This is a genomic window from Pseudomonas sp. JZ114, from assembly GCF_051027705.1.
Lineage (GTDB): Bacteria > Pseudomonadota > Gammaproteobacteria > Pseudomonadales > Pseudomonadaceae > Chryseomonas > Chryseomonas luteola.
On sequence record NZ_CP069257.1, the window covers coordinates 752,501 to 867,843 of the forward strand.

General features: G+C 53.6%; 85 protein-coding genes, 1 tRNA gene and 8 pseudogenes (1 of these 94 cut by a window edge). 53 read left to right on the plus strand and 41 right to left on the minus strand.

The genetic code is table 11. The features are described from left to right. Positions 1–1,366: 1,366 nt before the first annotated feature. Genes JQR90_RS22935 through JQR90_RS22945 form a run of 3 tightly spaced genes read left to right on the plus strand, consistent with a single transcriptional unit; the run spans position 1,367 to position 5,557 of the window. The gene (locus JQR90_RS22935; protein WP_010798697.1) at positions 1,367–2,035 is read left to right on the plus strand and encodes an ABC transporter ATP-binding protein; all 669 of its coding nucleotides are present in this window, start codon (positions 1,367–1,369) and stop codon (positions 2,033–2,035) included. Positions 2,036–2,037: 2 nt separating this feature from the next. After that, positions 2,038–4,506, plus strand: a complete 2,469-nt coding sequence (locus tag JQR90_RS22940; RefSeq protein WP_434140830.1) for an ABC transporter permease — start codon at positions 2,038–2,040, stop codon at positions 4,504–4,506. After that, the gene (locus JQR90_RS22945; RefSeq protein WP_434140831.1) at positions 4,496–5,557 is read left to right on the plus strand and encodes a lipocalin-like domain-containing protein; all 1,062 of its coding nucleotides are present in this window, start codon (positions 4,496–4,498) and stop codon (positions 5,555–5,557) included. The genes JQR90_RS22940 and JQR90_RS22945 overlap by 11 nt, the downstream gene beginning before the upstream one ends. Before the next feature lie 38 nt (positions 5,558–5,595). Here the strand turns inward: JQR90_RS22945 and JQR90_RS22950 are convergent, their stop codons facing one another. Continuing rightward, positions 5,596–8,421 (minus strand): LysM peptidoglycan-binding domain-containing protein, encoded by a 2,826-nt coding sequence (locus tag JQR90_RS22950; protein ID WP_434140832.1) that lies wholly within the window; start codon positions 8,419–8,421, stop codon positions 5,596–5,598. A gap of 531 nt (positions 8,422–8,952) precedes the next feature. On the opposite strand from JQR90_RS22950, the pseudogene JQR90_RS22955 reads away from it, so the two are divergent. Further along, positions 8,953–10,122: pseudogene (locus tag JQR90_RS22955) on the plus strand (glycoside hydrolase family 5 protein); the annotation flags it as partial. Between the two features lie 516 nt (positions 10,123–10,638). Here JQR90_RS22955 and JQR90_RS22960 read toward each other — a convergent pair. Then, complete coding sequence (locus JQR90_RS22960; RefSeq protein ID WP_288658064.1) at positions 10,639–11,730, minus strand: hypothetical protein; 1,092 nt, start codon at positions 11,728–11,730, stop codon at positions 10,639–10,641. Between the two features lie 791 nt (positions 11,731–12,521). On the opposite strand from JQR90_RS22960, the gene JQR90_RS22965 reads away from it, so the two are divergent. The 4 genes from JQR90_RS22965 to JQR90_RS22980 all read left to right on the plus strand — a co-directional run bounded on the left by JQR90_RS22965 (position 12,522) and on the right by JQR90_RS22980 (position 16,016). After that, the gene (locus JQR90_RS22965; protein ID WP_150346331.1) at positions 12,522–12,788 is read left to right on the plus strand and encodes a hypothetical protein; all 267 of its coding nucleotides are present in this window, start codon (positions 12,522–12,524) and stop codon (positions 12,786–12,788) included. Between the two features lie 459 nt (positions 12,789–13,247). After that, on the plus strand, positions 13,248–13,667 hold the full coding sequence (locus tag JQR90_RS22970) for a response regulator (protein ID WP_125889088.1): 420 nt from the start codon (positions 13,248–13,250) through the stop codon (positions 13,665–13,667). Positions 13,668–13,991: 324 nt separating this feature from the next. Further along, entirely contained in the window at positions 13,992–15,617 is a 1,626-nt protein-coding gene (locus tag JQR90_RS22975; protein WP_434140833.1) for a methyl-accepting chemotaxis protein, read from the plus strand. Between the two features lie 153 nt (positions 15,618–15,770). Continuing rightward, positions 15,771–16,016: a hypothetical protein gene (locus tag JQR90_RS22980; protein ID WP_125889089.1), complete on the plus strand. Its 246-nt coding sequence runs from the start codon at positions 15,771–15,773 to the stop codon at positions 16,014–16,016. Between the two features lie 42 nt (positions 16,017–16,058). On the opposite strand, the gene JQR90_RS22985 is transcribed toward JQR90_RS22980, so the two are convergent. Next, positions 16,059–18,170 carry an ATP-binding protein gene (locus tag JQR90_RS22985; protein WP_434140834.1) on the minus strand — a complete coding sequence of 704 codons (2,112 nt, stop codon included), beginning with the start codon at positions 18,168–18,170 and terminating at the stop codon, positions 16,059–16,061. Positions 18,171–18,439: 269 nt separating this feature from the next. Between JQR90_RS22985 and JQR90_RS22990 the strand changes: the two genes are divergently transcribed. Both JQR90_RS22990 and bcsR read left to right on the plus strand, forming a co-directional pair. Beyond that, positions 18,440–19,858, plus strand: a complete 1,419-nt coding sequence (locus JQR90_RS22990) for a short-chain fatty acid transporter (protein WP_407363558.1) — start codon at positions 18,440–18,442, stop codon at positions 19,856–19,858. Positions 19,859–20,869: 1,011 nt separating this feature from the next. Then, positions 20,870–21,097, plus strand: a complete 228-nt coding sequence (gene bcsR, locus JQR90_RS22995) for a BcsR/BcsP family cellulose biosynthesis protein (RefSeq protein ID WP_074828942.1) — start codon at positions 20,870–20,872, stop codon at positions 21,095–21,097. A gap of 147 nt (positions 21,098–21,244) precedes the next feature. Here the strand turns inward: bcsR and JQR90_RS23000 are convergent, their stop codons facing one another. Further along, a complete protein-coding gene (locus JQR90_RS23000; protein WP_010798713.1) occupies positions 21,245–22,027 on the minus strand; it encodes a sulfite exporter TauE/SafE family protein in 783 nt (260 codons plus the stop codon). A gap of 210 nt (positions 22,028–22,237) precedes the next feature. Between JQR90_RS23000 and JQR90_RS23005 the strand changes: the two genes are divergently transcribed. Further along, positions 22,238–22,504 carry a ParD-like family protein gene (locus JQR90_RS23005; RefSeq protein WP_010798714.1) on the plus strand — a complete coding sequence of 89 codons (267 nt, stop codon included), beginning with the start codon at positions 22,238–22,240 and terminating at the stop codon, positions 22,502–22,504. Further along, positions 22,501–23,292: a type I methionyl aminopeptidase gene (gene map, locus JQR90_RS23010; RefSeq protein ID WP_010798715.1), complete on the plus strand. Its 792-nt coding sequence runs from the start codon at positions 22,501–22,503 to the stop codon at positions 23,290–23,292. The genes JQR90_RS23005 and map overlap by 4 nt, the downstream gene beginning before the upstream one ends. A 50-nt stretch (positions 23,293–23,342) precedes the next feature. Here map and JQR90_RS23015 read toward each other — a convergent pair whose 3' ends face one another. From JQR90_RS23015 to JQR90_RS23040, 6 genes and pseudogenes are all read right to left on the minus strand, one after another. Continuing rightward, a complete protein-coding gene (locus JQR90_RS23015; RefSeq protein ID WP_150346324.1) occupies positions 23,343–23,642 on the minus strand; it encodes a hypothetical protein in 300 nt (99 codons plus the stop codon). Between the two features lie 95 nt (positions 23,643–23,737). Beyond that, a complete protein-coding gene (locus JQR90_RS23020) occupies positions 23,738–24,610 on the minus strand; it encodes a methyl-accepting chemotaxis protein (RefSeq protein WP_434141112.1) in 873 nt (290 codons plus the stop codon). After that, positions 24,602–25,420, minus strand: a pseudogene (locus JQR90_RS23025) (MCP four helix bundle domain-containing protein); the annotation flags it as partial. The gene JQR90_RS23020 and the pseudogene JQR90_RS23025, both read right to left, overlap by 9 nt. Positions 25,421–25,617: 197 nt before the next feature. Further along, on the minus strand, positions 25,618–26,775 hold the full coding sequence (locus JQR90_RS23030) for a hypothetical protein (RefSeq protein WP_434140835.1): 1,158 nt from the start codon (positions 26,773–26,775) through the stop codon (positions 25,618–25,620). A 1,002-nt stretch (positions 26,776–27,777) separates the two neighbouring features. Then, a tRNA-Arg gene (locus tag JQR90_RS23035) sits at positions 27,778–27,854 on the minus strand. A 208-nt stretch (positions 27,855–28,062) separates the two neighbouring features. Further along, positions 28,063–28,848: an IclR family transcriptional regulator gene (locus tag JQR90_RS23040; RefSeq protein WP_010798719.1), complete on the minus strand. Its 786-nt coding sequence runs from the start codon at positions 28,846–28,848 to the stop codon at positions 28,063–28,065. A 229-nt stretch (positions 28,849–29,077) separates the two neighbouring features. Here JQR90_RS23040 and maiA point away from each other — a divergent pair, with 229 nt between their 5' ends. From maiA to fahA, 4 genes are all read left to right on the plus strand, one after another. Then, the gene (gene maiA, locus JQR90_RS23045) at positions 29,078–29,710 is read left to right on the plus strand and encodes a maleylacetoacetate isomerase (RefSeq protein ID WP_010798720.1); all 633 of its coding nucleotides are present in this window, start codon (positions 29,078–29,080) and stop codon (positions 29,708–29,710) included. Positions 29,711–29,839: 129 nt separating this feature from the next. Next, on the plus strand, positions 29,840–30,916 hold the full coding sequence (gene hppD, locus JQR90_RS23050) for a 4-hydroxyphenylpyruvate dioxygenase (protein WP_010798721.1): 1,077 nt from the start codon (positions 29,840–29,842) through the stop codon (positions 30,914–30,916). 61 nt (positions 30,917–30,977) lie between these two features. Beyond that, positions 30,978–32,288: a homogentisate 1,2-dioxygenase gene (gene hmgA, locus JQR90_RS23055; RefSeq protein ID WP_112297999.1), complete on the plus strand. Its 1,311-nt coding sequence runs from the start codon at positions 30,978–30,980 to the stop codon at positions 32,286–32,288. Beyond that, positions 32,285–33,589: a fumarylacetoacetase gene (gene fahA / locus JQR90_RS23060; protein ID WP_010798723.1), complete on the plus strand. Its 1,305-nt coding sequence runs from the start codon at positions 32,285–32,287 to the stop codon at positions 33,587–33,589. Before hmgA ends, fahA begins: the two co-directional genes overlap by 4 nt. A gap of 33 nt (positions 33,590–33,622) precedes the next feature. Here the strand turns inward: fahA and JQR90_RS23065 are convergent, their stop codons facing one another. After that, complete coding sequence (locus JQR90_RS23065) at positions 33,623–36,328, minus strand: bifunctional diguanylate cyclase/phosphodiesterase (protein WP_010798724.1); 2,706 nt, start codon at positions 36,326–36,328, stop codon at positions 33,623–33,625. A gap of 565 nt (positions 36,329–36,893) precedes the next feature. Here JQR90_RS23065 and JQR90_RS23070 point away from each other — a divergent pair. Continuing rightward, complete coding sequence (locus JQR90_RS23070; protein ID WP_010798725.1) at positions 36,894–39,461, plus strand: HWE histidine kinase domain-containing protein; 2,568 nt, start codon at positions 36,894–36,896, stop codon at positions 39,459–39,461. A gap of 52 nt (positions 39,462–39,513) precedes the next feature. Here JQR90_RS23070 and JQR90_RS23075 read toward each other — a convergent pair whose 3' ends face one another. Further along, positions 39,514–41,166 (minus strand): Na+/H+ antiporter, encoded by a 1,653-nt coding sequence (locus JQR90_RS23075; RefSeq protein WP_083603249.1) that lies wholly within the window; start codon positions 41,164–41,166, stop codon positions 39,514–39,516. 852 nt (positions 41,167–42,018) lie between these two features. Here JQR90_RS23075 and JQR90_RS23080 point away from each other — a divergent pair. The 4 genes from JQR90_RS23080 to JQR90_RS23095 are packed head-to-tail and all read left to right on the plus strand — an operon-like array spanning position 42,019 to position 45,482. After that, a complete protein-coding gene (locus tag JQR90_RS23080) occupies positions 42,019–42,732 on the plus strand; it encodes an ABC transporter permease (protein WP_010798727.1) in 714 nt (237 codons plus the stop codon). 9 nt (positions 42,733–42,741) lie between these two features. Continuing rightward, a complete protein-coding gene (locus JQR90_RS23085; protein WP_010798728.1) occupies positions 42,742–43,659 on the plus strand; it encodes a glycine betaine ABC transporter substrate-binding protein in 918 nt (305 codons plus the stop codon). 1 nt (position 43,660) lies between these two features. After that, positions 43,661–44,320, plus strand: a complete 660-nt coding sequence (locus tag JQR90_RS23090) for an ABC transporter permease (RefSeq protein WP_010798729.1) — start codon at positions 43,661–43,663, stop codon at positions 44,318–44,320. Between the two features lie 10 nt (positions 44,321–44,330). Next, positions 44,331–45,482 (plus strand): ABC transporter ATP-binding protein, encoded by a 1,152-nt coding sequence (locus tag JQR90_RS23095; protein WP_010798730.1) that lies wholly within the window; start codon positions 44,331–44,333, stop codon positions 45,480–45,482. Positions 45,483–45,783: 301 nt separating this feature from the next. On the opposite strand, the gene JQR90_RS23100 is transcribed toward JQR90_RS23095, so the two are convergent. Both JQR90_RS23100 and JQR90_RS23105 read right to left on the minus strand, forming a co-directional pair. Further along, positions 45,784–46,548: a methyl-accepting chemotaxis protein gene (locus tag JQR90_RS23100; RefSeq protein WP_371106401.1), complete on the minus strand. Its 765-nt coding sequence runs from the start codon at positions 46,546–46,548 to the stop codon at positions 45,784–45,786. Between the two features lie 90 nt (positions 46,549–46,638). Continuing rightward, positions 46,639–47,673 (minus strand): annotated as a pseudogene (locus JQR90_RS23105) (cache domain-containing protein); the annotation flags it as partial. 339 nt (positions 47,674–48,012) lie between these two features. On the opposite strand from JQR90_RS23105, the gene yghX reads away from it, so the two are divergent. The 6 genes from yghX (at position 48,013) to JQR90_RS23135 (ending at position 54,733) form a co-directional block, all read left to right on the plus strand. After that, positions 48,013–48,900, plus strand: coding sequence for a YghX family hydrolase (gene yghX, locus JQR90_RS23110; protein ID WP_434140836.1), 888 nt, complete (start codon positions 48,013–48,015; stop codon positions 48,898–48,900). A 319-nt stretch (positions 48,901–49,219) separates the two neighbouring features. Beyond that, positions 49,220–49,765, plus strand: coding sequence for a peptide-methionine (S)-S-oxide reductase MsrA (gene msrA / locus JQR90_RS23115; RefSeq protein ID WP_010798734.1), 546 nt, complete (start codon positions 49,220–49,222; stop codon positions 49,763–49,765). Positions 49,766–50,008: 243 nt separating this feature from the next. Further along, the gene (locus tag JQR90_RS23120) at positions 50,009–51,145 is read left to right on the plus strand and encodes an RNA ligase RtcB family protein (protein ID WP_434140837.1); all 1,137 of its coding nucleotides are present in this window, start codon (positions 50,009–50,011) and stop codon (positions 51,143–51,145) included. Continuing rightward, positions 51,142–51,756, plus strand: coding sequence for a peptide chain release factor H (prfH, locus tag JQR90_RS23125; RefSeq protein ID WP_010798736.1), 615 nt, complete (start codon positions 51,142–51,144; stop codon positions 51,754–51,756). The genes JQR90_RS23120 and prfH overlap by 4 nt, the downstream gene beginning before the upstream one ends. A gap of 259 nt (positions 51,757–52,015) precedes the next feature. Next, positions 52,016–53,056 (plus strand): LacI family DNA-binding transcriptional regulator, encoded by a 1,041-nt coding sequence (locus tag JQR90_RS23130; protein ID WP_010798737.1) that lies wholly within the window; start codon positions 52,016–52,018, stop codon positions 53,054–53,056. 318 nt (positions 53,057–53,374) lie between these two features. Continuing rightward, positions 53,375–54,733 (plus strand): MFS transporter, encoded by a 1,359-nt coding sequence (locus JQR90_RS23135; protein WP_010798738.1) that lies wholly within the window; start codon positions 53,375–53,377, stop codon positions 54,731–54,733. Between the two features lie 92 nt (positions 54,734–54,825). On the opposite strand, the gene JQR90_RS23140 is transcribed toward JQR90_RS23135, so the two are convergent. After that, on the minus strand, positions 54,826–55,278 hold the full coding sequence (locus tag JQR90_RS23140; protein WP_010798739.1) for an Hsp20 family protein: 453 nt from the start codon (positions 55,276–55,278) through the stop codon (positions 54,826–54,828). A gap of 151 nt (positions 55,279–55,429) precedes the next feature. Next, entirely contained in the window at positions 55,430–56,341 is a 912-nt protein-coding gene (locus JQR90_RS23145; protein ID WP_073450659.1) for a DMT family transporter, read from the minus strand. Positions 56,342–56,475: 134 nt separating this feature from the next. On the opposite strand from JQR90_RS23145, the gene JQR90_RS23150 reads away from it, so the two are divergent. After that, positions 56,476–57,360 (plus strand): AraC family transcriptional regulator, encoded by an 885-nt coding sequence (locus tag JQR90_RS23150; RefSeq protein WP_010798741.1) that lies wholly within the window; start codon positions 56,476–56,478, stop codon positions 57,358–57,360. 110 nt (positions 57,361–57,470) lie between these two features. Next, on the plus strand, positions 57,471–57,860 hold the full coding sequence (locus JQR90_RS23155) for a response regulator (RefSeq protein ID WP_010798742.1): 390 nt from the start codon (positions 57,471–57,473) through the stop codon (positions 57,858–57,860). A gap of 645 nt (positions 57,861–58,505) precedes the next feature. Here JQR90_RS23155 and acuI read toward each other — a convergent pair. Beyond that, positions 58,506–59,489 (minus strand): acrylyl-CoA reductase (NADPH), encoded by a 984-nt coding sequence (gene acuI, locus JQR90_RS23160; RefSeq protein WP_010798743.1) that lies wholly within the window; start codon positions 59,487–59,489, stop codon positions 58,506–58,508. Between the two features lie 45 nt (positions 59,490–59,534). Further along, entirely contained in the window at positions 59,535–60,167 is a 633-nt protein-coding gene (acuR, locus tag JQR90_RS23165; protein ID WP_010798744.1) for an acrylate utilization transcriptional regulator AcuR, read from the minus strand. A gap of 448 nt (positions 60,168–60,615) precedes the next feature. On the opposite strand from acuR, the gene JQR90_RS23170 reads away from it, so the two are divergent. The 4 genes and pseudogenes from JQR90_RS23170 (at position 60,616) to JQR90_RS23185 (ending at position 63,705) form a co-directional block, all read left to right on the plus strand. Continuing rightward, the gene (locus JQR90_RS23170) at positions 60,616–61,041 is read left to right on the plus strand and encodes a GNAT family N-acetyltransferase (protein WP_404628006.1); all 426 of its coding nucleotides are present in this window, start codon (positions 60,616–60,618) and stop codon (positions 61,039–61,041) included. A 278-nt stretch (positions 61,042–61,319) separates the two neighbouring features. Next, the gene (locus JQR90_RS23175; protein ID WP_407363574.1) at positions 61,320–61,841 is read left to right on the plus strand and encodes a cysteine hydrolase family protein; all 522 of its coding nucleotides are present in this window, start codon (positions 61,320–61,322) and stop codon (positions 61,839–61,841) included. Between the two features lie 346 nt (positions 61,842–62,187). Beyond that, a pseudogene (locus JQR90_RS23180) lies at positions 62,188–62,337 on the plus strand (general stress protein); the annotation flags it as partial. 345 nt (positions 62,338–62,682) lie between these two features. Continuing rightward, positions 62,683–63,705, plus strand: coding sequence for a chemotaxis protein CheB (locus JQR90_RS23185; RefSeq protein ID WP_434140838.1), 1,023 nt, complete (start codon positions 62,683–62,685; stop codon positions 63,703–63,705). A gap of 109 nt (positions 63,706–63,814) precedes the next feature. On the opposite strand, the gene JQR90_RS23190 is transcribed toward JQR90_RS23185, so the two are convergent. Together JQR90_RS23190 and JQR90_RS23195 are read right to left on the minus strand one after the other, a co-directional pair. Next, positions 63,815–65,845, minus strand: coding sequence for an ATP-binding protein (locus tag JQR90_RS23190; RefSeq protein WP_434140839.1), 2,031 nt, complete (start codon positions 65,843–65,845; stop codon positions 63,815–63,817). Positions 65,846–66,574: 729 nt separating this feature from the next. Further along, entirely contained in the window at positions 66,575–67,735 is a 1,161-nt protein-coding gene (locus tag JQR90_RS23195; RefSeq protein WP_010798751.1) for a hypothetical protein, read from the minus strand. 293 nt (positions 67,736–68,028) lie between these two features. On the opposite strand from JQR90_RS23195, the gene JQR90_RS23200 reads away from it, so the two are divergent. Further along, a complete protein-coding gene (locus tag JQR90_RS23200; protein WP_010798752.1) occupies positions 68,029–68,358 on the plus strand; it encodes a DHCW motif cupin fold protein in 330 nt (109 codons plus the stop codon). Between the two features lie 569 nt (positions 68,359–68,927). On the opposite strand, the gene JQR90_RS23205 is transcribed toward JQR90_RS23200, so the two are convergent. Beyond that, on the minus strand, positions 68,928–70,136 hold the full coding sequence (locus JQR90_RS23205; RefSeq protein WP_037031092.1) for an SGNH/GDSL hydrolase family protein: 1,209 nt from the start codon (positions 70,134–70,136) through the stop codon (positions 68,928–68,930). 588 nt (positions 70,137–70,724) lie between these two features. Between JQR90_RS23205 and JQR90_RS23210 the strand changes: the two genes are divergently transcribed. After that, a complete protein-coding gene (locus tag JQR90_RS23210) occupies positions 70,725–71,519 on the plus strand; it encodes a DeoR/GlpR family DNA-binding transcription regulator (protein WP_010798755.1) in 795 nt (264 codons plus the stop codon). Next, positions 71,516–71,905 carry a VOC family protein gene (locus JQR90_RS23215; protein WP_073450654.1) on the plus strand — a complete coding sequence of 130 codons (390 nt, stop codon included), beginning with the start codon at positions 71,516–71,518 and terminating at the stop codon, positions 71,903–71,905. The genes JQR90_RS23210 and JQR90_RS23215 overlap by 4 nt, the downstream gene beginning before the upstream one ends. Positions 71,906–72,023: 118 nt before the next feature. On the opposite strand, the gene JQR90_RS23220 is transcribed toward JQR90_RS23215, so the two are convergent. After that, entirely contained in the window at positions 72,024–72,974 is a 951-nt protein-coding gene (locus JQR90_RS23220) for an IS481 family transposase (protein ID WP_010798757.1), read from the minus strand. 238 nt (positions 72,975–73,212) lie between these two features. Here JQR90_RS23220 and JQR90_RS23225 point away from each other — a divergent pair, with 238 nt between their 5' ends. After that, positions 73,213–78,162: an alpha-2-macroglobulin family protein gene (locus JQR90_RS23225; protein WP_434140840.1), complete on the plus strand. Its 4,950-nt coding sequence runs from the start codon at positions 73,213–73,215 to the stop codon at positions 78,160–78,162. A 27-nt stretch (positions 78,163–78,189) separates the two neighbouring features. Beyond that, positions 78,190–80,520 (plus strand): peptidoglycan glycosyltransferase PbpC, encoded by a 2,331-nt coding sequence (gene pbpC, locus JQR90_RS23230; protein ID WP_073450653.1) that lies wholly within the window; start codon positions 78,190–78,192, stop codon positions 80,518–80,520. Positions 80,521–80,548: 28 nt separating this feature from the next. On the opposite strand, the gene JQR90_RS23235 is transcribed toward pbpC, so the two are convergent. Further along, positions 80,549–81,505, minus strand: a complete 957-nt coding sequence (locus JQR90_RS23235; RefSeq protein WP_010798760.1) for a GlxA family transcriptional regulator — start codon at positions 81,503–81,505, stop codon at positions 80,549–80,551. A 118-nt stretch (positions 81,506–81,623) separates the two neighbouring features. Between JQR90_RS23235 and JQR90_RS23240 the strand changes: the two genes are divergently transcribed. Both JQR90_RS23240 and JQR90_RS23245 read left to right on the plus strand, forming a co-directional pair. Further along, positions 81,624–82,265 carry an HD domain-containing protein gene (locus JQR90_RS23240; RefSeq protein ID WP_010798761.1) on the plus strand — a complete coding sequence of 214 codons (642 nt, stop codon included), beginning with the start codon at positions 81,624–81,626 and terminating at the stop codon, positions 82,263–82,265. Positions 82,266–82,630: 365 nt separating this feature from the next. Next, a complete protein-coding gene (locus JQR90_RS23245) occupies positions 82,631–85,087 on the plus strand; it encodes a hybrid sensor histidine kinase/response regulator (protein WP_286790280.1) in 2,457 nt (818 codons plus the stop codon). A gap of 7 nt (positions 85,088–85,094) precedes the next feature. Here the strand turns inward: JQR90_RS23245 and JQR90_RS23250 are convergent, their stop codons facing one another. Next, complete coding sequence (locus JQR90_RS23250) at positions 85,095–85,931, minus strand: DMT family transporter (RefSeq protein ID WP_434156957.1); 837 nt, start codon at positions 85,929–85,931, stop codon at positions 85,095–85,097. A 170-nt stretch (positions 85,932–86,101) separates the two neighbouring features. Here JQR90_RS23250 and JQR90_RS23255 point away from each other — a divergent pair, with 170 nt between their 5' ends. Both JQR90_RS23255 and JQR90_RS23260 read left to right on the plus strand, forming a co-directional pair. Continuing rightward, complete coding sequence (locus JQR90_RS23255; protein WP_010798764.1) at positions 86,102–86,953, plus strand: LysR substrate-binding domain-containing protein; 852 nt, start codon at positions 86,102–86,104, stop codon at positions 86,951–86,953. Positions 86,954–87,318: 365 nt separating this feature from the next. Further along, on the plus strand, positions 87,319–89,028 hold the full coding sequence (locus tag JQR90_RS23260) for an amidase (protein WP_010798766.1): 1,710 nt from the start codon (positions 87,319–87,321) through the stop codon (positions 89,026–89,028). Positions 89,029–89,140: 112 nt separating this feature from the next. On the opposite strand, the gene JQR90_RS23265 is transcribed toward JQR90_RS23260, so the two are convergent. The 3 genes from JQR90_RS23265 to JQR90_RS23275 form a co-directional block, all read right to left on the minus strand. Further along, positions 89,141–89,635: a hypothetical protein gene (locus JQR90_RS23265; protein WP_010798767.1), complete on the minus strand. Its 495-nt coding sequence runs from the start codon at positions 89,633–89,635 to the stop codon at positions 89,141–89,143. Positions 89,636–89,815: 180 nt separating this feature from the next. Further along, on the minus strand, positions 89,816–91,093 hold the full coding sequence (locus tag JQR90_RS23270) for a glucarate dehydratase family protein (protein ID WP_010798768.1): 1,278 nt from the start codon (positions 91,091–91,093) through the stop codon (positions 89,816–89,818). Positions 91,094–91,154: 61 nt separating this feature from the next. Next, complete coding sequence (locus JQR90_RS23275; RefSeq protein ID WP_434140841.1) at positions 91,155–92,498, minus strand: MFS transporter; 1,344 nt, start codon at positions 92,496–92,498, stop codon at positions 91,155–91,157. 105 nt (positions 92,499–92,603) lie between these two features. Between JQR90_RS23275 and JQR90_RS23280 the strand changes: the two genes are divergently transcribed. Then, the gene (locus tag JQR90_RS23280; protein ID WP_010798770.1) at positions 92,604–93,500 is read left to right on the plus strand and encodes a LysR substrate-binding domain-containing protein; all 897 of its coding nucleotides are present in this window, start codon (positions 92,604–92,606) and stop codon (positions 93,498–93,500) included. 394 nt (positions 93,501–93,894) lie between these two features. Here the strand turns inward: JQR90_RS23280 and uraH are convergent, their stop codons facing one another. After that, the gene (gene uraH / locus JQR90_RS23285) at positions 93,895–94,296 is read right to left on the minus strand and encodes a hydroxyisourate hydrolase (protein WP_010798771.1); all 402 of its coding nucleotides are present in this window, start codon (positions 94,294–94,296) and stop codon (positions 93,895–93,897) included. A gap of 12 nt (positions 94,297–94,308) precedes the next feature. After that, positions 94,309–94,774: pseudogene (locus tag JQR90_RS23290) on the minus strand (heme-binding protein). Positions 94,775–94,948: 174 nt separating this feature from the next. Here JQR90_RS23290 and JQR90_RS23295 point away from each other — a divergent pair. The 3 genes and pseudogenes from JQR90_RS23295 to JQR90_RS23305 all read left to right on the plus strand — a co-directional run. Then, a complete protein-coding gene (locus JQR90_RS23295) occupies positions 94,949–95,677 on the plus strand; it encodes an SDR family NAD(P)-dependent oxidoreductase (RefSeq protein ID WP_010798773.1) in 729 nt (242 codons plus the stop codon). A 702-nt stretch (positions 95,678–96,379) separates the two neighbouring features. Beyond that, a pseudogene (locus JQR90_RS23300) lies at positions 96,380–97,057 on the plus strand (PAS domain-containing protein); the annotation flags it as partial. Between the two features lie 117 nt (positions 97,058–97,174). Next, a pseudogene (locus tag JQR90_RS23305) lies at positions 97,175–97,603 on the plus strand (methyl-accepting chemotaxis protein); the annotation flags it as partial. Between the two features lie 91 nt (positions 97,604–97,694). On the opposite strand, the gene JQR90_RS23310 reads toward JQR90_RS23305, so the two are convergent. Next, complete coding sequence (locus JQR90_RS23310; protein ID WP_010798775.1) at positions 97,695–98,372, minus strand: potassium channel family protein; 678 nt, start codon at positions 98,370–98,372, stop codon at positions 97,695–97,697. Continuing rightward, on the minus strand, positions 98,362–99,693 hold the full coding sequence (locus JQR90_RS23315; RefSeq protein ID WP_037031169.1) for a TrkH family potassium uptake protein: 1,332 nt from the start codon (positions 99,691–99,693) through the stop codon (positions 98,362–98,364). Before JQR90_RS23315 ends, JQR90_RS23310 begins: the two co-directional genes overlap by 11 nt. A gap of 397 nt (positions 99,694–100,090) precedes the next feature. On the opposite strand from JQR90_RS23315, the gene JQR90_RS23320 reads away from it, so the two are divergent. Then, positions 100,091–101,236 (plus strand): hypothetical protein, encoded by a 1,146-nt coding sequence (locus tag JQR90_RS23320; RefSeq protein WP_010798777.1) that lies wholly within the window; start codon positions 100,091–100,093, stop codon positions 101,234–101,236. Between the two features lie 179 nt (positions 101,237–101,415). On the opposite strand, the gene JQR90_RS23325 is transcribed toward JQR90_RS23320, so the two are convergent. Continuing rightward, positions 101,416–101,562 carry a hypothetical protein gene (locus tag JQR90_RS23325; RefSeq protein ID WP_010798779.1) on the minus strand — a complete coding sequence of 49 codons (147 nt, stop codon included), beginning with the start codon at positions 101,560–101,562 and terminating at the stop codon, positions 101,416–101,418. Between the two features lie 229 nt (positions 101,563–101,791). Here JQR90_RS23325 and JQR90_RS23330 point away from each other — a divergent pair, with 229 nt between their 5' ends. Continuing rightward, positions 101,792–102,616 (plus strand): HDOD domain-containing protein, encoded by an 825-nt coding sequence (locus JQR90_RS23330; protein ID WP_286790283.1) that lies wholly within the window; start codon positions 101,792–101,794, stop codon positions 102,614–102,616. A gap of 48 nt (positions 102,617–102,664) precedes the next feature. Here the strand turns inward: JQR90_RS23330 and JQR90_RS23335 are convergent, their stop codons facing one another. The 3 genes and pseudogenes from JQR90_RS23335 to JQR90_RS23345 form a co-directional block, all read right to left on the minus strand. Next, positions 102,665–103,027: a hypothetical protein gene (locus JQR90_RS23335; RefSeq protein WP_010798781.1), complete on the minus strand. Its 363-nt coding sequence runs from the start codon at positions 103,025–103,027 to the stop codon at positions 102,665–102,667. 635 nt (positions 103,028–103,662) lie between these two features. Further along, complete coding sequence (locus tag JQR90_RS23340; RefSeq protein WP_371106402.1) at positions 103,663–104,367, minus strand: methyl-accepting chemotaxis protein; 705 nt, start codon at positions 104,365–104,367, stop codon at positions 103,663–103,665. A gap of 150 nt (positions 104,368–104,517) precedes the next feature. Further along, positions 104,518–105,606, minus strand: a pseudogene (locus JQR90_RS23345) (cache domain-containing protein); the annotation flags it as partial. A gap of 399 nt (positions 105,607–106,005) precedes the next feature. Between JQR90_RS23345 and JQR90_RS23350 the strand changes: the two are divergent. Next, a complete protein-coding gene (locus JQR90_RS23350) occupies positions 106,006–106,236 on the plus strand; it encodes a hypothetical protein (RefSeq protein ID WP_010798783.1) in 231 nt (76 codons plus the stop codon). A 44-nt stretch (positions 106,237–106,280) separates the two neighbouring features. Here the strand turns inward: JQR90_RS23350 and JQR90_RS23355 are convergent, their stop codons facing one another. The 4 genes from JQR90_RS23355 to JQR90_RS23370 all read right to left on the minus strand — a co-directional run bounded on the left by JQR90_RS23355 (position 106,281) and on the right by JQR90_RS23370 (position 107,993). After that, positions 106,281–106,424, minus strand: a complete 144-nt coding sequence (locus JQR90_RS23355) for a hypothetical protein (RefSeq protein ID WP_010798784.1) — start codon at positions 106,422–106,424, stop codon at positions 106,281–106,283. A 491-nt stretch (positions 106,425–106,915) separates the two neighbouring features. Next, the gene (locus JQR90_RS23360) at positions 106,916–107,062 is read right to left on the minus strand and encodes a hypothetical protein (protein ID WP_010798786.1); all 147 of its coding nucleotides are present in this window, start codon (positions 107,060–107,062) and stop codon (positions 106,916–106,918) included. A gap of 119 nt (positions 107,063–107,181) precedes the next feature. Beyond that, the gene (locus tag JQR90_RS23365; RefSeq protein WP_010798787.1) at positions 107,182–107,592 is read right to left on the minus strand and encodes a carboxymuconolactone decarboxylase family protein; all 411 of its coding nucleotides are present in this window, start codon (positions 107,590–107,592) and stop codon (positions 107,182–107,184) included. Between the two features lie 32 nt (positions 107,593–107,624). Continuing rightward, a complete protein-coding gene (locus JQR90_RS23370) occupies positions 107,625–107,993 on the minus strand; it encodes a MerR family transcriptional regulator (protein WP_010798788.1) in 369 nt (122 codons plus the stop codon). Between the two features lie 112 nt (positions 107,994–108,105). Between JQR90_RS23370 and JQR90_RS23375 the strand changes: the two genes are divergently transcribed. Continuing rightward, positions 108,106–108,336: a hypothetical protein gene (locus JQR90_RS23375; protein WP_434141116.1), complete on the plus strand. Its 231-nt coding sequence runs from the start codon at positions 108,106–108,108 to the stop codon at positions 108,334–108,336. Positions 108,337–108,547: 211 nt separating this feature from the next. Here the strand turns inward: JQR90_RS23375 and JQR90_RS23380 are convergent, their stop codons facing one another. After that, positions 108,548–110,506 (minus strand): methyl-accepting chemotaxis protein, encoded by a 1,959-nt coding sequence (locus JQR90_RS23380; RefSeq protein ID WP_073450663.1) that lies wholly within the window; start codon positions 110,504–110,506, stop codon positions 108,548–108,550. Positions 110,507–110,784: 278 nt separating this feature from the next. Here JQR90_RS23380 and JQR90_RS23385 point away from each other — a divergent pair, with 278 nt between their 5' ends. After that, positions 110,785–111,219 carry a hypothetical protein gene (locus JQR90_RS23385; protein WP_010798790.1) on the plus strand — a complete coding sequence of 145 codons (435 nt, stop codon included), beginning with the start codon at positions 110,785–110,787 and terminating at the stop codon, positions 111,217–111,219. 155 nt (positions 111,220–111,374) lie between these two features. Here the strand turns inward: JQR90_RS23385 and JQR90_RS23390 are convergent, their stop codons facing one another. Continuing rightward, positions 111,375–113,252 carry a sigma-54-dependent Fis family transcriptional regulator gene (locus JQR90_RS23390; RefSeq protein WP_010798791.1) on the minus strand — a complete coding sequence of 626 codons (1,878 nt, stop codon included), beginning with the start codon at positions 113,250–113,252 and terminating at the stop codon, positions 111,375–111,377. 255 nt (positions 113,253–113,507) lie between these two features. Here JQR90_RS23390 and JQR90_RS23395 point away from each other — a divergent pair, with 255 nt between their 5' ends. Together JQR90_RS23395 and JQR90_RS23400 are read left to right on the plus strand one after the other, a co-directional pair. Then, positions 113,508–113,684: a hypothetical protein gene (locus JQR90_RS23395; RefSeq protein ID WP_010798792.1), complete on the plus strand. Its 177-nt coding sequence runs from the start codon at positions 113,508–113,510 to the stop codon at positions 113,682–113,684. A 91-nt stretch (positions 113,685–113,775) separates the two neighbouring features. After that, positions 113,776–115,343: the 5' portion of an NAD(P)/FAD-dependent oxidoreductase gene (locus tag JQR90_RS23400; protein WP_010798793.1), read on the plus strand. It continues 268 nt past the right edge of the window; the window shows 1,568 of its 1,836 coding nt (coding positions 1–1,568); the start codon lies at positions 113,776–113,778; the stop codon falls past the right edge of the window.

Here is a 115,343-nt window from a genome sequence, read left to right on the forward strand (position 1 = left end):
ATAATTTAAATCCCTAATAAACCAGAACGATTTCTAGATACTGTTTTGGCTTTAATTCTGAACATATCATTTGATCGAATGTTCTCATGCACCTAGAAGAAAATGAAACCCGATAAAGTGGGCTTTAAAAATTTTCCGTTAATCAAGCAAAAAGAAATTCTCTGGATGAAGCCAAAGCGATGTTTGCACCTAAACCTCCTTTAAATCATACGGATAAAAAGGCTCTACTGGAAAGTGCAAGAATGCTATGAGTTTCACTTTCAATCACTAATAAGTCCCCACCAGATGGCAAAGTATATCAGTCCCAACATGTCCAAAAATTTACATAGCCTTTACCTGGAACGGGTATCGTCTTTACAACAGAAAGGCTTTAATGCGAGGGCAAGCGAACGATCCGTTGTTTGGTTTGTAACACGTCATCAGCCACCCCAGAAGCAGTGATTTCCCCCGTTGCTGCTTTTTTACTGGGGTGGTCTTTTTCAGGACGCACCAATCAAACGCGCGCTATCAAGGTAGCGTGAAGTGGCTAACGTTTGGTTAAGATCAGGCGTGCAAAGCTAGCTGCCAAACAGCGGCCTTACCGCAGTAAGGCGGAAACCGTTTGCCTTTAACGATGGGCGAGGCCGTGCGAGGAGCACCTATAACTGTCCAGATGCCACTTTCTGGACACGTCTGACCTGTTGTGCACTGGGTACCGATAGGGGTGATAGTAGGCATATCTACTACTTCTGCAGTATTACTTCTCATGACAATACAAGCGTAGCTGACTATGGTCTGTTGAGGTTAACGCAGCGCTGTTGTTTTGCAACTAGCTTATATCGGCTGGCCTACCAAAGATGACTAACGGCATGACTATGTATAAATGAGGACGATCTCCATGACTCCGCTACGCTTAGTAGAGTGAAAGTCAACCAGAAAACCGTTACAGGCTATTTAAAGCAAGTCAATATCACACTGATATCACAGCATTGATCATCTAGTTATATAAATAAGGCACCTCATGCCTCAAATCAGTGCTGGCTATAGGATGGGCTTAGGATTGGAGCTGCTATAGCAGAAAATAGTACTTGAGAAAGATACGATTACTTTTAGCAAAAGGCTCTGTTGAGCACGACTGCTTACCTGTGACTGAGTAATATTGCGTTATGATCTTCGATAGACCTTTATCTGAAATTCCTAAAGCCAACGTCACCTCTTCGCTAGTCTAGTAAGCGGTTTTATTTTTACTGTATAAATTTCTTACATCAATCCTATCTCAAGAACTAAGTCATGAGATTTGGGTTCGATATGACCTCTTCGCAGATCATCCCAGCGATCGCTGTCTCTGGTTTGCTTGTGCGTTTACCAGACGTATCAAGGCTCACTTATGCTTCATGTGCGACAACTTCATAAAAGCTACCCCACCCCTCAGGGCATTCTGCCGGTACTTCGAGGTATAGATTTAGATCTGCAGCGTGGTGGCAGTCTGGCTCTTATGGGCGAGTCGGGAAGTGGTAAAAGCACACTCCTTCATCTTATCGCTGGACTCGACAAGGCAGATAGTGGCCGCATCGATATCGATGGAAAGGCATTACACTCACTTAACGAACAAGCGCTGGCTGACTGGCGTCGCTGTGAGATTGGCCTGATTTTTCAGCAGTTCAACCTCATCGGCAGTCTGACGGTAGAGGATAATCTAGCTTTTCAGGCGCGGCTTGCGGGACGGCACAATCCATTGTGGCAGGCCCAGCTTGCCGAGCAACTGGGTCTGAGCGAGTTATTGCAACGGTACCCAGAGCAGCTTTCGGGAGGACAACAACAGCGTGTGGCATTGGGTCGAGCCCTGGCATCACGTCCGGCGTTAGTACTGGCTGATGAACCGACCGGTAACCTGGACGAAGTAACTAGCGCCCAAGTACTCAAGCTGTTGCTGGATCTGGTAGACCGTAGTGGCTGTACGCTGCTGATGGTTACTCATAGCCCACAGGTAGCGGCACAGTTGCAGCAACGCGTCGTGTTGCGGGCAGGCCAAATTGCTACCCCTATGGGAAGCTAACGATGGGTGTTGTGTATTGGTCTGTGCGCAGCCTAATCAGTCACTGGCGAAAACACCCCGTGCAGTTTTTCAGTCTATTTACCGGGCTCTGGCTAGCCACGGCATTATTGACTGGCGTTCAGGCGCTTAACAGCCAGGCAAGGCAAAGCTATGCGCAGGCCAGTCAGCTCATTGGCGGTTTACCTCAAGCGACACTTTCTGCACGTAATGGCGGACTTATTTCTCAGGAAAGCTTTCTTGCGTTACGCCGACAGGGATGGCCCGTGTCACCAATGTTACAAGGCAGCGCCATTATTCAAGGTCAAACACGCCGTCTGCAAATCATGGGTATCGAACCAGTGAGCCTGCCGTTGGGCTCGTCCATAGCGGGCGAACCGACCGAAACACAGGACTTGATGGCGTTTATTAGTCCACCTGGGCAAACCTGGGTTGCGAACCAAACACTACATGAGTTGAACCTGCAGGAGGGTGAGCAGCCTTACCTGGTTAATGGGCAACGCCTCCCGCCAATAACAGGTAAGTCAGGCATGGCTCCCGGCATGTTGCTAGTCGACATCGGAGTAGCCCAGCGGCTACTTGAGGCACCGGACCAACTCTCACGTCTTGTTTTCCCAGCAGATTTTCAGAAACCCCTTCCTTCTCCGTGGAATGAACGATTGCAATGGCAGCCCCATTCAAATGAAAACGACCCGGGACAGCTCACCGAAAGTTTCCACCTCAACCTAATGGCGCTTGGGCTGTTAGCCTTTGCAGTTGGATTGTTTATTGTACATGCGGCTATCGGGCTGGCCTTGGAGCAACGAAGACCCTTATTGCGTACATTGCGCGCCAGCGGTGTAAGTGTTCAAAAACTCCTGATAGCGCTGACTGGAGAACTGATAGCGCTCGCGTTGCTAGGGGGGCTGGCAGGTATTGTTAGCGGCTACGTACTGGCCAGCCTACTCTTACCAGACGTGGCAGCCAGCTTACGAGGTTTATATGGTGCTGAGGTAGCCGGAGAGCTCTCTCTCAGTCCAATCTGGTGGCTAGGTAGCCTGGGACTTAGCCTTCTGGGTGCGCTGTTGGCGGGCGCAAACAGTTTATGGCGCGCCGCTCGGTTGCCATTGCTAGGACTCGCCAATAGCGAGGCTTGGCATCAGGCCCACCGTGCCTGGCTGAAACGCCAAGGATGGATCGCCGCTGTTGCAGCAGTGGTTGCCTTCATTGCCTGGCTGACAGGCAATAGCCTGGCGGCAGGTTTCGTCATGATGGGCAGCCTACTGCTCGCGGCAGCTCTAGGTCTGCCGGTAGCGCTCAGCGGCCTGCTGAGACTAGCACCTGCCTCCATGCGATTACCATTACTGGGCTGGTTTATTGCCGACTGCCGACAACAGTTACCTGGCCTGAGTCTGGCCCTCATGGCTTTGTTGTTAGCCCTTGCCGCTAATATTGGTGCCGGCAGTATGACTGAAGGGTTTCGGCATACCTTTAGTGTCTGGCTGGATCAGCGCCTTTCTGCCGAACTTTATATCCGCCCAGCTAGCCCGGATCAGGTGCAAGAGATGGCTAACTGGCTAACAGCGCGTCCTGAAGTTGATCGTGTTTTGGCAGGTCTTGAGCTTGAAACGCAATTGGGTGGTTGGCCTTTGACCATTGCAGGCGTAGAGGATGATGAGCTTTACCGCAACCATTGGCCTTTACTAGAGGCACGAGCAGGTAACCCTTGGGACGCACTCTTCAAGGGCGATAGCGTCATGCTTAGTGAACAACTGGCTCGGCATTTAAACGTTGAAATAGGCGACACGGTAAAACTACCGGCAGCCGAAGGGGCGTGGCTTGCCAAGATCGTGGGTATCTACGCGGATTATGGAAACCCTCGTGGCCATGTTCTGGTAGATGCTAAGGCAATGAAAGCCCATTGGCCCAACCTGCCGGTAAGCCGTTATGCGCTGCGTATGGAGCCCTCCGCCGTTGGCAACCTGAAACAGGCCATCAAGGATACGTTTGCTCTCGATGACTCCCGTCTTGTGGATCAGGTACAGCTCAAACAATGGGCAACACAGGTGTTTGAGCGCACGTTCAGTGCAACCTCGGCCCTTAATACGCTGACGCTGGGCGTAGCAGGTGTTGCGCTCTTTATTGCTTTATTAACGCAAAGCCAGAGCCGCCTTGGGCAACTCGCGCCGTTATGGGCCATGGGTGTTACGCGGCGCCAGCTGATGCTGCTTAACTTAGGTCAGACGTGGCTGCTAACACTGCTAACACTGCTCCTGGCGATTCCGCTGGGCATTCTGCTGGCATGGTGCCTGGTAGCCGTGATTAATGTTCAGGCCTTTGGGTGGCGTTTGCCACTTCAGGTTTTTCCGGATCAGCTGATGCGTCTGGCAGGACTCGCTCTACTGGCTACCTGGCTGGCCTCAGCTTGGCCTCTCTGGACCCTGTGGCGGAGCCGCCCGGTTGACTTGCTGAGGGTACTGTCCGATGAACGCTAGGATTGGCTGTCTGGTTGTAGGCCTTTTTGTCCTAGGCGGATGCGATGACTCTTCATCCAAAGGACAAGGCTTTGCCGGTCTGGGCCAGGAAAGCAAGGGCTTTGCTCAGGTCGTACCGGGCAAGGTGTTCTCTTTTCCAGCCGATCATGGCGCCCATCCTGATTTTCGTATCGAGTGGTGGTATGTCACTGCCAACCTAAAGGACGCTGCCGGCAATGACTATGGCGTGCAATGGACGCTTTTTCGTAGTGCCATGCGTCCCGCAGCCGACCAGCCCGGCTGGGGCAACGGGAATCTGTGGTTAGGTCACGCGGGACTGACTACCCGCACGCAGCAATTCCATGCCCAGACACAGGCGCGAGGGGGCGTTGGACAGGCCGGCGTGACAGCTGAACCTTTTGCTGCCTGGATTGATGATTGGTCAATGCAAGGCGAAGCATCGTCAGATCTTAAAGTGCAGGCCCGTGGCGATACGTTCTCTTATCAGCTCCAGTTGACGTCAGATCAGCCACTTGTGCTCCAAGGGGACCAAGGCTTGAGTCGCAAGTCAGCCAGAGGCCAAGCGTCTTATTACTACAGCCAACCTTTTTTCCGCGCACAGGGTGTATTGAAAATCGAGGGCAAACCCGTGGCCGTAAGCGGCACGGCCTGGCTTGATCGCGAATGGAGTAGTCAGCCGCTCTCGGAAGATCAGCACGGATGGGACTGGTTTTCGCTACACCTGCAGGATGGTCGACAACTCATGGTGTTCCGCTTGCGACAGGCAGATGGCGATAATTACCTGAGCGGTACCTGGATAAACGCCGACGGCCAGACCGAACCCCTGCAAAGAGACGAAATCGAGTTGAAAGCCTTGGATGAACATTTGATCGCGGGGCGGAAAATTCCAACGCGCTGGTCTTTGTCCCTAGTCAAACGCGGGCTTAACATTGAGGTGTCAGCCATTAATCCCAACGCCTGGATGGATGTGGGAACACCCTATTGGGAAGGGCCCGTACGCGTACAAGGCAGCGAAACCGGAATCGGCTATCTGGAAATGACAGGTTACTGAGCCTGCGCCGCGTTGATAGCAACGCAGGCTCAGCCCGATCAGCTTACTGCCAATCGGTCCAGGTCTAGCATGTCCAAGGTCTGATCAAGTTGGTAAACCGAATTGGGATAAGCAACGCCCATCTCCACGAAGTGAGGGTTCTCTTTGAGGCGCTGAATGAAATAGGTATCGGAAGTATCGTAGATCCAGGAGTTTGATCGGGATTGAAATTCCGGAAAGTCATCATAACTTCCCTTTCGCCTGTCCAGTACGCGGTGGAGGTTGTCCCGTAACAACAATAGGCTTTCATTTGGCATGTTATTGATCCAAGTGACAAAGGCCTGCTGGTCCTGGTTATTCTGCAGATCAAATCCTTTGAGTTCGGCGTAACGTGAGAGCAACGGCAGAACGTTATAACCGTCTCCGCTCTGGTCTGAAAGTGCTTTTGCCGCCGCCTCATCAAGCCCAGCATGAGTTAAAAATTGGCTGGTTTCCGGCGTTTGAAAGCGATTGGCCATTTCATGGTGTTTGATAACGTCACGAGTGCCCAATGTGATGGTCGAAAGCAGCACTACACCAAGGCCAATTGGGCCAAAAACAGTGCCTGTGCCCAAGGCTGATGTCACTCCTCCTGCTGCGGATAATGTATAGAGTGATGCTCCCACCGTATCGCCAGACTCCGCCGCCTTGCCTGCGTTGACCAGATCAAACAGCGAGCTGGCAATGCCCAAAACTTTTACCGCAGGATGAGAGCTACCGCCGGCCAATGTGTTTACCCAACCATCCTTGGGTATCTTACCCATGCCGATCAAGAGTTCGGTCGTCTTTTGGGCCGTGCCGGCAGCGTCAAGACAGACCTTAAGGATGGCTTCGGGGCTCTGGTGTTTATGTAACGCAACCCCGGAGCTTGCCAGTACGGCAGCGGCACCGGCCGCCCCGATCATCCTCAAGGTTTGGCCAGCGCGCGTCTGATTATCAAAGGTCCTGACACCATTGGTTGATTTGATATCGTCCAACTTGAGATTGAAGCGAGCGAGACGGTCGGTAATCTGCTCGGCTGTTTCGCCGGGCCTCGGCAATGCCTCTTTCAAGGCATCAATAGCCTTATTGAGATCCTTGTCTGGTATACCAAACAGAGCAGCTACTGGGCCTTTTTTGAGCCCTTCCAGTTTGTTGAGGGCATTTTGCAGGCTGGCAGCATCTCCCGCCTTTACATTCTGAAACTCTGGCATCACCTTGTGCCGTAGAACCTGCGTAGCCACTTCCTCAAGAAACTTTCGACCACGATCCGTTGTTTTGCCAAACTGCCCAATCAGCTTCCATTGATCCAGATCGTTTGTCAGTTCCGGATATTGGGCCACCGCAGAACTCATGGCTGTAATTGCGTCGGGATTATCCAGTGTCCTGCGGATTTGGTCCTCGATCGCCTTGCGGTCACCTTTAAAGTCTGCCGGAAGATTTTGCAGCGCCTGTAGCTGGTATAAGAGATCACGCCCGTCCTCAGCAACCTGATCTTTTAGCGCCTGGGTCTGCTCTTCCCACTCGGGCGGTCGCGAGTCAAGATAATCCTGGATGGCGTTATCCCGCTGCTCAGTAGTCATGACAGCGCCCCCATTCAAGGTGAGCCAATTGAGCTCTTCCATCTGTTTTCCATACGCCTGCAGATCATCCGTAACCTTTTTCTGGAACTGATCCAGGCCTGGCAGGATATCGCCCTCTAAAACATAGCGTGTGTCGACTTGGCCCACAAAGCTCAGCACCTGCAGCGGGTAAGCTGGACTTGCTCCTTCGGCAATGCTCTGCACAGTTCCGGTCCGCTCGTAAAGTCCGAGCTCGACCAAACGCTTAATGGTCTCCTCAGCACCAGGCTGACCGGCAATGCGTCCGGTTACGTTGACCAGATGATAGGCCCCTGACGAGCCTACCATGAGGGGGACTGGATTATCGCTGGGCTCGAGCAATACCTTTTCCAGTCCGGGAATCGCCGCTTCGACGACCTTTGCCGCAAGATGCGGGTCAAGGTTTTGTGTCATGTTATCCAGTCGTTCGAATACAGTTTTCATCGGTACGAGCTGGCCAGACTGGTTATCCTGCTGATTCAAGGCGTCAAGCGCGTATTGCCCTGCCCTTTGGAAGATCTCCTGGCCTGTTGATGACTGCAACAAAACCTCTTTTACATCAGGTGTAACGGTGGAGTAAGCCTTTCCTAGTGTCTCCAATGCGGCAACAGGATCCGGCGATGCGTTAACCTGCTGAACAATCTCCCTAACCTGCGCTTCCAAGTCCGGCCCCTTGTGGCTGGAAGGCGTAAGCACCAACCCCATCTGTTCGGCACCCTGCTCTATCGCTATCTGAGCCGGCCCACTGTCCATCCAGTCATGATCAAATAACCATTGCGCAGAGTCGTTACGCTCAGCGGCTGGCAAAGCGGACAAAAACGTTTGCACGTCTTGATTCAGTTGTTCGGTCTCTACTGCGTAATCAATCGCGCCGTCTGCAGTGTTAGCGTGTTCGATGGCATTACCTCGAGACTGCAGGTTTTCAAGGAACAGTGTTTTGCCATCAGGCTGTACGGCCAGCTGCTCTGGTGCTGGAGGAGGTAAAAAGACCACATCACCGGCGTGAATGTGATCAATATCAGAAATCTGCGGATTATGTTGGGCTGCCTCGTGCAGTGAGACGTAATGCTTTTTGGCGATACCCGTCATGGTGTCACCCGGCTCTACAACTACCTTTTGCTGCTGCAGGTGCGACTTAGGGAGTCTTGGTGCGTCCCCTTCAGGGCGCGGCGTTTCTTGGGATCGCTTGATAAACGCGCTAAATGAATGAAGTGCGGTGCGGAAGTTACTGCGAGAGGTTCCGGCATTATCGATCGGCATCGCCATGGCGTAATGTCCTCGGTAGGCTTCGGTCGTCAGCCTGACCAAGGATGCTTGGCTTAGATGAAAAGCACATGACACGTTAACGCCAAGCTGAAGTAACCGTGCTTACGGCTCCATTCCATAAGGAACAATAGCCTCTACACGTTAATACTCCGTCAGGATAAAAGGCTTATAGCCAGAAAATCATCATTGACCGATTGCTTAATACAGTAAAACAACAAGAATCCGTCAGCTCATGAAATTACTTTGCCATTACTTTATTTTCATGATACTCGGGCCGACGAATGGTAATACACGTTTTAACCAAAAAAAAATCATAAAAATCAGTCACTTAAATTATCAAATAAAGCTTTATCTGGCTTTGTTTCAATTCATGTCAATGTTTTGGCATATCGCTTGTATAGCTCAGTACGCAGAGCACAGAGCGCGCTCCGCTTGGCAGTAGCCTAGCCAATTCTTTTTAATTCTGAGCCTCCGCCTGATCTTGCAGTACAGGAAATGGTCGCGGTTGGTCACAGCAGTAGGGTGATACCAATGTTTTTTTCGAAACTGTTAAAGAAAAGCCTTCCCTTTGCAGCCGCCCTGGCATTTGCAAGTACCTGTGTGCAAGCCGAACAAGTTGATCTGGTGGGTTTGAACCTGTCAGGCGCCGGCTTTGCGCCTCAAGTACTTCCAGGTATCAATGGCACCAATTACATTTTCCCTACGGAGTCGTATTTCCAACAGTGGAGCGCCAAGGGCGTCAAGCTGATTCGTTTCCCCATCATCTGGGAACGGCTACAGCCCAAACTGGGTGGCGCACTGGATACTCCTTACGTCGCCCTAGTAGATCAGATGTTTGGTTATGCGCAGAAGTACAACATCAAGGTCATTCTAGATCTGCATAACTATGCCCGTTACCGTGGTCAGCTCATCGGTACTAGTGGCGTACCCTATGCGCGATATCAGGAGATCATGACCAAGATCGCGCAGCAGTGGAGTAAGCAGTCAGCCCTATATGCTTATGACATCATGAATGAGCCCAATGGGGCCCTGGCCTATTGGCCCACTGCAGCCCAGTATGGCATCAACGGCGTACGCGCTGTCGACAAGACCCGCCCCATCATCGTGGAAGGCAACGGCTGGTCGAGCGCTACGCGCTGGGCGGAGTGGAATGATCCCTTGCTGAACCTGAAGGATCCGTCCAACAACATCATTTTCTCGGCGCACTCGTATTTTGATGAGAACGCCGGTGGCAGCTATGGTGACGTAGACGTCAACAAGCTGGACGTGATGTACGGCGTGAATCGGGTCAAGCCGTTCGTAGAGTGGCTGAAGAAGCATGGTCAGCGTGGCTACATTGGTGAGTTCGGCGTACCGGATAACAACCCGCGCTGGAACATCCTGATGGACAATATGCTGGCCTACCTGAAAGAGAATTGCGTACCGGCGTCCTACTGGGCGGCAGGTCCGGGCTGGGGCAATTATTTCATGTCGGTTGAGCCGGTAAATGGGCAGGATCGCCCGCAGTGGCCGACGCTCAAGAAATACATGGATAACACCAGCTGTACGGAAATAGGCCCGAAGAAGGCAGCAACAACTTCGCCTGCACCTACACCGACCGTTGTTGCGCCGGCACCATCCACTACGACGGGTTCCGTGACCAGCACCATCAACAATTTTACCAACACCGATTGGCTCAATGGTGTGTATCGTAAGAAGGCTGGCTTCTCAGTACCGGGCACGACCGCCAACAAAGCCGCCTTTCAGGTGGGCAAGTCGGTTAAGCTAGCGGATGGTCAGGTCCGCAAGATTACCTATGTGCAGGCTGGCACTAATCTAGGTGTCTATGTGGATGGCGCAGCAGTCAATGGATCGGTCGTAGGTTATCCCAAGACGCTGACTGTTTTGTCTAAATAACAACAGTCTCTTACCTACGGGCTGTGATGGATTGTATCTGGGGCTAGGGACAGCTCCTTATCTTTACTTTTTCTCCCTCCGTAATAGGCCAGGTGCGTTCGTATCAGACGCGTATTTTGCCAGCCCATACCAGATTCCCTATGTAAGACAACAAAACGGCATTCTCTAGCAGCTACATAAGCTGATCGTAATTGCCTCGCTATGCATCATCTCTCCTGTAATCCCTTCTGAGTCAACCTATCTGCTTGATCTGGCTTTACTGGCATCCCTTAAAGGAAAAGGCCGGGTATAAGCCCAGCCTTTTCCTTTATTAAAGATGAATCAGGTCATGCCTCTCATTCCTCTGGCGCCGGACAACGACTCAAGCCGCGTTGGGTATGGATACGGTACCGCTGCGATTTCGTCAGTAGCTCTGGCTGTATGTTGATAGTGTGTTTTGAGTGCCTGTAGGGCGAGAAGAAAAGCCGTAGGTGCTTGATACTCGAACACACCTACCAACGGCCACATGGCAAGGTTGGCCAGAAAGAACGCCAGCGTAAAGTCCAAGTTGGGATTTAACTTTGTTGCAACCCTGTAGTGGATGAACAAGCCAATCGGAATAATGGCAAATGTCAGGAATCCGAAGCGGAATAAGGTACCAATTACCCCTACGTCAGACAGAAAGAAGTAGTTGCTGAAGAACCGTTTGAACCCATCATTCCACATCAGGCTCAAGCTGCCGCTAGGAACCCAATTGTATTCATGCAAATGGTTCATGATGGCGGCAATGGTGTTTTCCCGCACATTGTCCGTAGGCCCGCTCTCCACCGATTGCATATAGAAGTCAAGGTTGAGCCCCAAGCTATCGAGGATATGCGGGTTCACCAATATCGGAAAGAGCGCAATGCTACCCAGGATCATGGGCATCACCATGCGGCTTTTCAGACACATCGCGGTAAAGAGAAAGCAGATCACGATGACCTGTCTTGTCTGCATGACAAAGACAATCGTGGCCAGAAAGACAAACGCCAGGATGCCATAGAGCACTTTTGACTTTGGAGCGCCGTTCAGGGGAGATCGTCCATGCCCCATGAAATAGACGCTAAGGCAGTAGGAGAAGATGATGGCCGCTGCGCCGGGCGAGGCACGCCCGGGACGACTAAGGTCAAGCACCTGCTCACGAAGATCGGGCAGCACGCCTGCATAGGAAAGCCAGGAAAGCCCAACGGAGATGAGACCGACCAGCAGTATCAGCTGCTCGAATTGGGTAGCGGTTACACGCTTTGCAAAATAGACAATAACGAAAAAGCTGAAGCAGAACAGAACACGACGCTCTTCAATCAATCCATAGAACAGCGGCTGCCCATAAAAAAGATTTGAAAATAACGCGGGCAGAAAACAGAACACAAACGCAGAAAAAAGGCAAAAACTCAAGCCGAGGTTGTAGTCCTGCTTGTTGGCAGGAGGCGTACCTGTAAGAAGAAGCGCTGTAAAACCTAAGCATATCGCAAGATACAATTCACTAACGTACTTTACGCCAATAGGGTTTGTGTGCCCTTGCTCGAACACACCAAATTGAAAAATAAGAAGAATAAACAAACATACGTAATAGACGTTACGCTTGCTAACCGTGATCATTAATTTTATGTCCTTTACATGCGGTTTGTTTTCGAAACCACCAAGCGTGCCAATCCACACCAATCTGTTGAGGGATCATAAAGCTAGTGGCGACGCAGACGCTGTCAAGGCAGGCAATGGACTACTTAGATCAATGCTTGAAACAGACAAGCTTAGTATTGTGGGCAATTATTACCGTCATATTGGCTCAAATAACCAGACTACTGTGACGGTACGAGTGATTTCGAAAGAATACTGGCTATTTGCCTTCTATTGATAAATAACTTATAAATCATCAAAACAAATTCATAGTACGTTCAATACAAAAGCAATTGACAAAAAACCTTGGTTTTGTGAGTTTGCCAGCATAAATACTTTGAATTAGTTCTCTTCTTTAGTAATAGATCACCCCTCCCGCAGCTTATTAGGACCTTTTTAACCAAGGCTCACTAAAGGACCCGCATAGCGATCAGATGCAGGGTGGAGGCGGAGCATAAGAAAGGCTTTGACTGGGCAGGAAAACCTTTAGACGAGTGGGAAGAGTCTTTAAGAATCTCTTGAAGTAGCCTGACTCTAACTAGATAACACCCAACGATGTAGCCGATTCTATGAATGCCTTGATCATGCTTGTTGACTCGGCCCGTGACCGTTATCAAGTCGATACCTTACTAAAACCTGACGGGACACTGGTTATTACCGCACTACCTGTTGAAGGAGGTCATCCACTTGAGTGGATCTTAACGCCTGATCAGGCGCGTAACCGTCTGCTTTTGGAAACGGTCCTGATGGATATCCAGCGTCGGCTTAACCAGCCGGCATCCAATAGCCATGAATTTACCCATGATGATCCATTACATCATGGCTCGCTCGGGTAGTCATTATTTACCCCTCTTTATCACAGTGCTTTTACAGTGCTTCTCATGTTCCTTGCCACACTTGCAGCACAAAGCACTTCTAGTCTGACGTCCGTACCGGATGGGCTAAACGCGTGTTGCACCCTCTCCATCTTGGTGGGTTGCCACGTGGAAGGTTCTCTGGTTTTGCCTTTTGTCACCATTACAGGACGTCCAACTCGCATGATGCGCAAATCTCCTTTTCCGCCTATGTCTTGCGCCTTTCTTTCTGCCGGCGGGAGGTGGGATGCATGCCCGCTCATATGATTGAACCGGCACAACCCGAGGGTTCCGAAAACCTGTCCATCTGCGTTGCACATATTGACCACCGTCACTACTAAACCTCTGGGCATGGGGTTGGGCTCTCCATAATTTACGGCTTCGTGCGCTAACCGGTGGGCAGATGCATATCGCTCCGGAAACGGGGCAAGGAATACGGATATGTCTATAACTCGCGCAGAAGAAAAGGCCGTAAATACCGCAAGTGAGCCCACTCAAGAACAGTTGCTCCGTACCGTTACCGTTACTGGCGGGGCAGTACGGGTTGTGGATTACGAGCCGACTATCCGTATGCTGGTCGTGGAGATTCTTGAAGAACTCGGCTACCACGCCCTGATAGCTGAAGATGGCGCTTCTGGCTTGGCAATCCTGCAATCCGATACCGCTATCGGCCTGTTAGTTTCCGATGTTGGGCTAACGGAAGACAAATGGCTGACGCCGCGTATTAGCCGCCCTGACCTCAAGGTGCTATTTATCACAGGTTATGCTGAGAGCGCTGTGGTAGGCGATGGAAACCTGGAAATCGACACGCCTATTATGACCAGCCCCTTCACGGTCGATATATTGACCGAGCGAATCTAACAGTTGATTGAAGGTAGTTAACTGGCGGTTTTTCAGCTCCTTCTTGGACGGGTCATCTCTATAGTTGGACAGGCTGTGCTCTACCAGCTTGAGCACACTGCAGACTCTGCATTCATAGCTGCGCCTGGTAGTTAGCTTTTTAGGAATGTCGCAGTAGAAAACAGGTAGCTGGTAGAGGTTCGCTTTCAAGAACGCTTGAGCCATGGATGCAGTGAGCTTTATCCGTCACTGAATAAATTCAAGCCTCAAGACTGACCGCCGATACATGTCATCAGACAACAAAAATTCGGCGTGCTTTCGCCTCTACTTTTGCGGATGACAAATATGCTACTACGCAGTTGGAACATAGCCCCCCGGGCTGCGCTTGGGTTTGGCCTGATCGCGCTGATGGTTGCTTTTCTGGGTATTTTCTCGCTAGGCAAGATGTCCAGCATCCGTGACCGTAGTGTGGCTATAGAAGCAGAATGGGTACCCAGCATCCGCATCGTAGATAGCATCCGGGAAAACATGCTGCGTATTCGCACCATTTCCTTGCGCATGGCGCTTGATCCCGACCCTAAAAGCATCGACACCTATGCCAGCCAGTATGAGGCCCGTAATAAGGTTTTGATGGATAACATCAAAGCGTTTGAGGCCTTTGTCGATACGCCCGAAGAGCAACGCCTGTACGGACAATTCAAACAGGATTTTGCAGTCTACCAGCAGGGTATGACCAACTCGTTTGTCCTGGCCCGCCAAGGCGATACTGTCGCCCTGAATAAACTCACTCTGGTTGACATGAAGCCTGTCATCGATGGCACTGGCAAGACATTGGGCGAGCTGGGAGACTACTATGCACAAGGGATCGAGCGCGAAGGAAAGAGTTCGGCGGATCAATACGCCAGCTCTCGCGCCATTGTTATCCTCGTGATTGCCCTGGCGGCCCTGGCTACCGTGCTTATGGCCTGGCTTCTGACGCAAAGTATCGTCAGGCCCCTGCAGAGTGCTGTGCGCGCCGCACAACAGGTTGCCAAAGGAGACCTGACCACTCACATTGAAGTCAGCGGTAGCGATGAGGTCAATCAGCTTCAGGTAGCACTGCGCCAGATGCAGGACAATCTGCGTAACACCCTGGCTCAGATTTCAGGGTCATCAACCCAACTGGCGGCAGCTGCTGATGAACTCAACGCAGTGACCGAAGAAGCCAGCCGCGGCTTGCAACAGCAAAACGATGAGATTGAGCAGGCCGCTACCGCTGTAAACGAGATGAGCGCAGCGGTTGATGAGGTAGCACGTAACGCAGTATCGACATCTGAGGCCTCCAAGACCTCGACCCAGTCAGCACAGGCCGGTCATGTTCGTGTCAATGAAACCATTACAGCCATCACAGACCTGTCGGAAGAGGTTCAGTCTACCTCCGTACTGGTAAGACAACTTGCCGATCGATCGCAGGAAATTGGCAAGGTGCTGGATGTTATTCGTGCCATTGCAGAACAAACCAATCTACTGGCGCTGAATGCTGCGATCGAAGCTGCCCGTGCAGGCGAATCCGGCCGAGGTTTTGCTGTAGTGGCTGACGAGGTAAGAGCGCTCGCTCATCGTACGCAACAGTCGACGCTTGAAATCGAGCAAATGGTCTCTGGCATGCGCAACGGCGCAAGTCAGGCTTTGAACTCCATGCAGATCAGCAGCACTCGCGCTCATTCCACACGGGAGCTGGCAGAAAGTGCAGGCCAGGCGCTAAGCGAGATTACGTCGTCGATCAGCGAAATGTATGAGCGTAACCTGGTAATTGCCAGCGCAGCCGAAGAGCAGGCTCAGGTGGCCAGGGAAGTTGACCGTAACCTTGTCAATATCCGTGATCTATCCGTGCAGTCTGCCACAGGCGCGCATCAAACCAGCGCGTCCAGCCATGAGCTGTCACGTCTAGCGGCTGAGCTTAACTCTCTGGTCAATCGCTTCAAGGTCTGATCGTTTATTCAATGATCACTTTACGACAGAAAAGATGTGAAAGCCCTCTTTAGCAGAGGGCTTTTTTGTTGAAAGCTGGCCAGATCTTCAGATGGATTGCTCTTTACGAGTGAAACAGTGGCCTATGCTTAGGTTAAGCATGAGGCGCACCCGATGAATCTGATAGCTGATAAACTTGCCCGTCTCGATCCGCCGCTTAAGTTTCTTTTTGAACCTCGCGGCTCAGACATGCTCTTGACCTTGATCGACCCAGCCGTTCCTGCACGCGTGCAGCGCCGCCTCGATCCCAAGCTCATGATGAATAAGGATGCGCTAAACCTGACATTGGTCTATGCCGTCAATGAATTACGGGCTAAAGGCTCCCATGTGCCTTTGGAAAAGGATTACATTTTTATCTGATACCTCTTCGACCCACCAAATGGAACCTGGTGCTTCTATCGCCTATCCTCTCAGAGCAGTACGCACCATGGCAGAGAGATCCTCGGGACGATAGGGTTTGGTAAGCAAATGGATATTAGGAGCCAACGTGTTGTTCTGCGAAAGGATGTCCCGAGTATGGCCTGAGGTAAACAATACCGGTATTGCAGGTTCCTGCATCTGAGCCCATGCCGCCAGATCCGTACTTTTGAGCCGACCGGGCATCACGACATCCGTGAAAATCAAATCAACCCTCGTTCCGGCTTCCAGCAGCTGCATGGCCACGTCCGCATCAGGCGCTTGCGCCACGTCATAACCGGCCTGCTGCAGTAACTCTACAACAGAGAATCGAACACCTTCATTATCCTCTACTACCAGGATGGTTTCCCGCCCCTCAAGCGTATAGTCATGTTTGCCCTGGTCATCTTCTTCGGCCTGTTTGTAACTGCGTGCGAAATACATCCGTACCGTCGTACCGCATCCAGGGGCGCTCTGAATATCAATATGGCCCCCACTCTGCTTGACGAAGCCAAACACCATGCTAAGACCAAGTCCCGTACCCTGCCCTTCAGCCTTGGTCGTGAAGAATGGCTCGAAGACGTGCTCCAGCACTTCTGGCTTCATACCTTCGCCCGAATCGGCAACGGACAGGCAGAGGTAGTCCCCAGGACTGATGTCCTTGCCTGCACAGTAATCTTCATCCAGGACGACATTGTCGCCATGAACGCTGATCAGCCCTTCCCCATCCATCGCATCACGGGCATTGATGGCCAGATTGAGAATAGCGTTTTCCAACTGGTTACGATCAACGTGTATGCACCAGGCATTGTCAGGCAGGGACATATCGATTTCGATGGTCTCGCCCAGTGCACGCTGAAGGAGCTCCTCCAGCCCTTCGAAAATATGGGCTGGGTTGTAAACGCCGGGTGATAAGGCTTGGCGACGGGCAAAGGCCAATAGTTGGGAAGACAGCTTGGCTCCTCGCTCCACCGCATTGATGGCAGCTTCTACGCGGCTCTGTACACGAGGGTTGTCCTTTTCCTGACGAGCCAGCAGATGCAGGTTGCTCGAAATGACCTGCAGAACATTATTGAAGTCATGTGCAACGCCTCCGGTCAGTCCGCCAATCGCCTCCAGCTTTTGTGATTGCCGGAGCTGCTCTTCTGCCAACGAGCGGGCCTGCACTTCAGCAGCGACCCGCTGCTCCAGATTGCGCGTCAGTTGATAAAGCGCTTCTTCCGCCATCTTGCGTTCATGAATATCAATCAGAACACCGGGAAAGCGAAACGGCTCTCCATGCTCGTCAAACTCGCATAGACCACTCGCTAAAACCCAGCGGAAAAGGCCGTTCGAACGGCGGATACGGCATTCGGCATTAAACGCGCCGCCCTGATCAAAGGTCTGCCTGATATGCATCCGGATCTTTTCCAGGTCATCCGGATGAATGAAGCCGCTGGCAATCTGAATGGGGATACCTGCCGCCGCTTCGTCCACGGGGTACGAAAAGGTTCGTGCGAAGCGCTCATCCCCGGTCAGGAACCGGGCTTTGATATCCCAGACGAACAGCCCCAGGAGCGCGCCAGAGTTCAATGCCAGTTGTAGTCGTTCATTCGTTGCCCGGAAGGAACGCTCAGCCTCCTGACGTCGCCGCTCCGACAGTACGTGTTGAGTGGTTTCGATAACGATGGCCATGACGCCGGCCGGCACGCCGTCATCCTCGGGCACCGGGCTGTAGTAAAGGTCCATCGAGACGTCTTCCGGACGCCCATTACGAAACAACACGAGTTCTTTGTTTCGATAAGAGAGCGTACCGCCAGCCAGACAGGTATCAACTACATTCCGATTGAATTCGGCAACTTCCGGCCAACCAATCTCGACTGGCGAGCCGAGAAGAAAAGGATGACGCCCTCCCGCAAACACGGCATAGGCATCGTTATAAATCATATAACCAGGCCGTCCCCACAACATGACGAGGGGTACGGGAGAGGCCAGTAGAAACTGGACGGCAGCGCTCAGACTTTTGGACCACTGTTCAATAGGGCCGAGATCCGTACAGGACCAGTCGAAAGACCGGATACGCTCGGCCATTTCACCGCTCCAGCCCAGGCAACCATGATCGTCCCTTAAAAATTGCATGGATTGTCTCTTAGGAAAAAGGCCTGTTCAGTATGTTGGTGCCCAGATACGACCACAGCAACAAACAACAATTCTAAACAAACGAAGCGGCGGCAAGGTCAGTCTATTCGGCAACGATAGCAGCCTTTTGAAGTGGCCGTCCGTCCACGGTGAAAAACCGCCAAGTAAAACACACCGGTAAGCGCTACCCTCTATACGTCCTGAGCGCGGCCAGACACATGGCCATGCGCTACACGGGTAATCAATAACAAAAGCTATAAGGAGATTACATGTCCGTTCATATTGAAGAGCGATTTTCTGCTCGTCTGGCGTTACGTTGTGCGCATTGGGCTGAGCGCTGGTTCCCTGACTCCTGGGTCTTTGCCGCTGTCGCCGTGGTTGTGGTGGCGCTTGCCGCCACCCTGCTCGGTACACCGGCTTCAAGTACAGCCAAGGCATTTGGCGACGGTTTCTGGAGCCTGATTCCCTTCACCATGCAAATGGCGTTTGTAGTGATCGGCGGCTACGTCGTGGCCAGCTCAGCGCCTGCGGCCCGTCTGATCGACTGGCTGGCTCGTATCCCACGCAATGGTCGGTCGGCTGTCTGCTGGGTAGCGCTTATTTCGATGCTGGCTTCTCTGCTCAACTGGGGGCTCAGCCTGGTTTTTGGAGGGCTCCTGGTAAGGGCCCTTGCCCGACGTGTCGATTTGAAAATGGATTACCGGGCAGCAGGTGCAGCGGCCTATCTCGGACTGGGCGCCGTATGGGCGCTGGGCTTATCGTCCTCTGCGGCCCAGTTGCAGGCAAATCCGGGAAGCCTGCCTCCGTCTGTTCTAGCCATTACCGGTGTCATTCCCTTCACGGAAACTATCTTCCTCTGGCAATCAGGCGTCATGCTGCTTGCTCTAATCCTGCTGTCGCTGATCATTGCATATGCTACTGCGCCTGGAGAATTGACTGCTCGTACTGCGCGTGAGTGTGGAGTCGACCCCGTACTGGAAACACCGGCTCGGCTAGTGCGAACACGCCCAGGCGAATGGCTGGAGCATAGCCCGCTTCTGACCATTATCATTGTGCTGCTAGCGCTGGGGTGGCTTTGGCAGGAGTTTGCTTCCAAGCCTGCCATTGAGGCCATTTCAGGGCTTAACACCTACAATCTGTTATTTCTGACACTTGGTGCGCTTCTGCATTGGCGTCCTCGTCATTTTCTCGATGCAGTGGCGCGTGCTGTGCCGACCACTACTGGTGTCCTGATCCAGTTTCCCCTCTATGGCTCCATTGCTGCGATCATGACAAAGGCGACAGGAAGTGATGGTCAGACGCTTGCCCACCATATTTCCGCCTTCTTCGTTCAACTGGCCTCACACGATACATTTGCCGTCCTGATGGGCGTCTATTCAGCTATCCTGGGTTTCTTTATTCCTTCAGGCGGGGGTAAATGGATCATCGAGGCGCCTTACGTCATGCAGGTTGCCAATGACTTGCACTACCACCTGGGCTGGGCAGTCCAGATCTACAACGCAGCTGAAGCGCTACCCAATTTGATAAACCCCTTTTATATGCTGCCTTTACTAGGCGTTCTGGGGCTCAAGGCGCGCGACCTTATCGGTTTTACCTTCATGCAGATGCTGGCGCATATTCCGTTGGTGCTGATTCTTTTATGGGCATTGGGAGCCACCCTGACGTATCTGCCACCAGTCATGCCTTGATGAATCCACCACAGATGATGAACGGTCGTTTGAACAGACGAGACAGCTGTACAGATTAAGTCCACCAATGTCATATTGATATCAAGTTTGCTAGCCACTTCTCATTTTGTGGCTAGCCCCCCTTACGCTCAAGAGCGCTATCTTCAAGTAGGCCCAGCTCTGGCTCCAGCATGTCTTTTAGAGGTAAATAAGGTTGTTGTACTGCCTCGGCCTATTCTTCACGGCAGTGGGTGTAACGTGTCTGCTTTACAAGCCCAATGACACGATGCTCCAGTTCGAAGGATACGGTCTCATCATCGTTTCTGTGTTTATTCTTCGAGAAGCCTTCCTGAGCAAAAAGCCTCCCAGGAATTGAGCTTGTCATAACGCCTCTGCCCGTCTGGCGCCTGCATGACACATTCGTAAACGCTTGCCCCAAAGTCCATGCGACTTTTGAGCCTTTGAGCTTTGCTGCCGCCATTGATATCATCACGACATCAATCATAGGGGCTCAGGCGCGGTCGTTGCGCAGCATGAACCTACCCATAACCGATACGGAATGAGTCTGGTCACGCGTGAGGTTACTGTTACTCACCATGCCGGAATAGGAATGGCTTTCCTTCGCCTTTCAGAAAGCAAAAAGCAGGATGCTGGATATGGACTTCTTTACTAACCTCACCACCCTTTGTACAACCCAGGTTTTAACGCCGGGCCGCCCTATTGCCTGCCTGGCCATAATAGGCCTTGTGGCTACAGGGGTTGCGATTCACACCGAGCTTAGACGGCATAAGGATGAATAATCTGATCGCTTCCGTCCTGAACGCTTCATCCAGCTACCTACGTCCCAACGACGACCACTAGCATGAGTGAATGGGATCCTGTGGACCTGCTGCTGATGGCCATTAGCGGACTATGCCTTCTGTCAGCGTTTGGCTTGATGGTGCTCTGGCACTGATGATCTGGCACGCCGGTTGCTGCAGGCAACAGTGTAATGACCGTTGCGTCAAATAATCTGTCAGCCTGGAAACCACGATGAATGCTCTTCAAGTACTCGACGCCTCCATCCATACATTGGATACCCGTGAGGACGTCACCAATCTAGCCAAATGCTTTGATTTGCAAGGGTTGCAGTATCTTGAAATCCAGGCTGTCCAAAACTTTCAGTCAGCCATGGCACATTGGCCATTGTTGATGGAAACCCTTCAGCCGTCGCTGGTCGGTTACGAGACGATCATCAATCCGCTTCCAGCCTATCTCTGATGAGGCTGAAGCGGATCCGCATGGCATAGAAAAGAGCAGTACAGCGGATACATCAGCAGAAATAGCTCTCTTCTGGCTATTTATTTTTATCCGGAAGGCGTTAGCAAGTGAGTGGCCTGAAGCCCTCAGACCACTCACAAGGAGAGGTCAGAGCAGTTTGTACCCGATCACCATCAGCATAACGGCAAGGCACGGACGCAATATTCCATCGGGAATTCGACCGGAAAGGTGACTGCCCATAAAGATGCCTGGTAGTGAGCCCATCAGCAGATAGCCTAGAATAGGCCAATCCATGTTGCCCATGCTGGCATGGCCCAGTCCTGCAATCAGCGTCAAAGGTACGGCATGTGCGATTTCTGTACCTACCAGGCGTCGAGTAGCCAGGAAGGGATATAGCATGAACAGCGCCACGGTCCCTAAAGCGCCTGCGCCAATGGACGTCAGCGTCACCATGGCGCCAAGCACAACACCTGTGATGAATGTCAGCGTATTGAGCTTTTTCGGGCTCAAGTGAAAGCTGTCATTGGCATGCCGGCCTACAAAGGCAAACAACTGTTTCTTGAAAAGAATGGCAAAGGCTGTCATGAACAGAACAATACCCAAACCATGCTTGATGATCGCATTTAGCGCCTGCGGATCGGAGTGCAAGCGGCTCAACAACCACAGTGTTAATGCAGCGGCCGGCAGACTTCCCAGCGCCAGCCAGCCTGTCACAGACCAGTCGATATTCTTGTTGCGCTGATGCACCCAGACACCGCCTGCCTTTGTCACCGCGGCATACAGCAGATCAGTTCCTACGGCAGCGGCCGGATTGATGCCAAACCACAATAGGATAGGAGTCATCAGGGAACCACCGCCTACGCCTGTCATCCCAACAATAAAGCCGACCACCAAGCCTGCGACAACAAAACCTCCAGCGCCGAAATCCATCATCACTTCCTAAAGACACATGTTCTGCAAAAACCGGCACGCAGCATAACGACTTATAAAGAGCTCGCTTATATAAATATGATCTTGCTTATAACCATTTAATTTAAAAAAGGCACAGCCATTCTCCATTAATCCCATGGAACGTCCATTTTCCTACGCAGTCATACACGTTAGTATATGGATCATATACATTTCATATAGGGTGAGTGGATGGGTATTGTCAAAGTCTCGGAAGGTATGCATGAAAACCTGCGTATCGCCAGTAATGCACTTTGCCGCTCCATCAATGCTCAGGCGGAGCACTGGCTACGAGTAGGCATGCTGGCGGAACTCTATCCTGAGCTGAACCATCGGGATATCTGCAAGCTGCTGATCAGTCTGGAGCAACAAGGCGGTTTTGACCTGAACTGCCTGAGCGCGATGGAAGATGCCCCACACGTCCAAGCAACAATCAAACAGGCGGGAGCCGGACGATGAGAAAAGCGGTTTCGATAAAGACACCTGAAGAAATTGCCATGGCGCGCAAGGCAGGCAAGCTGGCAGCCGATGTGCTAGCGATGATTGCCGAGCACGTGAAACCTGGCGTAACGACCGAAGAACTAGACCGCTTGTGTCATGACTACATCGTCAATGTACAAAAAGCCGTTCCGGCCAATATTGGTTATCACGGATTTCCGAAAACGGTCTGCACCTCAGTCAATCAGGTGATCTGCCACGGTATTCCTTCTTCTGAGACGCTGAAGGATGGCGATATCGTCAATATCGATGTAGCGGTCATCAAGGATGGCTGGTACGGCGATACCAGTCGCATGTACTTTGTAGGGGAACCCTCTGCTCAGGCACGCCGCCTAGTGGAAACGACTTACGAAGCCATGTGTGCGGGCATTCAAGAGGTCAAGCCCGGCGCAACGTTGGGAGACATCGGTCATGCGATCCAAACCGTCGCGCACCGTGACGGCTTTAGTGTCGTTCGTGAATACTGCGGGCACGGGATCGGTAAGGTTTATCACGACGAGCCTCAGGTGCTGCACTTTGGCAACCGTGGCGAAGGGATGAAGCTGCGCACAGGAATGATGTTTACCATCGAGCCTATGCTCAATGCCGGCAAGCACCAGACCAAGACACTCGGTGATGGCTGGACGGTCATTACCAAGGATCGCTCGCTCTCGGCACAATGGGAGCATATGGTCGTCGTGACAGAGAGCGGGTTTGAAGTGCTAACGCCATGGCCAGATAGCCCCAGCGGTTATACCCCCATCGTTTAATCGACGATGACACGGTCGGCAGGGCTGCGATGGGCGCCCTGCCAGGATGATTATTGTGCCTGGGTACGGGTTGCTTCGTCTGGATGTGTCGAGCCTACCGCTGACTCATTAGACAACGCCGCATCTGCCTTCTGCTGATCTTCAACCGCTTCCTGCTTTTGCTCCTGCGCAGCGTTGGTATGTGTCTGTCGCTCGGTAGGATTCTCAGCTGCTGCCGCTTTTTCCTGATGTTCCTGGGCATTTTGCGTATGCTGGGCAGCGTCCTGCGCCTTCTGCTCGGAAGGTTTGTCACAGCCCGCCAAGGGAAGTAGAAGGGCAGTCATTACGGCAACGGATAGATACTTCAACATGGATAACTCAACTTATCAGCTAAAACGTCATCCGCTTGGAATACCGATTACTCGTTGAGTTTCTTCCTAACCGTAACAATTTATTGATTAGCTAACTAATTTCCTTGCAGGCGAAACCGCTGGACCGTCCGGTTAAGCTCCGAGGCCAATGCAAGCAACTCTATACTGGAGCGACTGGTTTGCATTGCACCTGTCGCCGTCTGGGTAGACAACGTTCGAATACTGGCCAGGGCGCTATCGACAATATGCGCAATCTGAACCTGCTCATTAGCGCCTGCTGCAATGGTTCTATTCTGCTCACGAATAGCCTCGCTGGCAGTAGTAATCTCGAGCAGTGCCCGGTCAGTCGCTTCCGCCTGCTGCAAGGTATGACAGGCGTGCTCTGCAGAGGATTGAAGACTGGCAACGTTCTGTTGAGTACCTTGATTCACGTCATGGACCAACGCTTCGATTTCGTTGGTGGAGGCTCGCGTACGTAGTGCCAGGGCACGCACTTCATCGGCTACCACAGCAAAGCCTCTGCCCTGCTCACCGGCGCGTGCAGCCTCAATGGCCGCGTTCAAGGCAAGCAGGTTGGTCTGTTCCGAAACAGATCGAATGACATCCAGTATTCGGGTAACGCTCTGCGTCTTTTCAGCCAGCCCGGCCGCCTGTTCGGAAGCCCCTAATACACTGCCTGCCAATTGCTTGATGGAGGCAATGGTGTCGGTAAGCTCGCGTTTTCCCAATATGGCGGCCTCGCTGGAGGCAAGTGAATTCTGTGAGGTATTGGCAGCGCTAAGCGCAACCTCTTCTACAGCCTGGCTCATTTGCGCCATAGCCTCAACGGCCTGGCTTACCTCATGGTTTTGCTGTTGCAGATGACAAGCGCTGCTTTCCATGACAGCACTCATCTCATGCGCGGCAGTAGTAAGCTCTGAAGACGCCGATTCGATATGTGACAGCGTTTCGTGCAGACTACCCTGCATGCGCGCCAGTGCCTGCAACAGCCGAGCCGCCTCGTCTTTACCTTGCGACTGAATAGACTGACTCAGATCTCCCTCAGCGATGACTTCGGTGATCGCTACAGCCTGTCGCAAGGGCACCAGTATGCTGACACTCAGCCGCCAGGCCAAGATCATCATGAGTGCCAGCACTGTCCCAATGGTGACAAGGGCAATCAAGCGCGTCTGTTGATAATGCGCCTGTGCCGAGGTGATGGATTGGGCAGCACTCTGCTTATTCAACTCTCTCAACAACTGCACCTGCATATCCATCAGATCGCCCTGCATGCTCAAGGTCGTATCAGAAAGCATATGCGCATCCTGGGCCCTGCCCTGTTCAATCAGCCCCATCTCATCTCGCAGACCCGAAAGAAAAACCTGGTAGGCGTCCTGAAGCGCCCTGATTGAGTCGCGCTGGGTAGCATCCGAAGCCTGTTGCGAATAGAGTTGGAAGTTCTGCTCAAGTTGTCCCGTTAGCTGCTCGACAGCAATCTTCCCATTGATCAATACCGATGGATCTTCCGTAGTGGTCAGAAATCGCTGGGACTCTGTGCGTAGTTTGCCCAGATCAATTGCAATCGCATCCGCCAGTGCAATGTTGGCAAGCGCTCCGCTTTCGATCATCTCGCCCTGCTGGCGAATCTCGTGCATCTGTATAAGACAGAAGCTGCCCAACCCTACGAGCAGCGCGGCCGTAACCCCAAAGCAGACAATCAGGCGATTCCTGATGCCCATACGGCGCAGAAGTGGAAGGGATGCAGAAGACTTGAAAAAGCGCAGGACACTTAATGGCATGTTCACGGAACGACGACAACCATGGCAATAAAGACTGCCCCGCTTATATCAGCCGATCATGATAGCTTAATGACAGCCCATCCCCCTGCCTGGCTGTCGTCGGCCTGCATATAATAAAGAAAGCCTACAGGCCAGCACTGCCAGGCCTTTTCAACCCAGCAATGCTGGCAGAGAGCAAATGCTTGAACCCTTCCTGATCAGTGTTGGGTCAACGTAGCTGTATTGCTCAACCCGGTCTGCATCAAGGTTGCCTGATTACCCTGCCCGGTGCGCTCCAACGTAACAGACAGGCCTGACCCTTGCTGGGTTAGCTGGAAGTTGTCATTGATGGTCTGGCGTTGTGTGAGGCTCATGTAGTTGTCATCGCCTATCTGCGATACATCCAGGGAGCTATTCTCAACGCCGGCCTGCACCAGATCCATGGTGTTTCCATTGCCATCTTGTGTAGCAGTGATTTGGTTGTCTCCACTGCGAGCAGACTGGTCTACATTCAGAATATTATTATCGCCGAGTTGATTAGTTGTAAGCCTGGCCGCAGCAGATCCAAATGACATGCTGGCTAGCCCGCTCTGGTCTACGTTGACCGCGTTGTTGTTACCCGTTTGGTTAAGATCTGCATATGCATTAAGTGTTTGGATAACATTGGCCGTATTGCCATCTCCCTCTTGAGTCAAGGTTGTTAATACAGCCCCCACTCCAAGATCTTTCGGACTAGTACCATACTGCTCGAGTACTGCACTGTTGCCATTTCCCAGCTGTTGGATATTGGCTATGGACTCCGTATCACGCTGCGTTGCGGTAACAGCGTTATTGTCACCTGTTTGGGTTGCCGAGAATCCTCTAGCGAGACCGCCGGTATCTTGGTCAACCGTAATAGTGTTGGCGTTACCTATGGAAGTAGTATAGATCGCAGCCCAATAATCACCGGAGCGAACAATCGTGTGCACGTTGCCTGTACCTTCTTGGGTACTTTCTACATAACCGCCATATACCGCTGAGCCATCAAAAGTAAACTGATTGGAACTGCCTGACTGGTTGAGGGTAACGTACGTATCGCCTCGTTGATAAATCTGAGCCGTTTGATTATCGCCGCTCTGCAAAACAGTTGCATGAGCCTCATCGGTGGTTTCGTCCTGATAGATCGTGGCGGAATGGCCGGTCCCATCCTGTTCGATACGCTGATAGCTGTTGTTACCCAACTGAGTTTGCTGCGCCTGGTGGGACGTACCGGTTTGAACCAGCTCTGCCGTATTGCCATCACCAGCTTGGTTAATTTCCGATACATGCATTTGAGCAACAGCAGAGGCAGAGATAAAGGCCATGGAAATGGCCGCAAGCATGTTGAAACGACGCATATCGAATTCCTTATAAGCATGCCCAGTTAGATCGACCCCTCTTTATAGAGAGGTCGGCGACCAAACGAAACAACAAGCTTTCCGTTTGCTCTTTAGCTTTCCAGTGAATACTGGTAGTACAAGCGTAGCTGTCGGTAAGTCTATTACCATTCAGCCCGACGAAAGGATTTAATTAGCACTTTAGCAATCTTTTTTATTTGCCTTACTGTTGCACAAAGGCGGCTTGAATATAGCTAGTTGCCATAATATTAATTCTTTATCTATATTTCTTCAAAAAGGAATTAATACCGTCTTCATATTTTATCCAGACGTCGTTATTCAACTCATCGCCAGCTGTTGGAATAATGAGCTCAGGTCTGCCCGCTGACGGGCTCCTTGCTGCAGCGTAGAAACCTGATCAAACCTGGCTTTAAGCACAGGAGCTGGCCATATGGCTCCTGCTGCACCAAGGGATGCAAGAGCATCACTCAAATGAACCCATATTATCCAACATACTTATTTCTAATGTCAGCGCTAAATTGGTCAATCGGCTAAAATAACGATAATTCAGAGCAGCAGTGGCGTTAACTTTATTAACTAACAACAACAGCTATCAGTTATGATTAAGCATTAATATGCCATTTCATCAACAGACTGAAACAATCAAACACGGTCATCCCGACTGATAATCCAATCATCTTTAGCCGCTCTGAATCCAGTATTTAACAGGTGCTTAATACCCGTCAGATAACAATTGACTTAAGAGTAACAATAATTTCAATGCACAAGGCATGTATAAATCGCATTGTTATTTATTAAATGAGCGGACGTTTTTATTAAGCCAGGCTTTTCCAAGATTGATGAAGTAGAGAACTGTAATTATATGAGCAACCCATGAATTTTACCTTGAGCGCAAGTCGATTCACGAGCAAGCAGGCAGGCAGGAGGGAATTCAACTCAAGCGAAAGCCTTTCTTGCAGGCATGAAAGAAGGGCTTGTATTTCTACAAGCCCTTTTAGGAGATGGCGCGCTCGAGAGGATTCGAACCTCTGACCGCTCGGTTCGTAGCCGAGTACTCTATCCAGCTGAGCTACGAGCGCGCTGTGGGTGCCAGTATAGGGATATTCCTGAAGTTGTAAAGCTATTTTTTCAATAAAATCAGCTAGATAGAAAATAGCACCTACAAAAGAGGCATATGCATAAGCCCATTGCCCCTTTCCTCTCTATCAAACCAAACCTGATAAGCGGCTGTGACGCGCCTGGCTCCACGCTGCTGGCCAACGTTCTTCTAACGCTTATCTGGTGTATTTAGGCGAAGGATCCGCCCATTCGTTGGCTGATCGCCTCGGCGGTTTCAAGCAACCTTTGTGCAGCCAAACTACCGGGCTCGGCAGAAAAGCTTTGTGCCGCCCCTACGATGGTCAATACACCTACAAGCCGATTCCCCGCGGCAAACACCGGTGCCGAAAGCGCATTGACTCCCTCCATGAGCAGGCCATGAATCGAGTGCAGTCGATGAGCACGGATAGACGCCATAGTGTCAGTCAGCACTTTTTGAGTGGGTGCGCCCGCCTGACGTAGCGCCTGCTTTCTTAACGGAGCCGTTTCGCTATCCGGCAGGAACGCATTAAAGACCAGCCCCGTAGAAGAACTCAGCAATGGAAGTACGGATCCCACCTGGGTTACCAACGTTACTGCACGGACGGCCTGCTCCACATGCACCACTGCCGGACCGTGGTTGCCCCACACCGCTAGAAAGCATGTTTCATTGACTGCATCACGCAGTGTGGCCAGCCTTGGAACACTCACTTTCACGACATCCAGACGTCCCAGGGCTGCCATGCCAACATACAACGCCGCCGGGCCGAGACCATAATGATTGGTAGCCTCGTCCTGCTCGGCAAACCCACTGGCAATCAGTGCCTGCAAGTAGCGGTGCACCTTGCTGGCGGGCATCTCAAGATGCTCTGCGAGTTTGGATAACGACGTCGCTGGCGCCAGATCAGCCAGACCCTTGAGAATATCGGTGCCGACTTCAGCCGACTGAACCTTTTGGCGTCGGGACGACTCAGGAGCCTTCGATTCGCTTGCCATGTCTACAACCGCTACTGTGGGGAGGCGGTGTTATAGCGTGACCGCCTTCAGGATTCAATTTACAAGCAAGCAACGCTTACAGAATCCTTGGTGTACAAGGCAACCCTTTAATCATGAATGTCTGCCTGGCTTGACAAGCTACAAGCTCTTGGCGCACATTCCACTAAACGTAACTGATTTACGCATTATAAAAGACTCACGAGAGTCGCTAATAAAAGCGGTGTAAGTCATGGATCTCTTTACCTATTACCGTTCTACTTCGTCCTATCGCGTGCGCATTGCCCTGGCGCTCAAGGGGCTACCTTACGAGGCGATACCGGTAAACCTCATCAAGGATGGCGGTGAACATCGGCGATCGGACTACCTTGCGCTCAATCCACAAGGTCGTGTCCCGCTGCTGCGCACGGATGAAGACACACTGATTCCTCAATCGCCCGCTATCCTGGAATACCTGGAAGAGCGCTACCCCGAAACGCCTCTGCTGCCAGAAGACATACTCGCACGCGCCCGACATCGGAGCGTAGCGGCCATTATTGGCTGCGATATCCATCCCCTGCATAACGTGTCGGTACTGAACCGCCTGCGCCAGTTGAACATTGCCGAGGCAGACGTATCCGCCTGGATTGCGCATTGGATCAGTGAGGGACTTAGCGCTGTAGAGGCGTTGATAGGCGATAAAGGCTTCTGCTTTGGTGAAGTAGGCCTTGCCGATGTATATCTGCTGCCACAGCTTTATGCTGCGCACCGTTTCAACGTGTCGCTGGAATCGTTGCCTCGAATTGCCCGGATTGAACGCCTGGCGTTAGAACATCCGGCGTTCCAGCAGGCTCACCCCGACGCTCAGGCGGATCGACCGCTATGAAATCCTTTGGCTTCAAGCTTCTGATGGGCGACCACCTGGCTCGCAGCACCCGTGGCCTCTCCTGCGCGCCGCCATGGTCTGGGTACTGATTTTCCTTACCTAATCCATTTGTTTATGCAGGAGCCTGTCATGGCCGATCTATTTGAAAACCCCATGGGCCTCATGGGTTTCGAGTTCATTGAATTCGCCTCCCCGACCCCTAACGTCATCGAGCCTGTACTGGAAAGTATTGGTTTTACCCACGTAGCCAACCACCGTTCCAAGGACGTTGCGCTGTATCGTCAGGGTGATATCAATGCCATTGTCAACCGTGAACCCAAGAGCCATGCGGCCTATTTTGCTGCTGAACATGGCCCTTCCGTGTGCGGTATGGCCTTTCGTGTGCGTGATGCTCACCAAGCTTACTACAAGGCACTGGAAATCGGCGCTCAAGCCGTAGACATTCCTACCGGTCCGATGGAGCTTCGCTTGCCAGCCATCAAGGGCATCGGTGGCGCACCGCTGTACCTGATCGATCGTTTCGAGGAGGGCAGTTCAATCTATGACATCGACTTCGTTTTCCTCGACGGTGTTGATCGCAAGCCGGTCGGGGCTGGTTTAAAGATCATCGACCACCTGACCCATAACGTGTATCGGGGCCGTATGGCCTATTGGGCAGACTTCTACGAGAAGCTGTTCAACTTCCGCGAGATTCGTTACTTCGACATCAAGGGTGAATACACCGGTCTGACCTCCAAGGCCATGACTGCGCCAGACGGCATGGTACGGATTCCGCTGAACGAAGAGTCTTCCAAGGGGGCGGGTCAGATCGAGGAGTTTCTCATGCAGTTCAACGGCGAAGGTATCCAGCATGTTGCCTTTCTTACCGATGATCTCATCAAGACCTGGGATGCGCTAAAGGCCTGCGGCACCCGCTTCATGACAGCACCACCAGAGACCTACTACGAGATGCTTGAAGGCCGCGTGCCCAACCATGGCGAGCCAACTGGAGAGCTTCGCTCACGGGGCATCCTGCTGGATGGCACTTCCGAAGGGGGTGAGCGTCGCCTGCTGCTGCAGATCTTCTCCGAGACCCTGCTGGGTCCGGTGTTCTTCGAATTTATCCAGCGCAAGGGTGACAGTGGTTTTGGCGAGGGCAACTTCAAGGCACTGTTCGAATCGATCGAGCGCGACCAGATCCGCCGTGGCGTGCTAGCCACCGAGTAAGGTCACGGGCGGCCGGTACGCCGGCTGCTCTGTCGGACATGCCCAGAATGAGAATCAAGCCATGAATGTACATGCACAGGGCCTGGATACCCTTCCCTATCAGTCCGGCTTTGGAAACGAATTTGCCAGCGAAGCGCTTCCGGGCGCACTGCCGGTTGGGCAGAACTCACCTCAAAAGGTCCCGTACGGTCTTTATACCGAACTGTTATCAGGAACTGCCTTTACCGTTCCGCGCACGGAAGCCCGGCGTACCTGGCTCTACCGGATTCGCCCGTCGGCTAACCATTCAAAATACAAGCGCCTTGACCGGCAGCTGGCGCATGGCGGCCTCGGTGAAGTAACACCCAATCGCCTGCGCTGGAATCCAATCGCGCAGCCGCAGATCCAGACCGATTTCATCGACGGGCTGGAATGCCTGACGGCTACTCACGATGCGGTGCAGACTACGGGCGTAAGCGTCTACCGCTATGCAGCCAACAGCTCAATGTCTCGAGTCTTCTTCAATGCCGATGGCGAGTGGTTGGTGGTTCCCCAGGCAGGGCGACTGCGTCTGGCAACCGAGCTGGGCATTCTACAGATCGGACCGCTGGAGATTGCGGTTATACCTCGGGGCATGCGCTTTCGCGTCGAACTGCTCGATGGCGCGGCCAGCGGGTATGTCTGTGAAAACCATGGGCAGGCGCTTCGTCTGCCGGATCTGGGACCCATTGGCAGTAATGGTCTGGCCAATCCACGCGATTTTATGGCTCCAGTGGCCTCTTACGAAGAGCGTGATGAGGCAACCGAACTGGTACAGAAATACCTGGGCGAACTATGGTCGACCACGCTGGATCACTCACCTCTGGACGTTGTGGCCTGGCACGGCAACAACGTACCCTACAAGTATGATCTACGCCGCTTCAATACCATCGGTACCGTCAGTTTTGATCACCCCGATCCGTCCATTTTTACAGTCCTGACCTCACCGAGCAGCACTCACGGAATGGCAAATATCGATTTCGTGATTTTCCCGCCACGCTGGATGGTGGCCGAAAACACCTTCCGGCCACCTTGGTTCCATCGCAACCTGATGAATGAATTCATGGGACTTATCCAGGGTGCCTATGATGCAAAGGCCGACGGCTTCTCACCGGGCGGAGCCTCCTTGCACAGCTGCATGAGTGCTCATGGGCCGGATCATGTATCGACGAACCAGGCGATTAACGCCGAGCTGAAACCACACAAAATCGATAACACCATGGCCTTCATGTTTGAGACCGGGCCGGTATTAAGACCCACCCGCCATGCTCTGGAAACCGCAACCTTACAGGCTGACTATGACGCGTGCTGGTCAGGGTTGGGCAAGACGTTTCACCGGGAGGACCCTCTATGAGAACCGAAAATCCACGTCTGAGTTGGGTAGCCTCTGCCAACAGCCATATCGATTTTCCCTTGCAGAATCTGCCCCACGGCGTGTTCAGCCCTCCTGGCGAGACGCCCAGGGGCGGTGTCGCGATTGGGGACTATATTCTGGACATGCGTGTTGCCTGCGAGGCGGGTCTGTTCAGCAGCACGGCGCAGTGTGCCGCCGAATACGCAGCAGGTACCACGCTAAACGCCTTTTTCGCGTTGGATGCAACCGAGCGCCGTGCTTTACGCGAAGAGCTACTGGCATTACTGGACGAATCGAGCCTGCACCGCACGCGCATGCACGCGCTGGGCGATACGTTATTGCGCCCAATGAAAAGCTGCCAGTTGCATATGCCAGCCAAGGTCGGTGACTACACCGATTTTTATGTAGGAATCCATCACGCCACGAACGTGGGCAAACTGTTTCGTCCGGATAATCCACTGCTTCCCAATTACAAATATGTTCCCATCGGCTATCACGGGCGGGCATCCACCATTGACGTATCCGGAGCGCCGGTCATAAGGCCGAAAGGACAAACACTTCCACCAGGGCAGAGCGAGCCGGTGTTCGGTCCCTGCAAGCGCCTGGACTACGAGTTGGAACTCGGCGTCTGGATAGGCCGAGGCAATGCTCGGGGCGAGGCCATCTCAATTGGCAATGCCAAGAACCATATTGCCGGGCTATGCCTGCTCAATGACTGGTCGGCTCGTGATATCCAAGCGTGGGAATACCAACCGCTGGGCCCGTTCCTGTCCAAAAGTTTTGCTACGACGGTTTCCCCTTGGGTGGTTACCGCCGAAGCCCTGGATCCGTTCCGCTGCGCGCAACCGCCCCGGCCAGCTGGTGATCCTCAGCCGCTCTCCTATCTGCTTGATCCAACCGACCAGGAAACGGGCGCGCTGAACATTGAGCTGGAAGTATTACTGCGTACAGCAGCCATGCGTGAGCAGAACCTACCGGCTCAACGCGTGGCCTTGAGCAATAGCCTGAACATGTACTGGACCCTGTCGCAACTTGTTACTCACCATACTGTGAATGGATGTAGCTTGCAGCCGGGGGATCTTTTCGGTTCCGGTACGCTTTCAGGGGAGCAACCGGACAGCTATGGAAGCCTGCTGGAAACAACCGTAGGAGGCAAGCAGCCGCTAACGCTACCCAACGGTGAAACCCGCACGTTCCTGGAGGATGGTGACGAGGTTATCCTGCGGGCCCGTTGCCACCGTGAAGGTTATGCCTCGATCGGATTTGGCGAATGCTCCGGTATCATTCAACCGGCACGCTGAGACCAAAGGGCACTATACGGTGCCCTTCTCTCCCTAAAGCAGAGAATCCATCAGGGCCTTCAGCGCCTCGATTCGCATCGGACGAGCAAGGTAGTAACCCTGCGCCTGGTTACACTTCAACCGGGCCAGTACGTCCATCTGCCGTTGGGTTTCCACCCCCTCAGCCGTGACAGTCAATGACAATGCACGACCCAATCCGATAATGGCCTCGATGACCGCCTCCCCATTGGAGGAGGTATCCAACCCGGCGATAAAGCTGCGGTCGATCTTGATTCCATCGAAAGGATAGGTATGCAGATAGCTCAGCGATGAATAGCCGGTTCCAAAGTCGTCCATGGCCAAACGAACGCCCAGGGCCTTAAGCCGGTGCATGACTTCGCGCGCCGAATTGGCGTTATCCAAGACGACGCCTTCGGTGATTTCCAGCTCAAGCTGATGAGGCGGCAGCCCTGTTTCCTTCAGAACAGCCATGACCCGGGCAACTACATCACTGCGCTTGAACTCCAGGGGTGAAAGATTCACCGAGACAAATGTATCCGGCGCCCACTCCAATGCCTCAAGGCAGGCTTTGCGCATCACCCAGTCACTCAAGGAGACAATCAGGCCAGTCTCCTCCGCAACGGTAATGAAGTGGTAAGGCCCCAGGTAGCCCCGAATGGGATGTTCCCAGCGCACCAGAGCCTCTGCCCCTAACATTCGTTTTTGCGCTGTGTCGAAGCGGGGCTGGAACTCCAGGCGCAACTCGTCCCGTTGCAAGGCCAGCTTCAGATCACTTTCTATTTGGCGCCGGGCCAGAATACGGGTATTCATCTCCTCGGAATAGAATTGCCAGGTGTTCCGGCCGGCAGCCTTGGCTTCATACAAGGCGATATCGCCAAGCCTGAGCAGTTCATCGGTCCGCTGACCATCCTGTGGCGCACACACGATACCGATACTGCTGCCAATGATGACTTCCTGATCACCAATCTGCACGGGCTCGATAATAGCGGCCAGAATTCTTTCACAGAGCTGCTCGATAGCGGAGCGTCCGGTCACTCCTCGCAGGAGGATAACAAACTCGTCTCCTCCCATGCGTGCAACGAATGTTTCACGTCCCAGACTGCTCTTTAATCGATGCGCGATTTCCATAAGAACCCGATCACCGGCCGCGTGACCTAGCGTGTCGTTTACCGGCTTGAAATTATCAAGGTCCATGCAGAGCAGTAAGAGGGGATTGGCCAGCGTAGGCTTGGCGCCAAGCTGACTTTTCAATCGTTTGTACAAGGCACGCCGGTTTGGTAGCCCCGTCAGGCTGTCCTCCAGCGCTTCGCGTTCCCGGCGCTCCTGCTCGGCTCGGCGTTCAGAGATGTCATGCAGAAAAGCGCTGTAAAGCTTATGGTCTAGAGCATCAACAGCTGTCACCTTGAGCTCTACAGGGATACGTGCGCCGTTACGGTGGTGCACCATGATTTCAAGTGCAGCCCCCTCGCCCAGGTCCATTTCCCCAGAAAGATAACGGCTAAGACCGGCCTGGTAGTGATCACCGATGGATGAGGTCATGATGAGCCGGTCTACCGGCTGCCCGACGGCATCCTCACGGCTCCAGCCGAACAGTGCCTCCGCCTTGCGGTTCCAGTCTACGATACGGCCGGCTTCGTTCATGCTGACATAGGCATCACTGCTATTCTCAAGCACTGCACTCAGCTCGGCTTCACGCTTGCGAAGGGCCTGCTCGGACTGCTCCTTCTGTTCGAGTGTTTCGGTCAGTCGCTCATTGGCCTGCTGAAGATCCTGGGTTCGGACATTGATACGCTGCTCCAGATCATGGTGCAGTGCCGCCAGTGACAACTCAGCCTCTTTGCGGGCTTGAATATCCTGTCCAACACGGACGTAATAATCCAGCTCACCCTGATCATTGACATGCCGGGTACACGTCAACCGTACCCAACGGTGCTCTCCGTTCTTGTGCCGGTAACGCTTCTCGATTTCGTACCGGTCGATTTCTCCGTTACGCAACTGATTCAGCAGCTCAAGGTCTTGAGCCATGTCATCAGCATGACTGAGCTCGGCAAAATTCATGCTCAGCACTTCATCACGTTGAAATCCCAGCATGGCGCAAAACGTCTCGTTGATATCAAGCCACTGCCCTGTCGGCGTCAATAGCGAGATCCCCACGCCTGCCCGCTCGAAGATCGTGCGAAACCTGGCCTCGCTGGCCTTGAGCTGGGCAGTGGACTGCTGTAGTTGCTGCCAGGTCTGAACAGCCGATTCACGCCGCTGAATTTCTCGACTGATGACTCCGGCCAGGGCCTCAAGGGTCTCCAGCTGCTGGTCCGTCAAGACTCGCGGATAGGTATCAATCGCGCAGAGCGTACCCAGTGGATGACCGTCGATACTGTTGACCGGAACGCCTGCATAGAACCGAATATAAGGCTCTCCGATGACCAGGGGATTGTGGGAAAAGCGAGGATCTTCCAGCGCATTGTTTACAACGAGCGGGCCGCGTCGCTGGATGGCATAGGAGCAAAAGGCCCTCTCGCGAGGCATTTCGTTAATGGAAACGCCTAGTTTGGATTTGAACCATAGCCGCTCCGCATCTACCAGCGAAACAAGCGTAATGGGCAGATCAAGCGCATCAGAGAGCAGCTGCGTCACCTGATCGAATACAGCTTCGGCCTCGGTATCGAGTATTCCAAGCGCTTTGAGAACGGCGATTCGCTCAGCCTCGGCCATCAAGTCGCTGGTGTATAAATCACTCATGAGCCAATTACTCTCATCAGACGGCAAGCTCGTAGTCAGCAGCAACAGCGGCGCATTGAGCCGGAGGTATTGCTAGCGAAGTCACCACTTGGCGGTACAAATAGAAGATAGGATTGCGTCAGGTTATCGACCGCCCCCGCGATAGCTTTATGCCATTCGTCCGTAAACGTCCGGCTTCTATCCATACAGGGGGTTATGACCGTGAACTCATGCCTTAAGTCCAACACAGGCGACAGATTGCAACCACTCTATTTTAATTATCGCAATAATAGTAAAGTGCGATAAAGTTCACGTATTGATAGGTGCAATAAGCGCTGGACAGACGTAGGCTAGAATAAGAATGCACCGATTGGCTCCGTACGGTGCTCTATAAAGATACGGCTCGACCAGCGGTCTGATCGTACTGCGTTCAGACTGGCTCACTGTTATGCTCATCAAAACGGCTCTAAGGAACTTGCTCACTCACGCAGCGCCTTATCCCGTTCTCCTAACCACTGATCTTTCTTTACGTGTTTTTCACGTGCAACGTGTCAAATTAAACGTTTGTTCTAGGAGGCTCTCGTCTGTGAGTGAGTCGTACCAGCCCGTATCCGAGGGCGTGGATTTAAGCGTCTGTGAGCGTGAACCTATCCATGTTCCTGGTTCTATTCAGCCACATGGATTTCTTTTGGGATGCAGCCTGCCTGATTGGAAAATCATTCAGGCTTCAGCCAACACGGCTGACTACCTCAAAGGATACTCACCCGATTATCTGCTTGGGCTTGATCTTGAGCAGGTACTGCCTTTGGAAGCCGTTCACTCGCTACGTAACCTCCTGCAGACGACGATGCTGTCCGGCACGGCAGAGCGCCTTAACCGCATGTCACTGGACAACAGCGACGTATTTTACGATATGGCCGTTCATGTCTCGGGCGGGATAGCCATCATCGAGGGCACGCCAAGTCTGGATAACACCGCGGCGGCTGACCCTGTCACGCTCGTCAAAGGCCTGATCGGGCGGCTCAAGCGCGCTCCGACCCTTGACCGCTTCCTGAAACAGGCGGCTCAGCAGATCAGGGCATTCACCGGCTACGACCGGGTCATGATCTACAAGTTTTTACACGATAACTCCGGCCAGGTCATTGCTGAGGCGGTAAGGCCCGGCATGGATGCTTTTCTCGGGCTGCATTATCCCGCCTCGGATATTCCGGCTCAGGCCCGAGCGCTCTACAAGCGTCAATGGCTACGTGTAATTACCGATACAGCTTATGTACCTGTTCCATTGGTACCAGGCTTCGGGCCGGATGGCCTGCCCCTGGACCTCAGTCTTGCTACCTTGCGTAGCGTCTCGCCCGTACACATCGAGTATCTGCACAACATGAACGTGCGAGCCACGATGACCGTTTCCATTATGCGGGGGGAAGAGCTATGGGGCTTGATTGCCTGCCACCATAGCGAGCCTTATCGCTTGAGCGGTCCCATGAGCGCTGCCGCGGAACTGTTTGGGCAGGTGTTGTCGCTTCAGCTGGAAGCGAGGGAGCATCAGGATGAGCTGCGCCTGGTCAGCAGCGCGCATGAGGCGCATGACCGGCTGATCGCCAGCATGTCACCCCGTGAGACGCTATTCGATAATCTGGCCGCCTATGCCGGAAACTTGAATGACATCATCCCCTGTGACGGCATCGGGGTATGGTCGGGCAGCCGTTTCACTGGCTTTGGTATCACGCCTCCACCTGAGATGGTAGAGCCGCTGATTCAGTTTCTGAGTATGGGCAGTTCCAATGCGGTACTTGCCACCCACGAACTAAGCAAACTTTTTCCTCCCGCACGGGCTTATGCGCAGGCCGTCAGCGGGGTACTGGCGATACCCTTCTCTCGCTCCCCCCGAGACTATTTGCTGTTTTTCCGTCGTGAATTCGTGCAGACCATCACCTGGGGAGGCAATCCAGACAAACCGGTCACGCCGGGCGAGCGCATCAGCCCACGCAAGAGTTTTGAGGCTTGGAAACAAACAGTTGGGGGGCAGTCACTACCCTGGCGCTCCGATGAAAAACAGATTGCCGAGACCTTGCGCATCTCACTTTTGGAAGTGATCCTTCGGCGTGCCGAATTGATTGCGCAGGAGCGGCAGGTGGCCCAGGAAAGCCAATCGCTGCTCATTGCCGAGCTCAACCATCGGGTCAAGAATATTCTTAGCCTGATTCGGGCAGTGGTCCGTCAGAGTGGTCAGCAGACTACATCCGTCAAAGACTTTACTGCAGATCTTGAGCATCGCATCAACGCCCTCGCTCAGGCGCATGACCAGATGAATCAAGTCGGTTGGGCCTCGGCGCCATTGCTTCACTTGCTGGAAGCCGAAGCCCAAGCCTGGGCTTACGGTGCGCAGGATCGTGTGATGTTTTCCGGTCCCTCGGTCATCCTGGATGCACGGGCCTATCAGACGCTAGCACTGGTTTTCCATGAAATGATGACCAATGCGGTCAAGTATGGCGCCTTGAGCCGCCCGACCGGGCATCTGCTGGTGTCCTGGTTCCTGGTAAGTGATCAGGACCTTCGGATCGAGTGGTGTGAAAGCGGAGGGCCGATAGTAAGCGCGCCTTCCCGCCGAGGATTTGGATCGGTCGTTATCGAGCGGACCATTCCCTTCGAGCTGCAAGGTGAGGCCCGGATCGAATACCGAATCGAAGGTGTCCAGGGCAGTTTTTTGATCCCGGCACGCCATGTGAGTGTGGGGAATGTTACTGAGCTGAAAACGGCGCCTACGCTGGTCACGGCGCAATCGTTGGCAGAGAAAAAATTGTTGCTGGTAGAGGACAGCATGATGATCGCGCTGGATGCACAGGCAATGCTCCAGGAAGCTGGCGCTGATGTGGAGATTGCCGGAACGGTCAACGAAGCACGCCGCGCCTTGGGCTTTACTCATTTCGACGTAGTCGTACTGGATGTGAATCTGTCGGGGGAGACCAGTCTGGCCATTGCAGACGAGTTGGCCGATGCTAAACATCCCTTCATTTTCGCAACAGGCTATGGCGAAAACACGGTGATTCCTGATCGCTTCAAGGGTATCCCCCTCATTTCCAAGCCTTACAGCGCCGGGTCGCTTACCCATGCGATCAATCGGTTTGATATCACCCAAGAGCATGATCGCTTGTAATGACCAGCGCTGCGTAAGCAGGCCCCAACGTTACGGAGCCTGCTTACATCATTTAGTGATGCTGCCTGGTTGCGCTTGCAGTCAAAGCGGTTTCGATCAGATCCACCTCCCTCACCAGCTTTTGTAGCGTACTGTCATTGATATGGTGACGGCTACGCAGCTTGTAGTATTCAGTGCGCTCCGCCTTGAGCGCCTGCAGACGCGTTTCCCGCTCAAGATCGCGTCGCGCTTCGAGAAGCGGGGTCGGCAGCTCGTGGTTATTGATCTCCATGCGCTTGTGGTAGTAGTCCATCAGATGGAGGGTGATCTCGTTGAACGCGACGATAATCTCTTCATCCCCTTGGTGGTCCGCCAGTACCTTCGCTTTTTCTTGGTGATAGTTTTCAATGTGCCGGATTGCCGCCTCGGCCCCACGAATACGCGCATGGCGCTCCTCTTCATATTCGCGGCTGTCTTCAGGCAGATCCAGCCCGCGCAACACCAGAGGAAGACCTACGCTTCCGGTAATCAAGGTGAACAGAATGACGCCAGTCGCCAGGAAGATCAGCAGCTCACGGGCCGGAAACGGCGTACCGTCATTCAGCATCTCTGGCAGCGACAAGGCAGCCGCCAAGGTAATGGTGCCTCGAATACCTGCCAATGTCCCGGCCAACATGACGCGAGCGGAGACAGACCGCGCTGGCTTGCGACGCAACAGCCGAGGCACATGTACGGCACCAAATATCCAGAGAAACCGCATCCCTAGAAGCGCAATCGAAATCAGCGCGACGAAACCCAGCAACTCAATAAACGGTAGCGTAGTGCCTGCACTGGTCGTTGCGTTAAGCGCGCCGCCAATGATTTCGGGCAATTGGAAACCGAGTAGCAGAAATACCAATGCGTTAAGCACAAACTCCAGCATTTCCCAGACACTGCGCGTCTGGATACGGGACGTGGTCTGATCTTGGCGCTTGAGGTCAAGCCGGTTGATGACCATACCCGCTGCCACAGCGGAGAGAATACCGGACAGATGAAAATGCTCCGCCAGCAGAAACGCCGCAAAGGGTAGCAGCAGGAGCAGCAGCACGATCTGAATCGTCGAAGCTTCGCCAAGGTGCCGCTCGATCAGACGGGTCCGCACCACATTAAAGGCCAGCGCCAGCAAGGCGCCCACCAGTAGCCCACCCAGGGAAATCAGCAGAAACCCTACTGTTGCCTGTGCCAGAGAAAACGCACCGGTCAGGGCTGCGGCTACCGCGAACTTGAATGCCACAAGACCGGACGCATCATTCATGAGCGACTCGCCCTCAAGAATGTGCATCAGCCGCGGTGGTACAGGAAGTCGACCGGAAATAGCCGATACCGCGACGGCATCCGTAGGTGAAAGAATCGCCGTCAGTGCAAAGCAGACAGGCAAAGGCAAACCGGGGAATAACCAGTGAACCACATATCCCACACCAATCACGGTTACCAGTACAAGGCCCAGCGCTAATGCCAAAATAGGCCCACGAAGCAGCATGAATTCACGCTGCGGGAACCGTCGCGCATCGGCAAATAGAAGCGGGGCAATGAATAGGAGCATGAACAGCTCAGGCTGAAGCTCCACATGCAGCCCGCTGGCAGGCCAGGCCAGTAGCGCACCAAAAGCAATCTGTACAAGCGGCGTGGGCAGTGATGGTAGAAAGCGAGCCGCCACCCCAGTAGCCGAGGCGACGAGTAAAAGCATTAAAACAAGATAAACCGTATCCATGAATCTTTAGAAAAAATCCTGTCAATGAAGAACCATAAAGCGCTTTAGCGCTATGGAATAAGCGTTGCCGACACCCTCAGGCGTGTCTTCCAATGTCCCTCGGATGATGGTGTTCATTTAGCTTCTGAAGCCTTTTCAGCGTAAGTGAGGTGAGCGTTGGCACCCGTGGCATAATCGCGACCAAGCGCTGTTACAGCGGTGCACTCATTCATCAACCTATCTGCCTGAGTCAACCTGAAAGCATGAAGAATTCGAGCACAGGCTTGAATTACCAACATGTGTAAAAATGTTTCTGAAAAGACTGGGAAATCAGCAGAAGCAGTTAGCCCTCTATGCAGTTTGAAGAAATGCTTTATGTGCCATTCGTCTTATTAAAGCCGATTGTTTTTCTTATTACTGGATCATCTCTAGAACGGTAAGCCATTACAAAGCTAAGTGACTCTAAACACTCACTTATATTGACAAGGCACCCATGTTGTCAGCCATGGGCTTTTTACCAAGTTACAGCGATAGCGATGCCCATTTGTAAAGAAGCTGTTCTTGGCTGGCGCTACGAACCTTTTCCTGACAACCCTGACTGTTATAAGTCCCTGTTGTGTCTTGAAACGTGGTGCAGTCCTCTTTTCCGGTCATTCATTGGCAGTTGACCGAACTATCACGCTCCGTGCGCCGTCCATTCTGCGTCGAGGCAAAACGCCATGCTCTGAACGAGCGAGCCGGTCATGCATCGGATCAAGCGCAGCAGTCTGCCTCATTCTATGGGCTTACCGTTGTTTTCAGGGCAGTGCCCCATAGCGCCTCGGCATCCATTAGCCGAAGGAGTTCGCTATGGCGATTCGATGGAAACCACTTGTGCTTGGCGCTGCTGCCGGCACGGTCGCCCTCCTCTTGCTGGTCCGCTGGATCGGCTGGGACTCGATTGTCGATCAACGCGATGATCTGTTGTTTTATCTGCACGCACACGTATTTCTAGTTGTAGTGTCAATGCTCGCTGCGCTGGCGATAGGTATTCCAGCGGGTATTCTTCTGAGCCGCCCGCGGTTTGTCGGTACGGCCGAGCGGTTCATGCAGGTGTTCAATATCGGGAACACGATTCCGCCCTTGGCCGTGCTGGCTATTGCGCTGGGGTTCCTTGGCATCGGCAACGGGCCAGCCATCCTAGCCCTGTTTATGGCGTCATTGTTGCCCATCGTACGCAACACATACGAAGGCCTCAAAAACGTACCGGGATCACTGAAGGAGGCAGCAGTTGGTATCGGTATGACGCCTAGCCAAGTCCTGTGGCAGGTCGAGCTACCCAATGCTGTCCCGATCATCGTAGGCGGAGTACGCGTGGCCTTAGCTCTTAATGTAGGTACCACACCGCTAGTGTTTCTTATTGGCGCCAATAGCCTGGGCAGCCTGATTTTTCCAGCGATTGCCTTGGAAAATCAGCCGCAGTTGGTATTGGGTGCTAGCGCGACTGCGCTGCTCGCATTGGTCATGGATGGCCTGGTGCTTATCGCCAGCCGTCTTTGGCTCGAACGTGGCCTGGCGCGTTAGGAGAAGACCATGAAGAAAACTCTGATTAATCTCGTCGGTATAACGCTTGCAAGTTTTGGCCTGACCCTGGCGTCAATTGCTCAAGCGGCAGGCGGCCCTATCCGAATCGGTGCCAAGGTGTTTACTGAGCAGGCCATCCTAGCCGAACTTACCGCGCAATATCTGCAGGCCCAAGGCTACCAGCCTGAAATCGTCGGCGGCTTGGGCAGTACCATCGCCTGGAACGGTGTGAAGAATCACCAGTTGGATTTGACCTGGGAATACACCGGCACTTCCCTGGTAGCTTATAACCACATAACCGACAGGCTGGACCAGGAGGCGTCCTATCAGCGAGTCAAGGAGCTTGATGCAGAGATAGGGCTGACCTGGCTCACCCCCACTCGTTTTAACAATACCTATGCACTGGCATTGCCTGAAAAAGTCGTCCAAGAGTATCCCGAGATCAATACTCTGACGGATCTGTCTGCACGGCTGAAGTCGGAACCGGAAAGATCCCACTTGTTGGCGCTGGATATCGAATTTGCCAATCGCTCTGATGGTCTGGCCGGGCTCGTCAAGGAGTATGACATCAAGCTTGACCGCGAGGAGATTCGACAGATGGACCCGGGCCTTGTCTACACCGCTCTGCGTAACGGCCAGGTCTTTGCCGGGCTCGTCTACACCACCGATGGGCGACTAGACGCGTTCAAACTCAAGGTGCTGGAAGACGACAAGCACTACTTCCCCGACTACACCGCCGCGCCCGTAGTGAACAGCAACTACCTGAAAGCGCATCCGGATCTTGAGACGCTTCTAACGCCGCTCGCTGAAAGCCTGGATCAGGCCACCATGCGCCAGCTCAACGCCAAGGTCGATATCAATCGCCAGACTCCAGCGCAGGTCGCGCGTGATTTCTTGCGTGAGCATCCGTTGAAGGGAGAGCAGTAAGATGGATTTCGTCACCTCGTTCAACCATATCGACTGGATGGAAGTACTGCACCTCACCCAACAGCACATCACCCTGGTCGCGATTGCAGTAGGACTCGCTGTGCTGGTGGGTGTGCCTCTAGGTGTATTGATGGCGCGCTTTCCCTGGCTGGCCGGCCCGCTGCAAGGTATCGCGACGGTCGTGCTGACCATTCCGGCCATCGCGCTCTTCGGTCTGCTTTTACCCGTTTACTCCACGTTCGGACAAGGGTTAGGACCGTTACCCGCCATTACCGCTGTCTTTCTCTACTCACTACTGCCTATCTTGCGAAACACCTATCTGGCGCTGAGCAGCGTCGAGCCGGGCATACGTGAAGCCGGTACGGGCATTGGCATGACATTCTGGCAACGCCTGCGCATGGTGGATTTACCGATCGCCGTCCCGGTCATCCTGGCGGGTATACGCACCGCCGTCGTCATGAACATTGGGGTAATGACCATTGCCGCCACCATTGGCGCGGGTGGCCTGGGCGTACTCATCCTTACCTCCATCAGCCGTAGCGACATGGCGACCCTGATTGTCGGCGCCGTGCTCGTCAGTTTGCTGGCCATCGCGGCCGATTTGTTCCTCCAGTGGCTGCAACGCCGCCTCACCCCGCGCGGCCTGTGTGCCAGCGTTTAAGGAGAACCATATGATTGAGCTCGACAAACTCTCAAAGACGTTCAAACAGAATGGCAAAGACGTCAAGGCCGTGGATTCGGTCAGTCTTACTGTAGAAGAGGGTCAGATTTGCGTATTTCTGGGTCCCTCCGGCTGTGGCAAGACCACTACGCTCAAGATGATCAACCGCTTGATCGAACCTTCTTCCGGACGTGTTCTGATCAATGGTGAAGATACTACCGGCATCGATGAGGTGACGTTGCGTCGCCGCATCGGCTACGTAATCCAACAGATTGGTCTGTTCCCAAACATGACCATTGAGGAAAATATTACCGTTGTGCCGAAACTGCTTGGTTGGGACAAGAAACGGTGCCGCGAGCGCGCCACTGAACTCATGAGTATGGTACAGCTTGATCCCAAGCAATATCTGTCACGCTACCCACGTGAGCTCTCTGGTGGTCAACAGCAACGCATCGGTGTAATTCGTGCACTCGCAGCAGAAGCACCTTTATTGCTGATGGACGAGCCATTCGGTGCAGTGGATCCGATCAACCGTGAGGCCATCCAGAACGAGTTCTTCCAGATGCAACGGGCGCTGAACAAGACCGTTATCATGGTCAGTCACGATATTGACGAAGCCATTCGCCTGGGCGACAAGATTGCGGTCTTCCGAGGCGGCAAGCTGGTTCAGTTCGACCATCCCGATACATTATTGGCCCATCCCAAAGATGACTTTGTCAGCAGCTTTGTAGGTCAGGACAGTACCCTCAAGCGTCTGCTTCTGATTCGCGCCGAAGATGCTGCTGACAATGCGCCTTCCATTCGACCAGATACCCTCATTGGCGATGCGCTGGAGCTGATGGAGGAGCATGACCGGCGTTACGTGGTCGTGACCGACGCCGGCAATAAAGGGTTGGGTTATATTCGTCGACGCGACCTGCGTGGCCAGAGCGGCCCGGTAGAGCCGTTTCTGACACCGTTCAAGGCTACCGCAGCCTATGATGAGCACTTGCGCATTCTTCTGTCTCGCATGTACCAGTTCAACTCGTCGTGGCTACCGGTATTAAGCGCCGAGCATGATTTTCTAGGAGAAGTCACCCAGGAATCAATTGCCGACTACCTCAGTTCAGGTCGCTCACGCGGCAAAACGACCATCGTTTCTCCAGCCGAACAGACGGCATGAGAAGAGGCACCCTTGGGTGCCCTTACGCTGCCAAGCAGAAAGCAGTTGTTTCCCAAGGCATCAAACGTAACGTCATGGAAATCCGCAATGGCACCGTCAAAGTCATGGGCGGTATCAAAAACGAGGCCCAGACGACATATCAGTTATCTGAGCTATTCCAGGCGAGCTATAGGCGGTGGTAGGACGGGTTTAGCTGAGTGCCTAGACCTGCTTACAGCTAAATAAAAAGGGAGCAAACAACATGATTCGCTCCCTTTGAAATGGTTGTACCTAACGCCAGCTTGTCAGGGCTAGCATCAACTCAGATGCGGAACCCACCAACCAAGTGCTGCAAGCGAGCGGCTTCCTGCTCTAGGGCCGTACAGGCCTGTAGTGTAGATTCCAGGTTCGCCACGCTTTGCTGGTTCAACAGGTTGATCTCACTGATATCCATGTTCAGTGTTTCAACAACTGCCGTCTGCTCTTCAGTTGCCGCCGCGACCGACTGGTTTTGCCCATCAATATCACCGATCAGCAGAGTCACGCTGTCCAGACGTGCCCCTGCTCGTTCGGCAACGCTCATGCTGTGGGTACTCTGCTCCTGGCTTTCGCGCATCAGCTGTACGGCATCTCGCGAACCGGTTTGCAGCTCTTCGATCATCTGGTGAATCTGCTGCGCCGAACTCTGAGTACGGCTCGCCAGGGAACGCACCTCATCAGCAACCACAGCGAAGCCACGTCCCGCCTCACCGGCTCGGGCGGCTTCAATCGCCGCGTTAAGCGCCAGCAAATTGGTCTGCTCGGAGATACCTCGAATGACATCGAGAATCTGGCCGATATTGGCCGCCTTGCCGTTCAACGCTTCGATATGGTCACACGATGTGCCAATCTTTTGTGATAAGGCCTGCATGGCTTGCAGCGCTTCGCCGAGCACTTTGCGTCCTTCCTCGCCCTGCATACGTGCAGTGCTGGCGTCACTGGAAGCATGGGCGGCATTCCCAGCGATTTCCTGTGCCGCAGCACCCAGCTCATTGATGGCCGCAGCGACACTGTTGGTACGCTGGGACTGATTATCAGACTGCTGCATGGAAGCCGTAGAGGCATCCAGCACCAAGCGGCTCACCTGATTCAACTCACTCGAGCTTTGTGCAACGTTACGAATCGAGTCATGGATACGGGCAACGAAACGGTTAAATGCCGTGGCCAGTGCACCGAATTCATCACGGGCTTCCACGGGTAGACGACGGGTCAGGTCGCCTTCGCCCTCGGCAATGTTGTCCATCGCGCGGGTCAGATCACGCAGAGGGCGTAACAACGTCTGCAACAGCAAACCCAGCAAAACGATAATCGCCACGACGGCAACCAGTGTCGCCACAATCGCCAGATTACGCGCCTTGATAACCGGGGCATACGCCTTGTCCTTATCGATAGACAACCCCAGGTACCACTTGACAGAGGGTAGGCCTTCTACCGGCGTAAAACTGATCAGGCGGTCCAGACCATTTTGGCGCGTCTCGCTAAAACCAGGCGCCAGGGTAGGTGTAGCCTCGGGGAAAATATCCTTAAGGTTTTTTAGCACCTGATCTGTATGACTGCTGACAAGAATCTTTCCTTCGCTATCGACCAGAAAGGCCTCACCAAGGCCACCGGCATCCAGAGATGTGATGATACTGACCAGCGTTGACAGGTTCAGGTCACCGCCCACAACGCCCGCCAGTTGACCGTTCTGCATGAGCGGTGTCGCAATGGTTACGCCTAACTGGCCTGAGGAAGCAAAAACATAGGGCGCTGTCAAAACAGTACTGCCAGCGGTGGTTGCTGCGTTATACCAAGGGCGCTTGCGTGGATCGTAACCAGCAGGCAAGGTTCGCTCCGGACGCGTGGTATAGGTACCGTCTACCTGCCCTAGGTAAGTGGAATCAAAATTACCGATGTAGATTTTCTGCTCAAGCAAACCCGCCAGGACCGCAGGTGAGCTGTCTCGCGTCAGGGTTTGCGCCTGGCTTTCAATCAACTTGACTCGTGCATCGAGCCAGTAGGCAATATTGCCTGCGGTCACTTTGCCCGTTTCAGTCAAGGATGCCTGCAGGCTCTGATCGATTGCCTGACGTTGAAGATACGCATTGAAGCCGGCAAAGCCGGCTAGGGCAACAGTAACTACCAATGCAGCTGCCAGAAGAATCTTGTGGCTGAATTTCAGTTGCTTGAACATGAGACAGAATCTCTGGGTTGAAGGACGCGTTGCGATAAAAGGCGCAACTGAACTACAGCTATCGGCTTTCGCGTCAAATGCTTGAGCAGGTTGTTCGTTTATCGAGCAGATGCGAATTTGGTAGAAACAAGTACAGGCTTGATTAAAAGGCCATCACCCCTCGCCCCCCTCTCTAAGGCCCTACAGGCATGGCCTACCTTCGCACAACAGTTGGAAACACCAATAGCGATTGCCGCCTAGACGATTTTCCGATAACTACCCTTATGATGTTTATGAAAGCGATCCACTTCCTTTAAGCCTTAAGCAATCCCCCGCCTGCACCCAACAAGGAGAACATACATGGCCCGTCTTACCGCAAAAGATTTCGCGCCTGAGCTGCTTGAGCTGTATGACTATTACGTGCATGGGCGAATCAATCGCCGGGAGTTTCTCGACCGTGCAGGTAAGTTCGCCGTAGGCGGATTGGCCGCCACGACGCTTCTTGCCGCCTTGAGTCCAGATTATGCACTGGCACAGCAAGTCGAATTTACCGATCCTGAGATCATTCCTGAATACATTTCCTATCCATCACCTAAAGGGCATGGACATGTCCGTGGCTATCTCGTGCGACCTGCGCAGGCCAAGGGAAAGGTCCCGGGTATTGTCGTCGCTCATGAAAACCGTGGGCTCAATCCCTACATCGAGGACGTTGCGCGACGCTTGGCAAAGGCGGGATTCGTGGCGCTGGCCCCTGATGGCTTGAGTTCCGTAGGCGGCTACCCGGGAAATGACGACAAGGGGCGCGAGCTTCAGCAAACCGTTAATCCCGAAAAGCTGATGAACGACTTTTTTGCTGCCGTCGAATGGCTCATGGGGCATGAGCTCACAACTGGCAAGGTAGGAATCACCGGTTTCTGCTATGGCGGAGGCGTAGCCAATGCGGCAGCTGTCGCCTATCCTGAACTCGGCGCAGCCGTACCGTTTTATGGCAAGCAACCCAGAGTTGAAGATGTCCCTCGCATCAAGGCACCGTTACTCATTCATTATGCCGAGCGGGATGAGCGTATCAATGAAGGTTGGCCTGCCTATGAGAGCGCCTTGAAAGCCGCTGGCAAAACCTATGAAGCCTATATCTATCCCGGCACCAACCACGGATTCCATAATGACTCGACGCCACGTTATGACGAAGCCGCCGCAACGCTGGCATGGGAGCGAACACTGGACTGGTTCCGCCGTTATCTGGCCTGAGTAAAGAGCTATTGAAATAGCTTTTGTAAGGCACCATCTCAATCACAGGTTAGAGCACTGCAAGCCACCTTAACCAGAATCAGGTCACGGATGGCTTGTCTGTGCCTGTACGGCAGAGCACCTTCTTACAGGCATACTTACCAACCCTTACAAGAGCAAGACGTATACTCGCCAAACGTTTGACCCATAACGATATTTGCAACCTCTGGCCGCAGAAGCGCTGATCGAAATAGCGTAGAGTAAGCACAAACCGATTGTTACGTGTTCCGCACAGGTTTGATCAGCCAGTCATCCCAACACCATGCTTTAGGAGAATTTTATGGCGACCGAATACATGACCGTTGCAGGAGGCTGCTTCTGGTGCGTAGAGGCAGTATTCAAGGATGTCATCGGAGTCGTTTCCGTCGAGAGTGGCTATACCGGCGGCAAAACGGTCAACCCTACGTATGAGCAGGTCTGTGAGGGTAATACCGACCATGCCGAAGCCATCCGTATTGGTTACGACCCTGACGTGATCAGCTATGGCGAGTTGCTCGATATTCACTTTGCAACCCATGACCCGACCCAGCTCAACCGACAGGGTAACGACATGGGTACGCAGTACCGTACTGCCCTGTTCCCGGCAAACCCCGAACAGGAAGCCGAGGCCAGAGCAGCGATTGCACGTGCACAGGAAGGTCTCTCAGCGCCCATCGTGACCACGATCGAGCCACTGGGGCCTTGGTATCCGGCAGAAGGATATCATCAGAACTATTGGGAAGAGCGTGGGCGCGCCAACCAGTACTGCATGGCGGTAATCCCACCCAAGCTTCAAAAGCTGCGCAAGAGCTTTGCCCAACGGTCCAAAACCTCGACCGAGGGCTGAGTTGTCCAGGGTAGCCCTTTTTGTGGCTGCCCTCTTCTTCCCTGTACTGGATTTTCTGCAGCCAAGCCACTACTATCCGTTTTTCTTTTCTTTCTGTCTTGCAAGGAGCCTGATCATGCGACGCGCTTTCACTCTTTGCAGGTCCTGCCAGGCGTAAACGCTTTCCTGCGCACTTAAGCGCACGCTTTGCCCGGCTCCGGCCTGCCTTTCCCTGAATTATTGTTTACCCATCAGGAACTGGTTATGGGCAATTGCATTCGTACTCTATCGGAACGCGTCAACCTTATCGCATCCGATAATCTCTGGATCGAAGGTACTGCGATACAGCAGTTGGAAACTACTGCCAGATTGACTGGCATGGTCCGGGTCTCCGGCATGCCGGACCTTCACCCAGGCCGTGGCTACCCAGTAGGCGCCGCGTTCTTCTCTGAAAATGTTATCTATCCAGCCCTGGTTGGAAATGATATCGGCTGCGGCATGGCGCTCTGGCAGACTGATATCCGAGCTGGCAAGCTGAACCTCGACAAACTCGAACGGCGCCTGGGCAGTATCGACGGGCCACTGGACAACAGTTGGGCCGAAGACGTAAAGGCCTTTTCGCTTTCCAGGACAGGCCATGAAGCCTCTCTGGGCACGATTGGCGGGGGCAATCACTTTGCCGAGCTTCAAGCCATCGATACCGTTCATGACGAAACGCTGGTCGCTTCACTGGGGCTGGATCGAAAAACCCTGCTTCTGCTTGTGCACAGCGGATCGCGAGGCTATGGCGAGTCGGTTTTGCGCAGGCATGTCGAGGTGTTTGGGCACGCCGGTCTCGATCCCAAGTCGCCCGAAGGGCTCGAGTATCTGGCACTGCACGACCAAGGCCTGCGCTATGCAGAAGCCAATCGCCAGCTTATCGCCAGACGACTCCTGGCGAATCTGCGTGCAAAGGGTTGTCAGGTGCTGGATATCAACCACAATCTTGTGTCCTCAGCCACCCTTGACGGTGTGCAGGGCTGGCTGCATCGCAAGGGCGCCACTCCGGCCGACGTGGGACCTGTCATCATTCCGGGCTCTCGTGGGTCCTATAGCTGGCTGGTCAAACCGATTCCTTCGGCAATCAGTCTCTTTTCCCTCGCCCACGGTGCCGGCAGAAAATGGCTCAGGACAGAATGCCGTGATCGGTTATCCAACCGCTTCTCGTTCGATCAATTGAAGCGCACGTCCCTAGGCAGCCGGGTAATCTGTGAGGACAAGGCGTTGATGTACGAGGAAGCGCCAGAAGCGTACAAGGACATCGACAGCATCATTGAAACCCTGCAAGGTGCTTCACTGGTCACGGTCATAGCCCGGCTTAAACCGGTGCTGACCTACAAGCGACGGGGGTGCTGCCCGTGATACTCCTGCAACTCTCATCGGCCCAAGGCCCGGCCGAGTGCGAGCTGGCCGTAACCAGGGCGCTTCGTCTTCTGGAAAAAGAAGCCGAACGCGAGGATGTGCTGCTGTCAGTGGTTGAACAAGCGGATGGCGAGCACCGCGGCACCGTTAGCTCTGCACTTGTGGTATTGGAAGGCGAGCGCAGCGAGTCACTGGCCGGCCGATGGAACGGTAGCCTACTCTGGATATGCCAAAGTCCTTACCGGCCCCAGCATGGCAGAAAGAACTGGTATTTTGGCGCAAGAGTATTTGCGCCACCTGCACCAGCCTCCTCAGGACCCATACGCTTCGAATACGTGCGGGCCTCAGGGCCTGGTGGTCAGCACGTGAACAAGACGGACTCTGCCGTTCGGGCTACTCATGTGCAGAGCGGGCTTTCGGTTAAGATGCAAAGCGAGCGCAGCCAGCATGCCAACAAGCGCCTGGCAATGGCATTGATTGAGCAAAAACTTGCGCAGTACGCCGAGGACGCCCAGGCAGCTCAGCGACTGGATAGACGCTTGTTCCATCATGAGATTGAGCGCGGTAACCCGGTTCGTACATTTCGCGGAATGCGTTTCACTGAAAAGTGAGGGATTGAGCGGCAAGCGTATAGCTTGCCGCTCTTGTATGAGCCTTCAAGTCCAACGTCAGTTTGCAACAGCGTATCAAACTTTGGTTGAATTTCGCCTCATCCGAACAGTGGCCCATCATGTCCAGAGGGAGTACAGAGGAATACTTTGCCGAGTGGTAACGGCTCAGCAATAGCTCTGGATACCCACGACAGAACGCATACAAGAAAAGCGCAAGCCGTTAAGATGGCGCTCTGCTTCATTGTTGGCCTCGAAGGTAATGGCAAGAAAATCATCGAAAACCGCCTCCGGGCCCTCTTCTGGTACTCCCGCCCTGACCTTGATTGATGTCGCCAAGGTGGCGGGTGTCTCACCCATTACGGTTTCCCGAGCACTCCATCGCCCAGAGATCGTAAGCGAGGCCGCCCGGGAAAAGGTCTTGGCCGCCGTCAAAGCCACCGGATATGTTCCCAATATGTTGGCGGGAGGCCTGGCTTCGAATAAAAGTCGGCTGGTCGCCATCTTCCTGCCGACAATTGCACATTCTATTTTTGCCGACACGGTACAGGCCTTGATCGATCAGCTGACCGCGTCTGGCTACCAGACGATGATAGGTCTGACCGGCTACTCTCCCGAACAGGAAGAGCAGCTTTTGGCAGCTGTGCTCGGTCGGCGGCCTGACGGGATTGTACTGACTGGCACACTTCACACCGAAGAAAGTCGTGAACGACTGTCCCGCTCCTCCATTCCGGTAGTTGAAGCATGGGAGCTAGGAACCGAGCCAATCGACATGCAAATCGGCTTTTCCCATGAAGCCGTTGGGCGCGCTATGGCCGATTATCTCTATGGCAAAGGGTATCGTCAGTTTGGACTGGTTTCGGTCGACGACATACGAGCTCTAAAGCGTGGACGTGCCCTGCTGGACCAACTGGCGTCGTTAGGCATTACGGATGTACCTGTCGAGATCATGCAAACGCCTGCCACGCTGTTAAGTGGTCGTGAAGGTTTGCGCCAGCTCAAGGGGCGTGGCTCGCTTCCTGAAGTGGTGGTATGCAGTTCCGATACAGTCGCCCAGGGCATTCTGGCAGAAGCGGCCAGTCAGGGGATCAAGGTGCCTGAAGAACTGGCCGTTCTAGGATTTGGCGACCTATCCAGCGCGGCTCATGTATACCCCGCACTCTCGACTGTGAATGTTGATGGTGCCCGAATGGGCAAGCTCATTGCGAAGGCCCTGCTGGCGCGCTTTCAAAATCCTGACCAATATACCGAGCCGGTACAGTTGGACACTGGGTTCACAATTGTGGAACGCTCCACAACCTGATTCAACGGCAGGCGGCTATTCGTCAGCCTCTTGCACTTTAATGATTGCGCAATCACATCAAGATCGGTTATCAATAGACACAACCGATTGGTCTGATAGTGCCTTTAATGATTGCGCAATCAGCCAAGGCACCATCTGATCACTATAAAAAGGACAACAACTGTGAAACATACCGAACCGCGTACTCAGTTCCCCCTTCCCTCTCGCTTATTGCCTGTTACCCACTCAGGTGCATAGCTCCAGCTCGCTTCCTTTCTGCCACACCGCGCTACGGGGTGAGGCTAATCATCGACAACAATAAATATCGAGGTGAACGTTATGGGCGATACACGGCAAACCCGGGTCCGCTATCTGATTCTCCTGATGCTGTTCCTGGTAACAACGATCAACTATGCGGATAGAGCCACCATTTCGATTGGCGGCTCCAGTATGCAAAAGGATTTGGGAATCGATGCCGTCACGCTCGGCTACATTTTCTCTGCCTTCGGTTGGGCTTATGTGCTGGGTCAGATCCCGGGGGGCTGGCTACTTGACCGTTTCGGTTCAAAACGCGTTTACGCCACGGGTATTTTCATCTGGTCACTGTTTACTCTGCTTCAGGGCTTTGTTGGCATGATGCCTGTAGCCTGGGCCGTGGTTACGCTGTTCGTTCTACGTTTTCTGGTGGGATTTGCCGAAGCGCCTTCATTTCCGGGTAACGCCCGCATCGTTGCGGCCTGGTTCCCCACTGCAGAGCGCGGTACCGCTTCGGCCGTGTTCAACTCTGCACAATACTTCGCAACGGCATTGTTTGCACCGCTAATGGGCTGGATCGTTTACAGCTTCGGCTGGGAACATGTATTTGTTGTCATGGGTGTATTGGGCATCATTTTCTCCGGCATCTGGATGAAAACGATCTATAACCCCAAGGATCATCCACGGGCGAATGCGGCGGAAATTGCACACATCGAAAAGAACGGTGGTCTGGTCGACATGGACCAGACACGTGGTACCAACAACGGCCCCAAATGGCACTACATCAGCCAACTGCTGACCAATCGCATGATGCTGGGTGTTTATCTCGGCCAGTATTGTATCAATGCTATCACCTACTTTTTCCTGACCTGGTTCCCGGTCTATCTTGTCCAGGAGCGTGGGATGACCATCCTAAAGGCTGGTTTCATTGCCTCTTTGCCGGCAATCTGCGGTTTTATCGGGGGTGTACTGGGCGGCATCATTTCCGACTGGCTGCTGCGTCGCGGCAATACACTGACCTTCTCCCGTAAACTGCCGATCGTGTGTGGGCTACTGCTATCCACCTCAATGGTGTTCTGTAACTATGTGGATGCCGAATGGATGGTAGTTGGCTTCATGACGCTGGCTTTCTTCGGAAAGGGATTAGGTGCACTGGGTTGGGCGGTTGTATCGGACACGTCACCCAAGCAGATTGCAGGCCTTTCAGGTGGTCTCTTCAACACGTTCGGTAACATCGCCTCTATTACCACGCCCATTATCATTGGCTACATCATTGCGGTAACGGGCTCGTTCCGCTGGGCGTTGGTGTATGTAGGTGCCAACGCGCTAGTCGCAGTCTTCAGTTACCTGTTCATCGTTGGCAAGATACAGCGTGTCGAGCTGCGCGATGAGAATGGCAAGCAATTGGCGGATACGTCGGTTCCTGCACCCGCCTCGGCCTGATCCAGCAAGGACCGGCTGAATAAGCCGGTCCTCCAATCAGATCGCTATACAGGCAAAGGGCGCCGTTGGACGCCCTTTGCTGTCTTTGTTACTTATGCCGCTTCGTCATTCAGTGCAGGACGCGCTTCACTGGCAATGGTAATGCGCTTTGGCTTTGCTTCTTCCGGCACCCGGCGAACCAGATCAATATTGAGCAAGCCATTGCGTAGGCTGGCGCCTTTGACCTCAATGTGCTCATCGAGCCGGAAGGACAGCCTGAAGGCACGCTGGGCAATACCTTGGTGCAGGTAGGTCACACCTTCAGCGGTGTGCTCACGCCGATCGGCACTTATTGTCAGCACACCACGCTCGACCTGAATATCCAGATCGTCTTCATGCAGGCCCGCTGCCGCAATCACGATGCGATAGTCGTTTTCGCCGTGCTTCTCGACATTGTAAGGCGGATAGCCTGGTACCGAATCACGTAGCGCCGACTCAAATAGATCATTGAAACGATCAAAGCCAACAGTGCTACGGAACAAAGGTGCAAGGGATAAACCAGTCATGATGAATCTCCTGAAGATCAGCAAGTTTCGATAACCCGGGACCCGATTTCGGCATCCCGCATGACCTTACATAAGGATAGTGAAAATACTTTCAAGCGGCCTTCCGACGAACGGAAAACCCAGTAAACCGTTGTTTTTCAACTGTTTATTTTTATCGCCCCATTGATGTCGTAGGTTTCAGCAAGGTCGAGCTACCCTTGGGTTTGCGAAATACCAGGATGTTGCCCAGCAGTACCAGCGCCAGCCCAAACAGTGCAGGCCATGTCCATTGGTATCCTTCCATCCATGCCGAGATGTTAAGGGCAACCACCGGAAAAAGGACGGTGCAATAGGCCGCCCGCTCAGCACCCAGACGGCCAACCAGAGTCAGGTAGGCGGTAAATCCGATCACTGAGCCAGGAACGGCCAGATAGACCAGCGAACTGATGTAGCGCGTACTAAGGTCGACTGTAAAAGGTACCCCCTGTACAAGGCAGATCACCAATAGAATCAAGGCGCCGTACAACATGCCCCAGGCATTGCTCGTCAACGGGCGGATACCCACGCGCTGCTGCAGACTCGAAATCATGTTGCCCGCTGAAAAGCACAGTGTTCCTAACAAGGAGAGCCCAAGACCTAGCCAAGTCTCATGGCTTGCCGTGTGGCTGCCCAGTTCCGGCCAGAACAACAGGGCGAGCCCCAGCAAACCCAATGCGCCCCCGGCCAAAACGTTAGCCGCGATGGCTTGCTTGAACCACAGGCGTGCGTTGAGGGCGTTCCAGAGTGTGGCGGTTGAAAACACTACGGCAATCAGCCCACTGGCTATGTACTGGCTGGCCGAGTAAAAGCAGATGAAGTTCAGGCAGAACAGGCAAACACCTTGAGCCATGCAGAACAGCTGGCCGCGTTGATCCAATGGCTGTAGGCGACGGGTCGGTATCAGGATTAGAAACAGGACCAGCGCTGCAAGGGCGAAGCGATAGGCAATCGAAAGCGGAATGGCTACGGATTCGATCTGAAACTTGATGGCAATCCAAGTGGTGCCCCAGATCAGAACAGTCAACAGATAAAGCGTAAGGTTCATGGTGGTCTCCAGCGGTCAGGAAACCAGTGTGGTGAGTCAGTCCGTTGAAGGGTTGCACATTCTTGCGCTTTTTATTCTGGCATGCGGTTCGCGCCTCTCATAAGCCTTATGATGTGAGCCCAGGAGATGTGATCATGCAGCAAGCCGACGACTTTCAAGTGTTTCGTACCTTAGACCAGGCCTCCAATGCACACCGTCTACGTCATACTGCGCTGGGCAATGGCATGGCGTTGGCGCAGTGGTATCGCAGCGATGCCGACGTGCTGGGTTACAGCAGCCCGGATCATCACACTTTGTCGCTTTATCTGGAAGGTGGCTGGCAGACGTTTCGCCTTGACCAGCCGGGCCACTATGGGGCGCCTGACCGATTCTGTGTTCTGCCAGCCGGACACGACTCTGACTGGTCAGTTACGCAAGGGCTGGGTTTCATGCATCTGTACGTCACCCCTGAGCAGTTGATGCTGGAAACCATCCGGGTTCTGGACAAGGAACCCCGGGCGATCCATCTGCAGGAACGCACATACATGGAGGATCCTGCACTCGTGGCCATCTGCCGTGCGCTGGAACGCAGTGACTGGCAGGAACCTGGAGAGCGCCTGCTGTGCTCGAGCCTGGCGCACGAAGCGGTCAGCCATCTGCTGCTCAATGGGTGCGGGCCGCGCCAGGAGGTCCACTGGCGCGGCGGCCTTTCACCATCAGTCAGACGACGCATCCGCGACTATATTGATACTCATCTGGATAAACCGCTTGAGCTGGCGACACTGGCTGAAGAAGCGGCCTTGTCGACCTTTCACTTCAGCCGCATGTTCACGCTTTCATTCGGTATGCCGCCTCACCGTTATGTACTGGCGCGGCGATTAGCCAAGGCTCGAGAGCTGCTGGTGAATACTACGTTGCCGCTTGCTCAGATTACGCTGGATTGTGGCTTTTCCAGCGCCAGTCACCTGAGCCGCCGGTTTGCTCAGGTACATGGCGCAACACCGGGACAATATCGTACCGTCCTCTCACGCACAGGTTGAAGTGCTAGAGGTCAGCCGTCCTGCCCAAAGACTGATCTCAAAGCCGCTCTGGCAGGCGGTCCTCTATAAAGCAGCTATGCTTTAAGTAAACCTCAACTGGGTTACGTCAAATGGATGTACATGATGCTGAAACATCACAGCGTTACCCCCCCATTGCGCTTGTAGCGGAAGATGAGGTCATGCTTCGTGAGCTAATGATCGACGTGTTACAAAACGAAGGTTTTGAAGTAGCGGCGTTTGGTACGGCTGACGAGGCCCTGAACTTTCTGGAGGGCAAAGCGCTATTGGTAAGTGTGGTCGTATCGAATGTGAGAATGCCCGGACACATCAACGGCATCGACCTGGCGCATATCGTTTCAAAACGCTGGCCCTTTCTTCCAATCGTCTTGATGTCTGGCTATACCGGCCTGGAAATACAACTACCTAAGGATGTGCCTTTTCTACGCAAGCCCTGGACAATCGACCAACTGGCCACTGCTGTCAAAGAGATGAGGCGCTAAGCTAAGCAGCGCTTTCTGATTACAGCCTTTCCTGAATGATGTCAGGCTTCTTCCAGTGCTGAGTACTGTTGGTATCTGACCTCCATCCAGACTAATAGATGGATTGATCCTATGCTCCTCGGTTGACGCAACTTCTGCCTGGATCGTCTGAAGCGCTTTACCTGCCTAGCTAGTTTTTAGATAGGTTTCGTTAGTCTGGTCAGCAGTGAGTTTTATATGCGCTTCAATAACCTCTGAAAAAGGTAAAGCAAGCCGGCAAGCGCCTAACTCTTCGGGTGTAGATTGCTACCCTGAATGCTGTGGGCAGCCTGGTAACGCAAGGTATAGGAATAGCCATAGCGCCTGAAGCAACATATCTCTATAGTCAGCTGAAAAGAAGCCCTCAATGGTTAAGCCTGGGCGACCCGGTTATTGTATTTATGTACCTACTGCTTTGATATCCTCTCTCCATACGCAGCCGAGCTGGCGAAGCACATTCTACTGAGCTGCAAGTCTTTCCATTGGCCAGTTTGTTACTGGCTAATGGATCTGAGGATAACGCTCAACAATCAAGTTGGGTTATGAACAAAGCCAGGAGCGGCTCAACAATAGCAGCTGCTTTACCAAGCACTTGGGCACCAGACAGGTAACATCCACCAAGCTCTCTTAGCGATTCACGTTGACGACAAGCCGCCCGCGTATCTTGCCCTGAAGCAAATCAGTGGATGCACTAATAGCCTCCCCTAGCGTAATTTCGCGTGTTATTTCAGACAGCATAGATAAATCGAGATCTGTCTGCAGGCGGTTCCAGGCCTCCACACGCCGCTCGTAGACCTGGGTGACGCTATTGATACCTAGCAGACTTACCCCGCGAAGAATGAAAGGCGCTACGGTTGCGGGCAGGTCCATACCCTGTGCTAGACCACAGGCGGCTACCGCTCCTTCTGCCCGAGTGGCAGCACAGACATTTGCAAGCGTATGGCTACCCACTGAATCAATAGCTCCAGCCCAGCGCTCTTTGGAGAGCGGACGGCCCGGCTCAGACAGTTCGTTGCGGTTGATAACCGATTGGGCGCCAAGCTTTTTAAGGTACTCCGACTCCTCGGGTCTCCCTGTGGCAGCAATGACCGAATAACCGTTACGAGCTAGCAGAGAAACGGCGAAACTACCAACGCCACCATTAGCACCTGTTACCAGGATGTCTCCTTTATCAGGTGTGATTCCATGTCGCTCCAGCGCCATTAGACAAAGCATGGCAGTGTATCCGGCAGTACCGATTGCCATGGCCTGGTGTTCGTCGAGCCCGGACGGTAGCGGGATCAGCCAATCACCCTGTACGCTGGCCTTTTGAGCCAGTCCACCCCAATGACTTTCACCAACGCCCCATCCATTGAGCAGCACTCGGTCTCCAGCCTTGTACCGTGGATGAGTACTTTCCTTAACGATCCCGGCAAAGTCTATTCCAGGCACCATGGGAAATTTGCGCACGACAGGGCTGTTCCCTGTTATAGCCAGTCCGTCCTTGAAGTTCAGCGTGCTATAGGAAACACGTACCGTTACATCCCCTTCAGGAAGCTGGTCTTCGCTCATGTCAGCCAGCCGAGCGTTATAGGTTGATGCATTTTTGTCGATGAGAATTGCTTTAAACATCATGTCTCCTATTTAGACCGATCGTCTTTAATTAGGCAGCAGCAGTTATGCTTTGATGCCTTTCAGAAAGCCCTCAATAAAACAGTCGAGAGGCTGCACCGTCTGAGACAGTCGTGCACGTAGCACAGCGCCTTCCCAGCCAATCCAGAAGTAAGCAGCCAAATCATCACAATGACATCCAGACCGCAGCTGTCCCTTCTTTGCTGCCTCACGAAGGCAGTCAGCTAAACGCCGTTGCCAATCAAGCAAGGTCGCTTCTAGCTGGGAGCGAAAACTATCCGGCAGAACGAGTACTTCCTGTCCAAGATTGCCAACCAAACAGCCGCGTCGAAACTCGTACCTGGCCATACCGACTTTGGCATCCTCTACAAAGTTCTTTAGCCGCTGTATGGGATCAACGCTTTCATCCAATAACCAGCGGTCAAGCTTACGCGCGAAGTAAGCTGCGTAGCTCCTGAGCACTGCCTGCCCAAAGGCTTCCTTGCTATCGAAATAATGATAAAACGAGCCTTTAGGCACCTGTATTCGTTTAAGGACTAAATCAATGCCTGTGGCGGCAAAGCCTTGCTCGGTAAAGATTTCCATACCCGCATGGATCAAAGCGTCACGCGTATCGGCGTGCTCTCGGGGAATCTTAGGTGGCCGGCCTCGGCGGGCCGGTAAGGTACTGGTAGTCATGCCCCCATATTAGACCGATCGTCTTTAAAGTCAATTTAGACTACTGGGAAATTATTTTGCGCTTATAAATGAGGCAGAAGCCTATTCAATGGCTTTGCATGCTATGGCTGTCCGTGCACCTACATTGTTTTAACTTTATGCATCAGGGATGTACCTAAGACTATAGGGGCCGAGGCTTAGGTATGAAAAACGGCAGGGGCGCGGCGATAAGCATGGCGCTGATAAAGCGTTGTGCTGACGTTGTCAGCAATCTCAAAGAAAGCAAACTTCTTTAAATCCGAACACATACTTTTATGCCAGCGCGGCAGTTACATAGGCTATTGCCACAAGACGGCTACTTCCTTGGCACAGCTACATTCAAAAAATACACGGCTGACCTGGTACGATCTGTTTAAGCTTTAAAGCCTTAATGTATGGGTACCACAGTCAATATCGAAAGGATGAGCTCATGAGTGCGCGTATCGAGATTGCAATTAACCCAAAAGAAAATGAGCGCTCGGCTATCCTTAAACCCTTACGGGCTCATAATCATTCTAAAGCGGGTGATCCGAAACCAGAGTCAATCGCGCTACTAGTCCGCGATGAGGACACCAATGAAATCATTGGGGGGCTCTATGGGGAAATATACTATCGTTGGCTATTCATCGAGTTGCTAGCCATACCTGAAGAAACAAGGGGCCAAGGCATAGGTTCACGCCTGGTGGACATGGCCGAAGACGTTGCGCGTGAAAGAAGTTGCGTCGGAATCTGGCTCGATACTTTTGACTTTCAGGCACCGGGTTTCTACCAAAAACATGGTTTCACTGAATTTGGTCATCTTGATAGTTTTCCACCAGAGCATACACGCTTCTTTTTTCAAAAAAGACTGTCCTAACGTGCTCACTTTTTCCCTTGAAGCAAGCACACCGAATAAACATCCTGTCCAACCTTGCTGATGGCAAAGTGTCGGTATTGCTGACATTTGCAGCTGTCACTATATTCAAGACATGCATATAACTCAGCTCACCTCGACCGCTACCACCACGACCGCTATAGGCGGGCCGTGCAAGGTGTCGTGAGCAAGAGATAGCGAGCGAATCCAAAGGCCCCGCCAGTGATGGTAGGGGCTTTTTATTTGTCCTTACGTCACTGGCCAACGTAAGGACATAATCCATGCACGCACTCTTGATCCTCGATATGCAGGTAGGCCTGTTTCAAGGTCCAGACAAACCCTGGCTTGGCGATCGTCTACTTTCCACCCTAAATGACCTTATCTATCGAGCTCAAAAAGCGGGCTCTCCCGTTTTCCTTGCGAGGCATACAGGCGCTGCTGGTAGTCCGATTGAGCCGGGTAGCCCTCTCACTCAGTTGGTAAATGGACTGGCTCTTGAAGGCTCCGAAATTATTTTTGATAAAACCAGACCCAATGCGTTTGCTTTTACCGATCTGGCCGAACAGCTCCGATCAAAAGGCGTTGATACTGTTGTAATTGCGGGCATGAAGACTCAGTACTGTATCGATAGCACCTGCCGCGCAGTACGGGATTTAGGGTTCGAGGCTATCCTTATAGAGGATGGACATACCTGCTCAGATACGCCAGTGATGAGCGCTAACGCTATTATTGACCATCATAACGCGACACTCGTGGGTGCCTTTTGCCAGGTCATGAAAGCCACAGAATGCGAGTTCAAATAAGCAATCTGTCCATTTGGATAGGGTTGCAGCGGGTTTATACGGCTCGCTGCAATGCTCCAGTGCCTGTCGTCACTGGGGTATACCTCTGAGGCTGCACACTTGGCTGAGCTGCATTTACGGTAATACCTCTTAAGCGAGGCTGATAGGGCCGCGTACTTTGATGTTCCTCGGAGTGCTTTCTAGAATTTGTTACTTACCGCTTATCCTATAAAAAGGGTATACCCAACTTTTAAGGAACTCCGTACAGCCTTTTCCCTTCCGATCTCTTGAAGGGTGATTGTTCCGATCAGCCAGGCAAGTCCTAACCATTGTGGAGAAAGACATGACAGCTAAAAACGACAATCCAGGTAACTTCGCTAACGATCGTGAGAAAGCCTCTGAAGCAGGCAAGAAAGGCGGTCAAAACAGCGGTGGCAACTTTGCCAATGATCGCGAGAAAGCCTCTGAAGCGGGCAAGAAAGGTGGCGAGCATAGCCATGGCGGCGGTCGTCAGTAAGAGATGACATGAGCGGGGGCATAAGCTCCCGCTCTGTTATGAATCTATCCATCCCCTGCTCTCGGCTCAATAAAGCCTGCTTTTCTTAGTCTTACCGCTTAAATGCCTTTAAAGCCTTTTGCTCTCGCTTTTTTCCGGCAGGGATTTGCTCATGCTGTCTCGCAAGCCGTTATCAGGATCTGAGATGGAAGAAGAGGCTGGGCTTGTATTTGAGCTATTTGGCCGAAATCCGATGTGCATGCTCGCTGAGTTGAGCGTTCGTAAAATGAGCAAGGCTTAGGTTGTTGCGCACGGCAGGCCAACTCTCTGGTCCTAACCCTTATGTCCCAGCCAGGAATAAGGCCGATGAAATTGGATGCCGATATACGTAACATCGTAGTGATTGGGGCCTCCGCTGGAGGGGTCCAGGCATTGACCACGCTATTCCAGAGTCTTCCTCCTGTCCTTCCTGCCGCGTTCCTGGTAGTTCTTCATATACCCGCTTATGCACCCAGCGTGCTACCCGAGGTTCTTTCTCGCGTGACACAGATGCGGGTTGTGCCTGCCGATGACAGTCAGCCGCTCGAAGCTGGGAGCGTCTATGTGGCTACGTCAGATCGTCACCTGATGCTTGAAGAAGAAGGGCTACGTGTTACACGAGGCCCGAAGGAATGCCGGGTACGCCCAGCGATAGACGTTCTATTTCGCTCAGCCGCGGTAAGTCATGGTGCACGTGTAATCGGTGTCATTCTTACAGGGGCGCTTGACGATGGAACCGCAGGTCTCTGGGCGATTAAAGACAGAGAGGGCTTGGCTTTGGTACAGGATCCATCCGAGGCGATGCACGAATCAATGCCTGAAAGCGCCATAAAGCATGTGAAGGTTGATTTCATAGGCCCTATCGAGGCACTGGCTCAGCAGATAGTTAGGGCTGTGGGCACGCAGATAGATAGGCAGCATGCCCGTCCCGCCAGGGGCGGACACGTGATTGAGAAGCTGATTGAACTCAAGGGCAACGGCCTCGAAGCGGGTGTAATGTCCCTAGGTGCAGTATCAAAATATACTTGTCCCGAGTGTCATGGCGTCCTGGTACAGATCGAAGAAGGTTCTATTATCAGGTTTCGATGTCATACCGGACACGCCTTTTCGATGAAAACGCTCATTGCTGAGGTTAACGAGGCCATTGATAACGGGCTCTGGGACACCTTGCGTGCGGTTGAAGAACGCATCGTCCTGCTCAGGCAAATGGCCGAGCTTGCAGACCGCGCAGGCTCGCACGATGAGGCTGCGCAGTGCCGCTATCAGGCAGACGAATCGGAGAAGCGGCTACAGCCGCTACGTGAGCTGGTACTGGACTCAGGCTTTTTCGGCCATGACCAGATGGGGTAAAGATAGCAAAACGACTCTGTATAGAGCTGGTCGCATGAGAGCCAAAGCCTGCTTAACGTTATGGGCAGCGATGTACAACGTGCCAAGCCATCTTTTGGTCAGTGTCAGCTTATGGGGCCTTCAAAATTTCCTTGATTTTGCTGGCAAGTGCTTCGATTGCAAAAGGCTTGGTAATAATTTCCATGTTGGGTGCAAGATAACCGCTCACATTGGAGCCTTCCGCATAGCCAGTCGCAAAGAGAACCTTCAGGTTCGGTCGGCTTAAACGGGCAAAGTCAGCAAGCTGACGTCCATTCATGCCTGGTAGCCCTACATCAGAGATCATCAGATCAATGCGCTGATCACTTTCTAAAAGAGGGATAGCCTCTTGAGCATCTGCAGCTTGAAGCGCCCGATAGCCTAACTCATCCAGTACCTCTACGATGAGCGAGCGAACCACTGCCTCATCTTCAATGACCAGTACGATCTCACCACTTCCTAACGGTGCCACCCTGTTTTTCTCTGCTGACAAAGTATTTGCGTCACCTTTATGGCAAGGCATATACAAGTGAACACTGGTTCCATTTCCAGGCTCAGAGAGAATCTGAACGGACCCTTTGGCCTGTTTTAGATAACCATACACCATGGATAACCCTAGCCCTGTTCCTTGACCGATAGGCTTGGTGGTGTAAAAGGGCTCGAAGACCTTAGCTAACACATCAGGCGCCATTCCCATACCGGTATCTGTTACCGTCAACTGTATGTATTGGCCCTCCTTGAGCTCAGCCCATCTGGCCACCTGGTCACTCTTTACGTCGAAAGCGGCAGTCGAAATGGTGATAGTGCCGCCGTGCGGCATAGCATCCCGTGCGTTAATCACAAGGTTAATCAGGGCGCTCTCGAGTTGATTGGCATCCATGCAGGCCAGAGGAAGGCCTGCGCTTAGCGCTGTTACAACCTTGATATTTTCCCCAGTCGTACGGTTAAGCAGATCCTCTAACGAGGCTACCAGCTGGTTGACGTCAATCGCCTTGAGATCCAGTGTCTGACGCCGAGAAAAAGCCAGAAGGCGCTGAGTGAGCGCTGCCGCCCGTTGTGCCGAAGTTACGGCTGCGTTTATATAGCGCTCATCATCCTTCGAACTACCGGCACTGTGGCGCCGCTGCATCAGCTCCAGGCTACCAATGATCCCTGTGAGCAGATTATTGAAGTCATGGGCAATACCGCCGGTGAGTTGCCCCACTGCTTCCATTTTTTGGGCCTGATGGAGTGTTTCTTCCACACGAGTACGCTCGGCTACCTCGGAGGCAACACGCGCTTCCAATGTTTCATTGAGCTCACGCAAGGCGTTCTCAGCGTGCTTTCGAGCACTGATATCCACGCAAGTACCTGTTACATACGATGGATTGCCTGCGGCATCCCTGAAAACATTACCTTTACAGACCAGCCATCTTTCGTCCTGGTTACGCTGTAGTCGAAACTCAACTGTAAAATTGCTACCTTGCAGACATTGAGCAAAGGATCGGCGTACCTGCGCCTGGTCCTCTGGATGTACATAGCCGAGAAAGCGCTCTATAGCATTATGAGTAAGGGTATCCGGCAGTTTGAACAGCTGTTGCAGCGCGCTATCAAGGTAGAGGCTGTCTTCATCGATATACCAGTCAAAGATACCGGCTTCAGATGCCAGCAGGGCAGCACGAAAACGCTCATCAACAACCTTGAGGTTTGAATTGGAGCGTTGTTGTTCGACAACCTGCTCCGTCACATCTTCGGTCTGATGGATGATGTAGATGACCTCGCCCTTTTCATCCAGCACAGGCGTATTAAGCGGACTCCAGTAGCGTACTTCAAAGCCCCCACCCTGCGCTGCTGGCCGAGGAATATCATACTTGGTGATTGCCATGCGATCAGGCGCTCGGGTCTGTACCACACGCTCTAGCGAGGCGCGTAATACGCCTGCACCAAACTCTGTTCGCTCGTCCGGATTCTTTCCAAACACCTCGAATATCGATCGTCCTATGCAGTCCTCACGCCGCGTATTGGTTCCCCTAAGCCGCCCTTCGTTAGCAGCCAGCATGATGAACTCAGGACCTGTAGACAGGACCAGCACAAGGTGCGGAAGCGCTTCGAATAATGTCTGAAAATTTAGCTCTTGTTTCATCAAGACTCGCACTTTTGTCAGAGGTGAGCCAAGTAATGCGCCTGGATTTAGGCATTGCATTAATCAACCCGGTGTACTTGGCTGACCTTTAGAACGTTGCTTGTCAGGCCTTTAACTATCGATAGGGAAATCAGCGGTCAGTTCATTCATGCCGATAGCCGCACGAAGAAGCAGACAGGACTAAGGAAGACATGACATCGGCACCTCTTGATGACGGGAGGAGCACCAGGTTTATCGCCACCTGCAAACGTTCCGTTGATAAAGAGCTTGTCATCCAGGATCTCGCCTGTATTGAAATCTCGCTCCTTGCCTTTAAAGAATCGGCTCTCATGGGTCTTAACAAACCTGATTCCGCTGCACCTGCCTCTGTAGGAGCCATTTGGGTTGAGGCCGATGGAGTCGTCCATTGCTATCTTTGTGAACAATTAAGTCCTAGTTATTAGAGAAGAGCAATAGACTTAAGAACAGTTTACTTACCAGCGTAACGGTAAAGATAGCTTAGCCGTTTCTACTAATTAAGTAGATCGATCCTTTAGCTGTAAATAGGTCGGCGTTCCCATAGGGTATACCTTAATGCCTACACCGGAAAAAACCATTATAAATAGGACGTTATTATCAAGCATTGAGGAAACAGACGTCTAACAAACAAACTATGTTTGACTTGTTCTTATAACCGGTGTGTGCAAGTTACAAAGCTGATACCACATGAGTGGCATCAGCTTAGATGCGTTACCGTTGAGTAATAGAGACTATGTTGCCCATACCCGCTTGCGTAACAACAGTCGTATTTCCCTGGCCGCCTGGGTTGTATTCCTGAGTTTGACTGATGCTAACTCTGTTACCCTCACCGTTTTGTCTGACCGTGGCGGAATGACCTGCTGGGTCAAATGTAAAATGGTCGCTTTGTAACAGAGTAATCTCGTTAGCGCTGCCAAACTGGCTAACATCGGCATAATTATTACTGTCAGCCTGATCGATAGAGAGCAGGTTACTGTCACCTTCCTGAGCATATGCAACGGTTGAGCCTTCGCCACGGTGATCTATATCGACAGCGTTGTTATTGCCGACGGAACGCCCATAAAGCTGGCCACCTATCCCTTGCGAAACAACTGCATTATTGCCGTTGCCTTGCTGACTGAGGTTTACGGAGTTAAGACCTCCCTGGCTAACTGAAGCCGAGTTAGCATCGCCTTCTTGATAAAGGGCGACACTGTTCTGCCCGTAACGGCCCCCACCATTAATCACATCAGCCAAGTTATTGTTGCCATTTTGACTGATAGTGGAATCTGCTCCACCCGCTCCCCCAAAGCTCTGCCCCAGAGTTATCTGGTTACTGTTGCCCGTCTGCTCTACTTGCGCGGTTACGTAGTCAGTCTGAGAAACCGTCAGCTGATTATTATTACCCGTTGTAGTAGCAGTCAGAGTGTTATCACCATATACGCTTCCCTGATGAATATCATAGGTATTGTTGTTTCCTTCCTGATATAGCGTAGCGTTATTTGTGTAAAAACTTCCTTGCTGCTCAAGCTTTACAGTATTGCTGTCCCCTGATTGAGTTACTGATGCAGTGTGGCCTGCTTGCAGCTCAATATAATCGGGATGTTGATAGACAGAGGCAAGATTCCCATTACCGCTTTGATTAACATTGACCTCACTGCCATAGCCCTCCTGAAGAGTTTCTACGGAATTATTGTTCCCGCTCTGCACAACGGCAGACCGATGCGCATCACCCGTCTGGGTCTGTGTTGCCGTATTGCCTTCCCCGCTCTGTTCGAGCGTGACTTCATTGTTATTTCCATTCTGTGTCTGGGTGGCGGTGTGGCTAGCGGCTAGTGTGGTACCCGAGATAGCGAAAAGGACAGTTAGTGCCAGAGGCTTTAGCATAAACATGAGGTACTTTCCTTGTGAGACCAAAGATTTCGATTCGCTAAGTCGAAAGACGAAGCTAGAAATCTATAGACCAGCCTTATAAGGTCAGCAAATGGATGAGTACCCATTCGACTAACGGGCGGTAATGCACGGTCATTAAGTGTAGTCGCTGAGGCATACCCAGCGACTACAAATCTTTAATAACCATTACTGTCTAGCATCCGTTATTGGTTGATTGGACTAGCTAGATTACGATTACTCGCCTTAGGTGCTGTAACGTCATCCTCTTCCTGGGACCAGCTGAGACAAAACTCATGCAAATTGACAACATACCTTTTGGAACAACTGACTGGTCTACGATTGAGCCGACAACCCATCCTGGCGAAACCGGCTCGGCTTACTGGCGTACCCAAACCTATGGTTCCATCCGAGTACGAATGGTTGAGTATAGTGCTGGCTACCTAGCAGACCATTGGTGCTCGAAAGGTCACATACTGTTTTGTCTTGAAGGTGAACTACAGACTGAGCTTGACGATGGTCGTCAATTCACTCTTAAGCCAGGCATGAGCTATCAGGTCGCAGATAATGCTGAGGCACACCGCTCTTACACGGCTAGCGGAGCAAGGCTCTTCGTGGTCGACTGATGAATGCTCATAAGATGTAACGAAGCCAGGACGATAGCTATTCATCATTAGGGTGTACCCGAGCAGTAACAGCTGCTGGCTATCGTCCAGGTGTAGCAATAAATGGCAGACTGACTTAACGACTACATCGCTTATTTGCAACACCTAACCACTACACTTGATATGCTAAGCAGTTACCTACTCCTGCCTTGGAGCTAGCGCTAATAATCTAGCCGTCAATCGCTCTCAAAAATTGCACCTGCTGTCCTTCACGACTAATTGAGATGGTGCATCGCAGCCTTTTACATCATGCTTTTCGTACAGATAGCAAAAACTGCCAGAGCATCTAGTGCTCAATAATTAAGATGTGAATACCAATCTGTATAACCAGTACCAGAACAATAAGAAGTGACCATTAAAAGGCACTTCAAGTATTGATAGCGATAAAGACATAACTGAAGCTGTAAGCTATCGACAGAACGGATGACGCATTTAATATCCCCCTCAAGTAATGGTCTGGAAATGACAGGTCCCCATAGCTGCCTGCAAGCAAGAAGCCTTTGTGAAAGGCCTCTTGCTATACACCCTTGTTACTTGAGCCAATCCAGGTTGACGGCATTAGCCATTGCAAGGAAGCCAGTCTCGTTGGGATGAATATGATCGCCCGAGTCGAACAAGGGGTTCAATCGGGTCGGTCTTTTCGGGTCACGCATGGTTTTGTCAAAATCGATAACCGCATCATAGGCCCCGCTTTCACGAATCCACTTGTTTACTTCCTGACGCTTGGCCTCGCCCTGCCGGGTGTAATAGCTGCCCCCTTCATACGGTAGAAGCGTGGCACCAATTACCTTTAGACCATGGGTTTTCGCACGGGCAATCAGCTGCTTGTAACCTGCAATGATCTGCTTGGCACTTACCTTTTCCCGAGAACCGGGCAAATCCGAATAGCCAATATCGTTGATGCCTTCGAGTAATATCAGATGCGTAACGCCAGGCTGCGCGATGACATCTCGATCGAAGCGTGACAGTGCGCTTGGTCCCACCTGCTCGTGCAGGATGCGGTTGCCGCTAATGCCGAGATTAAGAACACCCTTGGTATTGATATCGGATCGGTTCAGCAGGCGGCGAGCCAGATAGTCAGTCCAACGGTTGTTTGTATCTACCGCGGCATTGAGACCATCTGTAATCGAGTCGCCAAATGCGACAACAGCTGTGGTGTCCTTATGGGTCAGAATATCCACACCCGTTAGGAAGTACCATGAAGTGCTGGTCGACTTTGCTTGTAACGCGCGCGCTTTCGTATGGTTGCCGGACATAGAAATATAGTTGGTCTGCTTGCCCAACGTATGTACGGTTTTAGCTTCGGTCTGCTCTGGTAGATAAAGGCTGACAGCCAGATCGGCTTGTGAAGAGAACCGCATGTCTAAAGGATCGCTGTACATCACCGCTCCAGGCGGGATTGTCGTCGAGGATATTCCTCCAAACGTCAAGGGCCGGTCTGTATCAGGGTTGATGGTGTTCTTACCAGCACTCAATGCAACCCGGGCCTCGCCAATCACCAGCGGAGTCTTGCCCAAGGCATTGGATAAGCGAACTCGAAACTTATAGCCTCCAATAGAGGTATGAACGATCTGGCGTATCGTCTGATTGTTCACCCTGACGACAGTCTCTTTTGAGCCGGCAGAAGCACCGTTGGCTTGCGGAGCCGCGGCCCAGCTTCCAACCCAATGAGGACTTTGCGGCTGAGCCGCCAGCGAATAATTACTCGCCATCAGAAGCGCTGCCGCCAGGGTGGACATTGACCACCGTTTTAGGGATTTCCTGTGAGCGGCTGCAAAAATATTAGCGTTATTTTTAGTATGGAATTCAACCACGTTTCGTTTCCTGCTTTTCTATAAACCCGACCAACGCTAGACGCTAAACCCGCTCCTGTCCAAAAACGCGGCTGCGCTTGTTCAATAAAGTAGTGCTATTTCAATAAATTAGCGTCGGTTTACCTGAAGCAGGCAGCTCATGCGCATAAATAATTAATCCGCTGAGGTACAGAGGTAATCTTGGCGGAGGCAGAAAACAAACATGCGCATAAAGCAATCAGGCAGATACTGCTATATTACCTTTTTTAGCAACATTCTGACATCCATATACATTTATACCTTTGTGTCCTCCTTTAACTTAGTGCTGAGACAAGGATTTATGCAGCAGGACAAATAGGATACTGCTTTAAGGAATACCCTAGTGAAGCTACACCTGATTTAAGGCATTGCTCAAACAGGTCCACTCACGCCAGCAAAACACGCCAAATCGTGCATAAATTCTGACTTAATAATTATTTATTGCATGTTTATGCGTCTTTATGCATAATTAATAGATCAACTGAGTACACGATCATGCCTATTCTTAAAGATATTCTTCCTCATGAACGTCAGTCCGTGATTCTCCAGCGCCTGGATTCTCAAGGGCGGGTCATCGCAGCGGATCTGGCAAAAGAAATGAGCGTTTCTGAAGACTCGATTCGCAGAGATCTACGCGAACTGGCTCAAAGAGGACTATGCCGTCGAGTATATGGGGGCGCTTTGTCTGTTGCCCCTGACCCCGGCCCGTTAAATAAACGTATTCAAAACAGCACACCTATCCTCTCGGTGCTGGCCGAAGCAGCGGCAGCATTGGTCGATCCAGGCCAGACGATTTTTCTGGATGCAGGCTCAACCAACCGGGCAATTGCATTGGCCCTTCCTTCACAGGCCAACCTCACAGTCATCACCAACGCGCCCGCTATTGGCGAAGCACTACTGAGCAAGCCTGGGGTAGAGACGATCCTGATCGGGGGCCGCCTCGACTCAAAAGCGGGTGGCAGCCTGGGGGCAAAAGCACTAAGGGAAATCCAGGCTATTCACGCAGACATTTATTTCATGGGGGCCTGCGCGCTCAGCTTTGAAACGGGCGTGACGGCATTCAACTTCGAGGAAGCGGAGCTCAAGCGCGCCCTGGTGAACGCGGCCAACGCCACGGTTATTACCCTGTCTGCCGATAAATTCGACACCCTGGCGCCCTATCAGGTGATCCCCAGCGAGGCGATCGATCATTTGGTGATTGAAACAAACAACCAGGTCGAGCCGCGCCTGAAGGCATTTCGAAAATCAGGCTGCTCGGTACAGACCGTACACACTGAGGAGGCGCTATGAAGATTGCACACGTTGCCCTATGGACACTTGATCTTGAGCGGGCCGCCGATTTCTGGCATCAGACCTTTAGCGCCCGCATCGGTCAGCCTTACCACAGCCAGACCAACAAAGGCTTCATTTCTCGCTTCGTCACTCTAGAGGACGGACCGACTATCGAACTGATGACGCATCCGAGACTGAACCAAGCCACCATCTCTTCAGACACACCTGTAACAGGCTGGGCCCATATCGCCATCTCGCTGGGATCGGAAGACGCCGTCAGAAAACTTGCTGGGCATATGGACGGCGAACAGGCGCTAGTATCCGCGCCACGCTGGACGGGCGATGGCTTCTTCGAAGCGGTGATTAGGGATCCCGATGGCAATCTAATCGAAATAACGGCCTGATCGTTTGATTTTCTTGGCCACGCTGCTGAATATCAACAATACCGCTAGCTTGTGGCTTACACATTCGGCCTCGCTTATTCAAATAGCGAGGCCGATTTTCAGAGGCCTTCTCAAGAACCTAGGTGTTAGGTCCCGGGAAGAAGAGGTTTGGGTCGGTTAAAAAGAGCTGTGGTTGTTTATGCCATTGCCCGAGGATAAAGCCAATCGGTGTTTGCCCTTTCAAGGCGCGCAATGGACGAGCGCTGTTATACGCCCACAGATAATCCTTTATATGCTCCTGCAGCTGTTTAAGCGAGGCATAATGAAAGGCCTTGATGGTGGCCTGCTTGATCGTCCGGTTCATGCGCTCAACCTGGCCATTGGTCCAGGGATGGAAGGGCTTGGTTAGCCGATGTTCAATGCCGTGCCGATAACAGACCACATCGAAAGGATGGGCCCGATAGCGTTCTGTACCTGTCTTCTTGGCAAATTGGATACCGTTGTCGGTGAGTACCGTATGCACTTTATAAGGTAATGTCTTAAGCGTGGCCTCCAAAAAGTCGACCGCATCTTTGCGCCTCATCTGCGTGTGCAACTCGGCATAGACAAACTTCGACATGCGATCGATCGCCACAAAGAGATAGGCCCGGCCCTCTGCGGTATGCACCTCGGTGATATCGATATGCAGATAGCCCAGCGGATAGCGTTTGAAGGCTTTCTTCTCACGTACCGGCTCAGCTGAGCGCGGGAGGTTGCTGATGCCGTGCCGCTGGTAGAGCCGATGCAGGCCCGAGCGCGAAAGCCTGGGTATGAAGCGCTGCAAGGCATGCAGGCAATCGTCCAGAGGCAGCACCGTCTTCTGCCGGAACGCAATCGCAGCGGCCTCTTCAGCCAGGGTCAGGGAGGTCGAATGCGGCTCCCGAGGTCCCATGGGCTGATCTTCAACCGAGTCGCGCTTACGCCACTTGATCACGGTCTTGGGGTTTAAGTTGTAACGCTTACTCAGCGTCGCGATCGAATCCTGCGATCGCTGTAACTCCGCTCGGATGGCGTGCGTGGTCGTGGCGCGCTTGTGTAGAACCTGAGCCATGGATCCTCCTCCGATAGAGGTCTATACCATAAACCCTTTCTCCCTGGGACCAAACACCTAGGCACCGCAGGATCTCTCACACCGGGTAGCCTCGATGCTTTACACAGTGGCACGTATCAACTAACAACCATCCTTTGAAAAGCAAAAATAAAAATAGTTAAGCCTTGGCGCGCAAACCATATTCCTGCCAGGGTCAGTCGGAGTATGATCCGCGCCCCGACCTGTTAATGGAACTAACATGCGCCTCAAAGGGATATTACTCAGCGCGATTCTGTGCCTGCTTGCCGCCTGCGACGCCTCTCAGGATGCGCCAACGGGATCTACATCCAAGACCGCGCCTGAATCATCCGGATCGCCTGCATCTGCGACTATTGATGCTAAAACAGCCGAATCGGCACCGGTATCAAAAACTCAGGACATTGCCCAGACAGCCGAGCGATACGCTGGCCGAGCATTGACTGTGGTTGACGCCTCTGAGATTCAGCTGGACGGTGCCAGCACATTGTCGGTTACGTTTTCAGTCCCCTTGCAACGCGAACAGGCATTTCATCAGTACCTTCATCTGACAGACAAGACCGCCGGCCCGGTTGATGGCGCCTGGGAACTGTCGGATAACCAGATGGAGCTTCGGCTGCGCCATTTGCAGCCCAAGCGTGAGCTTACTCTGACCATTGATGCGGGCCTAAAAGCCATCAATGACAACGCGCTGAATGCCCCTTACACCACCTCACTCAACACGCGAAACATTACCCCAAGCGTTGGCTTCGCCAGTCGTGGCTCACTCCTGCCAACACGACTGGCCGAGGGGCTTCCGGTCATTGCCCTGAACGTCGATAAAATCAATGTCGACTTTTTTCGCATCAAGCCCGATGCGCTGCCAGCCTTCCTTGCCAGGTGGGGTAATCGAGCCACAATGGGGTATTGGGAGTCGAGCGAAATACTGCCAATGGCAGAGCTGGTCTATACCGGCCGATTCAACCTGTCACCCAAGTTGAATACCCGGGAAACCGTACTGCTGCCCCTGACTGGGATAGAGCCCCTCAAAGAAAGCGGCGTTTATTTGGCCGTGATGCAACAGGCCGGCAAATACGACTATCAACAGTCGACTACGCTGCTGACGTTGAGCGATATCGGCCTGTCGGCCCATCGCTATCGGGATCGGATCGATGTCTTCACTCAGGCTCTAAGCGGCGGAAAGCCACTGGGCAAGATTGCCATTCGGGTACTGGATAAAGACAGTGCAGTTCTGGCTGAAACCCAGACCGATGCCCAAGGACATGCGCAGCTTACCGTCAACGGTAACGCACGCGTGCTGCTGGCTCAGCATGATGGGCAAACCAGCCTACTGCGACTGGATAACCCCGCATTGGATCTGGCTGAATACAAGATCGATGGCCCAAGACAACAACCGCAGCAGTTCTTTGTATTTGGCCCTCGTGACCTGTATCGACCCGGTGAGACCGTGTTGCTGAATGCCCTATTGCGCGACGGAGACGGACATGCGCTGCCACCACACCCGGTCCCGGTCGAGGTTCGTCGGCCGGATAACCAGACGAGCCGTCGCTTCGTCTGGAAGCCTGATGCAAATGGTCTTTACCAATATGAACTGCAACTGGGTGAAGAAGCACCTACCGGCCGCTGGCAACTGGTCATGCAGGTAGACGGGGCTACGCCTCAACTGTATGAGTTTTCCGTCGAAGATTTCCTTCCAGAGCGCATGGCGCTTGAGCTCAAGGGTGAAGACGCGCCGCTGGCTCCAGATGAACCATTTGAAGTCAGCGTGACCGGCCGCTACCTGTACGGAGCACCCGCGAATGGCAATACCCTTTCCAGCCAGCTGTATGTCAGACCACTTCGCGAAGCCGTGGCAACCCTGCCGGGTTATCAGTTCGGCTCCATTACCGAGGCCGACCTCAGCCAGGACCTTGACCTGGATGACCTGACGCTGGATACCAAAGGACGCGGACTTCTTTCCCAGGATACCCGTTGGAGCGAAGCGCGCTCGCCCCTGCAGTTGATTTTGCAGTCCAGCCTGCAGGAGTCAGGCGGCAGACCGGTGACACGTCGTCTTGTCCAACCGGTCTGGCCCGCTCAACACCTTCCCGGAATTCGCCCTCTATTCAATGACGGCGAGGTCGATGCAAATAGCCAGGCGGGCTTTGAGATCGTTATGGCCAACGCGCAGGGTAAGAAACTACAGGCCAGCCAGCTACGGGTCCGTTTGGTCCGTGAACGAAGGGACTATTACTGGGGTTTTTCTGATGATGAAGGCTGGAGTAGTCGTTACAACGAAAAAGCCATCACCATGTCTGAAGAGACGATCGATATTGCGGCAAACGGTTCAGCGAAGGTCAGTTTTCCTGTGGAATGGGGTCCTTACCGGGTCGAAGTGGAAGACTCCGAGACCGGCCTGATAAGCAGTGTTCGGTTCTGGGCAGGCTATCGGTGGCAGGACAACACCGACAACGGAAGCGTACGGCCTGACCAGGTCAAGCTTTCGCTCGACCGTCCAGCCTACCCCGCGGGCGATCAGGCTCGCATCACTGTCACGCCTCCTACAGCAGGCAATGGTTATCTGCTCGTGGAGTCCGCCGAGGGTCCGCTCTGGTGGCAGCCTATCGAAGTGCCGGAAGGCGGCAAGACGTTTGATGTGCCCGTCGCCAAGGATTGGTCTCGTCATGATCTGTATGTCACGGCGCTGGTTATACGCCCAGGTGAAGCCAAGACAGGCGTTACCCCCAAGCGTGCGGTAGGCCTGCTCCATCTCCCGCTGGACCGTGAAGCCCGTCGCCTGAACCTGACGGTAAACACCCCTGCACGCATGGAGCCGGGGCAACCATTAAAGGTCCGCCTGCAGGCACGCAACGCCGATGGATCGATTCCTCAACAGGCGCACGTTCTGGTGTCGGCTGTCGATACCGGTGTTTTGAGCATCACTCGATATACCACACCGGACCCCTTCTCAGCCTTCTTTGGCCGTAAGGCCTACACGGCCGATCAGTTCGATGTGTATGGCCAGCTGATCGAGGCAGGCCGTGGCCGCCTGGCAGCTCTGGCTTTTGGTGGTGACGCGGACCTGTCGGCCGGGGGCAAGCGGCCCCCTACCAAGGTGAAAATTCTCTCTGAGCAGAGTCAGGCAGTAACCTTCGATGCAGAAGGTAATGCCGAGGTAAGCCTGCCGGTTGACGATTTTAACGGTGAGTTGCGCGTCATGGCTCAGGCCTGGACAGAAGATCGGTTCGGGGCGGGTGAAAGCAAGGTCACTGTTGCGGCACCTCTGGTGGCTGAGTTGGCTGCACCTCGCTTTCTTGCAAGCGGTGACGAAACGACATTGGCCCTGGATGTGACAAACCTTTCTGGACGCACTCAGCAGCTAACGGTCAAAACCGAGGTCTCAGGACGCCTGGCTTTGCAGGAAACCGTCGACAAACCTCTTACCTTAAAAGAAGGGCAACGCGTAACACTCAAGGTACCGGTAAAAGCGCTTGGGGGTTACGGAACAGGCAAGGTTACCGTGCGGATCACGGGGCTGGTTATGCCAGAGGGTAGCTCGTCGCTGTCTCGCGACTGGACGCTAGGTGTTCGCCCGGCCTATCCGGCACGCCGTGACCAATTCTCTGTCGCGCTGGACGCCAGCACACCCTCCTGGAGCTTACCGGCATCGGTGCTTGAAGCCTATGCTCCAGAAACGCGGGAAGCCATGCTGGCAGTATCCAGCCAGCCACCGCTTAATCTGGCCGAGCATATTAAGGCACTTGAGGCCTACCCATACGGCTGTCTCGAACAGACCACCAGTGGGCTTTACCCCTCTCTTTATGCAGACGCCGAATCACTCAAGCGTCTCGGCATTCAGGGTGAGCAGGAGAGCGACCGCCGCCGCAAGATCGAGGTGGGAATCGATCGACTGCTAGGAATGCAACGATACTCGGGCGGCTTCGGTCTCTGGAGCGCAGAAAGTTCAGAAGAGTACTGGCTGACAGCGTATGTCACTGACTTCCTGCTACGGGCTCGGGAGCGAGGCTTTGCTGTACCCACCGAACCTCTGAACAAGGCAACACAACGGCTGCTGCGCTATCTGCAAGACCCTAATCAGATCGATGTAGGGTATAGCGAAAACGCCACACATGACCGCTTTGCCGTTCAGGCCTATGCGGCTTATGTACTGGCACGCAGCAAACAGGCACCGCTTGGCGCACTGCGTAGCCTGTTTGATCGCCGTGAAGCTGCAGCGTCCGGCCTGCCCTTGGTCCATCTTGCCATTGCCCTGCAGCGCATGGGTGATAATGATCGGGCAATGCAAGCGTTGACGGCCGGACTTGCACAGGTTCGCGCCTCAAAGGCTTGGTTCCATGACTACGGTAGTGTCTTGCGTGACGAGGCGCAGATTCTGGCACTGCTCGAAGAAAATGACCTGGCGGCAGACCAACGTACCCAACGTCTGTTTGCGCTGGCGGAAGAGTTGTCTACTCATCAGTGGCTGTCGACGCAAGAACGAAACTGGCTATATCTCGCGGGTCGCTCGGTCATGAGTAAACCGGCCCAGCCCTGGAAGGTCGAATTGACTCTGGCAGGAGCCCCGCGCGAACTGGCCGATAACCGTGACGTAACGCAGCACATCGATGGTGCCGAACTCAATACACCGCTTTCGGTACGCAACACGGGTGATGCAGTGGTGTATCAGCAGCTGACTGTGACCGGTTATGGGATGCAGACACCAGCACCTATCAGCGAAAACCTGAGCATCGAGCGCAGCTACCTGGGGATGGATGGCCGTCCGGTCAACCTGTCTCAACTCCATAGTGGCGAGCTTGTGCTTGTGCACCTTGCCGTACGGGCTCATCAACGTGTACCCGATGCGCTGGTGGTCGACCTGCTACCGGCAGGACTTGAGCTGGAAAACCAGAACCTGGCACAAAGCGCAGCCAGCCTGGAAGACGCCGGCAGCAACGTTCGTGAATGGGTAAAGGCGATGCAGAACGGTACGCTCAAGCATCAGGAGTACCGAGATGATCGTTATGTTGCCGCCGTAGATGTCAACGGCTATGGCACCACGCATCTGGTATACCTGGCGCGGGCCGTTACACCAGGACGCTACCTCGTGCCACCACCCCAGGTGGAGTCCATGTATCGCCCTGCCTGGCAAGCGCTGGGTGCTACCCCTGATCAACTGGTTGTTCTGCCGCGTTAAGCGGCAGACCTCCCGAGTTGTGTAGCCATGAAAAAAGGCCTGCACGCCGCAAAGTACTGGTCTCGTCTCGCGCTGAGCCTTTTTTCAGTGCTTGCTGCAATGTTATGGCTGGCTGACCAGCTTTGGCCGCTACCTGTTCCTGACGATGGGCTTGCCCATGTCATTCTGGCCGAAGACGGCGAGCCGCTCTACCGGTTCGCCGATGGGCAAGGTATCTGGCGCTATCCCGCTACGCCAGATACCGTTTCGCCCTACTACCTCGACGCGTTACTGGCGTATGAAGACCGCTGGTTCTATCAGCACCCCGGCATCAATCCGGCTGCGCTCGCACGTGCCGCCTGGCTGAATCTCTCAAGCGGACGGGTCGTCTCGGGAGGTAGCACGCTATCCATGCAGGTTGCCCGTTTGCTCGATCCACACCCGCGGACTCTGACGGGAAAACTTCGCCAGCTGTTTCGGACCGCTCAGCTTGAGTGGCATCTGTCCAAACGGGAAATCCTCACGCTGTACCTCAATCGCGCCCCTTTCGGCGGCACATTGGAAGGGGTTGCCGCCGCCAGCTGGACTTATCTTGGCAAGTCACCTGTGAGCCTTACTCGTGCCGAAGCGGCACTACTTGCGGTATTGCCACAAGCGCCCAGTCGTTTGAGGCCTGATCGCTTTTCCGAACGGGCACAGGCGGCGCGAGACAAGGTGCTCGCCCGACTGGACAGCGAAGGGGTATGGCCTGCCAAGGCGGTAAAAGAGGCAATGGAAGAACCTGTTTGGCTGGCGCCCCGGCAATCGCCTGACCAGGCACCGCTGCTGGCTCGTCGGCTGAATACGACAGGAGAGTCGCCAGCGATCCACACGACCATCGACATTGCCTTGCAACGGCGCCTCGAATCGCTGCTCCTTGATTGGCGGGCCCGTCTACCGGAGCGCACTTCAGCTGCAATTATTGTGGTTGATACCGGGAGCATGGCGGTAAAGGCATATCTGGGCTCTGTCGATATCACGGATGATCGTCGGTTTGGCCATGTCGACATGGTATCAGCCATACGATCACCCGGCTCCACGCTCAAGCCCTTCCTGTATGCCCAGGCGCTGGACGCAGGTCTGATCCACTCGGAATCCTTGCTGCAAGATATCCCTCGACGCTTTGGCGATTACCGGCCCGGGAATTTCTCTTCAGGCTTCAGTGGCCCTGTCGCTGCAAGCGAGGCGTTACATCGGTCGCTCAATCTCCCTGCGGTGCAATTGCTCGAGGCCTATGGCTCCAAGCGGTTTTCCGGTGAACTGCGTAGTGCAGGCGTCCCGCTCTTTTATCCTCGAGGCGCTGAGCCCAATCTCTCATTGATACTGGGCGGTGTCGGCGCGCGACTGGAAGACCTGGTCAGCGGCTATAGCGCTTTTGCCCGAGAGGGAAAGGTAGCCCGCCTGCGGTTTCGTCCAGAAGAGCCTGTGATGGAAAGACGGTTGATGTCGCCCGGTGCTGCCTGGATCGTTCGGCGTATGCTGGCCGACCGCTCAGATCCCCTCTTGGATGAAGCCCAACTGCCTCCAGCGCTGGCTTACAAGACGGGAACCAGCTATGGTTTTCGGGATGCGTGGTCGATCGGCATTACGCCAGGTTATGTGGTTGGCGTCTGGATCGGCCGCCCTGACGGCACGCCGGTAGCAGGCCAGTTTGGCCTTGCTTCAGCCGCCCCGCTGCTGTTTCAGGTCAACGATATATTGCTCAATCGGGATACTCAGCGAGGACGTCTCTCCCCCATACAGACCAGACCTGCAAGCGTCAGGGTAGAATCCATCTGTTGGCCTGGGGGGCAACCGCTTCCGGCCGATGATGAAAACTGTCGAGTCCGACGTTGGGCTTTCACGCTGGATAAACAGACGCCCCCCACAATGCAAGCCCCTGACCAGCCCTTGGGTCAGGGACTGGATGAGACCTATTGGGTCAATGAGGCAGGCAAGCAGGTGGCGCCATCATGTTCTGGCGCACGCCCGGTACGTTTCCTGGCTTGGCCTGCGTCCCTCGAACCTTGGCTGGCCGCGCGCGAGCGCCGCACGTCCCGTCTGCCATCAATCGATTCGAACTGTGCGCCTACCCTTGGCACTGCAGCCAGTCCGTTACAGATTACCGGGCTACGTGATGGTGCACGATTACAGGCGCCTGCCGGACAATCCGAGCCCGTTTCCATCACCGTAACCGCGCAGGGTGGTGAAGGTTCACGCTGGTGGTTCGTCAACGGCGAACCGGTGGCAGAGCAATCGGAACAATTGAGTTACACGTTTCCCAGGCCAGGAGCTTACGAGATCAGCGTACTGGATGATTCCGGGCAGACCGAGCATGTGAATGTAACTGTAGTGCGGTAGCGGCTTTATGTCTTATGCATTAAGCCCCTCATGCATGAAAGCGTTTACGGTATTCGGCTGGAGTAATGCCCACGTGTTTCATGAAGGCTCGGCGCAACGTATCGGTGCTGGCAAAGCCGACCTTGGTAGCGACTTGTTTGGGCACATCGCCCTGCTCTTCCAAAAGCAAACGAGCAGCGCTTATGCGCGCACGCTCTACCCATACCGCAGGCGTTTCACCGATTTCAGCTGAAAACAATCGCGCAAAATGTCGGGGACTCATACCTGCATGAGCCGCTAACGCGTCGACTGACAACGGTGACGACAGGTTCGCCATGGCCCACCGTTGTGTTTCCTGTAGAACAGACCGACCGCCGATACTGGACTGTCCATGCCGGCTGAACTGGAGCTGCCCTCCGGGTCGCTTGAAATACATAACCAGCTGAGAAGCCACCTGTCTTGCAATATCCCGGCCCAAGTCTTCTTCTACCAGTGCCAGGGCAAGATCGAGACCTGCCGTCACCCCTGCTGATGTTCTCAATTTACCGTCTCGAATATACATAGCATCCTCTTCGACCTGGACGCTGGGATATGCCTGTGCCAGCGCGGGTGCGCAAGCCCAATGAGTAGTGACACGACGCCCATCGAGCAAGCCACTGTGAGCCAAAACAAATGCACCTGTACAGACAGAACCAAAGCGCCGCGCACGCTTTGCTGCACCGCGTATCCACGCCAGAGTTATCGGGTCCGGTTTGAGATTGGAGATATGCGGTGCCCCTGCGACAAGAACAGTGTCATAGCGCTCCGGCTGTTCATTGACAACGCCGTCTGCATACAGACGTGCACCTGACGAACTTTGGACGGGACCTGACTTAAGCCCAATTACCCTGCACAGGTAGGAGGAGCCTCCTGATTCAAGGTTAGCCTGTGCGAAAACATCCAAAGGACCCGCCACATCGAGCAGCTGCACACCGGGAAGCGCCAGGATGGCGACAAGTCTGGTCATCGAAATCCTCTACACGTCTGTCTCAGACGGATAATGGCAGGATTTAACGCAATACTGCAATTGAGGACATGATGGCAACGGGTGAAACTTGTTTTCCACCCTTTGCCGGAGAGTTTGCATGAGTATTAATATTGATGGCATCAGCATCCCTGATACCGCATTGACTCGGGAAATTACTGAGATTGTTCGAGATACCGCATCTCCCCTCCTCTTTCACCATTCCAGCCGGGTCTATTACTTCGCGGCGCTGGCCGGGCAAAAGCGCGGCTTAACATACGATGCGGAGCTTTTGTATTGCGGCTGCATGTTCCATGACATGGGCCTGACGCATCAGCACAGCAGCGCCTGCGAGCGCTTTGAGGTAGATGGTGCCAACGCGGCCAAGACATTTCTGGCAAGCCACGGGATAAACCAACAGGATATCGATACCGTATGGGCCTCGATTGCACTGCATACCACGCCGGGCATTCCCCAGCACATGCATCCGCTGATTGCCCTGGTCACGGCAGGCGTAGAGATGGACGTGCTAGGGCTAACCTACCCGGAATACAGCGATGAGCAACGACAAGCAATCGTCAATGCCCATCCTCGAGGCAATCGTTTCAAGGAAGAGATCATTCAGGCCTTTTACGAGGGAATAAAACACAAACCTCAGACTACGTTCGGCAATGTCAAGGCAGATGTTATCGCTGACAAAGACCCTCAATTCGCTCCCCTGAATTTCTGCAGCGTCATTCGAAACTCTCAATGGGCCAGTTAGTGTGACGCCTGGAGATGAAACCAGCCAGGCTGGTTTCATCTCGGTCTGATCGACTGAATCCTTAACAGCCTTTTCTGAAATCCGTACCTATAACCCTCATGCTCACGCGGCCACCAACTAGGCGCATGAGCACGTCGGCAGGAATGCCGCACGGCTTCTTCCGCTCAGCTTTTGAAGGATCTTATCCGTACCACATCGCTTTTGGGGACGATGAAATCCCTTCTACTGCAAAGTCTTTACGTTACGCCGCTTGATTTTGAGATGTATAAAAGACAGGCTAAATAGCAGGTCTAAACAGCCATTTCGATCACTCGGCGGGCATTTGCCCCTGCAATTCCTTCTCCTCTAGGGCTAAACGCTAACGTATGATGGGTAAGCAGTCTTGTCTCGTGGGAGGCGGTCAGGCAGGTGAACGATTACGGGCCGTTGATTGGCAGAACACTCCATTAGGCCCTGTCGAAGGTTGGCCCCTGTCGCTTCAGGCAGCCATCAGAATAGTACTCAGCTCCGACTTTCCCATGATGGTGCACTGGGGTCCGCATCTGATTACCTTTTACAACGATGCCTACGCTCCAAGTCTGGGTAACAAGCACCCTGGAAATCTTGGAAGACCCGCCAAGGAATGGTGGCTTGAGATGTGGGATCAGTTGACTCCGATTTTTGATCATGTCCTTTCGGGGAAGGCTTATTTTGTAGAGGATGCCCGATACACGCCCAATCGCAACGGGGTACAGCAGGAAGCATTCTTCACGCACTGCCATAGCCCGTTATGGGATGACGATGGCCATGTCGCCGGTATTTTTCTGGTTGTGACGGAAACGACGGGCCGTATCGTGGCCGAGCGCAAGCTGCTTCAGGCCAATGCCGATCTGGAACGGCAAGTTCTGGCTGCAAAATCCAGCGAGGCGCGCCTGAGTGCCTTTGTCAGTGCATCGTCCGAGGGGCTGTATTCCATGAGTGGGGATTGGCAGGAGATGCACGAGCTGAAGGGACGTGGCTTTTTGAAGGATACATCCTCGCCCAATCCGAACTGGTTGACCGATTATATTCCCGTTGACGAGCAGCCCCGCGTGAAGGCAACCCTCAACGAAGCGATAACCTCCAAGAAGTTGTTTAGCCTGGAGCATCAGGTCAAGCGCGTTGATGGCAGTATAGGCTGGGTGCAATCACGAGCCATACCGTTTCTTGATGCGGCGGGTGATATTACCGAGTGGTTTGGCGCAGTAAGCGACATTACCGTTCGCCGCCATGCAGACGAGGTACTGCAAGGACAGAAAAAGAATCTTGAGCATCAGGTAACCGAGCGAACCATAGAGCTGAATCACCTCTGGGAGATTTCGCCCGACCTTTTGCTGGTGATCGATTACGAGGGCATTTTCCGTAAGGTCAACCCCGCCTGGACACGTATCCTGGGTTATGAACTGGAAGAACTGCTCGGACAGAACGTCAGTGAACTCATGATACCCGATACCGCTCTTTCGCCGCTGGAAGCCTATGAGCGAGCTGCACGCGGCGAGCTGTCTGAAATGGAGAATCGCTATCGCCATAAGGACGGCTCCACCCGTTGGTTTTCCTGGGTTGCGGCGCCCTCTGCCGGGCAGATCTATGCAACCGGACGGGATATCACGGCAGCAAAGGCAGCAGAAACCGAGCTGGCTTCGATGCAGGAAGCCTTGCGTCATGCACAAAAGATGGAAGCCGTCGGCCAGCTGACAGGCGGTGTCGCCCATGACTTCAATAACCTGCTGGCTGGCATTTCCGGGTCAGTGGATATGATGCAGATCCGTATACAGCAGGGAAGACTGAATGATCTAGAGCGCTATCTGGGCATGGCCCAAAACGGTCTCAAGCGTGCGGCGTCGCTTACCCACCGTCTCCTGGCTTTTTCACGGCGCCAGACGCTGGATCCCAAGCCGACCCGTATCGGACAGCTGGTTTTGGGTATGCAGGAGCTGATTCAAAGTACGGTAGGCCCTGCGACGCCCGTAAGAATGAATACCCCAGAGAAGTTGTGGTCTGCGCTGGTCGATGCGCCTCAACTTGAAAACTCCCTACTTAACCTGTGCATCAATGCTCGCGACGCGATGCCTCAAGGCGGGCGTATCCTCGTTGAAATGACCAACCGTTCTCTTGATGAGTACGCGGCGCGACAGCACGATCTACCGCCGGGAGACTATCTCACGCTCAGTGTTACCGACAGCGGAACCGGGATGCCTCCCGCGGTCATTGAGCGGGCGTTCGAGCCATTCTTTACAACAAAGCCAATCGGAAAAGGCACCGGCCTGGGATTGTCCATGGTCTATGGCTTTGTCCAGCAATCGGGCGGACAGGTCCGAATCAATTCACGACTGGGCGAAGGCACTACGGTCTGTGTCTACCTGCCTCGTTACTATGGCAATGCTATCACCCCCTTGACCGGCTTTGCCGAAGCTACAGAGTTTCCCCGCTCAGAGCCGGGCGAGACCGTTCTAGTGGTGGATGATGAGCCTACGGTTCGTACGTTGATCATGGAAATTCTTGAAGACCTTGGGTACATCGCCCTCGAAGCTGGCGACGGTGCGGCTAGCCTTGAGATATTGCACTCGGATAGGCGCATCGATTTGTTAATTACCGATGTAGGCTTGCCAGGTGGCCTGAACGGCCGACAGGTCGCTGATGCAGCACGGGTTTGGCGCCCTGGCCTCAAGGTTCTGTTCATTACCGGCTACGCCGAAAAAAGCCTGCTGAGCGAAGGGCAAATGGAGCCGGGCATGGCGGTGTTAACCAAGCCTTTCGCCATGGACATAATGGCGACACGCATTCGCACCATGATCGAGTCATGAGGACGCCTTACGTTTTGTCCGCTCGGACGACCAACAGGATTCCTCCTGCAGAAACAGCGGCACCTACCAACATAAGCCACGAGAGCGGTTCGCCGAACATCATCCATGCCCATACCAGCGTAACCGCTGGGCTCAGGTAGAGCACACTGGCTACCCGTGTGGGTGATGAGCGCCGCAGGCACACCCAATACAGACCATAGCCGCCAAGGGTGGAAATTGCCGCGGTCCAAAAGACACTCAATGCAAAACCTGCCGTTGGAATGGGCCAGAGGCTACCCTGCCAGTCTGCAAGCACAGCGAATACCACTGCAGATACCGCACACTGCAGCCACATTGTTGGCAGCAATCCAAGTGGATGAGAAAGCCTGCAATGCTTCTGCCATAACGTAGCCACCGCGAGGGACAGCATGCCCAATATGGGCAGCCCATACGCCCATAAAGGCGCATCCCCCCACGCCAGGGCGTCATAGGTAACCAGTAGCACTCCGCCAAGACCAATGGCCAGCCCCAGCCATACCTTGCCCGAAAGCCGTTGACCCAGAACGGTAACGCTAAGCAGTGCCGTACCGATAGGCAGTAGATCGGCAAGCAATGCAGCCAGACCTGTCGGAACACCCAGCGCAATGCCCTGGACAACACCGATCAGATAACCCGCCATGGCCAGTAGACCTATACCCGCATGCTGCAGGAGCACGGCGGGGTGAACACATCGAAGCGTTTTTATTACGAACGGCAACAGGAAAAGCGTGACCACTACACACCGCCAGAACACAACCAGCAGCGCCGGTGCGTAATCGATTGAAAAACGGGCACCCACAAAGCCCGAACTCCACGTAATGACCATCATTGCTTCAAGCAGGAGTAAAGGCGCTCTGCTGAGAGATAGAACGCCTGAGAGAGCGCTGATTAGGGGTCGGGTCGTTCGAGTGGTCTGATTCATCACCCGACCTTACGAAAACCAGCTAATCTAATAAATCAAAACTTTATCACTTAATGGTTTACAAATATTAAATAATGAATGCAACCCTTGATATCGAGCTGCTTAGAACCTTCGATACCGTGGCTCGAATGGGAAAATTCAGGCTGGCGGCTGAGCATCTTCATAAAAGCCCTGCGGCCATCAGCGTACATATCCAGCGGCTGGAGACCATTGCTGGAGGGCGCCTGCTTGAGCGTGATAACCAGTCGGTATCCCTGACAGCGCTTGGGCAGCGACTGCTCATGTCTGCCGCTGAGCTACTCCAAACCCATGACAGGGTTATGGGCGAGCTGCATGGTCCACATGTGATTGGAAGTGTTCAGTTAGGTATGCCTGATGAATATGCCGCCCATGTCATTGGTGACATCCTGCCCATTTTCACAGCCTCCTGGCCAAATGTAGTGCTGGAGGTAACCACCGCACCGAGTTTTACGCTACGCGATCATCTCCAGCAGGGAAAGCTTGATCTGGCATTGCTGACCCAACCTCGCGCGGCTGGCTCCGACGCACTGGTACTCACTTCCACGACTCCGGTCTGGGTAGGAAGCGCAGTGCTACCCGCCACGTTGAATGATCCTGTACCACTGGCGCTTTACGCAGCGGATTGCCCTTACCGCGAAGCCATGATAAGTACCCTCACAACGGCAGGAAGGCCATGGCGGGTAGTGTTGGACAGCGCCTCCAGCCAGGCGATAAGGGCCTGTGTCGAGGCCGGGCTTGCCGTTACGCTCATGGATCGTGCACGGGTAACCGAAAGAATGGTTATACGCGAGGACTTACCCATCATGCCTGACCACGAGGTGGTATTGGTCCGCCCTCCAGCCAGGGAAAGCAATGAAGCCGTAGAGCTGCTGATAAATTCCATCCAGCGATACTTCCGTCTATAGCTGGCAGAGCTACAAGGTCGCTGCAAAATTGCCCTGCGCGAGATTAGGCTCTTACCCTTTGAAACGGGCGAAGCGGTGTGCTTGTTTCAGATCATTGCACTGGCGCCTATCGACCAAGAGGCTCCTCCTCGGTTGACTTGATACACTTGTCACCTATCAGCCACTCGGTGTGCGCAGAGCGACCAAACACGTGTGCGAGCAGAAGCTTCTGGTTCCAGCGTCTGCCGTATCTGTTATTTGACCAGGATCCTTATGAGAATTGACTCCAACCTACATGATGTTCTTGAGCCTCATACCCAGAGGAAAAACACCAAGCCTCTGGATTACCACTCTCACATCACCTTTACGCATCCAGTGGTGGCAGCATGATTGAAGTAACCGAGGTTTCCATTGCCGCGCTACGTGAGGCGCTTGAGTCAGGCCGTACCACAGCAGTTGAGCTGGTTCATGCCTACCTGGCCCGGATCGAAGCCTATGATGGTCTTGATACGCCCACGGCCCTGAATGCTGTCGTGGTCAGTAACCCTGATGCCCTCAAGGAAGCGGAAGCATCCGATGCCCGTCGCGCCCAAGGCGAAACACTTGGTCCATTGGATGGGATCCCTTATACGGCAAAAGACAGTTATCTGGTGAAAGGGCTGACTGCCGCCTCGGGCAGCCCTGCCTTCAAGGATCTGGTGGCGTACCGCGATGCGTTCACGATCGAGCGTCTGCGGGCGGCAGGTGCGATCTGCCTGGGCAAGACCAATATGCCCCCCATGGCGAATGGTGGTATGCAGCGCGGCGTTTATGGTCGCGCGGAAAGTCCATACAACGGTGATTACCTGACCGCGCCTTTCGCCTCTGGCTCCTCCAACGGTGCAGGTACAGCTACCGCAGCGAGCTTTGCCGCGTTCGGCCTTGCAGAAGAAACATGGTCGAGCGGACGAGGCCCTGCTTCGAATAATGGTTTGTGCGCCTATACCCCTTCACGGGGGGTGATCTCGGTACGCGGGAACTGGCCGCTGACCCCGACGATGGATGTGGTCGTGCCCTTTGCCAGAACCATGGAAGACCTGCTGGAAGTGCTGGATGTGATCGTGGCGGATGACCCGGAAACACGCGGCGATCTGTGGCGGATGCAGCCCTGGGTACCAATCCCGAGCGCCTCTTCGGTGCGGCCCGCCACGTATAGGGAGCTTGCCGCAAAACCTGATGCCCTTGCTGGCAAGCGGTTTGGTGTTCCGCGCATGTACATAAATGCAGACCCCGAGGCAGGGACCAGTGAAAACCCGGGTATCGGCGGTCCGACTGGGCAACGAATCCATACCCGACCTTCAGTCATCGCACTGTGGGAGCAGGCTCGACAAGCCCTTGAGGCCGCGGGTGCCGAAGTGGTCGAGGTTGACTTCCCGATGGTTTCCAATTGCGAAGGCGACCGTCCCGGCGCGCCAACGGTATACAACCGTGGACTGGTCTCGAAAGAGTTTCTTCATGACGAACTGTGGGAGCTGACGGCCTGGGCGTTCGATGATTTTCTTCAGGCCAATGGGGATCCCAAACTGAACCGTCTGGTGGACGTCGATGGCCCGCAAATCTTTCCCCATGACCCGGGCACCCTACCCAACCGGGAAGGTGACCTTGCGGCCGGTATGGACGAGTATGTGAACATGGCCGAGCGCGGCATCACGCCATGGGACAAGATCGCCACGTTACCTGAAGGACTGAAAGGGCTAGAAAAGACGCGCCGGATCGATCTGGAAGACTGGATGACCCAGTTGGGGTTGGATGCAGTCATCTTCCCGACCGTTGCAGACGTAGGGCCAGCCGATGCTGACGTGAATCCCGAGTCGGCCGATATCGCCTGGAGCAATGGCGTCTGGGTCGCCAATGGCAACCTTGCGATTCGTCACTTGGGCGTACCTACCGTAACGGTGCCCATGGGCATTATGGCCGATATCGGTATGCCGGTAGGCCTGACCTTTGCCGGACGTGCCTACGATGATTCCTCCCTGCTGCGTTTTGCAGCGGCTTTCGAATCAACCGGATCGCGCCGCATGATTCCCCCGCGTACTCCACCGTTGCAAACGAGCTGACCAGGAGCTGGGCGAGACTGAGGAGCTGTAACCAGTCCCGCTCAGTTGCCAATATATTCAGGGACTCGCCTGCGCCTTTGTGCAGGTTTGTCCCTGTGTTGCTAAACCAACCTCAGCCCTTACCCAAAGCGCGCTTCAACCCAGCGTTACCAATAGCAAGTGCCAAGCTGTCTTCGGCGAGCCCCAAGGCTGCGTTGATGACTGCACCGGAGCTGCCGTAACGCTTGCGCAGGCGAATGGCGATTTTTGCCGAGATGCAGGCAGCGGTTGCGCCGATCAAAGCGGGGACCAAAGCAGGCTGTCGCTGCGCCCCTGCCAGTGCTGCCGCGGTCACACCTCCTGACAGCGCCCGTACCATCATTGACGGTGCGATTGTCCGATCGGGGGCAAATGGAAGTTTGTCGCCCAACAATTCACTTGCGGCAAGCGGTATCAGGAGATGGCGTGCTCTGGGCTTAACCAGCGCACGGGTCAAGGAGTCTGCGTTGGTAGCAGCCGAACGCCTGGCAAGCGTCTCACTGACCATTGCAGGAGCCAGCATGCTACGCATACCTGTTACGACGCCTAGCGCTAAAGCGCCCCATAAAATACGGTTCGATCTTGTCATGCTCATACCTCCAGTCGTTAAGCATGTCGACCGGCTGTAGCTGGAGGCAGTTCAGGCTGCCAGCAGGATTAAAGCTGTATCGCTTCCTGATAGAGCGGCTTGTCATGAGCTACCATTTTGCTACCAATAAAGGCAACATATGACAAGCCGTTTTCTGGATGCCTATGACTACTTTTTGCTTTAGAACCGAGGCTTTAATGCTTTCCAGTCGGGGTCATATTTCTGCATTTGCCGGACGTCATCACGTTGGCGAATACCGCAGGTAAGATATTGGTCGTTGAGTTTGGCCAGCTGGTCATAATCCAGCTCAACGCCCAGTCCGGGTGCGTCTGTAATCGCAACGCACCCATTGCGAATCGGTAGCTTGCCACCTTTGATAACTTCTTCATCGGCCTCCTGCCAGGGGTAATGTGTGTCGCAGGCATAGGAGAGATTGGGTACAGCAGCCGCTACATGCGTCATTGCCATGAGACTGATGCCCAAGTGCGAGTTGGAATGCATCGAAACGCCCAACCCAAAGGTTTCACACATACGGGAAAGGATCTGGGTATTACGCAGGCCACCCCAATAGTGATGGTCCGCCAGCACAATCTGTACGCTGTTCAGCGCGATGCTGCGGCGGAACTCATCAAAATCCGTCACGACCATGTTGGTCGCCAGTGGAAGGCCTGTGCGCCGATGCAGCTCAGCCATCCCTTCAAGGCCTGGACACGGATCTTCATAGTATTGGAGATCATCGCCTAACAGCTCCGCCATGCGAATCGAAGTCTCGAGTGACCAATTGCCGTTTGGATCGATGCGCAGAGGTATGCCAGGAAAAGCCTGCTTGAGCGCTTTCATACAGGCAACCTCATGCTCGGGGCCCAGCAGGGTTCCCGCCTTAAGCTTGATGCTTTGGAATCCGTTCTCCTCGATCATGGTACGCGCCTGGGCGACTACCTGCTCCGGACTGATCGCCTCGCCCCACCGGTCTGGCTTATAGGGTGACTGAATATGCTCGGCATATTTCAGAAACAGATAGGCGCTGAAGGGGACCTCCCGACGTACGGCGCCGCCCAGAAGATCTACCAGCGGCACCCCTATCGAACGGGCTTGTAGGTCCAGGAAGGCAACCTCGAACGCCGAATACGCATTTGCCACTTGTTTACTAGGGTGTGAACCCGGCGCCAACTCTGCTCCGGGATTGGCACCCGGTTGAAGACGGGCCACTGTCTGGATGACCTGAGCGCGCAACCCATTGAGATCGAAAGGATCAAGGCCGAGCAGGCTTTCCTGCATGGCCTGCAGCACGCTAAGCACCGGTGCATCACCGTAGCTTTCGCCCAAGCCTATAAAACCGTTATCACTCTCGACCTCAATGATCGAGCGCAGCGCATAAGGCTCATGGATACCACTGGCGTTAAGCAGCGGCGCATCCTTGAAGGCAATCGGGGTTACACGGATGTGTTTGATCTTCATGATAGAACTCCTGAAAAACTAGAGAGGGCCTCCGGGGCTGCCCGGCAGGCCCGTCCTTTACTCAAGCAGGCACAGCAGCCACCTTGGCTTTGATACCGTCGCTAGGTCCTCTTCTCGTCTTGGTCATGAAGACCAGAATGCCGGCAATCAAGGAGACCGTGGCAAGGCCAATGAGGCCACCTTCGATCGAGCCGGTCCGTTCCTCCAGAAAGCCAAACGTGGCAGGCGCAACGAAACCGCCCAGGCTACCTACCGAATTGATCAGTGCGATGACTGCCGCCGAGATACGTGCATCCAGATAAGACTGGGGGATCGGCCAGAACAGTGATGACGCTGCCTTGAATCCGATAGCGGCGAAGCAGATAGCCAGAAACGCAAACACCGTCCCCCCCATCGTCGAGGCGAACAGCCCAATGGCTGCAATGATGAAGGCCGATGATGCCCAGGCCTGCTGCCATTTGAAGCGGGACGCCAGACTGGCAAACAGGTACATGGCCACGACGGAAATGATCCAAGGAATGGAATTGAAAAGACCAATCTCGAAGTCGCCCAGCCCGCCCATGGAGCGAATGATGCTTGGCAGCCAGAAAGTGCAGCCGTAGATCGTCAGCGAGATCGAAAAATACAGAAAGCAGAACAGCGCGATTTGCGGATCACGCAACAACTTGAACGCTGAAAGATGAGCCTTGCTCTCGCCTACTGCCAATTCGCGCTGGCGTTGCTCCTCATCGATACAGTCAGTCAGTGCATTGCGCTCTTCCGTGCTCAGCCATTTGGCATCCTTGGGCAGAGAATCCAGCCAGAACCAGACAAAACCGCACAGTACGACCGAGAACAAGCCTTCAATCAGGAACATCCATTGCCAGCCGGACATCCCCAGCCCGGTTATTCCCAGCAGGGCGCCAGACAACGGACCAGAGAGGATAGAGGCAATGGCTGAACCACTCAGAAAAATTGCCATGGCCTTGCCACGCTCATCAGCAGGCAGCCATTTGGTGAAGTAGTAAACCACCCCAGGGAAGAACCCCGCCTCGGCAACACCAAGCAGGAATCGCAGGATATAGAACCAGGTTTCATTGGGTACGAACGCCATGGCCGTTGCGACAATACCCCAGGTGAACATGATGCGCGTCAGCCAGGCCTTGGCACCGAACCGCTGCAAGAGCATGTTGGACGGGACCTCGAATAGCGCATAGCCAATGAAGAATAGGCCGGCACCCAAACCATAGGCAGCGGCACCAATCCCGAGATCGGTCTCGAGATGGCTACGTACAAAGCCGATATTGACCCGGTCGATATAGTTGACGATGAACATGACGACAAATAGCGGCAAGACATGCCGCTTCACCTTGGAGACCGCACGGGTTAGCACCGTGGAGTCCACGGAAGACTGGACATTGCTCATGGGCGACTCCCGCTCATTGTTTTTGTAGGAGAGCGTCGATAATGGAGGCCGATATTGTTACTGTCTAATCTATATTAGATCTTGATTGATACCGGGATTAGATCAATGTTTGAACTCGCTCAACTCCGCTGCTTCACCACGGTAGCCACAGAACTCAACTTTCGCCGTGCGGCAGAGCGGCTGAACATGACGCAGCCGCCGTTAAGTCGGCAGATTCAGTTACTTGAGCATAGCTTGGGCGTAGAACTCTTTTCTCGAAATACGCGCAGCGTAGCCCTGACTGCGGCAGGAAGAGCCTTTTTCATCGAAGCCCAGGCACTTCTGGAGCGAGCACAACAGGCTGCAATTGCCGCGCGACGTTTTGCCGAAGGCGACATCGGCTCGGTTACCATCAGCTTCGTTGGCAGCGCCGTTTATGAGTTTCTTCCCAAGGTCATTGCCGAAGCCCGTCTTAGTCAGCCCAACGTCAAGGTTGCCCTGACGGAGATGAATACGTTTCAGCAACACGAAGCGCTACGGGCACGCCGTATCGACCTGGGTATCGTCCGTGCACCACTCCTGCAGCCGGGCTATGAAACCGAATGCCTGGTTCGTGAGCCGTTCGTGCTTGCTGTACCCGCCAGCCATCCCTTAGCTCATGCACCTGTGATAACCGTGCAGGACCTTCATGGGATGCCCTTTCTCATGTATTCGCACTCAGCTTATCCCCCCTTCAACGAGCTGCTAACCGGTATGTTCCGCTCCGCCAGCGTCGAGCCGGAATACATTCAATGGCTAAGCTCATCGCTCACCATTCTGGCGTTGGTCAACGCGGGGATGGGATTGGCGTTTGTACCTCGCTGCGCCACCAATGTCGTCTTCAAGGAGGTGGTCTTTAGGGAAATCGATCTGGGCGACGGCATACAAAGCGAATTGCATCTGGTATGGCGTACAGATAATGACAATCCCGCCTGCAAGATGCTGCTGGAAGCCATCCGCTCTGCCATCAAGGCGGAGCGTTAGCAGAACCCGCTAGGTCTCTATCAGGAACCCTTATTGGCTCACTCTGCCAGATTGATGAGGATGCTGTAGTCCAACGCTTTGCCGAGGCAGGAAGAGAGCTATCCAGCGGACCGAGTGGTCACAGGCCAGGAAAAAGCCCCGGTAATCGCTTTCGATTTGGACGTACACCTTGGTGCACCCTGATCAAATCTCTCAGCCTTCTCTCTCCGCTTCGTTACGACGAGGGCCACGCTGGACCCTAGAGTAAATCAACCCGGTTGCCTGGAGAAGTAGGCGTACCGTTGTTTAGCAAAACGGTATCGTCTTCTCCGCCAGCACTATCGTGAAGGGTCGGTATCATTCAGTGGATACCGACACAATGGCAACATCTTCTCAGGACTCGTTGACTGACGTCCTATGAACCCCGATAGGTGCTGAAACCATACGGGCTGAGCAGCAGTGGGATGTGATAGTGCTGGTCCGTTTGTTTGACTTCAAAGATCACAGGAATTTCAGGAAAAAAGGTTTCGTGGCCGGTTTTCTTGTAATATTCGCCGGTCTTGAAAACCACTCGATACTCACCTTTCTGTAAGGGCTTATCACTGGGATACAGCTCAGCGATGCGACCTTGCTCGTTGGTAGTGCCTTGGGCCAGCGGCTGCCAAGTCTCTCCGATGTGACGCTCAAGCGTTACATTTACACCGGATGAGGGTACGCCGGTCTCAAGATTGAGCACATGTACGCTAAGCGGATTATTGGCAGCGACAGCCATGCCGGACATTGCTGTCATACCCAGTGCCAGTATCAGAGCTTTCATAGTGGTTCTCCTTTAAGGGTTAGTTTTCAAACCTATTGCCAAGGCAGCCTCGGTCGCACATTGCTCATCCTGGGCAGCGCCGCCAGCACCTGCTACGCCAAAAGCGCCTACCAGCGCGTCGCCTTCATAGAGGGGCACACCGCCTCCAAGCAGCAATAGTTCAGGCAAGGTATTGAGGTTGGCAGCCTCCGGATTCTGACGGGCCTTTTCAGCCAGCAGGCGTGTCGCTGTCTTGGTAGACAATGCGGTATAGGCCTTGCGGCGGGCAGCATCTGCGTTATGAGGACCCACCCGGGTATCGCGCTGAATAAGAATGGGGGTTCCCACCGCGATAAAGCGCTGCCATTGCAGCATGACAGGGCGCAGCGTCCAGCAGGCGACGGGCTGTGGCCAAATCCAGCTCCGCCTGTTTCGGTAAGGCGGCTTCTGCTTGCATTACTGCCAGCATGAGCAGTGTGAATGTAACGATTCTGTCCATGACAGGGCTCCTTGGTTGGATCGATATACCCTAACCAGGCCGCACGGTCAGAAACGGGTCATTGCAATGACATTTTTGTCAGAAACCGCGTGATGCATGTATGACATACCCATTTAACTAGACACCGGGTGTAGTGCTAGGCTTTCCCAACGTACTGCTCAAGGACCATCTTCAATGGAAGTGAAACCACCTGCGTATCGCCCTGGCGCCATCGTTATCGGTGCCTCCTCCGGAATGGGTGAGGCACTGGCGCGCCGTTTGGTAACAGAAGGCTGGCGGGTCGGTTTGGCTGCGCGAAGAGCTGAACGCCTTCAAGCACTCGCCCAGGAACTAGGTGATCACGCCATCATTTGCCCACTGGACCTGATGGAAATAGACGAAGCCCGGATAGCTCTGAAAGGCTTTATCCAGCAGGTAGGTCACGTTGAGCTAATAGTCATCAGTGCGGGGACAGGCCATGTCAATCCGGACCTGACTTGGCAGCTCGATGAAGAAACTATCGCTGTCAATGCACTGGGCTTTGCGGCCATGGCCCAAATAGCCATGAAGCATTTCATAGCGCAGGGACAGGGTCACCTGGTAGGAATTTCATCCATTGCCAAGCTCCGTGCCAATGGGGGCGCTACCGCCTATTGCGCCTCGAAGGCCTTCGTCTCGACATACCTGGATGGCCTGCGCGACCTGGCACGTCACCATAAACTGCCTGTGACAGTAACCGAGGCGTGTCCCGGCTTTGTCGACACCGACATGTTGAAAGCTGATAAACCCTTCTGGGTGGCCACGCCTGAAAAAGCCGCCGATTGTATATATGGCGCCATCAGGACGCGTACCAAGCACGTCTATGTCACCAGGCGCTGGGGCTTGATTGGTCGTCTGCTGCGCCTGCTGCCTTCGCCCGGTTGATGGTAGCTTTAGGCACTCGGGACGGGCACTTCTCAAGCGAGCTGTCCGTGATAACGGGTATACGGCAAGTTCATCGTATGCGTCTTCAAATACAGTGGATTGCCAAGGCGCGGCCCAATCGATGATTGCTTTATAACTGCACGGATAGCCCTTAAAGTCTGATAGGGTCAAGCCGGTTTCTTGACAGGATATCCGCTACGTATAACGGTCTATACCTCGCTGTGACTTCAATAACAGGCCATGACTCTAATTTTGCTAGAAGACGTTTATTAAAGATAAACGAAGATTAATCTTTAATAGCATTTAAAGACTTCCTCATGTCTATCTTTCCTGTTTTATATTGGCGCTTCAAAGGCGTGCCTATATGTATACCAGCGTAAGAAATAGTGATCACGCTAATGAATAAGCAGACTTGATATTTATAGGCTATCAATGCCTCCTGTCCGAAACCTTTCAATCACTAAGTGTTGTTTTTACCTGCAAAAGCGTTTCAGCACATTGGGGTGCGTTAAACATGCAACCGCCTGTCGCCACTATTAACTGGTTAACCTTAAGAAAAAAATAATAGATACGAAAAGCTATTTATCCTTACTCACCTCTGGTTTAGCCATGTTCAACTCGCATCTCAAACAAGAACTTGCTTCTCTCCGAGAAGAAAATGCCTCATTACGGCAGATTCGAGATGCTCTCGAGGCTGAAATGATGACGCTAACGCTTGATAACAACGGCATCATCCAGACCGCCAATGAACAATTTCTTCAAGCGATGGGCTATTCAAAATCAGAAATGGTAGGCCAGCCCCTCGATAAATATATTCCTCCTTACGTTAAACAGCTGGAATGCTATAAGGGCTTACAAGCCGCCATTAAACAGGGCAAACACATTAGTGGTCTTTATCGACTTTCCAAAGCGGATGGCAACCTGGTGTGGCTGCGTGCTGTATGGCAGACGCTAAAAGACCAGAATGGTAGAGCTGCGGGAGTCATCTGCCTGGCGAGTGATGTCACTGAGTCTGTGGATGTGGCCACTGAGAATGCAGGCGTTATCAATGCGTTGCGTCGTTCCACCGCCGTGATTGAGTTCAACCCAGCCGGTGAGGTGCTCAACGCAAACGATAATTTTCTCCAAGGGATCGGCTATCGGCTCGAGCAAATAAAGGGCAAGCATCACCGCATGTTTTGCGAACCGGAAGAATACAACTCCGAAGCGTACCGCGAATTCTGGCGGCGACTTAACCGGGGCGAATATGCTTCTGGCCGCTTCAAGCGTATAGACAGCATGGGCCGCGTGTTATGGCTCGAGGCGAGCTACAATCCGGTCTTTAACACCCGTAATGAGCTCTACAAGATCGTGAAATTTGCCACAGTCATCACCGAACAGGTCAATCAGCAAATGGCCGTTGCCGAGGCCGCCGATATCGCCTATCGCACCTCGCTACACACTGACGACACAGCCAACAAGGGTGCCTCGGTTGTGCAGGATACGGTGAGCGTGATGCGTCAGATTGCCGATGAGATCCAGGTGGCTTCCGATGGCATCGAGGCGCTGAGCAAGCAGTCATTGCTGATCAATACAATCGTACAGACTATCAGCGGCATTGCTCAGCAGACCAACCTGCTAGCCCTTAACGCAGCCATTGAGGCAGCACGTGCCGGTGAGGCGGGCCGGGGTTTTGCTGTGGTTGCAGATGAGGTTCGTCAGTTGGCGGGGCGGACTAGCCTTGCAACGAAGGAAATTGTCGATGTGGTGCAGCAGAACCAGTCACTGGCCGAAGCCGCGGTTGCCAGTATGGCGACCAGTAAAAGCCAGACCGAACATGGCCTTGGTTTGGCAAGCGAGGCTGGCTCGGTAATCCTAGAAATTCAGGATGGTGCCAAAAAGGTGGTAAGTGCGGTAGAGCAATTTGCCAATCAGCTGGAAAGCTGATTCATAAAACGCTGAAAATGACATCCGCTCCGTAAAGCTGAGCGGATGTCAACCAATAAGGACTATCAAGAGGCTTGTATTGATACGGCCGCTAAACCTGAGCTGAAAACTTTTCCACCAGTTTGGTCGTGCCCGCTACGATCAAGAAATCACCTTCATGTATCTGTGTGTCTGCTTTGGCATACACGAAGTCTGTCTTGGGCCGCTTGAGGCCGATCACGGTCACGCCGTAGCGTGTACGAATAGCCGATTCGGCTAGCGTTTTTCCATGGGCTTCCTGTGGCGCTCCGGTTTTGGCAATGGCGAAACCATCCTCAAACTCGATGAATTCGAACATCTTGCCTGTCACCAGATGAGCCACGCGCTCTCCCATGGCGGCCTCTGGATAGACAACATGATGAGCACCGATTCGCTCAAGAATCTGTCCATGCTTTGCACTCATGGCTTTGGCCCAGATGTCTTTCACACCCAGCTCCTGAAGCGCCAGGACGGTTAGAACACTGGCCTCAAGGTCGCTACCAATGCCAACAACAGCATGTATGAATTCATCAACGCCCAACTGGCGCAAGGCTTCGATATTGGTGCTGTCGGTTTGAGCGACATGGGTCAGCCGGTCGGACCAGTTCTGGACGAGGCTTGCATCCTCATCCAGCCCTAGTACTTCATGCCCCATGTCGATTAGCGATTCGGCAACAGAGGCACCAAAGCGGCCCAGACCGATAACGACCACGCTGTCACTTCGGGTCGACGAGAACAGTTTATCCAACAATGGGGCGTTCCTCAGGATAGCGATAAGGTTTGTTTCGGCTACGCAAGGCCAGGGCAGTTGCCACGGTAATCGTCCCGACGCGGCCTACGAACATCAGGACGATGATAACGACCTGCCCTATTGGAGGAAGATCAGCCGTGATTCCCGTGGAAAGACCTACCGTGGCAAAGGCAGAAATTGTTTCGAACGCGATTTTTTCAAGAGGAAACGAGGTCACACTGATCAGAATGAGTGTTGCACTCGCGACCATAGCCGTTCCCAAAAGAACAACAACCAGTGCTTGGCGTTGCGTTTCCGAAGCGATCCGTCGGTTAAAGACTGCGGTATCCGTGTTACCCCGGATCTCTGCCCAAACCACAAAGAACAGTAAAAAGAAGGTAGTAACCTTTATACCTCCAGCGGTACCCGCGCTACCGCCCCCGATAAACATCAGGATGTAATGGATAGCCAAGGTCTCTGTGGTGAATTGCCCGACGTCTAAACTATTAAACCCAGCTGTACGCGCGGCAGCAGAATGGAAAAAGGCGGCCAACAGCTTGGCCCCTGTGTCGAGTGGACCAAGTGTGCCGGCGTTATTCCATTCATATCCCAGCATGGCTACTGTACCGATGATCAACAGGAGCGCCGAGCCCAGCAAGGTAATGCGCGTATGAACAGACCATGGCCGGTTTTTCCGGCGTATGTGCCTGAGCTCATACAGTACGGGAGAGCCGATGCCGCCTATGATCAATGCAGCAGTGATGGGAAGAATCACGATAGGGTCTGCGACGAACCCCATCAGATTATCTGAGTAAGTAGAAAACCCGGCGTTGTTGAACGCCGAAATCGCGTGGAAAATACCATTCCATGCGGCACTTCCCCACGCCTCCTGATAAGCAAAATGCAGATGGAAAGCGAGCAGTGCAGCTATCGTCAACTCGACTGTGAGCGTAACGGCCAACACCAATCGCAGCACCTCAACGACATCACCCAACCCAAGCAGGCGGGTTTCACTCTGGGCCAATAATCGGCTGCTCAGTTGCAAGCGTCGATTAACCAGAAGACCCAACAAGGTTGCACCACTCATGATGCCGATTCCGCCAATCTGGAACAGAACAAGAATGATGACCTGACCGAAGCCGCTCCAATATGTAGCAGTGTCTACGGTGACAAGACCGGTCACACAGGTTGCCGAAACCGCAGTAAACAAGGCCGTCAGAAAGGGAGCGCTCGCTTCACCGGCTCGCGCCACTGGCAACATGAGTAATGACGTGCCTATCAGTATGGTAATCAGGAAGGCCAACGGCACCAGCCGGGCGGGATGTTTTATGGTATTTCGCAGCAAGGGCCTGTTCTCGAGTCATTGTTTTGTATGCATTTACATTATGGCAAGACGCAACGATATGCGCGTCTATGAGACCACAGTGAGAAAACGGCGTCCTCAAAAACTCTTATGATTGGCAACCTAATAAATAGCCTGACTATTGTTGGCATCCTTCCAAAGCCGTTCCTATACTCAAGCTGCTTTACGCACCGGTTGGGTGCCATGTTGACTCATTTGAGTGTTGGTTAGGGAAGACCAGAATTCTTGCCTGCCCGTTCTGATGCGCTTTTACATGGCTCCCAGCCATTTGCTGATAGATACCCGCAGGCCAGACGCCTATGCAGTTGTGGGTGAGCCGTCATCAGTTGATAACGATTTCAGCGGTCTCATGACTTTGATATAGGGAGATTTTTCAATGCCTGCGCTCAAACCCCTCGCCCTTGCCGTACTGGCTACCCTCACCCTGCACGCTCATGCAGAAAACAACACGGTAGATCTTAATCAGGACGGCGAAAACAACACCTCCACGATCGAACAGAGCGGTACGTCCAATAACTTTACGCAAACGCAGACAGGGCAAAACGGTTACGGATTCATTGAGCAGTCCGGTACTGAAAACAGCGGCACGGTTTACCAAGAGGGCGTTGGCAACAGGACGCAATTTATCCAGGAAGGCGGAAGCCTCAACGTTGGGCAGATTTACCAGTCGGGCAATGAGAATACGGCTTATATCACTCAAAGTGACTACGAACATCGCGGTATGGGGTTTCGTGGCAAGGCCGATCAAGATACCGCAATCATTGAGCAAAACGGCACGGCAAACAACGCTGGCATCAACCAGACCCTATCGTCTTACAGCAATGCCTCCATACGCCAGAATGGCGACAATAACGATGCTAACAGTGAACACTACAGCTCCAACTACGGAACTCAAACGACAGTTCAGGAAGGCAGCGGTAACAGAAGTGACATCTTCCAGTCCTTCAGCGAGTACCCAATCGCCTCGGTTTATCAGTACGGTGATAACAACGATGCGCGGGTTTCTCAGCTGATCGATAACAGCGTCGCGCTTGCTACCCAGGAAGGAAATGGAAATAGCATCAGGCTGACGCAGAACAGCATCTTTGGGGAACCCTCTGCAAATAATGCTACTGCACGTGTCGATCAGTCCGGCGACCTCAATAAAGTCGATATCACGCAGGGCGGGACCTACAACGAAGTCAATGTATCGCAAACAGGTAACAGCAACGTTGTAGGCGTGGCAGGAGAGACGTCCTACGACGTGGCCCAGACAGGTAACCGCAACTTCCTGTCATCGGTTCAGGACGGAACGGGTAACGAGCTGTACTTCAACCAGAACGGCGATGACAACGAACTGTATGTATCACAGTCGGGTGATGCCAACACGATTACGGCTACGCAAACCGGCGTAGGCTATTCGGCCATTCTCTCTCAGAATGGCTCAGCCAACAGCATGAACGTAACCCAATCTTCTCAGGGCGATATAGCGACCATTAGCCAGAGCGGTACGGGTAACACTGCGACACTGACACAGCGTTAACCGCTGACGCTGGCCAGGTTCAGGCGCCTTGCGAAAGGCCTCTGAACCGGGCTCTTATCCTTAAATACAGGTTCCCACAGGGTCTACCGGCGGCGTATTGTCATCCTCCGCAGGCATCTCGTCCGGGTGAGTCTCGTCTGGAACACCGTCATCGAAATGACGATGAGGATCGTTGTCCATCAGCTGTACTCCGGGTCAGTCGGATTCTTTTGAGGAAGACGCTCATCGGGGGCATGCTCACGCTGATCATCACCGATTGGCTCATCCTGTGGTGAAGGGGTTGGATCGATTTCCGGGTCGTCCGGTGCCTTTTGGAATTCAACCATCAGTCTTCTCCTGTGCAGTGGGTGCCCTTTTTGTTGGGCAAGTCTATGGCCACTTTGTTCAGGCTGGCTGAGCGCTTAGGGTTATTGCAGCAGGGATTGAAGATAAGGATCCGCACTTTACTGGACTATTACACGTCTCCTGCCCCAGCGAGCCGACGTCTGACCCCTAGCGACTTGGCAAAGCTTTTCTATGCTTTGGAATATACCGTTCAGGCAACAAGGAGCCTTCATGAATATCGACACCCTGTTCAATGAGATTCACAACCTGCCCAGCGTGCCCAAGGTCGCCCAGGATCTCATCCAGCAATTCGATAACCCTTCCTCCAGCCTGGACAGTGTTGCGCGTAATGTAGAGCGGGATCCCGTCATTGCCGCCAAGGTATTACGCCTCGCCAATTCGGCCCGGTTCAAGGGTGCTCGTGATTCGACCAGCATCGAAGATGCCACCATGCGCCTGGGCTTCAATACGCTTCGTACGTTGGTTCTGGCGTCCGCCATGACAGGCGCGTTCAAGGTTGACTCAGGCTATAACCTGAAAGCGTTCTGGACTCACAGTTTTCGGGTAGCCAGTATCTGTCGACTCCTGGCAAAGCAGCTGGGCAAAGACCCGGACACAGCCTTTACCTGTGGCATGATGCATAACATTGGTGAGCTGCTGATTCAGGCGGGTGCGCCTGACTATGCAGCCAAGCTGAACAAGCAACCTAAAAAGGACGCTACGGGACGAGCAGCGGATGAGACCGTGCAATTGGGCTTTGGCTATCCAGAAGTAGGGGCAGAGCTGGCAAAGCGTTGGCAATTACCCAAGGTCATTCAACAAGCGATCGCTTATCAAGGTCGTCCCACCCAGGCACCTGCCGACGCGGACGATTACCCACGCATTGTGGCGCAAGCGGTAGCGATCAGCGATGTCTACGAAGCCCATGGTGCCACGCCTGAGGCACAGCAACATCTGAGCGGGCCCCTGTTCAACGGACTAGATACAGACAAGCTATTTGCTGCCTTACCCGACGTGCTTGAAGCCGACAAGGCGTTTGCCGAACTGATCGGCTGAACCCTGCCCGGCAGCCATGTGCTGCCGGGTATCACCTCAGCTTAACGGTCAGGTCGCCGGAACGACAAGATCGCCGCCGGGCCGGCGAAAGCCCAGCATGTTGCCATAACGCATGACCCCCCAGGTTTCCACGACCGGACCGGAGCGCAGCATCATGCGGACTTTGACTTCACTCTGGTAACTGGGAATGACGGTACAGGCCTTGGCCTGCTCGCCAGGAATATGGAAGGTGTTCTGTGGATCCAGAGCGGCCTGCGGGCAACGGTCAAAGCCGAAGACCGGCACTTCTGCACCATTCACCACGATCTTGAAGCCGGGGCCCATCGTGATCACAGGAGGCAGATCAGCCCATGCAAGACCACTTGTTACACCAAGGGCCACGGTTGCCGCCAACATACGGATTGCCTTCATAGACTGGCTCTCCTCTACCTATAAAGCACTACCACTTAAGACTAGAACCGCTAATCACGGAGGGGTTCCCCTAAGTCTTGTAGAGCAGGCCCAACGGTCCCGACGATACGACGCCCATGTTTCAACTGATCGTGTTACCGGTCGAAACCCAAACGCCGCCTTACGGATAAAGGCTATGCTCATCAACTAGACGCTGGATTGAGCTATAGGAGACACAGGAAAAAAGACTTTTTTCAGGAAATCTTGCATGCGTTTGATAGGCAAAGTGACGTGCAGGAAAACAAAGCGGAACGCTCTTTTTGAATAAACGAAAGGCTGAATCGGCTATGTCCATGTCTATCTGAACGCCTGGTTCAGTACCAGGAGAAAGATCGCTCAGGATCGCAGTACAGTCATTGGATAATCAGCGCTGCAATGCGTTCTATCCGACCCAAAGGTTGAGCTGTAAGACTAGCGCATTAACCAAACCGGCTGAGCTTGTGCTTTTCATGAGCTAACTATGCGCTTTATGGCTTACGCCAGCGTTCTAGCTCGTTGCTAATAGCATTTCCGCAACGCCAGCTATGGGCTCTCACATCCATACCTGGCGGGGTCAGGAGGGGCTTGCAACCATGCGTACCCCTCCTGAAGGCTGATTACGTCCGAAATCCTCCGATCAATCCATGTAGCTCCTCAGAAAGATGCTCCAGACGTGCGGCATCTGTACGAGCCGCTTGAGCCAACCGCTCTACCACCAGGGCGTCGTCATGAATGTGCGAAATATGTCGATTGATATCTTCGGCGACCTGATGCTGCTCTTCGGCAGCCGCAGATATTTGTATGTTCTGATCGCGGATATTGTCGACCGAGCAGCGGATCTGCTCAAAGCTAACCCTGGCTAATTGAATGCGCTCGACGCTGTTATGGGACATCGACAAGCTGTTTTGCATCTGTTTCGTGACTTCCTGGGTGCGTCGCGCCAGACCGCCCAAAAGCCCGTCAATCTCTCCGGTTGAATCAGACGTGCGCTTGGCTAATGCTCGAACCTCATCGGCCACTACGGCAAAGCCTCTGCCCTGCTCGCCTGCTCGAGCCGCCTCGATGGCAGCGTTTAGGGCCAGCAGGTTTGTCTGATCGGCAATCGAGCGGATTGTGTCGAGGATGGCATTAATGTTCTTGCTGTCCTGCTCAAGAACAAGCATCGCCTGGGTAGCCTGCGCGAGGTTGTCACTTAGTTGCGAAACACTTCCTGTAGCCTCGTCGATTTGTAGTTGACCATTATGTACCTCGCGAAAACCGGTATCTGCCGATACCGCGGCTTGACTACAAGAGCGCGCCACTTCGTTGGCTGTAGCAACCATCTCATTAAATGCAGTAGAAACAAGCTCTACGGCTTCGCGTTGCCGGCCTGCAGCATCGTTAATTTGATGCGCGACGCGTGCACTGTCGTGGGAGGCTTGCTGCAACCCTGTCGATGCACTGCTGACGCGCTGCACAAGCTGACGGATTGTGTCCAGGAACTGGTTGAACCAACGCGCAAGCAGGGCTGTTTCGTCCTTGCCACGAACGGTCAAACTCCGGCTTAAATCACCCTCACCCTGTGCAATGCCCTCCAGCCCATCGGCTACGCTGCGGATTGGCTTTGCGATTAAACCGGCGAAGCTGGCGCCCACCAGAGCAAAGATAATAACCAAAACCGTAGCGATCAAAGCGATCTGCCAAGTAAGGCTTGACGTCCTAGCCATCACTTCGTCGCGCTGAATCAACCCGATGAAGCGCCAGCCCAGGTCTGGCGAAGACCAGACATTTGCCATGTACTGCACACCATCAAGTTCAACTTGCTGCAGTCCGCTCGTAGCGCTCGCCAAGCGAGCGTATTCATTACCTAAGTCCTTTAGCGACTTGAAGTTATGTTCTGCATGGCTGGGGTCGACCAGTACGTTACCATTGTCTTCGATCAGCATAAGGTAGCCGCTATGACCCAACTTGATCTGCTTAACCAGGTCGGTCAGCTGCTTGAGCGACACATCCAGCCCAAGCACGCCAACTGGCCTGCCCTGAGCATCGTCTATGGTGCGTACGGTTCCCATTAGCACCACATCGTCAGGTGCCCAGTAATACGCTGATGTCCGTACCGTTTTGCCCGGATTATCCATAGCGGTCTTATACCAGGGTCGTACCCGTGGATCGTAATTGCTGAGCTTAGGATCGTCCGGCCATAGTGCATAGCCGCCATCAGCCTGCCCTACTGACAAATAGGCCGTAGCGGGATGCGTAGTGGCAAATCGAGTAAAAAGATCAAGCATTACCGCGTTGCTGCTGGGTGTTGGCAGTTGATCAGCATTGGGCTGCATATAACGTTTGAGTGGCTCTGTATTTGTCACAGCGGGCAGCTTAGCGAGATACTCAACGTTCTGGCTGATGCCGGCAAAAAATTGTTGCATAGCATTGTCGATCTGACGAATTTCACGACTACTGCTGTCAATAAAGTCGTCCTGAGCCTGGCTGCGCAGGTTCATAGCCACAACGACCACTATCAGAAGCACAGGTGTACAGGCAATGGCCGCAAATGCGCAGGTAAGTTTTTGTTTGATATTCATAACGGCCTTGCTCCAGCGAAAGCAATAGGTGGTATTTGCCAATCAAGGTGGGGCAAAGGAGTAATGAAAGAATCGATTGGTATGAAAGTTATCTGCTGGAAGCTTGATAGCTGTAGGCCTAACAACGTTTTTAAACGTGTGCAAATGCAACCTTGAGGTCAATGAGAAAACCAAGCTATCTCGAGGACAGTATCGATAATTAGAAAGATAGCTCTGCAATATTTTTAGTAGTACCCCACTAGTTCAGCCAAATCGTTTTAGTCTGTACATTTAAATATTTGGCGCCAAGGTTACCGCAGAGCGCTAATTACGCAGCGCAAATAGCATCTAACCATGACGGATTGAAATTGAAGCCTGAAAACCGTGTCTATCAACATGCATCTCTTTGAGGACGACCGTATGGATGGGCACGAAAAGTATGAAGCACTGACGGGCAAGTCGTGGACGGCAGCTGTGACAGAGTGGAATCAACTTGAGCAACGGGTACAAGAAGCAGCCACTCAATATCTCGAATGCGCAGCACCTCATCAATCGGAAGAACGGAAACAGCTCGAAACGGCCTTGAGATCACGACACAGCGAAGCGGACGCGTACTGGAAAAAGATGTGGGAAGATCTTGATCGCTGTTAGCAAAAAGCCCGGTCATATAACCGGGCTTCTATTCGAGTATTCGACTACAAGGGACGATTTACATCGTCATCATCCAAAGTATCGTCTGGCATAGCGGGATCAACCACATCGCCACCAATACCTGTATCGTCTGGTTTAAGCGGATCAGGGCTTTGCGCTGTTAGTGGAGCGTGCTCATACGTAGCCATGGTGCATCTCCTTTCTTATAAGGCCAAAGCGGCCTTATAACTTGGAGTCGTCAAACCAAGAAGTGTTCGCACCACCGTTTCCGCTCGTCTAATTAGCTGAACAATAAAAGCTCGGCATAAAACCGAGCGTTCATCTACGCAGATCAGTCCAGCAGGCTATAGGTAATCGTCGCTAAACATAAAAAGGTCAGAATCCCAATTCCCAGCGCTATAGGCATACACATCATGCCAAAGGACAGGTATTCCAGCAGCCAACCCATAATGCCAAATAAAAGAAAAAGAACAGCTGCACCTACCGCTAATGCGGTTCCTTGTCTTACCAAGAAACCACCGCCTGACCTGACCATAATGATGCCTCTGCAGGAGCAGCGATTGCTGCTGCGCAGAAATATCATGTTGTGACAGGATTCACATCAAATACTGTATTAACAATCCGACCGTTAATCTGATACCTCAAGCCTTGCATTGGCAGGACTTGAGGTAACCCTCTATCAGATGCCACCTTCTTCATCGGCCTCGTCAGGTGCCTGGTCAGGGTCCAGTGGTGCCATCTCGTCATCGTTCGCACCTACTTCATCACCCGGACCTAATGGATCAGAGCCCTGCATCCGCCATGTGTCGATTGGTTGAGTATTCATATACACCTCGAGTGAGGTCCTAAATGACCCTATCGTTGGACAGCACCTGTAGGGCTTCATTGAATCCGTGAAACGCTTTGAATCAAACGGTCTTTATGAATACCCAAGGCTTGGCGGCCTTAATGCTCTGGTTCCGCTACTGGTTGATCCAAAGTATCTAACGATGCAAAGACCTCTCGGGCTGCGAACAGTCCGTTCAATGCCGCTGGGAAGCCTGCATAGACCGCCATCTGCATGATGGTTTCAATGACTTCTTCACGCGAAACACCTACATTCAGCGCGCCCTGGATATGTACTCTGAGTTGAGGCGCTGCATTCCCCATAGCCGTGAGCGCCGCCACCACTGCAATTTCTCGACTTTTAAGGTCAAGACCGGGACGAGAGTAGATGTCTCCAAACGGAAACTCGATTAGATAGCGTGCAAAGTCCGGAGCGATGTCAGCAAGACTGGCGACGACGCGCTCGCCTATCTCACCATCGATTTCCTTTAATTTCTCAAGTCCGCGTTCATAGCGCGTTGCAGTGTTCATCAGGCGTCTCTCCATGGTAGCTAAGGGTTATGTCAGGAATGCTCCAGCGCCTGGTAGTGCTCGACCTTGGCTTGCAGGGCATCGGCAGACTTTTTCATGGCCTCGATCTGGGCAAGTACCTCCGCCAGGTGATCCTCCAGCAAGCGACGGCGCTCAGATACGGTTGAGTCTCCAACAGCACGCAACTTTGCGAAGGTCAGCATTTTTCCGATAGGCATCTGGGTGGTACGCAGCCTTAGAAGAAAACTGATCCAGGCCATGTCTGATGCTGCGTAACGCCGTTGGCCGCCAGGGGCTCGGCTAACAGGCGCAATCAACCCGATACGCTCGTAGTAGCGCAACGTGTGAGCCGTCAGACCAGTACGCTTGGCAACTTCATCTATCGTTAAATTCGAGTCCATGGGGAGGATCCTAGAGGTTAGAGTGCGCTCTAAGTCAAACACTTTTTTCCGCCCGCCGACACCTCTTCATGTTGTGCCGCAATCGTCTGGAGACCGCTTGCTACAGACGCGGCTGCCCTATTTCTCGAAGGACTTGCGGGGCCATTCACTTGAGCTGATCACGGGAGCTGTCGTAGGAGGCGCTGCCGGCCATGTTGCCGGACATCACGACAGTGCAGGTGCGGCGGCAGGATGCGCGGTTGGCCATCACGAGGCCAATAAGAAGGACAAAGCCAAAGATACCCAATCGGAACAAGAGATCCGGTGCCGCGCAGTCAGGCTCCTCTCAGGCGGCACCGGCTGATAAATAAACAAGGTCGCCATAAGAGCACTGCCGGTACAGTAACCGACAGGCAGCTGATTGTCTTTTAAAGGTAACGTCTTTGATACCCGCCTGTTGAGCCTGAACGTCTGTCTTTGACAAACGTTCAGATGACTCAAACACTAGCCGGATCGGCTGATAATGATAACCAAGCGTAGCTCAGCAAAACGAGTCAATCGATTACACGTGCGGTTTACACCAACCTGAACCGACCTACCAGCTTTTGCTGGTGCTCAGCCAGACGCGCCAGCTCTAGACTGGTTGCGGCAGTCTGCTCGGCACCTGCGCTGACTTGGATAGCCACATCGTTGATCTCCACGATGTTGCGGTTGATGTCCTCCGCTACGGCGCTTTGCTCTTCCGCAGCCGCAGCAATCTGCAGGTTTCTATCGTTAATACTGGCTACGCCCTCGGCAATCCTGGTGAGCATATCACCGGCCCGCTCGATGTTGGAGGCGCCCGCGCGAGCCTTGCCTACAGTCTCCTGCATCGATTGAGTAGCACGATCAGAGCCTGTCTGCAGGTTTGCAATCATCTGCTGAATATTGCCAGTAGACTCTTGTGTCTTTTGGGCCAGCATACGTACCTCGGAAGCCACTACCGCAAAGCCCCGACCGTGGTCGCCGGCCCGTGCCGCTTCGATGGCCGCATTGAGCGCCAGTAAATTGGTCTGGTCCGCAATGCCGCGGATCACATCAAGCACCGTGGAAATGGAGTCGCTTTCTCGCTTCAGGTCGCTGATGATGGCTGCGGTCTGATCGGCCTGCGCAGACAGTTCTCGTATGACACTGATCGTGCTTTCCACTTCACGTCGCCCCTGGCTTGTGCTCTGGTTGACCTCTTGTGACATGCTGGCGGCATCGCTGGTGCTCTGAGCCACCTCCCGCACGGTCGCGCTCATCTGGTTGATCGCAGTGACAACAAGCTCAGTACCCTGGCGCTGGCGCTCAATGCTCTTGCTGGTCTGAAGTGTGACCGCTGAAGACTCTTCCGCGGCCGTCGCAACTTGCGTGGTGGCGTTACCAATCTCTTGAATCACCTGACCCAACTCGTCAGCCATACGATTGAGGTTATGGGTAATCTCGCCAAATTCGTCCTTGCCCTTGTAATCGGATCGCGCAGTAAGATCGCGTTGCGAAAGTGCCAGCAGCGCATTGTTCACCGCTTTTACGGCAACGCTGATGTTGCGAATGATCAGGTAGGACAGCACCGAGACGACCAACAGCGCAAGCACTGCGACACCCAGCGTTGTCCACAGAACGGCTGACGCATGATGCTGCGCCTTGGCTGCCAGGGCGCCCACCTGCTGTCCCAACTCTTCCTCTACTTCACCCATCAGATCGATTCGGCTCGTCGAGGTTTTGAACCATCCTTCGGCCGACACACCCAGTGACTGACCGATCGGCGTCTCGAATGCCAGACGCTGCAGACGTGCGACCTCAAGCGCGCTGGGCTGCTGCATCTTTTCATCAAGCTTGCGCACAAGCGCCTCAGACGCGTTACGTCTGAAGGCCTCGGAGTAGGCGGAAAACTCACCCAGGTTACGGCTGAAAGCTGATAGCAAATCAGAATCGAACCGATCCTGGTTGAACACGACACCTAGCATGGCCCGCTCACGACCTGCCCGCTCCTTCATCTCGATGAATTCATTAAGCGAGGATAACGCTCGGGCAAGCGATGGCTCATTCACATTGTGCTCCAGTGAATGAGTGAATCCAATCAGCGTTTGAATGATTTTGGTAAACCGCGAGCCTGATTCACGGTTGGTGATGCCCAACGTATCGATCTGGTCACGGGTGGCTTTCAAACCATCCAATCCAGCCATGGCGTCGCGAATCTCTCTGGCACTTCCAGAAAGCGCGCGCAAGGCCGCCATAGCTTCATCCGTCTGCTGACGCATGCGAGGCAGCATATCCCGCATTGCATTTCCCTTGCTGCCCAGATAAACACCGCTTGCGCCGCGCTCACGCTGCAGCACAGTAATTAACTGACTTACCTTCTGGGCAACCGTGCTTGCTTCCACCGTTCGATTCATCTCCTGCAAGGTCTGGTAGCTATCAACCACCTTTGCCGTCGCGAGCCATAGGAAGCCGAGAAGTGGGCATATGAGAATCAGCAGAAGCTTGAAACCCAACGGGATGTTTCGGAGCACGATGTTCACCTCAGAGTCTGCTTCGATATCAATGGTACGAAGCTCAGTCGATTACCTACCGTCGTGCTTTTATGGCTGCACGTTAAGCAGGATGAGCGCAGCCAAAGGCTGCCCTTGCAAGGCATCACATTTTCTATCGGACCGATAGAAAAAATCTTTAGAAAGGATATGTGTCCAACCCCTATAACTTTCGGCTTCTGTATCGGTAGTTAGCTTGCCCGTCTGGCTCGTGCGCCATGGTCCTGCAAGAGCTTGTATTGATGATCGGGTAAAACGATATGCTCCGCATGGCCGCCGACGAGATAACTGACCTGTTTCCCTGGAGTAAACCGCCGACGATGTCGAAAGCCAGGAAAGTACTGTTGCTGCTCATGATTGTGGGCGCTGCCCTGGGTTATCTCGGGCTTCGTGCCGCTTCAACTCCGCGCGAGGCTCAAGCGGGAAATACTGATGCCGCTCAGCGGCAGCAGCAACTGATTCATGCCCTGGTCTCAAACAAGAAAAGCCCTATCAAGGAAGCCCGCTGGGTTACACCGTCCCTGCTCCAGGTAAGTGTTGTCGATGATCATACCTTGCAGTTCCGGCTGGCCGAATCCGTTTGCCTGAGTGCCAAACAGTACGGTACGCCCGCAAAGCTTGTCAGAGTGGTGGATGCAACAAAAATGAGGCAAGGTGGAGAGCTGGTAGAGCTTGGGCAGGCCGCTTGTCAGTAGATAACCTCGTAAAGGTCGTATAGACGAGAAAGCCAACTCTCAAGCGTGCCCCGATCATCACAATCGGGACACGGCGAATCTGGAATGCTGAGCCGTTTAATGTAGCCATTAATCGGCCTGGTGCCTTCCGGTTGATGTGAGAGATGCCACCTTAATTAGCGGTTGATTAGCCCGTGTTTACGGAGCTTGCGGTACAACGTATTGCGACTGATACCGAGCCGCTCAGCCACATGCCCCCGATGCCAGTGCTCAGCCTGCAAGGCTGCAACCAGGGCATCACGCTCCGCTGTCCCCAAAGGGTTACATGCATTTTCTGCAGGTGTCTCCAGCGGCAGCACGGCTGCCACATCCCTGAGCCCGATCCAGCATCCTTCGCTCAAGGCTACAAGCGTTCTCAACAGGTTTCTCAGCTGACGAATATTGCCGGGCCATGGCTGCGCCAGTAGCGCCTGCCTGGCTGCCGATTCCACTCGAATTTCTTTGCCACGAGCCTCTTCTCGGAGCAGATGATCGATCAGCTCAGCCTTGTCGCTTCGTTCTCGCAAAGGCGTCAGGGTGACTTGCAGGCCAGTCAGGCGGTAATAGAGATCTTCCCGAAACTGACCCGCCGCCACCAGCGCCTTGAGGTCTCGATGGCTGGCACTGATCAGGCGAATATCAAGCGGCTGTGGTACGGTACTTCCCAACGGAACGACATGACGCTCCTCTAGAACACGCAGCAGCCGGGTTTGAAGGGCAAGCGGCATATCGCCAATTTCATCAAGGAACAGGACGCCGCCATTGGCATGCTGGAGCTTGCCTGCCATGCCCTCTTTACGTGCACCGGTAAATGTTCCGCCGCAATAACCAAACAGCTCGCTCTCGATCAGCGCCTCGGGAATGGCCGCACAGTTGAGTGCGATAAATGGCTTGCCTGCACGTGAACTGGCACGGTGCAGCGCAGTAGCGAAAGCCTCCTTGCCAGTCCCGGTCTCCCCATAGAGAAGAACCGGCACATCATGCTCCAACACCTTGAGCGCCCGATCGAACGCCGCATGTAGTGCATGATCGGCGAGACATAGCCCCTCGATCTTTGCGCGGCGAACCGGCGGAGGCGTTACAACCGTACGCAGCTGTATGCCCCGTACCTGAGCATGAAGCAGCACGCCGCCCAAAGTGCATATCGACCAATAGGTACTGGGTTGTGGCTGCGCATAGGCCAGGAGTTCATCGAGTCTGATGTCAAGCACGCCCTCCAGCGACTGACCCAGTAACGCCTCACGGCGGGAGGCCAGTAGGTTCAGGGCCGGCTCGTTAACTGCGGTAATCCGGCCCCCTCCATCGAATGCCAGGAGCCCCTCGCTAAGCAGACCGAGAAACTCGGGCTGGGTATGGAAGCGCAGCAGGTAGTCCTGCTTACAATGCTGCAGGAAAAAGCCATTTTCGATCAGTTTTGCCGAAAGTGTCGTGAGCGCCATCGTATGAAACTGGCTCTGCCGCGATTGCTGCTCGCGAACCGTAGAAACATTGAGTACCGCCTGGAGATTTCCGGCCGGATCAAAGACGGGCATCGCCGAGCAAGTCAAACCCGTATGGCGACTGCGAAAGTGTTCCTCCCGAAAAATCGTGATGGGTTGGCGCTCAACCAGACAGGTACCCACCCCGTTGGTCCCCTCGATATCTTCGTTCCATACCGCACCAAGCCACAGGCCAGCACGCTCGAGCAGAACTTGCTCTGCCTCATGGAAGACGCTTTCAATCACCACGCCCTGGGCATCGGTCAACAAGATCGTGTGTCCTGCCCCGCCCAGCTGCTGGTAAAGGGTGTTCATCTGCCCACGGGCCAAGCCAAGGAGGTTACACAGCGGCTCTCGGTGATCAACCAGGCGCGGCTGCTCTATGACGCAAGGTGCCTGGGGACTGGCAGGATCCAGCTGGTAGTGCTCAAGGCAGCGCTGCCAGGAGCGTACGACAACCGGGTCTGTAGAGCCTGAAGGCAAGCTGGGTGGTGCTTTTGAAAAAGGAGGTATTGAAGTATGAGGCCTTTGGGACATTCTTGTTGTTCTCCCTATGCAGGCGGCAAGGTGCAATGTCTAGTGTAGGTCATTCAAGCCTCCAAGGCTGGTAGGCCAGAAGCGGTACAAAATGTCACCCCCTTAGGCCATGATCGATACGCGGGCTGGCCTGGGATAGCTACAACCGTATCGGCAACACCACAGCAGGTAAGCGTTTTCCAAACCTGGCCCTATCCTTGCTCCACTCTCCTATGTATTCCCCTGCACAACAACAACGATCAGGAGAGTCCATTCATGCGTTACGCCTTTTTCTGCACCAGGAACGTTTGCGCCCTGCCATACGGTACGCCAAGGCCATCCATTATCGATTCAAGGGAGCAGCACGCTACGCCCGCCGAACAATCCCTCCTACGCCAGCGTGCCTGGTACCGGGAAGCCCTGACCCTCTTGCCCGTTGCACGGCCTAACTAACCCCGTCACGACAGACCTGTTTGAGCCGACGCGGACTTGCCGACCCGGGGCGGGCTGCGCACAACAACAATTAGTCCGGGAGGAGACACCTATGAATATTCATGTTGATCCTACAGCCGCATCTCAAGCGCAATCCCCGACAGCCCAGCTCTCCAATTGGGTAGAGCGCTTCGGCAACCGCCTTGCTGCACGAGACATCGATGGCACACTTGAGCTGTTTGCCGATGACTGCCACTGGCGTGATCTGGTGCTGTTCAGCTGGAACCTGATTACGCTGGAGGGCAAAAACGCGATTCGTGAAATGCTTGAGGAGCGCCTCGAACAGACCCAACCTGATCACTGGACACTGGAGGGCGAGGCGACTCTAACCGACGGTGTACTCGAAGGCTGGATCCGTCTGGAAACAGACGTTGCCCGTGGTAAAGGTTATGTGCGACTCAAAGACGGGCTGTGCTGGACACTCCTCACCACCATGCGTGAACTCAAAGGGTTCGAGGAGCCTTCCGGGCGGCGTCGCCCCATGGGTGCAACGCATGGACATGGTCATACCGACAAGCGCAACTGGCTGGAAAAACGCCGTGACGAGGAGGCGGCACTGGGTATCACCGAACAACCCTATTGCCTGATCATCGGAGGTGGGCAAGGCGGTCTGGGGCTTGCCGCACGGCTCAAGCGCCTTGGCGTTCCTACCTTGATCGTTGACAAGGCTGAACGACCGGGTGATCAATGGCGTGGTCGCTACAAGTCGCTTTGCCTGCATGATCCCGTCTGGTACGACCACATGCCCTACCTGCCTTTTCCTGATCACTGGCCCGTCTTTACGCCCAAAGATCAGATCGGCGACTGGCTGGAGATGTATTCCAAAGTCATGGAGCTCAATTACTGGGCAAAGACCGAATGCGTCAAAGCCTCTTATGACGAGACTGCGCGGCAATGGACCGTAGAGGTGGTACGTGACGGCAAACCGATTACGCTTAAACCTACCCAGCTGATTCTCGCAACCGGTATGTCGGGTGTACCCAATGTTCCCGTTTACCCCGGCGCTGAGACGTTTGCCGGGCAGCAGTATCATTCTAGCCAACACCCAGGAGGCGATGCCTGGCGTGGCAAACGGGCAGTCGTTATCGGAGCCAACAACTCGGCCCACGACATTTGCGCCGATCTTGTGGAAAACGGTGCGGACGTCACCATGGTGCAGCGCTCCAGCACCCATATCGTACGCTCCGATTCGTTGATGGAAATCGTCTTCGGCCCCCTCTACTCCGAAGATGCTCTTGAGCAGGGAATTACGGCAGACAAGGCCGACATGCTGTTCGCTTCCCTGCCCTACCGTGTGCTGCCTGAATTTCATCGCAAGGCCTTCGACCGTGTTAAGGAACGAGACAGGGACTTCTATGAGCGGTTAAGCGCAGCCGGTTTCATGTTGGACTTCGGGGACGATGAGTCCGGCCTCTTCCTCAAATATGTTCGCCGCGGCTCAGGCTATTACATTGATGTTGGGGCGTCGGAGCTCATCGCCAATGGCACTATCAAGCTCAAGAGCGGGAAAGGACTGGGCGTCGATCATATCGAGCCAGACGCCGTAGTCCTGACCGATGGTAGCCGATTACCGGCTGATCTTATCGTCTATGCCACCGGCTACGGCTCGATGAATGGATG

Excerpts from the sequence above, each read along its gene's own strand:
- JQR90_RS22935 (WP_010798697.1), top strand. The coding sequence starts at position 1,367 with ATGCTTCATGTGCGACAACTTCATAAAAGCTACCCCACCCCTCAGGGC.
- JQR90_RS22940 (WP_434140830.1), top strand. The coding sequence starts at position 2,038 with ATGGGTGTTGTGTATTGGTCTGTGCGCAGCCTAATCAGTCACTGGCGA.
- JQR90_RS22945 (WP_434140831.1), top strand. The coding sequence starts at position 4,496 with ATGAACGCTAGGATTGGCTGTCTGGTTGTAGGCCTTTTTGTCCTAGGC.
- JQR90_RS22950 (WP_434140832.1), bottom strand. The coding sequence starts at position 8,421 with ATGGCGATGCCGATCGATAATGCCGGAACCTCTCGCAGTAACTTCCGC.
- JQR90_RS22965 (WP_150346331.1), top strand. The coding sequence starts at position 12,522 with ATGAATGCCTTGATCATGCTTGTTGACTCGGCCCGTGACCGTTATCAA.
- JQR90_RS22970 (WP_125889088.1), top strand. The coding sequence starts at position 13,248 with ATGTCTATAACTCGCGCAGAAGAAAAGGCCGTAAATACCGCAAGTGAG.
- JQR90_RS22975 (WP_434140833.1), top strand. The coding sequence starts at position 13,992 with ATGCTACTACGCAGTTGGAACATAGCCCCCCGGGCTGCGCTTGGGTTT.
- JQR90_RS22980 (WP_125889089.1), top strand. The coding sequence starts at position 15,771 with ATGAATCTGATAGCTGATAAACTTGCCCGTCTCGATCCGCCGCTTAAG.
- JQR90_RS22985 (WP_434140834.1), bottom strand. The coding sequence starts at position 18,170 with ATGCAATTTTTAAGGGACGATCATGGTTGCCTGGGCTGGAGCGGTGAA.
- JQR90_RS22990 (WP_407363558.1), top strand. The coding sequence starts at position 18,440 with ATGTCCGTTCATATTGAAGAGCGATTTTCTGCTCGTCTGGCGTTACGT.
- bcsR (WP_074828942.1), top strand. The coding sequence starts at position 20,870 with ATGAATGCTCTTCAAGTACTCGACGCCTCCATCCATACATTGGATACC.
- JQR90_RS23000 (WP_010798713.1), bottom strand. The coding sequence starts at position 22,027 with ATGGATTTCGGCGCTGGAGGTTTTGTTGTCGCAGGCTTGGTGGTCGGC.
- JQR90_RS23005 (WP_010798714.1), top strand. The coding sequence starts at position 22,238 with ATGGGTATTGTCAAAGTCTCGGAAGGTATGCATGAAAACCTGCGTATC.
- map (WP_010798715.1), top strand. The coding sequence starts at position 22,501 with ATGAGAAAAGCGGTTTCGATAAAGACACCTGAAGAAATTGCCATGGCG.
- JQR90_RS23015 (WP_150346324.1), bottom strand. The coding sequence starts at position 23,642 with ATGTTGAAGTATCTATCCGTTGCCGTAATGACTGCCCTTCTACTTCCC.
- JQR90_RS23020 (WP_434141112.1), bottom strand. The coding sequence starts at position 24,610 with ATGCAGGGTAGTCTGCACGAAACGCTGTCACATATCGAATCGGCGTCT.
- JQR90_RS23030 (WP_434140835.1), bottom strand. The coding sequence starts at position 26,775 with ATGCGTCGTTTCAACATGCTTGCGGCCATTTCCATGGCCTTTATCTCT.
- JQR90_RS23040 (WP_010798719.1), bottom strand. The coding sequence starts at position 28,848 with ATGGCAAGCGAATCGAAGGCTCCTGAGTCGTCCCGACGCCAAAAGGTT.
- maiA (WP_010798720.1), top strand. The coding sequence starts at position 29,078 with ATGGATCTCTTTACCTATTACCGTTCTACTTCGTCCTATCGCGTGCGC.
- hppD (WP_010798721.1), top strand. The coding sequence starts at position 29,840 with ATGGCCGATCTATTTGAAAACCCCATGGGCCTCATGGGTTTCGAGTTC.
- hmgA (WP_112297999.1), top strand. The coding sequence starts at position 30,978 with ATGAATGTACATGCACAGGGCCTGGATACCCTTCCCTATCAGTCCGGC.
- fahA (WP_010798723.1), top strand. The coding sequence starts at position 32,285 with ATGAGAACCGAAAATCCACGTCTGAGTTGGGTAGCCTCTGCCAACAGC.
- JQR90_RS23065 (WP_010798724.1), bottom strand. The coding sequence starts at position 36,328 with ATGAGTGATTTATACACCAGCGACTTGATGGCCGAGGCTGAGCGAATC.
- JQR90_RS23075 (WP_083603249.1), bottom strand. The coding sequence starts at position 41,166 with ATGCTTTTACTCGTCGCCTCGGCTACTGGGGTGGCGGCTCGCTTTCTA.
- JQR90_RS23080 (WP_010798727.1), top strand. The coding sequence starts at position 42,019 with ATGGCGATTCGATGGAAACCACTTGTGCTTGGCGCTGCTGCCGGCACG.
- JQR90_RS23085 (WP_010798728.1), top strand. The coding sequence starts at position 42,742 with ATGAAGAAAACTCTGATTAATCTCGTCGGTATAACGCTTGCAAGTTTT.
- JQR90_RS23090 (WP_010798729.1), top strand. The coding sequence starts at position 43,661 with ATGGATTTCGTCACCTCGTTCAACCATATCGACTGGATGGAAGTACTG.
- JQR90_RS23095 (WP_010798730.1), top strand. The coding sequence starts at position 44,331 with ATGATTGAGCTCGACAAACTCTCAAAGACGTTCAAACAGAATGGCAAA.
- JQR90_RS23100 (WP_371106401.1), bottom strand. The coding sequence starts at position 46,548 with ATGCAGCAGTCTGATAATCAGTCCCAGCGTACCAACAGTGTCGCTGCG.
- yghX (WP_434140836.1), top strand. The coding sequence starts at position 48,013 with ATGGCCCGTCTTACCGCAAAAGATTTCGCGCCTGAGCTGCTTGAGCTG.
- msrA (WP_010798734.1), top strand. The coding sequence starts at position 49,220 with ATGGCGACCGAATACATGACCGTTGCAGGAGGCTGCTTCTGGTGCGTA.
- JQR90_RS23120 (WP_434140837.1), top strand. The coding sequence starts at position 50,009 with ATGGGCAATTGCATTCGTACTCTATCGGAACGCGTCAACCTTATCGCA.
- JQR90_RS23130 (WP_010798737.1), top strand. The coding sequence starts at position 52,016 with ATGGCAAGAAAATCATCGAAAACCGCCTCCGGGCCCTCTTCTGGTACT.
- JQR90_RS23135 (WP_010798738.1), top strand. The coding sequence starts at position 53,375 with ATGGGCGATACACGGCAAACCCGGGTCCGCTATCTGATTCTCCTGATG.
- JQR90_RS23140 (WP_010798739.1), bottom strand. The coding sequence starts at position 55,278 with ATGACTGGTTTATCCCTTGCACCTTTGTTCCGTAGCACTGTTGGCTTT.
- JQR90_RS23145 (WP_073450659.1), bottom strand. The coding sequence starts at position 56,341 with ATGAACCTTACGCTTTATCTGTTGACTGTTCTGATCTGGGGCACCACT.
- JQR90_RS23150 (WP_010798741.1), top strand. The coding sequence starts at position 56,476 with ATGCAGCAAGCCGACGACTTTCAAGTGTTTCGTACCTTAGACCAGGCC.
- JQR90_RS23155 (WP_010798742.1), top strand. The coding sequence starts at position 57,471 with ATGGATGTACATGATGCTGAAACATCACAGCGTTACCCCCCCATTGCG.
- acuI (WP_010798743.1), bottom strand. The coding sequence starts at position 59,489 with ATGTTTAAAGCAATTCTCATCGACAAAAATGCATCAACCTATAACGCT.
- acuR (WP_010798744.1), bottom strand. The coding sequence starts at position 60,167 with ATGACTACCAGTACCTTACCGGCCCGCCGAGGCCGGCCACCTAAGATT.
- JQR90_RS23170 (WP_404628006.1), top strand. The coding sequence starts at position 60,616 with ATGAGTGCGCGTATCGAGATTGCAATTAACCCAAAAGAAAATGAGCGC.
- JQR90_RS23175 (WP_407363574.1), top strand. The coding sequence starts at position 61,320 with ATGCACGCACTCTTGATCCTCGATATGCAGGTAGGCCTGTTTCAAGGT.
- JQR90_RS23185 (WP_434140838.1), top strand. The coding sequence starts at position 62,683 with ATGAAATTGGATGCCGATATACGTAACATCGTAGTGATTGGGGCCTCC.
- JQR90_RS23190 (WP_434140839.1), bottom strand. The coding sequence starts at position 65,845 with ATGAAACAAGAGCTAAATTTTCAGACATTATTCGAAGCGCTTCCGCAC.
- JQR90_RS23195 (WP_010798751.1), bottom strand. The coding sequence starts at position 67,735 with ATGTTTATGCTAAAGCCTCTGGCACTAACTGTCCTTTTCGCTATCTCG.
- JQR90_RS23200 (WP_010798752.1), top strand. The coding sequence starts at position 68,029 with ATGCAAATTGACAACATACCTTTTGGAACAACTGACTGGTCTACGATT.
- JQR90_RS23205 (WP_037031092.1), bottom strand. The coding sequence starts at position 70,136 with ATGTCCACCCTGGCGGCAGCGCTTCTGATGGCGAGTAATTATTCGCTG.
- JQR90_RS23210 (WP_010798755.1), top strand. The coding sequence starts at position 70,725 with ATGCCTATTCTTAAAGATATTCTTCCTCATGAACGTCAGTCCGTGATT.
- JQR90_RS23215 (WP_073450654.1), top strand. The coding sequence starts at position 71,516 with ATGAAGATTGCACACGTTGCCCTATGGACACTTGATCTTGAGCGGGCC.
- JQR90_RS23220 (WP_010798757.1), bottom strand. The coding sequence starts at position 72,974 with ATGGCTCAGGTTCTACACAAGCGCGCCACGACCACGCACGCCATCCGA.
- JQR90_RS23225 (WP_434140840.1), top strand. The coding sequence starts at position 73,213 with ATGCGCCTCAAAGGGATATTACTCAGCGCGATTCTGTGCCTGCTTGCC.
- pbpC (WP_073450653.1), top strand. The coding sequence starts at position 78,190 with ATGAAAAAAGGCCTGCACGCCGCAAAGTACTGGTCTCGTCTCGCGCTG.
- JQR90_RS23235 (WP_010798760.1), bottom strand. The coding sequence starts at position 81,505 with ATGACCAGACTTGTCGCCATCCTGGCGCTTCCCGGTGTGCAGCTGCTC.
- JQR90_RS23240 (WP_010798761.1), top strand. The coding sequence starts at position 81,624 with ATGAGTATTAATATTGATGGCATCAGCATCCCTGATACCGCATTGACT.
- JQR90_RS23245 (WP_286790280.1), top strand. The coding sequence starts at position 82,631 with ATGATGGGTAAGCAGTCTTGTCTCGTGGGAGGCGGTCAGGCAGGTGAA.
- JQR90_RS23250 (WP_434156957.1), bottom strand. The coding sequence starts at position 85,931 with ATGGTCATTACGTGGAGTTCGGGCTTTGTGGGTGCCCGTTTTTCAATC.
- JQR90_RS23255 (WP_010798764.1), top strand. The coding sequence starts at position 86,102 with ATGAATGCAACCCTTGATATCGAGCTGCTTAGAACCTTCGATACCGTG.
- JQR90_RS23260 (WP_010798766.1), top strand. The coding sequence starts at position 87,319 with ATGATTGAAGTAACCGAGGTTTCCATTGCCGCGCTACGTGAGGCGCTT.
- JQR90_RS23265 (WP_010798767.1), bottom strand. The coding sequence starts at position 89,635 with ATGACAAGATCGAACCGTATTTTATGGGGCGCTTTAGCGCTAGGCGTC.
- JQR90_RS23270 (WP_010798768.1), bottom strand. The coding sequence starts at position 91,093 with ATGAAGATCAAACACATCCGTGTAACCCCGATTGCCTTCAAGGATGCG.
- JQR90_RS23275 (WP_434140841.1), bottom strand. The coding sequence starts at position 92,498 with ATGAGCAATGTCCAGTCTTCCGTGGACTCCACGGTGCTAACCCGTGCG.
- JQR90_RS23280 (WP_010798770.1), top strand. The coding sequence starts at position 92,604 with ATGTTTGAACTCGCTCAACTCCGCTGCTTCACCACGGTAGCCACAGAA.
- uraH (WP_010798771.1), bottom strand. The coding sequence starts at position 94,296 with ATGAAAGCTCTGATACTGGCACTGGGTATGACAGCAATGTCCGGCATG.
- JQR90_RS23295 (WP_010798773.1), top strand. The coding sequence starts at position 94,949 with ATGGAAGTGAAACCACCTGCGTATCGCCCTGGCGCCATCGTTATCGGT.
- JQR90_RS23320 (WP_010798777.1), top strand. The coding sequence starts at position 100,091 with ATGCCTGCGCTCAAACCCCTCGCCCTTGCCGTACTGGCTACCCTCACC.
- JQR90_RS23325 (WP_010798779.1), bottom strand. The coding sequence starts at position 101,562 with ATGGTTGAATTCCAAAAGGCACCGGACGACCCGGAAATCGATCCAACC.
- JQR90_RS23330 (WP_286790283.1), top strand. The coding sequence starts at position 101,792 with ATGAATATCGACACCCTGTTCAATGAGATTCACAACCTGCCCAGCGTG.
- JQR90_RS23335 (WP_010798781.1), bottom strand. The coding sequence starts at position 103,027 with ATGAAGGCAATCCGTATGTTGGCGGCAACCGTGGCCCTTGGTGTAACA.
- JQR90_RS23340 (WP_371106402.1), bottom strand. The coding sequence starts at position 104,367 with ATGGTTGCTACAGCCAACGAAGTGGCGCGCTCTTGTAGTCAAGCCGCG.
- JQR90_RS23350 (WP_010798783.1), top strand. The coding sequence starts at position 106,006 with ATGGATGGGCACGAAAAGTATGAAGCACTGACGGGCAAGTCGTGGACG.
- JQR90_RS23355 (WP_010798784.1), bottom strand. The coding sequence starts at position 106,424 with ATGGCTACGTATGAGCACGCTCCACTAACAGCGCAAAGCCCTGATCCG.
- JQR90_RS23360 (WP_010798786.1), bottom strand. The coding sequence starts at position 107,062 with ATGAATACTCAACCAATCGACACATGGCGGATGCAGGGCTCTGATCCA.
- JQR90_RS23365 (WP_010798787.1), bottom strand. The coding sequence starts at position 107,592 with ATGAACACTGCAACGCGCTATGAACGCGGACTTGAGAAATTAAAGGAA.
- JQR90_RS23370 (WP_010798788.1), bottom strand. The coding sequence starts at position 107,993 with ATGGACTCGAATTTAACGATAGATGAAGTTGCCAAGCGTACTGGTCTG.
- JQR90_RS23385 (WP_010798790.1), top strand. The coding sequence starts at position 110,785 with ATGCTCCGCATGGCCGCCGACGAGATAACTGACCTGTTTCCCTGGAGT.
- JQR90_RS23390 (WP_010798791.1), bottom strand. The coding sequence starts at position 113,252 with ATGTCCCAAAGGCCTCATACTTCAATACCTCCTTTTTCAAAAGCACCA.
- JQR90_RS23395 (WP_010798792.1), top strand. The coding sequence starts at position 113,508 with ATGCGTTACGCCTTTTTCTGCACCAGGAACGTTTGCGCCCTGCCATAC.